Origin of the sequence: Bradyrhizobium sp. PSBB068 (genome assembly GCA_016839165.1) — a bacterium.
Classification (GTDB): Bacteria; Pseudomonadota; Alphaproteobacteria; order Rhizobiales; family Xanthobacteraceae; genus Bradyrhizobium.
In genome coordinates, this window is record CP069300.1 from 6382416 (window position 1) to 6497758 (window position 115343).

104 protein-coding genes, 2 tRNA genes and 3 pseudogenes (2 of these 109 cut by a window edge) are annotated in these 115343 nt (G+C 65.4%); 34 read left to right on the forward strand and 75 right to left on the reverse strand.

Annotated elements, in window-relative coordinates; all coding sequences use genetic code 11:
- The 16 genes and pseudogenes from JQ507_29625 to JQ507_29700 form a co-directional block, all read right to left on the reverse strand.
- A protein-coding gene (locus JQ507_29625; protein ID QRI69000.1) for a filamentous hemagglutinin family protein crosses the window boundary here: on the reverse strand, positions 1-941 show its beginning. The gene continues 11260 nt to the left of window position 1, outside the view; the window shows 941 of its 12201 coding nt (coding positions 1-941); the start codon lies at positions 939-941; its stop codon lies beyond the left edge, outside the window.
- A gap of 196 nt (positions 942-1137) precedes the next feature.
- Positions 1138-2124, reverse strand: coding sequence for a FecR domain-containing protein (locus tag JQ507_29630; GenBank protein QRI69001.1), 987 nt, complete (start codon positions 2122-2124; stop codon positions 1138-1140).
- A gap of 112 nt (positions 2125-2236) precedes the next feature.
- Positions 2237-2821 (reverse strand): RNA polymerase sigma factor, encoded by a 585-nt coding sequence (locus JQ507_29635; GenBank protein QRI69002.1) that lies wholly within the window; start codon positions 2819-2821, stop codon positions 2237-2239.
- On the reverse strand, positions 2796-3506 hold the full coding sequence (locus JQ507_29640) for a TonB C-terminal domain-containing protein (GenBank protein ID QRI69003.1): 711 nt from the start codon (positions 3504-3506) through the stop codon (positions 2796-2798). Before JQ507_29640 ends, JQ507_29635 begins: the two co-directional genes overlap by 26 nt.
- A gap of 504 nt (positions 3507-4010) precedes the next feature.
- Positions 4011-4086: transfer RNA gene (locus JQ507_29645), tRNA-Phe, on the reverse strand.
- A gap of 140 nt (positions 4087-4226) precedes the next feature.
- On the reverse strand, positions 4227-4406 hold the full coding sequence (yacG, locus tag JQ507_29650) for a DNA gyrase inhibitor YacG (GenBank protein QRI69004.1): 180 nt from the start codon (positions 4404-4406) through the stop codon (positions 4227-4229).
- Between the two features lie 63 nt (positions 4407-4469).
- Positions 4470-5099 (reverse strand): Maf-like protein, encoded by a 630-nt coding sequence (locus JQ507_29655; GenBank protein QRI69005.1) that lies wholly within the window; start codon positions 5097-5099, stop codon positions 4470-4472.
- 187 nt (positions 5100-5286) lie between these two features.
- The gene (locus tag JQ507_29660) at positions 5287-5748 is read right to left on the reverse strand and encodes a low molecular weight phosphatase family protein (GenBank protein QRI69006.1); all 462 of its coding nucleotides are present in this window, start codon (positions 5746-5748) and stop codon (positions 5287-5289) included.
- 63 nt (positions 5749-5811) lie between these two features.
- A complete protein-coding gene (locus JQ507_29665) occupies positions 5812-6318 on the reverse strand; it encodes a UPF0262 family protein (protein ID QRI69007.1) in 507 nt (168 codons plus the stop codon).
- Positions 6315-7610 carry a histidinol dehydrogenase gene (gene hisD, locus JQ507_29670; protein QRI69008.1) on the reverse strand — a complete coding sequence of 432 codons (1296 nt, stop codon included), beginning with the start codon at positions 7608-7610 and terminating at the stop codon, positions 6315-6317. The genes JQ507_29665 and hisD overlap by 4 nt, the downstream gene beginning before the upstream one ends.
- A gap of 109 nt (positions 7611-7719) precedes the next feature.
- The gene (locus JQ507_29675; GenBank protein ID QRI69009.1) at positions 7720-8148 is read right to left on the reverse strand and encodes a DUF2948 family protein; all 429 of its coding nucleotides are present in this window, start codon (positions 8146-8148) and stop codon (positions 7720-7722) included.
- 483 nt (positions 8149-8631) lie between these two features.
- Positions 8632-9457, reverse strand: a pseudogene (locus JQ507_29680) (alpha/beta hydrolase).
- Between the two features lie 141 nt (positions 9458-9598).
- Positions 9599-10099 (reverse strand): hypothetical protein, encoded by a 501-nt coding sequence (locus JQ507_29685; GenBank protein ID QRI69010.1) that lies wholly within the window; start codon positions 10097-10099, stop codon positions 9599-9601.
- A gap of 166 nt (positions 10100-10265) precedes the next feature.
- Positions 10266-10574, reverse strand: coding sequence for a UBP-type zinc finger domain-containing protein (locus tag JQ507_29690; GenBank protein QRI69011.1), 309 nt, complete (start codon positions 10572-10574; stop codon positions 10266-10268).
- Between the two features lie 114 nt (positions 10575-10688).
- Complete coding sequence (locus JQ507_29695) at positions 10689-12389, reverse strand: FAD-dependent oxidoreductase (GenBank protein ID QRI69012.1); 1701 nt, start codon at positions 12387-12389, stop codon at positions 10689-10691.
- A 41-nt stretch (positions 12390-12430) separates the two neighbouring features.
- Positions 12431-12640: a hypothetical protein gene (locus JQ507_29700; protein ID QRI73573.1), complete on the reverse strand. Its 210-nt coding sequence runs from the start codon at positions 12638-12640 to the stop codon at positions 12431-12433.
- Positions 12641-12958: 318 nt separating this feature from the next.
- Here JQ507_29700 and JQ507_29705 point away from each other — a divergent pair.
- The 7 genes from JQ507_29705 (at position 12959) to JQ507_29735 (ending at position 23504) form a co-directional block, all read left to right on the forward strand.
- Positions 12959-13033 (forward strand) — tRNA-Thr (locus JQ507_29705).
- A 281-nt stretch (positions 13034-13314) separates the two neighbouring features.
- Positions 13315-13635, forward strand: coding sequence for a hypothetical protein (locus tag JQ507_29710; GenBank protein QRI69013.1), 321 nt, complete (start codon positions 13315-13317; stop codon positions 13633-13635).
- 461 nt (positions 13636-14096) lie between these two features.
- A complete protein-coding gene (locus tag JQ507_29715; protein ID QRI69014.1) occupies positions 14097-14843 on the forward strand; it encodes a porin family protein in 747 nt (248 codons plus the stop codon).
- A gap of 232 nt (positions 14844-15075) precedes the next feature.
- Positions 15076-17220: a HAMP domain-containing protein gene (locus JQ507_29720; protein ID QRI69015.1), complete on the forward strand. Its 2145-nt coding sequence runs from the start codon at positions 15076-15078 to the stop codon at positions 17218-17220.
- 131 nt (positions 17221-17351) lie between these two features.
- The gene (locus JQ507_29725) at positions 17352-18416 is read left to right on the forward strand and encodes an MBL fold metallo-hydrolase (GenBank protein QRI69016.1); all 1065 of its coding nucleotides are present in this window, start codon (positions 17352-17354) and stop codon (positions 18414-18416) included.
- A gap of 180 nt (positions 18417-18596) precedes the next feature.
- Positions 18597-19826, forward strand: a complete 1230-nt coding sequence (gene hemA, locus JQ507_29730) for a 5-aminolevulinate synthase (GenBank protein QRI69017.1) — start codon at positions 18597-18599, stop codon at positions 19824-19826.
- A 168-nt stretch (positions 19827-19994) separates the two neighbouring features.
- Positions 19995-23504, forward strand: a complete 3510-nt coding sequence (locus tag JQ507_29735; protein QRI69018.1) for a hybrid sensor histidine kinase/response regulator — start codon at positions 19995-19997, stop codon at positions 23502-23504.
- Positions 23505-23577: 73 nt separating this feature from the next.
- Here the strand turns inward: JQ507_29735 and JQ507_29740 are convergent, their stop codons facing one another.
- The gene (locus tag JQ507_29740) at positions 23578-24249 is read right to left on the reverse strand and encodes a response regulator transcription factor (GenBank protein QRI73574.1); all 672 of its coding nucleotides are present in this window, start codon (positions 24247-24249) and stop codon (positions 23578-23580) included.
- A 355-nt stretch (positions 24250-24604) separates the two neighbouring features.
- On the opposite strand from JQ507_29740, the gene JQ507_29745 reads away from it, so the two are divergent.
- Positions 24605-26272 carry an MHS family MFS transporter gene (locus tag JQ507_29745; GenBank protein ID QRI73575.1) on the forward strand — a complete coding sequence of 556 codons (1668 nt, stop codon included), beginning with the start codon at positions 24605-24607 and terminating at the stop codon, positions 26270-26272.
- A gap of 80 nt (positions 26273-26352) precedes the next feature.
- Here the strand turns inward: JQ507_29745 and JQ507_29750 are convergent, their stop codons facing one another.
- From JQ507_29750 to JQ507_29760, 3 genes are all read right to left on the reverse strand, one after another.
- The gene (locus tag JQ507_29750; GenBank protein QRI69019.1) at positions 26353-26826 is read right to left on the reverse strand and encodes a YjbQ family protein; all 474 of its coding nucleotides are present in this window, start codon (positions 26824-26826) and stop codon (positions 26353-26355) included.
- Between the two features lie 156 nt (positions 26827-26982).
- Positions 26983-27492, reverse strand: a complete 510-nt coding sequence (locus tag JQ507_29755) for a hypothetical protein (GenBank protein ID QRI69020.1) — start codon at positions 27490-27492, stop codon at positions 26983-26985.
- A 13-nt stretch (positions 27493-27505) separates the two neighbouring features.
- Positions 27506-28147, reverse strand: coding sequence for a 2-hydroxychromene-2-carboxylate isomerase (locus tag JQ507_29760; GenBank protein QRI69021.1), 642 nt, complete (start codon positions 28145-28147; stop codon positions 27506-27508).
- Positions 28148-28423: 276 nt separating this feature from the next.
- Between JQ507_29760 and JQ507_29765 the strand changes: the two genes are divergently transcribed.
- The 5 genes from JQ507_29765 (at position 28424) to JQ507_29785 (ending at position 31039) form a co-directional block, all read left to right on the forward strand.
- Positions 28424-28795 carry an AtpZ/AtpI family protein gene (locus JQ507_29765; GenBank protein QRI69022.1) on the forward strand — a complete coding sequence of 124 codons (372 nt, stop codon included), beginning with the start codon at positions 28424-28426 and terminating at the stop codon, positions 28793-28795.
- A gap of 71 nt (positions 28796-28866) precedes the next feature.
- Positions 28867-29616 (forward strand): F0F1 ATP synthase subunit A, encoded by a 750-nt coding sequence (locus tag JQ507_29770; protein ID QRI69023.1) that lies wholly within the window; start codon positions 28867-28869, stop codon positions 29614-29616.
- Positions 29617-29671: 55 nt separating this feature from the next.
- Positions 29672-29902: a F0F1 ATP synthase subunit C gene (locus tag JQ507_29775; protein ID QRI69024.1), complete on the forward strand. Its 231-nt coding sequence runs from the start codon at positions 29672-29674 to the stop codon at positions 29900-29902.
- An 81-nt stretch (positions 29903-29983) separates the two neighbouring features.
- Positions 29984-30550: a F0F1 ATP synthase subunit B gene (locus JQ507_29780; GenBank protein QRI69025.1), complete on the forward strand. Its 567-nt coding sequence runs from the start codon at positions 29984-29986 to the stop codon at positions 30548-30550.
- 3 nt (positions 30551-30553) lie between these two features.
- On the forward strand, positions 30554-31039 hold the full coding sequence (locus JQ507_29785) for an ATP F0F1 synthase subunit B (protein QRI69026.1): 486 nt from the start codon (positions 30554-30556) through the stop codon (positions 31037-31039).
- Between the two features lie 72 nt (positions 31040-31111).
- Here JQ507_29785 and JQ507_29790 read toward each other — a convergent pair whose 3' ends face one another.
- The 11 genes from JQ507_29790 to JQ507_29840 all read right to left on the reverse strand — a co-directional run bounded on the left by JQ507_29790 (position 31112) and on the right by JQ507_29840 (position 45055).
- Entirely contained in the window at positions 31112-31759 is a 648-nt protein-coding gene (locus JQ507_29790; protein QRI69027.1) for a hypothetical protein, read from the reverse strand.
- Between the two features lie 158 nt (positions 31760-31917).
- Positions 31918-32505: a GNAT family N-acetyltransferase gene (locus JQ507_29795; GenBank protein QRI69028.1), complete on the reverse strand. Its 588-nt coding sequence runs from the start codon at positions 32503-32505 to the stop codon at positions 31918-31920.
- A 158-nt stretch (positions 32506-32663) separates the two neighbouring features.
- A complete protein-coding gene (locus JQ507_29800; protein ID QRI69029.1) occupies positions 32664-33953 on the reverse strand; it encodes an insulinase family protein in 1290 nt (429 codons plus the stop codon).
- On the reverse strand, positions 33953-35368 hold the full coding sequence (locus tag JQ507_29805) for a threonine synthase (GenBank protein QRI69030.1): 1416 nt from the start codon (positions 35366-35368) through the stop codon (positions 33953-33955). The genes JQ507_29800 and JQ507_29805 overlap by 1 nt, the downstream gene beginning before the upstream one ends.
- A gap of 473 nt (positions 35369-35841) precedes the next feature.
- A complete protein-coding gene (locus tag JQ507_29810; GenBank protein ID QRI69031.1) occupies positions 35842-36468 on the reverse strand; it encodes a glutathione S-transferase family protein in 627 nt (208 codons plus the stop codon).
- 156 nt (positions 36469-36624) lie between these two features.
- A complete protein-coding gene (locus JQ507_29815) occupies positions 36625-37218 on the reverse strand; it encodes a GNAT family N-acetyltransferase (GenBank protein QRI69032.1) in 594 nt (197 codons plus the stop codon).
- 287 nt (positions 37219-37505) lie between these two features.
- Positions 37506-39950 carry a penicillin acylase family protein gene (locus JQ507_29820; protein ID QRI69033.1) on the reverse strand — a complete coding sequence of 815 codons (2445 nt, stop codon included), beginning with the start codon at positions 39948-39950 and terminating at the stop codon, positions 37506-37508.
- 207 nt (positions 39951-40157) lie between these two features.
- Complete coding sequence (gene glpK / locus JQ507_29825; GenBank protein QRI69034.1) at positions 40158-41660, reverse strand: glycerol kinase GlpK; 1503 nt, start codon at positions 41658-41660, stop codon at positions 40158-40160.
- Between the two features lie 349 nt (positions 41661-42009).
- Entirely contained in the window at positions 42010-43026 is a 1017-nt protein-coding gene (locus JQ507_29830; protein QRI69035.1) for an SGNH/GDSL hydrolase family protein, read from the reverse strand.
- 20 nt (positions 43027-43046) lie between these two features.
- Positions 43047-43811, reverse strand: a complete 765-nt coding sequence (locus JQ507_29835; GenBank protein QRI69036.1) for an SGNH/GDSL hydrolase family protein — start codon at positions 43809-43811, stop codon at positions 43047-43049.
- The gene (locus JQ507_29840) at positions 43808-45055 is read right to left on the reverse strand and encodes an OpgC domain-containing protein (protein ID QRI69037.1); all 1248 of its coding nucleotides are present in this window, start codon (positions 45053-45055) and stop codon (positions 43808-43810) included. The genes JQ507_29835 and JQ507_29840 overlap by 4 nt, the downstream gene beginning before the upstream one ends.
- A 274-nt stretch (positions 45056-45329) precedes the next feature.
- On the opposite strand from JQ507_29840, the gene apaG reads away from it, so the two are divergent.
- A complete protein-coding gene (gene apaG, locus JQ507_29845) occupies positions 45330-45728 on the forward strand; it encodes a Co2+/Mg2+ efflux protein ApaG (protein QRI69038.1) in 399 nt (132 codons plus the stop codon).
- Positions 45729-45747: 19 nt separating this feature from the next.
- On the opposite strand, the gene JQ507_29850 is transcribed toward apaG, so the two are convergent.
- The 3 genes from JQ507_29850 to JQ507_29860 form a co-directional block, all read right to left on the reverse strand.
- Entirely contained in the window at positions 45748-46752 is a 1005-nt protein-coding gene (locus JQ507_29850) for an Hsp33 family molecular chaperone (protein QRI69039.1), read from the reverse strand.
- Between the two features lie 189 nt (positions 46753-46941).
- Positions 46942-47868: an ornithine carbamoyltransferase gene (gene argF, locus JQ507_29855; GenBank protein QRI69040.1), complete on the reverse strand. Its 927-nt coding sequence runs from the start codon at positions 47866-47868 to the stop codon at positions 46942-46944.
- Complete coding sequence (locus tag JQ507_29860) at positions 47868-49073, reverse strand: aspartate aminotransferase family protein (protein ID QRI69041.1); 1206 nt, start codon at positions 49071-49073, stop codon at positions 47868-47870. Before JQ507_29860 ends, argF begins: the two co-directional genes overlap by 1 nt.
- Before the next feature lie 496 nt (positions 49074-49569).
- Here JQ507_29860 and JQ507_29865 point away from each other — a divergent pair, with 496 nt between their 5' ends.
- The gene (locus JQ507_29865) at positions 49570-50082 is read left to right on the forward strand and encodes a GcrA family cell cycle regulator (protein QRI69042.1); all 513 of its coding nucleotides are present in this window, start codon (positions 49570-49572) and stop codon (positions 50080-50082) included.
- Between the two features lie 128 nt (positions 50083-50210).
- Here the strand turns inward: JQ507_29865 and phoB are convergent, their stop codons facing one another.
- The 13 genes from phoB to JQ507_29930 all read right to left on the reverse strand — a co-directional run bounded on the left by phoB (position 50211) and on the right by JQ507_29930 (position 62184).
- Positions 50211-50921, reverse strand: coding sequence for a phosphate regulon transcriptional regulator PhoB (phoB, locus tag JQ507_29870; GenBank protein ID QRI69043.1), 711 nt, complete (start codon positions 50919-50921; stop codon positions 50211-50213).
- A gap of 60 nt (positions 50922-50981) precedes the next feature.
- Positions 50982-51701: a phosphate signaling complex protein PhoU gene (phoU, locus tag JQ507_29875; protein QRI69044.1), complete on the reverse strand. Its 720-nt coding sequence runs from the start codon at positions 51699-51701 to the stop codon at positions 50982-50984.
- 103 nt (positions 51702-51804) lie between these two features.
- Positions 51805-52623: a phosphate ABC transporter ATP-binding protein PstB gene (pstB, locus tag JQ507_29880; GenBank protein QRI69045.1), complete on the reverse strand. Its 819-nt coding sequence runs from the start codon at positions 52621-52623 to the stop codon at positions 51805-51807.
- Positions 52620-53465: a phosphate ABC transporter permease PstA gene (pstA, locus tag JQ507_29885; GenBank protein ID QRI69046.1), complete on the reverse strand. Its 846-nt coding sequence runs from the start codon at positions 53463-53465 to the stop codon at positions 52620-52622. Before pstA ends, pstB begins: the two co-directional genes overlap by 4 nt.
- A gap of 4 nt (positions 53466-53469) precedes the next feature.
- Complete coding sequence (gene pstC, locus JQ507_29890; protein ID QRI69047.1) at positions 53470-54459, reverse strand: phosphate ABC transporter permease subunit PstC; 990 nt, start codon at positions 54457-54459, stop codon at positions 53470-53472.
- Between the two features lie 226 nt (positions 54460-54685).
- A complete protein-coding gene (gene pstS / locus JQ507_29895; GenBank protein QRI69048.1) occupies positions 54686-55696 on the reverse strand; it encodes a phosphate ABC transporter substrate-binding protein PstS in 1011 nt (336 codons plus the stop codon).
- Positions 55697-55832: 136 nt separating this feature from the next.
- A complete protein-coding gene (locus JQ507_29900; protein ID QRI69049.1) occupies positions 55833-57146 on the reverse strand; it encodes a two-component sensor histidine kinase in 1314 nt (437 codons plus the stop codon).
- An 84-nt stretch (positions 57147-57230) separates the two neighbouring features.
- Positions 57231-58262, reverse strand: a complete 1032-nt coding sequence (locus JQ507_29905; protein ID QRI73576.1) for a UPF0104 family protein — start codon at positions 58260-58262, stop codon at positions 57231-57233.
- Positions 58263-58636: 374 nt separating this feature from the next.
- A complete protein-coding gene (locus tag JQ507_29910) occupies positions 58637-58864 on the reverse strand; it encodes an Rdx family protein (protein ID QRI69050.1) in 228 nt (75 codons plus the stop codon).
- A 19-nt stretch (positions 58865-58883) separates the two neighbouring features.
- Positions 58884-59795, reverse strand: coding sequence for a haloalkane dehalogenase (locus tag JQ507_29915; protein QRI69051.1), 912 nt, complete (start codon positions 59793-59795; stop codon positions 58884-58886).
- Positions 59792-60382, reverse strand: coding sequence for a TetR family transcriptional regulator C-terminal domain-containing protein (locus JQ507_29920; protein ID QRI69052.1), 591 nt, complete (start codon positions 60380-60382; stop codon positions 59792-59794). The genes JQ507_29915 and JQ507_29920 overlap by 4 nt, the downstream gene beginning before the upstream one ends.
- Positions 60383-60490: 108 nt before the next feature.
- Complete coding sequence (locus JQ507_29925; GenBank protein QRI69053.1) at positions 60491-60787, reverse strand: hypothetical protein; 297 nt, start codon at positions 60785-60787, stop codon at positions 60491-60493.
- Positions 60788-60789: 2 nt separating this feature from the next.
- The gene (locus JQ507_29930) at positions 60790-62184 is read right to left on the reverse strand and encodes an OmpA family protein (protein ID QRI69054.1); all 1395 of its coding nucleotides are present in this window, start codon (positions 62182-62184) and stop codon (positions 60790-60792) included.
- A gap of 169 nt (positions 62185-62353) precedes the next feature.
- Between JQ507_29930 and JQ507_29935 the strand changes: the two genes are divergently transcribed.
- The 4 genes from JQ507_29935 (at position 62354) to JQ507_29950 (ending at position 65136) form a co-directional block, all read left to right on the forward strand.
- Positions 62354-63412 (forward strand): polysaccharide deacetylase family protein, encoded by a 1059-nt coding sequence (locus tag JQ507_29935; GenBank protein QRI69055.1) that lies wholly within the window; start codon positions 62354-62356, stop codon positions 63410-63412.
- Positions 63413-63505: 93 nt separating this feature from the next.
- The gene (locus JQ507_29940) at positions 63506-64306 is read left to right on the forward strand and encodes an SDR family oxidoreductase (protein ID QRI69056.1); all 801 of its coding nucleotides are present in this window, start codon (positions 63506-63508) and stop codon (positions 64304-64306) included.
- A 228-nt stretch (positions 64307-64534) separates the two neighbouring features.
- Positions 64535-64843 carry a type II toxin-antitoxin system RelB/DinJ family antitoxin gene (locus tag JQ507_29945; protein ID QRI69057.1) on the forward strand — a complete coding sequence of 103 codons (309 nt, stop codon included), beginning with the start codon at positions 64535-64537 and terminating at the stop codon, positions 64841-64843.
- Positions 64840-65136, forward strand: coding sequence for a type II toxin-antitoxin system mRNA interferase toxin, RelE/StbE family (locus JQ507_29950; GenBank protein QRI69058.1), 297 nt, complete (start codon positions 64840-64842; stop codon positions 65134-65136). Before JQ507_29945 ends, JQ507_29950 begins: the two co-directional genes overlap by 4 nt.
- A gap of 102 nt (positions 65137-65238) precedes the next feature.
- Here JQ507_29950 and boxB read toward each other — a convergent pair whose 3' ends face one another.
- The 4 genes and pseudogenes from boxB to JQ507_29970 form a co-directional block, all read right to left on the reverse strand.
- Complete coding sequence (boxB, locus tag JQ507_29955; GenBank protein ID QRI69059.1) at positions 65239-66690, reverse strand: benzoyl-CoA 2,3-epoxidase subunit BoxB; 1452 nt, start codon at positions 66688-66690, stop codon at positions 65239-65241.
- A gap of 12 nt (positions 66691-66702) precedes the next feature.
- Positions 66703-68368: pseudogene (locus JQ507_29960) on the reverse strand (benzoyl-CoA-dihydrodiol lyase).
- A gap of 162 nt (positions 68369-68530) precedes the next feature.
- Positions 68531-69340, reverse strand: a complete 810-nt coding sequence (locus tag JQ507_29965; protein ID QRI69060.1) for an alpha/beta hydrolase — start codon at positions 69338-69340, stop codon at positions 68531-68533.
- A 150-nt stretch (positions 69341-69490) separates the two neighbouring features.
- The gene (locus JQ507_29970; protein QRI69061.1) at positions 69491-71023 is read right to left on the reverse strand and encodes a benzoate-CoA ligase family protein; all 1533 of its coding nucleotides are present in this window, start codon (positions 71021-71023) and stop codon (positions 69491-69493) included.
- Between the two features lie 176 nt (positions 71024-71199).
- Between JQ507_29970 and JQ507_29975 the strand changes: the two genes are divergently transcribed.
- The gene (locus JQ507_29975) at positions 71200-72108 is read left to right on the forward strand and encodes a helix-turn-helix transcriptional regulator (GenBank protein ID QRI69062.1); all 909 of its coding nucleotides are present in this window, start codon (positions 71200-71202) and stop codon (positions 72106-72108) included.
- Positions 72109-72204: 96 nt separating this feature from the next.
- On the forward strand, positions 72205-72741 hold the full coding sequence (locus tag JQ507_29980) for a hypothetical protein (protein ID QRI69063.1): 537 nt from the start codon (positions 72205-72207) through the stop codon (positions 72739-72741).
- Here JQ507_29980 and JQ507_29985 read toward each other — a convergent pair.
- Positions 72722-73507, reverse strand: a complete 786-nt coding sequence (locus JQ507_29985; GenBank protein QRI69064.1) for a helix-turn-helix domain-containing protein — start codon at positions 73505-73507, stop codon at positions 72722-72724. The genes JQ507_29980 and JQ507_29985 overlap by 20 nt on opposite strands.
- Positions 73508-73610: 103 nt before the next feature.
- On the opposite strand from JQ507_29985, the gene JQ507_29990 reads away from it, so the two are divergent.
- Entirely contained in the window at positions 73611-74969 is a 1359-nt protein-coding gene (locus JQ507_29990; protein ID QRI69065.1) for an aromatic ring-hydroxylating dioxygenase subunit alpha, read from the forward strand.
- A gap of 79 nt (positions 74970-75048) precedes the next feature.
- Positions 75049-76497 (forward strand): glutamine synthetase, encoded by a 1449-nt coding sequence (locus JQ507_29995; GenBank protein QRI69066.1) that lies wholly within the window; start codon positions 75049-75051, stop codon positions 76495-76497.
- 15 nt (positions 76498-76512) lie between these two features.
- On the opposite strand, the gene JQ507_30000 is transcribed toward JQ507_29995, so the two are convergent.
- From JQ507_30000 to JQ507_30030, 7 genes are all read right to left on the reverse strand, one after another.
- The gene (locus JQ507_30000; GenBank protein ID QRI69067.1) at positions 76513-77814 is read right to left on the reverse strand and encodes a DUF2974 domain-containing protein; all 1302 of its coding nucleotides are present in this window, start codon (positions 77812-77814) and stop codon (positions 76513-76515) included.
- A 99-nt stretch (positions 77815-77913) separates the two neighbouring features.
- The gene (locus JQ507_30005) at positions 77914-78459 is read right to left on the reverse strand and encodes a hypothetical protein (protein ID QRI69068.1); all 546 of its coding nucleotides are present in this window, start codon (positions 78457-78459) and stop codon (positions 77914-77916) included.
- 200 nt (positions 78460-78659) lie between these two features.
- A complete protein-coding gene (locus tag JQ507_30010) occupies positions 78660-79373 on the reverse strand; it encodes an ABC transporter ATP-binding protein (GenBank protein QRI69069.1) in 714 nt (237 codons plus the stop codon).
- Complete coding sequence (locus JQ507_30015; GenBank protein QRI69070.1) at positions 79366-80133, reverse strand: ABC transporter ATP-binding protein; 768 nt, start codon at positions 80131-80133, stop codon at positions 79366-79368. The genes JQ507_30010 and JQ507_30015 overlap by 8 nt, the downstream gene beginning before the upstream one ends.
- Complete coding sequence (locus tag JQ507_30020; GenBank protein QRI69071.1) at positions 80126-81073, reverse strand: branched-chain amino acid ABC transporter permease; 948 nt, start codon at positions 81071-81073, stop codon at positions 80126-80128. Before JQ507_30020 ends, JQ507_30015 begins: the two co-directional genes overlap by 8 nt.
- Complete coding sequence (locus JQ507_30025) at positions 81070-81987, reverse strand: branched-chain amino acid ABC transporter permease (protein QRI69072.1); 918 nt, start codon at positions 81985-81987, stop codon at positions 81070-81072. Before JQ507_30025 ends, JQ507_30020 begins: the two co-directional genes overlap by 4 nt.
- Before the next feature lie 226 nt (positions 81988-82213).
- On the reverse strand, positions 82214-83386 hold the full coding sequence (locus JQ507_30030; GenBank protein QRI69073.1) for an ABC transporter substrate-binding protein: 1173 nt from the start codon (positions 83384-83386) through the stop codon (positions 82214-82216).
- Positions 83387-83776: 390 nt separating this feature from the next.
- On the opposite strand from JQ507_30030, the gene JQ507_30035 reads away from it, so the two are divergent.
- A complete protein-coding gene (locus JQ507_30035) occupies positions 83777-84325 on the forward strand; it encodes a hypothetical protein (protein QRI69074.1) in 549 nt (182 codons plus the stop codon).
- A gap of 201 nt (positions 84326-84526) precedes the next feature.
- Here JQ507_30035 and JQ507_30040 read toward each other — a convergent pair whose 3' ends face one another.
- Positions 84527-85423: a sigma-70 family RNA polymerase sigma factor gene (locus JQ507_30040; GenBank protein QRI69075.1), complete on the reverse strand. Its 897-nt coding sequence runs from the start codon at positions 85421-85423 to the stop codon at positions 84527-84529.
- 34 nt (positions 85424-85457) lie between these two features.
- Complete coding sequence (locus tag JQ507_30045) at positions 85458-85766, reverse strand: hypothetical protein (GenBank protein QRI69076.1); 309 nt, start codon at positions 85764-85766, stop codon at positions 85458-85460.
- 175 nt (positions 85767-85941) lie between these two features.
- Here JQ507_30045 and JQ507_30050 point away from each other — a divergent pair, with 175 nt between their 5' ends.
- From JQ507_30050 to JQ507_30060, 3 genes are all read left to right on the forward strand, one after another.
- Positions 85942-87336: a DHA2 family efflux MFS transporter permease subunit gene (locus JQ507_30050; protein QRI69077.1), complete on the forward strand. Its 1395-nt coding sequence runs from the start codon at positions 85942-85944 to the stop codon at positions 87334-87336.
- Positions 87337-87451: 115 nt separating this feature from the next.
- Complete coding sequence (locus tag JQ507_30055; protein QRI69078.1) at positions 87452-88726, forward strand: NAD(P)/FAD-dependent oxidoreductase; 1275 nt, start codon at positions 87452-87454, stop codon at positions 88724-88726.
- Between the two features lie 95 nt (positions 88727-88821).
- Positions 88822-90486, forward strand: a complete 1665-nt coding sequence (locus JQ507_30060; GenBank protein QRI69079.1) for a tannase/feruloyl esterase family alpha/beta hydrolase — start codon at positions 88822-88824, stop codon at positions 90484-90486.
- Positions 90487-90498: 12 nt separating this feature from the next.
- Here JQ507_30060 and JQ507_30065 read toward each other — a convergent pair.
- The 3 genes and pseudogenes from JQ507_30065 to JQ507_30075 all read right to left on the reverse strand — a co-directional run bounded on the left by JQ507_30065 (position 90499) and on the right by JQ507_30075 (position 93199).
- Positions 90499-90720, reverse strand: a pseudogene (locus JQ507_30065) (helix-turn-helix transcriptional regulator).
- A gap of 14 nt (positions 90721-90734) precedes the next feature.
- The gene (locus JQ507_30070) at positions 90735-91961 is read right to left on the reverse strand and encodes an ABC transporter substrate-binding protein (GenBank protein ID QRI69080.1); all 1227 of its coding nucleotides are present in this window, start codon (positions 91959-91961) and stop codon (positions 90735-90737) included.
- A gap of 35 nt (positions 91962-91996) precedes the next feature.
- A complete protein-coding gene (locus tag JQ507_30075; protein QRI69081.1) occupies positions 91997-93199 on the reverse strand; it encodes a cytochrome P450 in 1203 nt (400 codons plus the stop codon).
- Positions 93200-93344: 145 nt separating this feature from the next.
- On the opposite strand from JQ507_30075, the gene JQ507_30080 reads away from it, so the two are divergent.
- On the forward strand, positions 93345-93806 hold the full coding sequence (locus JQ507_30080; GenBank protein QRI73577.1) for a MarR family transcriptional regulator: 462 nt from the start codon (positions 93345-93347) through the stop codon (positions 93804-93806).
- Positions 93807-94132: 326 nt separating this feature from the next.
- Here the strand turns inward: JQ507_30080 and JQ507_30085 are convergent, their stop codons facing one another.
- A complete protein-coding gene (locus tag JQ507_30085; GenBank protein QRI69082.1) occupies positions 94133-95989 on the reverse strand; it encodes a feruloyl-CoA synthase in 1857 nt (618 codons plus the stop codon).
- Positions 95990-96144: 155 nt separating this feature from the next.
- On the opposite strand from JQ507_30085, the gene JQ507_30090 reads away from it, so the two are divergent.
- Both JQ507_30090 and atzF read left to right on the forward strand, forming a co-directional pair.
- Positions 96145-96669: a MarR family transcriptional regulator gene (locus tag JQ507_30090; protein ID QRI69083.1), complete on the forward strand. Its 525-nt coding sequence runs from the start codon at positions 96145-96147 to the stop codon at positions 96667-96669.
- Between the two features lie 237 nt (positions 96670-96906).
- Complete coding sequence (gene atzF / locus JQ507_30095) at positions 96907-98694, forward strand: allophanate hydrolase (protein QRI69084.1); 1788 nt, start codon at positions 96907-96909, stop codon at positions 98692-98694.
- A 163-nt stretch (positions 98695-98857) separates the two neighbouring features.
- On the opposite strand, the gene JQ507_30100 is transcribed toward atzF, so the two are convergent.
- The 10 genes from JQ507_30100 to ugpB all read right to left on the reverse strand — a co-directional run bounded on the left by JQ507_30100 (position 98858) and on the right by ugpB (position 110164).
- On the reverse strand, positions 98858-99589 hold the full coding sequence (locus JQ507_30100; GenBank protein ID QRI69085.1) for a GntR family transcriptional regulator: 732 nt from the start codon (positions 99587-99589) through the stop codon (positions 98858-98860).
- 17 nt (positions 99590-99606) lie between these two features.
- Positions 99607-99999: an oxalurate catabolism protein HpxZ gene (hpxZ, locus tag JQ507_30105; GenBank protein QRI69086.1), complete on the reverse strand. Its 393-nt coding sequence runs from the start codon at positions 99997-99999 to the stop codon at positions 99607-99609.
- Positions 100000-100001: 2 nt separating this feature from the next.
- Positions 100002-101399 carry an AtzE family amidohydrolase gene (locus tag JQ507_30110; protein ID QRI69087.1) on the reverse strand — a complete coding sequence of 466 codons (1398 nt, stop codon included), beginning with the start codon at positions 101397-101399 and terminating at the stop codon, positions 100002-100004.
- A 7-nt stretch (positions 101400-101406) separates the two neighbouring features.
- A complete protein-coding gene (locus tag JQ507_30115) occupies positions 101407-101586 on the reverse strand; it encodes a DUF4089 domain-containing protein (protein ID QRI69088.1) in 180 nt (59 codons plus the stop codon).
- An 18-nt stretch (positions 101587-101604) separates the two neighbouring features.
- Positions 101605-103413: an ABC transporter ATP-binding protein gene (locus JQ507_30120; GenBank protein QRI69089.1), complete on the reverse strand. Its 1809-nt coding sequence runs from the start codon at positions 103411-103413 to the stop codon at positions 101605-101607.
- Between the two features lie 79 nt (positions 103414-103492).
- On the reverse strand, positions 103493-104392 hold the full coding sequence (locus JQ507_30125) for an ABC transporter permease (protein ID QRI69090.1): 900 nt from the start codon (positions 104390-104392) through the stop codon (positions 103493-103495).
- Between the two features lie 9 nt (positions 104393-104401).
- Complete coding sequence (locus JQ507_30130) at positions 104402-105415, reverse strand: ABC transporter permease (GenBank protein QRI69091.1); 1014 nt, start codon at positions 105413-105415, stop codon at positions 104402-104404.
- A 354-nt stretch (positions 105416-105769) separates the two neighbouring features.
- Positions 105770-107392 carry an ABC transporter substrate-binding protein gene (locus tag JQ507_30135; GenBank protein QRI69092.1) on the reverse strand — a complete coding sequence of 541 codons (1623 nt, stop codon included), beginning with the start codon at positions 107390-107392 and terminating at the stop codon, positions 105770-105772.
- Positions 107393-107637: 245 nt separating this feature from the next.
- Entirely contained in the window at positions 107638-108585 is a 948-nt protein-coding gene (locus JQ507_30140; GenBank protein QRI69093.1) for an aminoglycoside 3'-phosphotransferase/choline kinase family protein, read from the reverse strand.
- 247 nt (positions 108586-108832) lie between these two features.
- The gene (gene ugpB / locus JQ507_30145) at positions 108833-110164 is read right to left on the reverse strand and encodes a sn-glycerol-3-phosphate ABC transporter substrate-binding protein UgpB (GenBank protein ID QRI69094.1); all 1332 of its coding nucleotides are present in this window, start codon (positions 110162-110164) and stop codon (positions 108833-108835) included.
- Positions 110165-110346: 182 nt separating this feature from the next.
- On the opposite strand from ugpB, the gene JQ507_30150 reads away from it, so the two are divergent.
- The 4 genes in view from JQ507_30150 to JQ507_30165 are tightly spaced (at most 34 nt apart) and all read left to right on the forward strand, a layout consistent with a single transcriptional unit that may run on beyond the window.
- Positions 110347-111336 carry a TRAP transporter substrate-binding protein gene (locus JQ507_30150; protein QRI69095.1) on the forward strand — a complete coding sequence of 330 codons (990 nt, stop codon included), beginning with the start codon at positions 110347-110349 and terminating at the stop codon, positions 111334-111336.
- 34 nt (positions 111337-111370) lie between these two features.
- A complete protein-coding gene (locus JQ507_30155) occupies positions 111371-113449 on the forward strand; it encodes a HAMP domain-containing histidine kinase (protein ID QRI69096.1) in 2079 nt (692 codons plus the stop codon).
- A complete protein-coding gene (locus JQ507_30160) occupies positions 113419-115164 on the forward strand; it encodes a DUF3369 domain-containing protein (GenBank protein QRI69097.1) in 1746 nt (581 codons plus the stop codon). The genes JQ507_30155 and JQ507_30160 overlap by 31 nt, the downstream gene beginning before the upstream one ends.
- Positions 115161-115343, forward strand: partial view of a response regulator gene (locus JQ507_30165; protein QRI69098.1) — the start only. The gene runs 555 nt beyond the window's last position; only the first 183 of its 738 coding nucleotides appear in the window; the start codon lies at positions 115161-115163; the stop codon falls past the right edge of the window. The genes JQ507_30160 and JQ507_30165 overlap by 4 nt, the downstream gene beginning before the upstream one ends.

The following is a 115343-nucleotide window of genomic DNA, read 5'->3' on the forward strand; positions in this document are numbered from 1 at the left end:
AGCACGAAGCCGCCGCCTGCCGTCACCGAGGACGGCGCATTGGTGGTGATCAGCGCACCGCTCTCGACCACGATCTTGCCGCCCGCGCCGGTGAAGTTCGGCACATAGACGTTGCCGCTCTGGCTCGCATAGATGCCATTACCGAACTGGCCGTCGGTGATGTTGGCGCTGGAGGCGATCAGCGAGCCGACATTGATCTGGCTCGCGCCGCCGAAGATGATGCCGTTCTGATTGATCACCAGCACCTGGCCGGGAGCGGTGATGCGGCCGAGGATCTGGCTCGGCCCGGTGTTGCCGACGACGCGGTTCAGCGCGGTCCAGTTGCCGGCCTGCTGGTTGAAGTTGAGCGTGGTCTGGCTGCCGACATTGAAGCTCTGCCAGTTGAGGATTGCCTGCGGCGCGGTCTGGTTGACGGTCACCGTGGTCTGGCCGCCGCTCGCGGCCTGGCTCGGCAGCGCGGCGCCTTGCCAGAGGGCCGAGCCGGGCACGGCGCCCGGCGCAACCTGAAGCCCGCCCACGGCAAGACCGTTCGGCACCGCCACCTGCGGCAGCGTGGTGGATCGCTGCGAGGCGGCAGCCGCGCCGCGGGCCGCCGCCTGCGCGGCCTGCAGCGCCTGGATGGCCTGGGTCGCCCGGGTCAGCGCGCCCTGGCTTTGCCTTGCGACTTCGGTTGCCTGCTGGGCCGCGGCGGTGGCGCCGTCGCTGGCGATCGTCGGCGCCGAATTGATCGCTCCGAAATTGCCGAACGGACGCGCGGACGCATCCTCGAGCCCGGTCAGCAGCAGCGCCAGCGTGCTGGTTCCGGCCAGCAGCATCGAGCGGGACACCAATCCGATCCGCTGCCGCGGCGGCAGCGGCGCAACCCGACGCTGAGCGAGGCGGGAACGGTCGGCGGCTTTCCGGGCGCGCGATGGGCGGGAGATCACACGGTCGACGAACATGAGGCATCCTGACTAGGCCAAATCGCGATCACTGTGATGACCGCGGGCTCACTGTCGTGACACCTCCGGACGTCGACGCCCTCAAAGGTTTTTTATGAATGTTTTGTGTCACACGCGCGAGCGTCAGAGCGCGTTCGAGCAAGGCCGCGCCCTGGAACTGAAACGCGTGGAACACGTGTTGCGCGCGACAAAAGCGCTAGGAAAGCAGGACAAGCCCGCCGGGCAAGCTGCGGGCGCGAATGCCGAACGCACGCTCAATCTGCAGCAAGGCCTCGTCCGGACGATCGATCCTGAAACGACCGTTGACGGGGCTGCGCCCGAACTCCGCATTCAGCAGCACGATGCGGCCGGAGCGGTATCTGTTCAATTCCCCGATCACCTCCGCCAACGGTGTCATGTTGCAGATGATCAGGCCCTGTTGCCAGGCGGCGGCAATCGACGGATCGATCGCGACGACATCGCCAAATCCGCCATCGCCATAGGTGACGCGCTGCCTGGACTTGAGAACGACTTGTTGCGCCAGATGCTCCACATGCGCTTCGTTCGCGAGGCACGTGACACAGACGCTCGCCCCGTCGACGCGCACGTCGAACTGCGCCCCCGTCGACGTGGTCCTTCCGCCCGCCGCGATCACGCTGAATGTCTCGGCTCGCCGATCCGCGACCTTGAAAGAGGCCTCGCCGGCGATCAGTTCGACCGTGCCGGACGCAGCTCCCGATCCGAGCGAGATGCTGGTGCGCGTGTTCATCTGGACCGCGACGCCGTCCACCACGGCCACCTCGCGCTGCTCGCCGACGCCGGTACGATAATCAGCGCGCAGTTCGAACAGCGACGGCCACAGATCGAGCGGAGGGTGCACCACCATGATCCCGGCTGCCGTGGCCGCCAGCGCACCTCCGATGATCGCACGGCGGCTGGTGATCGCCGTCCTGCCGCCGGCGGGCGCGCGGCGGCCCGTCGTCCTCGAATCCGCGAGCAGGCTCTGGCCCGCGGGGCCGAACGCCTTCCAGAACCGGCTGGCCTCCGAAAAAGCCGCCGCATGCGCCGGGCTCTGGCCGCACCAGCGCCGCAAGGCCGCCGCGTCGGACGCCCTCGCCTCTCCGGACGTCAGACGACGAATCCAGGCATGGGCTTCGCGCTCAAGCGCGGAAAGCTCGTCGTGATGTTGGTCGCTCTCAATCATCAACGTTGCATGTTGCCGGTCGTCTTGAAGCCCGTGGTCGCAATGCTCTGCGGGCGAGCCGGCGGCCCTCCCGTAACATAGACACTCCAGAGGACGCGAACCGCACAATTTTCTACTCCGGGCGCCGGATTTTCTTGAAACGGGCGACGCAATGCTCCTGCGCCCTCCGCAATTCCTTCTCCACCAGGCTCACGGAAATGCCGAAGCGCCGGGCAATCTGCTGCCGGGACAGCCCCTCCAGCCTGGCGGCCAGCAGGATGGCCCGCGGCCGCGGTGGCAATTCCGCCATCACCTGCTTGAGCCTTTCGAGATCGGAGCGGCCGGAGATCACGCGCACGGCGTCGGGTGCATCGTCCGCCAGATTGAGCAGCGCCTCGACCTCTTCCGCATTGAGGCGCCGGTTGTCGGCGCGCCGCTGATTGAGCGCGACGTGGAAGGCGGATCGAAGCAGGTAGGCGGCCGGATTGCGGACATCGCCGACGATCTCCCGGCCGTTCAGGCGCAGATAGGTATCCTGCAGCGCGTCTTCGGCCCATTCCAGCGAGCCCAGTCGACGCGCAAGGCGCGATTTCAAATCCTGATAGCGCTCGATCAACAGGGCCCGCAACGTGCGCGCGCTCTCATTGTCCGCGGCCTCGTCATGATCCGACGCCTTGGAGAGGCTCTCGCCCTCACTCATCTCGTCGGCCGCCTTCATCCGGCGGACAGTCGACGGTACCGCCGGACGCCCGGGGCAGGATCACCATGGTGAAGGGTTGCGTCATCTGCACAGGGGGAGCTTCGCCCGCGGATACGCGATTTGCCGCCTCCGCAATCGCTGCATCCCGTTGCGGATCGCCGGTCGTCCCCAAAAGCTTCACCCTCGTCACACTGCCGGACGGCCCGATCCAGAAGCTGATTGCGGCCCGGTACGCACCAGGCCTTGTCGCTCGCTGGGCGCACAGGGCATTGTTCAGCCGCTCCTGTAGCAGCGCCGAATATCGCCGTTCAATAGCGCTCTGTTGTGACAAGGCCGCTTGCGCGATCGCCGCCGGCGAACGCGTCACAAAAGTTTCATTCGGCGCGGGAACGACGACGATGGCATCGGGTGCCGTGTAGTCCGCGACCAGTCCGCTGCCCTGCAGAAGCAGCAGGATGGCCTGCTGCGGATTGAACTGCCCCTGCACCGGGTTCGAGACCCGGCCGACCGCCAGATTGCCGTTATAGGCGATGACGACGCCGGTCGTCTTGCTATAGGCGTCTAGTGCCGATGCGAGCGATTGCGCGGGAATGTCGAACCAAGCCTGGCTCGACGGTTGAGCGGTTTGCGCCGATACCGCACAAGCCCAGAACATGCCCAGGGAGAAAAGGCCGCAGAACCAGAAACGCCACCGAAACGGCATGAGATGCAGACATCATTATCCCGGGTGAACTCCGCCTATCCCATAGCGTCTGCAAAGGTCTTGAGCCACTCCCCTTCACGTAGGTCTCCCATCATTGTGGCGCACCGACGTCGCGGCGCGGAACCTGAAGCCGGTCTTTCCGGGATCGGCTGAGTATCGCGCCAGCACCTTCTGCACGACACCACGGCAACGACGAGCGCCGCGAGGCGATTGTCATTTCCTGCGAAACGAGACGAGCGAGCGCTTGCTGCTTCAGCATCGCAGCACCAAACCGCGACCGCGGCCACCGCATACAACCATGCGGCGATGAAGCGAAGCGGCCGCGCCAGTCGAGCGCCATCATCGCGAGCGCAGACCGTGATGGTGACAAGGGCTCGGTCAACAGCCGACAAACATGTCCGCCACCGGCCACACGCGGCGACCGACCTCCGCCTTCGCCCTCGGGCTACACCGGGACGACCGTTTGCGTGCCGTTCGTGCGGACTACGGTCAGAGAGAGGGGGATGGTGCCCAGGGGCGGGATCGAACCACCGACACTGCGATTTTCAGTCGCATGCTCTACCAACTGAGCTACCTGGGCATACAAGCTGGGCCGAAAAGGCCGGAGCGAGCGGGCGGTTTATAGAGAGGTCGGAGCGCTGTGTCCACCCGGCTTCGCGAAACGCTTCGCCGGGCGCGGCCCGCCCTGTGCAATTTCCCCAACTTATTGGGAAATCTTGGCTATTCCGGGTCCTCCGCGTCGTCCTCGCGGCCGGGAACGACATAGCGGCCGGTCAGCCAGCGGTTCAGGTCGACATCGCGGCAGCGCGGCGAACAGAACGGGCGGAAGGCCTGCGCGACCGGCTTGCCGCAGATCGGGCAGGCACGCGTGGTCGGGGGCGTTCGGGGCTGGTCGGTCATGGCTCGGAGGTAGCTTACATCAATCGAGATGCAAGGGCGCTGAGGGCACGAGGTTCCTCGGCCTCACACCGCGACGGCGTTGAGCCAGCCGTGGCGGATCGGAAAGCCTTCGCCGCCGAGCAGGGTCACGGTCTCGTAGAGCGGCAGGCCGACGACGTTGGTGTAGGAGCCGACCATCTTGACCACGAAGGATCCGGCGATGCCCTGCACGGCGTAGCCGCCGGCTTTGCCGCGCCATTCGCCGGAGCCGATATAGGCCTGGATGTCGTCCTCGCTGAGCCGCTTGAAGCGCACGCGCGTCTCGACCAGGCGCTGGCGGAACGCCTCGCGCGGCGTCACCACGCAGATCGCGGTGTAGACGCGGTGGTTGCGGCCCGACAGCAGCCGCAGGCACTGCGCGGCCTCGTCGACCAGATTGGCCTTGGGCAGGATGCGGCGGCCGACCGCGACCACGGTGTCGGCGGCGATGATGAAGGAGCCGCGCAGATCGTCGTCGAGCTGAACTGACTTCAGCGCCGCGTCCGCCTTCGCGCGCGCCAGGCGGTTGGCGCAGGCGCGCGGCAACTCGCCCCGCCGCGGGGTCTCGTCGACATCGGCCGGGCGCAGCGCGTCGGGCTCGATGCCGGCCTGGTTGAGCAGGGCCAGCCGCCGCGGCGAACCGGAAGCAAGAACGAATTTGGGACGGCCTAGCATGCGGGCTTTTGGGCTGAATCGGGGGGACGGACGCGGGCGGAACCTATCGGATGGGGCATGGATGCACAACCTTGGAACCGGTCGCGAATCGTACTCCCGCTTGGAGACAAGGCCCCATAAGCACAGCTGTTTGTCAGTCTGGCGACAAGGGGCGGTCCTGCGAATCGGAACACGCCGCGTGTTCGCATCACAAGTTCGCCGCAGCCTTGGCGAAGCGGCGGCGGATGCGCATCAAGAGGCCGTCGCAGACCTCGCGATAGGCGGCGAGCTTCTGCTCGCGATTGCCGCTGGTCCCGGTCGGGTCGTGCGTCGGCCAGTATTCGACATCGGCGGCGAGCGTGCGCGTCAGGTCCAGCGCCTTGTGGTGCGCCTCCGGCGAGAGCGTGATGATGAGATCGAAGTTCAACCCCTCCCAGTCCTCGAGCTCCTCGAAGGTCTGCGGCTTGTGGCCGGAAATGTCCTGGCCGAACTCGGCCATGACGGAGACCGCGAACGGATCGAGCTCGCCCTTCTTGACGCCGGCCGAACGCACATAGAGCCCTTGCGGAAACATCTGCTGCAGCAGGCTTTCGGCCATCGGCGAACGCACGGCATTGTGGCCGCATGCGAACAGCACGGCCTGCGGGGTGCGCGCGCTTGGCGCTGCCATGCGATCAGGCTTTTTTCGACCGGGGTACGCCCCCGTCGTCTGGCGAAGTGACGATAAGCGGGATCATGCGCCCTCACCCTTCCAGTGCAGCACAGTGATCAGCGTGAACAGCCGCCGGGCGGTCTCGAAATCGACGCGCACCTTGCCCTTGAGCCGCTCCTGCAGCGTGCGCGAGCCCTCGTCATGGATGCCGCGGCGGCCCATGTCGATCGCCTCGATCTTGTCCGGTGTCGCGGTCCGGATCGCCTGATAGTAGCTGTCGCAGATCATGAAGTAGTCCTTCACGACACGGCGGAACGGCGTCAGCGACAACAGATGCGCCACGACAGGCGAGCCGTCCTCCTTCCTGATATCGAACATCAGCCGGTTGCCGGTGATCGCGATATGCAGGGTATACGGACCCGGCCCGGCGACGCCCTCGGGCGCGAACAAATTCTGCTCGACCAGGTCGTAGATCGCGATCGCCCGCTCATGCTCGATATCGGGCCCGGAACGGCCGATCGATTCCTCGTCGAGCGTCACCGCGACGATGCGATTGTTGGAATCCTCGTCGTCTGGTGGCTTGGTCATGAGAGGTTGAGGCGCAATCCGACGGAACGTGAATGGGCATCGAGACCCTCGGCCTGGCCGAGCGTCATCGCGGCAGGCCCGAGCGCACGAAGCTGATCCGGCCCGCACCGCAGGATCGAGGTTCGCTTCATGAAGTCAAGCACCCCGAGGCCCGAGGAGAACCGCGCCGAGCGCGCCGTCGGCAGCACATGGTTGGAGCCGCCGACATAGTCGCCGATCGCCTCCGGGGTATGGGCCCCGAGGAAGATCGCGCCGGCATTGCGGACCTTTTTCGACAGGCCCTCGGCGTCCGCGGTCATGATCTCCAGATGCTCCGCCGCGATCGCGTTCGCAAGCTCGACCGCGTCGTCGAGCTTCGCCACCTTGATCACGGCGCCGAAATCCTCCCACGAGGCGCGCGCAATCGCCGCACGCGGCAGCGTCGCCAGCTGCGCCTCGACCGCGCGCTCGACATCGGCGGCGAGCCGCGCACTGTCGGTGACCAGGATCGACTGTGCGCTGACGTCGTGCTCGGCCTGCGCCAACAGATCGGCCGCGATCCAGTCGGCATTGCCGGTATCGTCGGCGATGACCAGCACCTCGGAAGGGCCGGCGATCATGTCGATGCCGACCTTGCCGAACACCAGCCGCTTGGCGGCGGCGACATAGGCGTTGCCGGGGCCGACGATCTTGGCCACCGGCGCGATCGACGCGGTGCCATAGGCCAGGGCGGCCACCGCCTGGGCGCCGCCGACGCGGTAAATCTCCGAAACGCCGCCGAGATGGGCGGCCGCCAGCACCAGCGGGTTGAGCTTGCCGTCCGGCGCCGGCACCACCATCACCACCCGCGGCACGCCGGCGACCCTGGCCGGCACCGCATTCATCAGCACCGAGGACGGATAGGCCGCGGTGCCGCCGGGCACATAGAGCCCGACCGCATCGACCGCGCTCCAGCGCCAGCCGAGCTCGACGCCGGCGGCATCGGTGAAGCGCTCGTCCTTCGGCAGCTGGCGGCGATGGAACGTCTCGATCCGGTCGCGCGCGAAGCTCAGCGCCTCGACGGTCTTGGGATCGCAGGCCGCGACTGCGGCATCGATCTCGGCCGGCGTGATGCGCAGACCGGCGGCGGTGATATCGAGCCGGTCGAACTTCCTGGTCGCCTCGAGCAGCGCGGCATCGCCGCGGGCGGCCACATCGTCGACGATGGCGCGGGTGGCGCGCTCGACGTCGGCCGATACCTCGCGCTTGGCCGCCAGGAAATCGCGGAAACGCTGCTCAAAATCGGCGCTCTGTCGGTCCAGGCGAACGGGCATGGCGGCTTTCTTAGGAGGAATTCGGGTCCCTGCTCAATGGCGCGACGGATAATGGCCGTCAACCCTTGGCTCCCGTCGTCCAGGCGAAAGCCGGGACGACGGCCGAGAGTTACCCAGGCCCCACCCCGAGGTCGTCTGGCCCCAGATCGGTCAATTCGCACTCCAGGCATTCGACATCGAGCCGCAGCGCCGCGCCCTGACCGAACATCAGCAGCGCGCTGCCGCCAGGCGGGTCGGAGGCATGGAATTCGATCCCGAGCAGTTCCAGGGTCGCCTCCGGGGTCTCCAGGTCGATGTTGCGCGACTTGCATGCCAGCACCCGGTCGAACCTGAGTGCGGCGATCAGCCGGCGCGAGCAGGTGCCGCCGGACAGGGTCTGCTCCCAATCGAGCCGGTTCAGGCCGACCACGAGGCGTTTCTCGTCCTGGCGCCAGACGATGTCGGCAGGCTGGACGCGGGCGTCCTGCAGATGGGCGGAGATCACCGCGAGGTCATCGGCGTCGAGGGCGATCAGTTTCAGCGGCGCGGGTGGGGACATGACGGTGACTATAACGCCTCGCGGCCTCGGAGGTACCAGTGGCCGCAAGGAAATCCCGCTCGAGGGAACCGGCAAGCGCACGAGCAAAATATCGAAAATAACCCCATGCAAAGGGGCTGGAAGCGGCGTGGCATGCCCCGACCGAACGTACGCGCATTGGCACTCTTCGTCAGGTGAGCACGCTCGTCAGGCTCCCTCCCCCACGCAACCGGGGTATACCGCGGTTGCGCATCGCAAGTTTGCGCAAGTCGGGCAGGCCCGACTTGCGTCGGGGGAGGGTTGGGGAGAGGGGTGGCCCCGGGCGAGATGAGCGACGGCGCAGTTGGTCCCGCAATCTCGGCTGCATGATCAGAGGCGCATTTCGAGAGAGCACCCGTGTGGCCACCCCTCTCCCTAACCCTCCCCCGCAAGGGGGGAGGGAACCCTACCGCTGGTGGCTCCCTCACCTAGTCGCACCGACCTGCGATGGTGTTTGCGCTGGCCTCACCCCGTGATGAACGCCAGCAGATCCGCGTTGATGGTCTCCGCTTCCGTCGTCGGCATGCCATGCGGAAAGCCCTTGTAGGTCTTCAAGCGTGCCGTTCTTCAAAAGCTTGGCCGAGAGCGGGCCGGAATCGGCGTAGGGCACGATCTGGTCGTCGTCGCCATGCATCACCAGCACCGGCACGTTGATCTTCTTCAGGTCCTCGGTGAAGTCGGTCTGCGAGAACGCGACGATGCCGTCGTAATGCGCCTTGGCGCCGCCCATCATGCCCTGCCGCCACCAGTTCTGGATCACGGCTTCGGACGGTTTTGCGCCGGGCCGGTTGTAGCCATAGAACGGGCCGGCCGGGAGATCGCGGTAGAATTGCGAACGGTTGGCCGCAAGCTGCGCCTGCAAGCCGTCGAACACCGATTTCGGCAGGCCGCCGGGATTGGCGGCCGTCTGCACCATCAGCGGCGGCACCGCGCTCAGGATCGCGGCCTTCGCGACCCGGCTCTCGCCGTGGCGCGCGATGTAGTGCACGACTTCGCCGCCGCCGGTGGAATGGCCGACATGGACGGCATTCCTGAGGTCGAGATGCGCGGTGACGGCCGCAAGGTCGTCGGCGTAATGGTCCATGTCGTGGCCGTCGGCGACCTGGGCGGAACGGCCGTGGCCGCGGCGGTCATGGGCGATGACGCGGAAGCCATGGTTGAGGAAGAACAGCATCTGCGCGTCCCAATCGTCCGAGGACAGCGGCCAGCCATGGCTGAACACGATCGGCTGACCCGAACCCCAATCCTTGTAGAAGATCTCGACGCCGTCTTTGGTGGTGATGGTGGGCATTGAACGCTCCTCCTGTTGCCGATGTGTTGGTCCGGCACGCCAAACATGAGCGGACCCCGAGCGACGGCGTGTCGCCGACATGCCACCGCCCTTCGCCTTCTACGCCGTGCGTCGCTCCGAATTGATGTCACCCGCCCCGGATCAGGCGAAATTGACCGGCCTGAAGCGGCGCCAGGCGCCGATGATCATCACGGCGAAGAACACCAGCACGATGCCCTGCACCGCCCCGAACACCGGCCCGGACGGCGGGTTCGGCGGCACCGCCGGCGCCAGCGCCTGCAACGCGGGGATCTTGAGGAAGCTCTGGATGACCAACACGAAGACGTTGAGATAAAGCGAGACCATCGCGGTCACGACATAGATCGGGCGCCATGCGCCCTTCAGCTGCATCGCATAGAGCGCGATGCAGGCGATCGCCAGCAGCACCAGCGAGAGGCCGCCGATGATCTGGGACGGCAGCACCTTTTCGGTAATCAGTGGCGGGATCACGAAGCCGGTGGCGCTGGTCAGGATCGTGAAGATGAGGAAGATCGCGGTCAGTCCGGGCATCGGGCGCGAGCCGAGCAGGCCGAACATCACGATCACACCGGCGACGATCGCGATCAGGCTGATAATGACGTGCACAAGCACCAACGTCGTCATGTAGCACACTCCCCCGTTGAGACCCGCACGACGTTACGATGCGTCTTTGAAAATTGCTACATCGTTCGATGGCAGGACGCCCGACACTCAAGAAAATCGCTGACGCCGACCGTTGCAAAACCTTGGTGTCGGCGTCGCGCGCCGCGGCATCCTGTGAGAACTTGAATCAATAGAAGCGCGGGATCGGCCCATCCTGCGGCGTCTTGCGCTTCGACAGGTCGAACAGCACCTCGTCGACATAGCACCAGCCCCAGCCTTCCGGCGGATCGTAGCCCTCGATCACCGGATGGCCGGTGGCGTGGAAATGCGCCGTTGCATGCCGGTTCGGCGAGTCGTCGCAGCAGCCGACATGGCCGCAGGTCCGGCAGATCCGCAGATGCAGCCAGCGGCTGCCGCTCTTCAGGCACTCCTCGCAGCCGCGCGCACTCGGCGTGACGTCCTGGATGCCGGCGATATGGGTGCAGCCTTTTGGCATTTGCGGGCCTCTCGTTCTGAACGGTCGCGGATCTATCTTTATCCGCACCTCTTTGAACCGTCATCCCCGCGCAAAGGCGCGGGGATGACGGGGATGGTGCAGCATGGCTTTCCACTACAACGTCGGACTGCCGGCATCGGCGAGATAGCCGTGCAGCGCGGCGACCACCTGTGCGCCCTCGCCGATCGCGCCGCCGACGCGCTTGACCGATCCGGAGCGGACGTCGCCGACCGCGAACACGCCGGGCACCGTGGTCTGGAGCAGCGGCACGGCGGGCGCGCCCTCGCCGTTCTGTACGCCGGTCTTGACGAAGCCGCCGCGGTCGACCTGCACGCCGCAGCCCTCGAGCCAGCCGGTGGCCGGATCGGCGCCGACGAACAAAAAGAGATTGCGGATATCCATCGTGAACTCGTCGGGTGCGAGCCGGCTGCGCCAGCGGACGCGCTCCAGCGTCTCCGCGCCGTCGAGGCCGATCACCTCGGTGTTGAACATCAGTTCGATGTTCGGCGTCGCCTCGATACGCTCGATCAGATAGCGCGACATGCTGGCGCCGAGCCCGCCGCCGCGGATCATCATGTTGACCCTGCGGGCATGCGCGGACAGATACACCGCCGCCTGGCCTGCGGAGTTGCCGCCGCCGACCAGCACGACGTCCTGGTTGGCGCACAGCCGCGCCTCGATCGGCGAGGCCCAGTACCAGACGCCGCGGCCTTCATAGTGCTCGAGATTGTCGATCGCCGGCCGCCGATAGCGCGCGCCGCTTGCGACCACCACCGATTTGGCGCGCAGCGTGTGCCCGCATCCGGTGGCGAGCGTGAACGCGCCCGACGCTTTCGAGCAGTCGAGCGATTTGATCGAGACCGGGATCAGCATCTCGGCGCCGAATTTCTGCGCCTGATTGAAGGCGCGTCCGGCCAGCGCCTGGCCGGTGATGCCGGTCGGGAATCCCAGATAGTTCTCGATCCGCATGCTGGCGCCGGCCTGGCCGCCGAAAGCGCGGGAATCGAACACCGCGACCGACAGGCCCTCGGAGGCGGCATAAACCGCGGTGGAGAGCCCGGCCGGGCCGCTGCCGACCACCGCGACATCGTAGAGCCTGTCTTGTGCACTGTTGCCGATCATGCCGAGCGCCATCGCCAGCGCGGTCTCTGATGGATTGCGCAGCACCGTGCCGTTGGGGCAGACCACCAGCGGCAACTCGGCACGCGTCGGCGAATAGCGCGCGACGAGGTCGGCGGCATCGGTGTCGGCCTCGGGATCGAGCACGTGATGCGGCTGGCCGTTGCGCGCCAGGAAATTCTGCAGCGGCGCCATGTTGCCGGCCGACGCCGAGCCGATCAGCACCGGCCCGCCGGCGCCGCCCTGGATCAGGCTGACGCGGCGCAGGATCAGCGCCCGCATGATGCGCTCGCCGAGGTCGGCTTCGGCGACCAGCAGCGCGCGCAGCCGGTCCGGCGGCAGCAGCAATGTCTCGACCGCACCGTCGGCATGGCCGTCGACCAGCGCCGCGCGGCCGGAGAGCTGGCCGATCTCGGCGAGGAACTGGCCCGGCCCCTGGTCGATGACCGGCGTGACACGGCCGAGGCCGTCGCGCTGGGTGATCGCGACGCTGCCCGACAGCACCACGAACATGCCGGGCCCCGGCGTGCCGGTCTCGAACAACGCCTCGCCGTCCTTGTATGACCGCGGCTCGCCGAAGCGGCGCATCCGCTCGATCTCATGCGCCGTCAAGGTCGGAAAGGTCTGTTCATGGCGCGGGAAGGCGGCGGCGGTTGCGCTCAGGCGATTGATCGTCGTCTCATCGATTGCAGTCATGTCGGCGCCCCGCTTCTCTTTGCACACACATCCGAGCCGGGTTAGCGGCCCGGCTCGTTTCCGCCGGCGTGATCCGGCGCGCCGTGATCTAGCGAGCCGTCAGCCGGTTCGGAAGCCACATCCTCGCGACCGCGCGCCTGGGATTTCCGCCGCTTCAGGTTCTCGCGCAGCGCCAGCTTGAGCCGATCCTGTCGTGAATCCTTCACGCGGGCACCAGCCTGCCCGCCGCCTCTGTCCTGATCGCCCGTCATCTGGAAAACTCTCGAACCGCCGACGCCTTGCGCCGCGCCGAGCATAGACAATGACCGCCGCCGGCGCACCCTGCCCGGTCGGCCAGTTGCGCGCGACGGCATGATTCGGTGGCCAGTGGATCGGACGCCTTCCGGCACGATCTGGAACCCAATCGAGCCAAATTCGGCCGGATTGGACGCAATCACCGCCGCGGAACGTCATTTCTGCCGATTTGCCCGGCAAGAGGAGCGCTGTTTCGCTTGCGCCAAGGGGATGCCTGTGGCAAGAACCGCCCGCTTGGACGGGCCCTTGGGGCCGATTCAATTTTTCCCGGGCATGCTGCCGTAGCTCAGTGGTAGAGCACTCCATTGGTAATGGAGAGGTCGACAGTTCAATCCTGTCTGGCAGCACCAGGATCTTCGCACAACGATCGCCGCGATGAGCACGCGCCCGGCCGCGTCAGCCGAATCAATGCGCGAGCAGCAGGCCCACCCCGCCGATCACCAGCACGACGTAGAACACGAACACACTGCCGACCCATTTCCAATCGATCTGTGCGTGTTCCGGGCTCAGGCTCTCGATGATGCCGTGCATGATGGTTTCCTTTGAAAGTCGCATATGCGGCGTATAGACCGCAGCTCGAGCACGTCATGTGACTCACTTCACACATCCAAGTCGCGGAGCGGACCCAAGAGTGACCGGCCCAGAACTCAGAAAATTGCGCGAACATCTCGGCGAGGCGCTCGGCCGCAAGCTGACGGCGGCGGATATGGCGAAGCTGTGCGGGTTGCCGACGGCCGACGGCGCCGAAAAGCTCCGCAAATGGGAAGTCACCGGCCCGACCCCGAAGGTCGCGGGCCTGCTGCGCGTGCTGGCGATGGCGAGCGAGCACTATCCGATCCTGGAGGAGTTCGACGTGTTCAATCGCCACGACGTACCGGTCAAGGAGCGCGCAGCGCGCCGCGAAGCGTTCCGCGAGCAGATGCGCGACGACGTGCGCAAGCGGCTCGACTAAAGCGGGATAAGTTTTGGTTGAATGAGCTTCGCACGGTCTTGCTTCACCTCTCCCCGGCGGTGAGAGGTCGGATTGCGCAGCAATCCGGGTGAGGGCTCTTGCTCTCTCGATAGACCGCAACCCCTCACCCGATTTGCTGCGCAAATCGACCTCTCCCAAGGGAGAGGTGAACTTTCGACGCCGTTCCAGCTCAACCCGATCTCATCAGGCCTTAGCCGGCGTCTCGATCGGCAGGCGGCGGCTTGGTTAACGGGAGAGCCAAGCCGCGCACGCCGCGTTAAGCCTTCGGTCATCCCGCTTTAAGCGTTCGTTAGGCACAACAAAACGTTTCATCGCATCAGGTGCGACTTAACGCTCCAAGTCGTCTTTCGGTGACAGCATTTTATTCAAATGCGGTCTAACCCCTCGCCGTGGATGGCGCCATTCACGCTGCGCCTCATGACTTGTCCGGAGACTGCCCCATGAAGACCTTCCTGCTCGCAACCGCAGCCACGGCTGCTGCCCTCGCTGCCTTTGGCGCGACCGCCCAGGCTGCCGACCTCGGCTCCCGCGGCTATTACCAGAAGGCGCCCGCGCCTGTTTACGCCGCTCCGCTCTACAACTGGACCGGCTTCTATCTCGGCGGCCATCTCGGCGGCGCGTTCTCGGGCAACAACTCGTTCAACGGCCTCGCGCTGTCCAATTCCGACGCCCGCTTCATGGGCGGCGTGCAGGCCGGCTACGACTGGCAGCTGTCGCCGATGTGGGTGATCGGTCTCGAAGGCCAGTATTCCTGGCTTGGCGGCCACCAGCTCAACGCGATCTTCCCGGGCGGCTACACCTACAACAACAACCAGCGCGGCATCGCCTCGATCACCGGCCGCGTCGGCTACACCTGGGGCCCGGGCCTGATCTATGTGAAGGGCGGCTACGCCTATTCCGACAACAACGAATCGGTGAGGCTCGGCGGCGCGCCGGTCGGCTTCGCGCTCACCGACAACCACAGCAACGGCTGGACCATCGGCGGCGGCGCCGAATACATGTTCGCGCCGAACTGGTCGGCCAAGGTCGAGTACCAGTACTACGATTTCGGCGACAGCCGCTTCACCGCGCCGGGCGCGCTGGCGCAGTACGGCAGCTTCCACAATGACGAGCACACCGTGAAGGCGGGCCTCAACTACCGCTTCAACCTCGGCAGCCTCGGCGGTCCGGCCTACGGCCGTTACTGAGAATTACGCGCCACAACCAACAGTAGAAAAGGCCGGCGCAAGCCGGCCTTTTTGCGTCCGATCGCGCGCATCGATTCCGCATGGCGAACCATGGCAGCGCGGCAAGCCCCGAAAAATCCTGCGGATTGCCGCGATTTTCCCGATTTTGTTAACCCACCGCACCGATACTCCCGCGCCGGGGAAACATCCAAGAGTAGTGGCCACTTGTAGTTGGCCAGGGGGACACGGGGCAATGGCGTTTCGGTTCAAGCTCGGCAAACCAAATCTCAAGCGCATCCGCCTGCCGCAGATGGGCGTCAGGGGCAGCCTGTTCGCGGCATTCGCCGTGATCGCAGGCATGGCGCTGGTGATCAGCGCAGGCGCCGGCATCGTGCTGCATCGGCTCGGCGGCACCATGAGCGATCTCTCAGGCCGCGACATTCCGCGGCTCGCCGCAAGCCTGCAGCTGTCCGCGCAGAGTGCCTCGCTCGCCGCCCAGGGGCCCGGCCTGCTCGCGGTGCAGAGCGACGATGCGCTCAACGAGCGCACCAGGAAGGTGCAGGAGGTCGCGCAGCAGACCAATGCCAAGCTCGGCGAGATCATCGAGCTCGGCGCCGACAAATCCGTCGTCAGCGCGCTGCAGGAGAACGTCAAGAACACCGACGAGGCGACCAAGAGCCTGATCTCTGCGGCGCGCGAGCGGCTCGAGGTCGGCGCGCTGCGCGACAAGCAGTACAACGCGCTGCGCAAGGCACAAGACGCCTTCGTCTCCGCCGCCGGTCCCGCGATGCTCGATGCGCAGACCCGGCTCAACGCCATCCTCGGCTCGGCCGAAGTGTCGGCGGATGACGCGACCGAAGCGGCCCGCACCGTCGGCCAGATCAGCAACGTGCTCGCGGCCGGCAATCTGATGGCCGCCGACATGACCGCAGCGCTGTCGGCCAATTCCAGCGAGACGCTCGATGCGATCGAGGCGGAGTTCAAGAAGGGCCGCGAACGCATCAAGTCCAACCTCGACGATCTGCCGAACAATCCGGCGATCGTCGCCGTGCGCGACACCGCCGCGAAGCTTCTCGTGCTCGGCGAAGGCAAGACCGGCGTGTTCAAGGTGCGCCAGAAGGAGCTCGACTCGATCGATTACGGTCAGACCATCCTGGAAGAGACCCGCAAGCTCAATGTCGGGCTCGGCATCAGCGTCCAGCAGCTGGTCGACGCCGTGCAGAAGGACACCGACGCCTCGACCTTCCAGGCGCGGCAGCAGATCTCGCTCGCGACCACGGTCATGATCGGCCTCGGCGCGCTGACCCTGGTCGGCTCGTTCCTGTTCGTCTGGCTCTATGTCGGGCGCAACATCCTGCGCCGCATCCGCGGCCTGCAGCGCTCGATGCAGCTGTTGTCCGACGGCGACCTCGATACCGAGATCCCGCAGAGTCGCCAGCGCGACGAGATCGCCGTGATGGCCGACGCGCTGCAGGTGTTCCGCGAGAGCATGATCGAGAGCCGCGAGCTCACCGAAAACCAGAACAAGGACCGCACCGCCAAGGCGGAGCGCGCCTCGCGCATGGAGACGCAGATCACGACGTTCGAATCGACGGTCCGCGACGCGCTCGAAAGCCTGCAGACCGCGGCGAACTCGATGCAGTCCACCGCGCAGAGCATGTCGGCGACCGCCGACCAGTCGAGCGCCCTGGTCAACGCGGTTGCCTCGGCCGCCGAGGAGACCTCGGTCAACGTGCAGACCGTGTCGGCCGGCACCGAGGAGCTGTCGTCCTCGATCCAGGAGATCGGCCGCCAGGTCGTCACCTCGGCGGAGATCGCCCGCAAGGCGGTGGAGGAAGCCAGCGCCACCGACGCCACCATGCAGGGCCTTGCCGACAACGCGGCGCGGATCAGCGTCGTGGTCGACCTGATCCAGACCATCGCCTCGCAGACCAATCTGCTGGCGCTCAACGCCACCATCGAGGCGGCGCGCGCCGGCGAAGCCGGCCGCGGCTTTGCCGTGGTCGCCTCCGAGGTGAAGAACCTCGCGAGCCAGACCGCGAAGGCGACCGAGGAGATCCGCCAGCAGATCGTCAGCATGCAGGAGGTCACCACCACGGCGGTCTCCGCGATCCGCAACATCTCGAGCACGATCGGCGAGATCAACGACGTCACCACCGCGATCGCCGCCGCCGTCGAGGAGCAGGGCGCGGCGACCCGCGAGATCGCCCGCAACATCCAGCACGCCGCCGGCGGCACCAGCGAGGTGTCGAGCAACATCGTCGGCGTCTCGACCGCCTCGGCCGAGGCCGGCGCCGCCGCCGGCGAGGTGCTGAACGCCTCCGACGCGCTGCGCCGCGAGGCCGACGTGCTGCGCTCGGAGATCGACGGTTTCCTGTCGAATATTCGCGCCGCCTAGCAGGGCTGCGTGCGATCCGCAGCCCGGCTTGATCCGGGCTGCGGAATTCCCGGGAATTGCGGACCCCATTCTCCGGACGGCCATCTGATTTTCGGCTGGCGCGGCGGCCCGGGTCCCGCTAAGCCGGTACCATGGACAAGAAGACCGACAGCCTGCCCTCCTCGGCGGAGGCATTGCGATACCCCTGGGAGAATCATCCCGGCCACGACCAGGTCGTGGAGGTGGCTCCAGGCGTATTGTGGGCGCGGCTGAAGCTGCCGTTCCGCCTTAACCATGTGAACATCTATCTGCTCGCCGACGGCGACGGCTGGACCATGGTGGATGCCGGCTTCGGCAACGAGGAATCGATCGCGGCGTGGACCACGCTGTTCGAGGGACCGCTGAAGCACGTCAAGGTCACAAGGTTGATCGTGACACATTCGCATCCCGATCATGTCGGTCTCGCCGGCTGGATCACCGAGCGCTTCGACTGCCCGCTGTTCATGTCGCAGGTGGAATATCTGCAATCGGTCTATCACCAGAACCGCGGCACCGAGGAACGGCGCAACGCGCAGCGGCTGTTCTTCCGCCGTCACGGCATGGACGAGGATCTGACCGAGAAGCTGCTCGGCCGCGGCCAGGATTACCTGAAGCGGGTGTCGGTGCTGCCGCCGTCCTATCACCGCCTCACCCATGGCGACGAGGTCGTGATCGGCACACGGCGCTTCAAGGTGATCACCGGCGGCGGCCACGCGCTCGACCAGGTGATGCTGTATTGCGCGGCCGACAAGCTGTTCCTCTCCGCCGACCAGGTGCTGAGCAAGATCTCGCCCAATGTCAGCGTCTGGGCGGTCGAACCCGAGCAGAACTCGCTCGGCGAATATCTGGCCTCGCTGGCGAGCCTGACCACCACTCTGCCCTACGACGTGCTGGTGCTGCCCGGCCATGGCGTGCCGTTCTACGGGCTGAAGACCCGGATCAAGCAGCTCGCCGATCACCATGAGGAGCGCTGCCGGCTGATCGCCGAGGCCTGCCGCGAGGTGCCCCAGACCTCCAAGCAGCTGGTGCCGGTGGTGTTCCACAAGCACGTGCTGGACGAGCACCAGATGGGATTTGCCGCCGGCGAACTGGTCGCCCATGTCAATTACATGCTGGTCGAGGGCCGCCTGACCGCCCAGATGCACGACGACGGCATGCTGCGCTTTAAGACGACCTGAATCGGCGGCAGGGGCGCCTGCCGTGCGATTTGAGCAAAATCAAACCAAATAGAGCCAGATAGGGCAATTTGCCCAACTGCGACGCATGCCCAGATGTGGGCCAATGCATGGACATTAGAGCTGGAAAAGCTCTAAGAAGAAGCAGTCATTCCGGTCAGGTTCCGCTTTCTGGGTTCGCCGATGGATTACAGCCAGTTCTTCAATTCCGCCCTCAACCGCCTGCATGACGAGCGGCGCTACCGGGTGTTCGCCGACCTCGAGCGGATCGCGGGACGCTTCCCGCACGCGACCTGGCATTCGCCGAAGGGCAGCCGCAACGTCGTGATCTGGTGCTCCAACGACTATCTCGGCATGGGCCAGCACCCCAAGGTGGTCGGCGCCATGGTCGAGACCGCGACCCGGGTCGGCACCGGCGCCGGCGGCACCCGCAACATCGCGGGCACCCACCATCCGCTGGTCGCGCTCGAGGCCGAGCTCGCCGACCTGCACGGCAAGCAAGCCTCGCTGCTGTTCACCTCGGGCTATGTCTCGAACCAGACCGGCATCTCGACGCTCGCCAAGCTGATCCCGAACTGCCTGATCCTGTCGGACGCGCTGAACCACAATTCGATGATCGAAGGCGTGCGCCAGGCCGGCTGCGAGCGCCAGATCTTCCGCCACAACGACACAGCCCATCTCGAAGAGCTGCTGATCGCCGCCGGTCCCGACCGGCCGAAGCTGATCGTCTGCGAGAGCCTGTATTCGATGGACGGCGACGTCGCGCCGCTCGGCAGGATCTGCGATCTCGCCGAGAGATACGGCGCCATGACCTATGTCGACGAGGTGCATGCGGTCGGCATGTACGGCCCGCGCGGCGGCGGCATTGCCGAGCGCGACGGCGTGATGCACCGGGTCGATATCGTCGAGGGCACGCTCGCCAAGGCGTTCGGCTGCCTCGGCGGCTACATCGCCGGCAAGGCCGAGGTCATCGATGCCGTGCGTTCCTACGCGCCGGGCTTCATCTTCACGACCGCGCTGCCGCCGGCGATCTGCTCGGCCGCGACGGCCGCGATCCGCCACCTCAAGACCTCGAACTGGGAGCGCGAGCGCCACCAGGACCGCGCCGCGCGCACCAAGGCGATCCTGACCGCCGCCGGCCTGCCTGTCATGTCGAGCGACACCCATATCGTGCCGCTGTTCGTCGGCGACCCCGAGAAATGCAAGCGGGCCTCGGACATGCTGCTCGAGGACCACGGCATCTACATCCAGCCGATCAACTATCCGACGGTCGCCAAGGGCACCGAGCGGCTGCGCATCACGCCCTCGCCCTACCATGACGACGGGCTGGTCGATGCGCTGGCCGAGGCCCTGCTCCAGGTCTGGGACCGGCTCGGCCTGCCGCTGCACCAGAAGTCGCTGGCCGCCGAGTAACCCTATCCGTTACGGGTCCCGAATTTGGGCCGGCCGTGCATCGCGCGGCCGGCCCAATGCGTTATAATCCTGACACCCGGCCGCTTTGTTTGAGCATGATCTTTTCGGAAAGCCGCTTCACACCTTTCCGGATCATGCCCTAGAGGCCGGGACAGGAGATAGGCAGCGATGCTGCACGACTGGGGCGTCATCGCCACGGCGTTCGCCTACATCGGATTGTTGTTCTTCATTGCCAGCCGCGGCGACCGGATGTCGGCGGGCGCGCGCGGCCGCGCCAGCCAGTGGATCTATCCGCTGTCGCTGGCGATCTACTGCACCTCCTGGACCTTCTTCGGCTCGGTCGGCTTCGCCACCCGCACCAGCATCGACTTCCTGGCGATCTATGTCGGCCCGATCGTGATGATCGGATTGTGCACGCCGCTGCTGCGCCGCGTCATCGCGCTCGCCAAGTCGCAGAACATCACCTCGATCGCCGATTTCATCGCCGCGCGCTACGGCAAGAGCCAGAAGGTCGCCGCCACCGTGGCGCTGATCGCGATCATCGGCTCGGTGCCCTATATCGCGCTGCAGCTCAAGGCGATGGCCTCGTCGCTGGAGACCATCCTGAGCGAGGACCAGGCATTTTCGAAGATCCCCGTGCTCGGCGACATCGCGCTGATGGTGACGCTGGCGATGGCGGTGTTCGCGGTGCTGTTCGGCACCCGCCACACCAACGCGACCGAGCACCAGCACGGGCTGATCCTGGCGATCGCCGCCGAATCCATCGTCAAGCTGGTCGCCTTCATCGCCGCCGGCGCCTTCGTCACCTTCTGGATGTTCTCCCCGGTCGAGCTCTACGAGCGCGCGCTGAAGACGCCGGAGGCGGTGCGCGCGATCGAATATGTACCGTCGATCGGCAACTTCCTGATCATGACGCTGCTGTCGTTCTGCGCGGTGATGCTGCTGCCGCGCCAGTTCCATGTCAGCGTGGTCGAGAATTCGACCGCCGCGGAAGTCACGAGGGCGCGCTGGCTGTTCCCGCTCTACCTCGTCGCCATCAACGTGTTCGTGATCCCGATCGCGATCGCCGGCCTCGTCATCTTCCCGTTCGGCGCCGTCGATGCCGACATGTTCGTGCTGGCGCTGCCGATCGAGGGCAATGCGCAATTGCTGAGCCTTGCGGTGTTCGTCGGCGGGCTGTCGGCGGCGACCGCGATGGTGATCGTCGAATGCGTCGCGCTGTCGATCATGGTCTCCAACGACATCGTGCTGCCGCTGGTGCTGCCGCGCAGCGACGACGCCCGCATCGGCCAGAAGGATTTCGGCGATTTCCTGCTGAAGGCGCGCCGCTTCTCGATCTTCGCCATCATGGTGATGGCGTATTTCTACTATCGCGCGCTCGGCAACACCCAGCTGGTCGCGATCGGCCTGTTGTCCTTTGCCGCGATCACCCAGCTCGCGCCGGCCTTCTTCGGCGGCCTGTTCTGGCGCAGGGCCACCGCGCGCGGCGCCATGGCGGGCATGCTGGTCGGCTTCGCGGTGTGGCTCTACACGCTGTTCATCCCGAGCTTCCTGGAGAACTCGACTGCCGGGTTGATGCTGCTGCAACACGGGCCGTTCGGGATCGAGGCGCTGCGGCCGCAGGCGCTGTTCAGCGCCGATCTGCCGCCACTGCTGCACGGCGTGCTGTGGAGCCTTGCCCTCAACATCCTGACCTACGTCGTGTTCTCGCTGGCGCGCGCGCCGTCCGCGATCGAGCTGTTGCAGGCCGACCTGTTCGTGCCCAACGCGCTGGCTCCGATCGCGCCGAGCTTCCGGCGCTGGCGCACCACGGTGACGGTGCAGGACATCCAGAGCACGGTGACGCAATATCTCGGCCCCGACCGCACCCGCGAGGCCTTCGCCGCATTCGCCGCCGACCGCAACATCGTGCTGCAAACCGCAGCGCCGGCCGATTTCGAGTTGCTGCAGCACGCCGAGCGGCTGATCGCCTCCTCGATCGGGGCGGCGTCCTCGCGCCTCGTGATGTCGCTGCTGCTGCAGCGGCGCACGGTGTCGGCCAAGGCCGCGCTGAAGCTGCTCGACGACTCCCACGCCGCGCTGCATTTCAACCGCGAGATCCTGCAGACCGCGCTCAATCACGTGCGCCAGGGCATCGCGGTGTTCGACGCCGATCTGCAGCTGATCTGCTCCAACCGCCAGTTCTCCGAACTGCTCGCTTTGCCGCCGCATCTGGTGCAGCTCGGCATTCCCTTGCGCGAGATCCTCGAATTCATGGGCGCGATCAATCCGCCGCCGGCCGGTGACGGCAACAACCTGCTGCAATTGCGGCTGCGTGCCTACACCACCGAGGGCGAGCCCTATCTGGAACGCTTCGCCGACCGCCACCTCGTGATCGAGGTCCGCGCCAACCGGATGCCGGGCGGCGGACTCGTCATCACCTTCTCCGACGTCACCCCGAGCTTCGAGGCCGCGGAGGCGCTGGAGCGCGCCAACGCGACGCTGGAAAAGCGGGTGCGCGACCGCACCGAGGAATTGACCCGGCTGAACTCGGAGCTCGCGCTCGCCAAGGGAATCGCGGAGGACGCCAACGCCTCCAAGACGCGCTTCCTGGCTGCCGCCAGCCACGACATCCTGCAGCCGCTCAACGCGGCGCGGCTCTATGTCACGAGCCTGGTCGAGCGCCAGAACGGCGGCGAGGATTCGCGGCTGGTCGAGAATATCGACGACTCGCTCGAAGCGATCGAGGACATCCTCGGCGCGCTGCTCGATATTTCGAGGCTCGATGCCGGCGCCATGACACCGGCGATCACCAGCTTCCGGATGGCCGACCTGATGCGCTCGCTGGAGATCGAGTTCATGCCGATCGCCCGCGACAAGGGCCTCGATCTGCGCTTCGTGGCCTGCTCGCTGCCGGTCGAATCCGACCGCTCGCTGCTGCGCCGGCTGCTGCAGAACTTCATCTCCAACGCCATCAAATACACCCCGCGCGGCCGCGTGCTGATCGGCTGCCGCCGCCGCGGCGACGCGCTCGAGATCAGCATCTTCGACACCGGCGTCGGCATCCCCGTGCAGAAGCGCGGCGAGATCTTCAAGGAATTCCACCGCCTCGAGCAGGGCGCCCGGATCGCCCGCGGCCTCGGCCTGGGACTATCGATCGTCGAGCGGCTGGCGCGGGTGCTCAACCACCGCATCGCGATCTCCGCCAATGTCAGCGGCGGCTCGGCGTTCTCGGTGACGGTCCCGGTCGCGACCGCCGTCAACCACACCGCGGCCGTCACCAGCGCCACGCCACTGTCGAAGACGCCGATGAGCGGCTCATTGATCGTCTGCATCGAGAACGATCCCGCCATTCTCGACGGCATGAAGACGCTGCTGACGGCGTGGGATGCCGAGGTGATCGCGGTGCTCGACGCCGACGGCGCGATCAGCGCGATCGAGGCCGCTGGCGGCCGCGTCACCGGCGTGCTGGTCGACTACCACCTCGACCGCGGCAACGGCGTCGCCGCGATCCGCGAGATCCGCCGCCGCTTCGGCGACAACATTCCGGCGATCCTGATCACCGCCGACCGCAGCCCCGCCGTGCGCGCCGCCGCGCGCGAGGAAAACATCGCGGTGCTGAACAAGCCGGTCAAACCGGCGTCGCTGCGCGCCTTGCTCGGGCAGTGGCGGACGCAGCAGATGGTGGCGGCGGAGTAGCTGCTCAACACATTCACCGTCATTCCGGGGCGCGCCAAAGGCGCGAGCCCGGAATGACGGCGGTGGTTGGATGCTACGTCGACGGCGTGCCCTGGCGCCACTGGCCACCGGCGATCTTGGCGGCGGCGATCACAGCCTGGGTCCGGCTTTCGACGCCGAGTTTCTGGAGGATGGCCGAGACATGGGCCTTGATGGTCGCTTCGGAGACGCCGAGCTCATAGGCGATCTGCTTGTTCAGCAGCCCCTCGGACAGCATCATCAGCACCCGCACCTGCTGCGGGGTGAGTGTCACCAGGCGGTCGCGCAGCCGGGTCATGTCGGGATCGCCGGCGGCCGACAGGTCGGTGTCCGGCGGAACCCAGACATCGCCTTCCATTACCTTCATGATGGCATCGCGCAGCGTCTCGACGCCGAACCGCTTGGGGATGAACCCCGAGGCGCCGAAGTCGAGCGAGCGGCGGATGGTTCCGGCATCGTCGCTGGCGGACACGATGACCACCGGGATCGCCGGATATTGCGCCCGCAGATAGATCAGCCCGGAAAAGCCGCTGATCCCCGGCATCGACAGGTCGAGCAGGATCAGGTCGACCTCGGAGTCCCGTTCCAGCAGTCCGGTCAGGTCCTCGAACGATCCGGCCTCGCTGATCGTGGCCGAACTCACGACGCTCGACACCGCCTGGCGCAACGCATCGCGGAACAGCGGATGGTCGTCGGCGATGACAAGGTGAGTATTGGCAGCAGCAATCATCTCAGTCCCACAAGCGGGCTTTGGCAGCCCCGCGCCGTTCGGTTGTCGCCCGCGCGGCAGTATCACGCAAGCGCTCGAAAATGCCAGATGCCAACGCAGTTAACCCGCCTAGCTTGTGCGCCGCAATAGACGCACGCGGGGACGTTCCATCCAGCACTCGCCCCCAAAGATAAGTTCAAGCGTGCAAAAGCCAAAAGTCTTATTGGGGCGGGTTTCACTGCGATGTTACCCTCAAATCAAGCCTTAGGCTCATTCGGGCCTAACCCGCCAGCCGGGGGCGAGCATCAGCAATAATTCGGGGGGAGCTATCCAGATGTCCACAATGACTGCAACCTCGGCGCGGCCCGCCGGCATGACCAAGGATGAGCGTTTCGTCATCCTCGCGTCGTCGCTCGGCACCGTGTTCGAGTGGTACGACTTCTATCTCTACGGCTCGCTGGCCGGCATCATCGGCACGCAGTTCTTCACGATCGCCGGCGCCGACGGCAAGCCGATGTTCGACCAGGCCACGCGTGACATCTTCGCGCTGCTGGCCTTTGCGGCAGGCTTCCTGGTGCGCCCGTTCGGCGCCATCGTGTTCGGCCGCATCGGCGACATCGTCGGCCGCAAATACACCTTCCTCGTCACCATCCTGATCATGGGCCTGTCGACCTTCATCGTCGGCTTGTTGCCCGGGGCGGCCCAGATCGGCATCGCAGCACCGATCATCCTGATTGCGTTGCGCCTGCTCCAGGGTCTCGCGCTCGGCGGCGAGTATGGTGGCGCGGCGACCTACGTTGCCGAGCATGCGCCTCCGGGCAAGCGCGGCTACTACACCTCCTTCATCCAGACCACGGCAACACTCGGCCTGTTCCTGTCGCTATTGGTGATCCTGTTCACCCGCACCGCGACCGGCGAGCCCGGCTTCGCCGGCGCACCGGGCGCCTATTGGGGCGGCTGGCGCGTTCCGTTCCTGGTGTCGGTGCTGCTGCTCGGCATCTCGGTCTGGATCCGGCTGCGGCTGAATGAATCGCCGGTGTTCCAGCGCATGAAGGAGGAAGGCAAGACCTCCAAGGCGCCGCTGACCGAAGCCTTCGGGACCTGGAGCAACGCCAAGATCGTGATCCTCGCCCTGCTCGGCCTGACCATGGGCCAGGCGGTGATCTGGTACACGGGGCAGTTCTACGCGCTGTTCTTCCTGCAATCGATCCTCAAGGTCGACGGCTACACCGCCAACCTCCTGATCGCCTGGGCGCTGCTGCTCGGCACCGGCTTCTTCCTGGTGTTCGGCGCGCTGTCGGACCGCATCGGCCGCAAGCCGATCATCCTGGCGGGCTGCCTGATCGGCGCACTCACTCTGTTCCCGATCTTCAAGATGATCACGACCAACGCCAACCCGGCGCTGGAGAAGGCCTACGAGACGGTCAAGGTGCAGGTGGTGGCGGATCCCGCCGGCTGCGGCGATCTGTTCAACCCGGTCGGTACCCGCGTCTTCACCGCGCCTTGCGACACCGCCCGCGCCTTCCTTGCCCAGTCGTCGGTGAAATACGCGACGGTACCGGGCCCGGCCGGCTCGCCGGTGAAGGTCACGGTCAACGACAAGGACGTGCCGTACACGGACGCCAAGACGTCGAACCCCGCGATCACGGCGGCGGTGCTGGCGGCGGGCTATCCGAAGCCGGGTGATGCCGGCATCGTCAAGATGTCGAACCCGTTCGACGTCTTCCGTCCGCAGGTGGCTGCGGTCATCGGACTGCTGTTCATCCTGGTGCTCTACGTCACCATGGTCTACGGCCCGATCGCCGCCATGCTGGTCGAACTGTTCCCGACCCGCATCCGCTACACCTCGATGTCGCTGCCCTATCATATCGGCAACGGCTGGTTCGGCGGCCTGCTCCCGGCGACCGCGTTCGCGATCACCGCCTCGACCGGCGATATCTACTCCGGTCTCTGGTATCCAGTCATCTTCGCGGCAATCACCGTCGTGGTCGGCGCGCTGTTCATTCCGGAAACCAAGGACGTCGACATCACCAAGACCTGACCGGTCGACGGCTCACTCAAAATGCATCGGCCGCGGAGCGATCCGCGGCCGATGTCGTTTTGTTTGGCCATTCGGGCGCTTCAGCGCACGGCGCCGATGAATTGCAGCACGACCTCGCGCCGATGCGCCTTAGCGCGATGCTCGATCAGATAGATGCCCTGCCAGGTGCCAAGCGCCATCTCGCCGTCGAGCACCGGGACCTGCAGCGAGGTCGCCGTCAGCATGGTCTTGATATGCGCCGGCATGTCATCGGAACCTTCGGTGTCGTGACGCCAGCCGCCGTGTTCCGGCGCTGCGCGGTCGAGCGCCGTCATCAGGTCGGCCAACACGGTCGGATCGGCATTCTCCTGGATCGTCAGCGAAGCCGAGGTGTGACGGATGAACAGCGTCACCGCGCCCTCGCCGGCGCGCACCTCACGCAGGAACTTTGCGACCTCGCGCGTGACGTCGGTGAAGCCGGCGCCCGGCGTTTCCACCGTCAAGCGCGAGGAGGCGATGCTGGTTGCCGCGACGGAGGATGGCGCTGAGCGGGACATTGTTCTTGGTGAGGTCATCAGTAACTTTCACTATGTCGTCCCGGCGAAGGCCGGGACCCATACTCCGCGGCCCCTCGGTCACGAAGATTTGGAGTTGCCAGCTTGTCCACCCAACTCCGAGCGGTGGTTATGGGTCCCGGCCTTCGCCGGGACGACGCAGCGGACAGAGCCGCCTCAAATCTTGCCGCCGTTGACGTCACGCTGGACGCGGTTCGCCATCTCGATCAGCCGCCGCCAGGCCCGCTCGACGAACGACATCATGCGATCCATGTCGCGGTCGCTCGGCAGCGGAATCTCGATCTTGCGCTCGCCCTCGGCGGTCTTCGCATCCGGCTTCTTCAACGAATCCGATTTCGGCAACGCCTCGTCAGTCTTCGCCGACGGTGCGCGCGCGGCGAGTTCGCCTTTCAGTTTGTCATTGTCGGCCTGCAGGCGCCCGATCTCGGCATCGAGCGCCGCGCGCTCGTCCGGCACTATGTAGCAGGCCCAGCCGGCGCTGGAGTTGGTGCAGGTCGACACCGCACCGCTGCGGGTGTCGAGCCGCAGGAAGCCGTCGCCGGCCGGCGACAATGCATAGCGACCATTCTCGGTGTCGGGCGCGGTTTCCGCGATCGCCGCGCCGCTCGAGATCAGAACGGCGACAATTGCAATCGACAATTTCGGGCACGACATCGCGATGGGCATGGCTTGCTCCGCCTCAGTCTGATTCCTGCCCCTCACCCACAGAGCTATAGGGCTTGCGGCCTGACTTCAACGCGTCGTCGAGCAATTCGATCCGGTCCTGCCCCCAGAAGACCTCGCCGTCGAGCACATATCCGGGCGAGCCGAACACGCCGGCATCCAACGCATTCTGGCGGTTCTGCTCGTAGGCCGCGCTGATCGCATCAGAACCCGAGCGCTCCACCAGTTGCCGGCCCGGCAAACCCGCATCGTCGGCGAGCTTCACCAGCGTCGCGGGATCGGCAAGGTTGAGCTCTAGCTCCCAGACCGCGGGGTAGGCGCGTTGCAGGAACGGCTCGGGATCGAGACCCGCCTCGAGCACTGCGATCACGACGCCATCGGCGAGGCGTGCGTTGAACGGCCAGTTGGCCGGCTGCAGGTGAAAATTCAGCCCGCGCTTGTCGCGCCAGCGCTGCAACTCGATCAACCGATAGCGCTGCCGCACCGGATGGCGCTTGGCGAGCGGCAGCCCGCCGGTCTCCGAGAACAGATCGACGAGCAGCACGGGCCGGTAATTTACCTTGAGATCGTAAGTGCTTACGAGCCGAACGAAGGGCGTGTGGCCGATATAGGCCCAGGGTGATTGCAGCGAGAAGTAGTAGTCGATCTGGCGCGGCATGCGGAACCTTGACTGCACGAGGGGATGAAGACTTTCGGCGATCCCAGCAGAGCGGGGAAAGCCGCGCAACATCGCTCAATGTCACGCAAGCTGTTGCACTGCGAACACTGCGTCACTCTGACCTTGAATATCTCAAAATAAATCGAGCAGAATCAAAGCAATAACCGGTTACGACGCAATCTTGACTTGATTAGACGCGGTAAGTATGGTCCGCGCGGCTTTTGACGGGGACGGGCGCAATTTCCATCATCCGCGGCATCGGTTAGTGTTTGCAGCATGGCTGAGAACACCAACGACGGCGCAAGTGGAAGTCGCGATCAATCGCCTCCTGACGAAGCTGCGCTTTCCGCAAGGCTCGGAAGTCTCGATCATCGGTTGTCAGAAATTCGCGACAGCCGCAGGAACAAGACTGATCAATCCGGTACTGAAAGCGGGGACAGTGCCGCCAGAGCTTCGGCGATGGCGCTCGGTTTTCGTCTTTCCTCGGAGCTGATCGCGGGCGTTGCCGTCGGAGCGGCGATTGGCTGGGGGGTCGACCATTGGCTGTCGACGTCGCCATTCGGCTTCATCGTGTTCATGCTGCTCGGCTTCGTCGCCGGCGTGTTCAACGTGGTGAGGTCCGCGGGCGTGGCTTCAGGCAAGCGTTGAGCGCCGGCGGAAGTCACGACATTTGAAATTCGATAACCGGCAGGATGGCCGGTGGACCAAGAGCCGCGCGGATGAAAATCGACCCGATCCATCAGTTCAATATCGAGCCCCTCTTCACGCTCGGCCACATCGGCAATCACACGATCGCCTTCACCAATTCGTCGCTCTACATGTTCATCGCGGTGCTGCTGATCGCACTGCTGATGCTGGCGAGCGGCCGGGAGCTGGTCCCGGGACGGCTGCAGTCGGTCGCCGAACTCTCCTACGAGTTCATCGCCTCGACGATCCGCGGCAACGCCGGCGCGGAAGGCATGAAGTTCTTCCCGCTGATCTTCTCGCTGTTCATGTTCATCTGCGTCTCGAACCTGGTGGGCGTCGTCCCCTACACGTTCACGATCGCGACCCACCTGATCGTGACCGCGGCGCTGGCGCTTTTGGTGTTCTTCACCGTCCTGATCTACGGCCTCTACAAGAACGGCCCGAAATTCTTCAAGATTTTCGTCCCCTCCGGCGTTCCGGTCTACATCCTGCCGCTGGTCATGTTCATCGAGGTCCTGTCGTTCTTCCTGCGGCCGGTCTCGCACAGCGTTCGTCTGTTCGCCAACATGCTGGCCGGCCACATCGCGCTGAAGGTGTTCGCGGGCTTTGTCGCGATGCTCGGCTTCTCGCTGGGCGCGCTCGGCTGGGTCGGCGGTGTGCTGCCGCTGGCGCTCACGGTCGCGCTGTACGCCCTCGAACTGCTGGTCGCGTTCCTGCAGGCCTACGTGTTCGCGATCCTGACCTGCATCTACCTCAACGACGCCATTCATCCGGGACACTAAGCGGTCCGGGGAATCTCCACCCACCAATCTGTCTATCTTTCTCAAGGAGCTACAAATGGAACCGGCAGCAGCAAAACTTATCGGCGCGGGCATCGCGTGCATCGGCATGGGCGGTGCGGGCGTCGGCGTGGGCATCATCTTCGGCAACTACCTCGCCGCTGCGGTGCGTAACCCCTCGGCCGCTCAGGGCCAGTTCGGCAACCTGATCTTCGGCTTCGCCGTGACCGAAGCGCTCGGCATCTTCTCGCTGCTGATCGCGCTGCTCCTGCTGTTCGTTCCGCTCTGAGCGGCACTTCCTTCGCGCCGCCCAGGATCATCCCGAGGATCGTTCCAGGGGCGGCGCGCATGACAGCAACAGGAGAACACCATGGCTGAGAGTCATGGCGAGGCAAAAGGCCAGAAAGCCGGCGCCCACACCGAGGCCGAAGGCGGACATCACGGCGGAGCCTTTCCGCCGTTCGATTCGTCCACCTACGCCTCGCAGCTGGTGTCGCTGGCGATTGCATTTGTCGCGCTCTACCTGATCGTGTCGCGTATCGCACTGCCGCGTGTCGGCGGGACGATCGATGCACGTCAGAACAAGATCGAGGGCGATCTGGCCGAGGCGCAGAAGCTGAAGGACGAGTCCGACGCGGCGCTGAAGGCCTATGAAACCGAGCTGGCGAATGCGCGCGCCAACGCGCAGGCGATCGGCAACGAGACCCGCGAGAAGCTGAACGCGGCCTCGGAAGCCGAGCGCAAGGCGCTGGAAGAGAAACTGACGGCCAAGCTCGCCGACGCCGAGAAGCAGATCGCAACGACCCGGACCAACGCCATGAGCAACGTCCGCGGCATCGCGGCGGATGCGGCCGGCGCCATCGTCCAGCAACTCGCCGGCGTCACGCCGGACGCCAATGCGGTCAACAGCGCCGTCGACGCGTCGCTGAAGGGATAGACGATGTTTTACGAACCGGAAACCTGGGTTGCGATCGCCTTCGTCATTCTGCTGGTCGTCTTCGGCTATCTCGGTGTCCATCGCACCCTGCTGACGGCGCTCGACCACCGTGCCGAGCGCATCAAGGCCGAGCTGGAGGACGCCCGCCGTCTGAAGGACGAGGCCAACAAGCTGCTCGGCGAGTACAAGGCGCGCCGCGCCAGCGCCGAGCGCGAGGCCCAGGACATCATCTCCAGCGCCAAGGCCGAAGCCGAGCGGATCGCGGCTGAAGCCAAGACCAAGATGGAAGATTTTGTCGCAAGGCGGACCAAGACCGCCGAGAGCAAGATCGCCCAGGCCGAGGCCCAGGCCGTGGCCGATGTCCGCGCCGCCGCGGCCAACGCCGCGGTGACCGCCGCCTCGACCATCCTGTCGCAGTCGGTCAAGGGCTCGGTTGCCGACGACCTCGTCGGCAAGGGCATCGCCGAAGTCCGTTCCAAGCTGAACTGACGCGATCCCAACTCGATCTAAAAGAGGCCGGTGCGAGCTGATCGCGCCGGCCTTTTTGTTTTACTTCTTGTTTTACTTCTTCTTGCGCGGAGCGCGCGGCTTCGGTTCCGGCTTCAGGGCCTGCGGGTCGAAGCCGATATAGAAGATGTAATTGTCGTTGTCGGCCGGCGACGGCGCCGGATAGACGACATCCTCGGCGACCAGGCTGAACGGCACGCTGCCGCTGTCGTCCATCTGCACCGTGGTCGTGTAGGCCTTGGTCGCGATGGTCTTCTCGCCGACGCCGCCCAGCACCACGGCGACGCGCAGCGGCACCTGGATGCTCGGCGGGGCGCCCTGCGGCCCGACGATGATCCGTCCCTGAATACCGATCTTGGCGGTGATCACGCCGCCATTGAGGCTGCATTGCCGTGCGGTGCGCGTGATCGAGGCCAGGAACTTGACGTCGTTGCCGACCGCCTCCTTGCCGTCCGCCGCCACCGAATAGGTCGAGGCCCCGGAGCGGATCTGCACCGGCGGGCAGGTCAGCTCGGCATCGGCGTCGTTCAGTTGCTGCGGCGCCGCCGGCGTCGCCGGCTTCGAATCCGACGACCCGCCGCCGAACAGGCTCTTGAAGCGGTCGCTCAACGACTGCGCCGAGCTGGCCTCCGGCAGCAGGGTGGCACCGAGACCGATCGATACCGCCGCCGCGAGCGCGAACCTGATCACCCTGTCACCCATCAATATCCTCAAATCTCCAAACCGGTTCCCCGTTCGCGGGGCGTTATAGCAAGCCAATGGCGGCGAACCCAAGGCCTGTGAAAGGCATGTGAAGGGCATGTAACACGGCATCCGGAACGCGCCGGGCGGCTGCGGCCATCCGCCGGCAGGCCCGCGGTTCAGCCGCGGAAATCCTCGTGCAGCAGGCCGAACAGCAGATGGTCCTGCCAGATCCCGTTGATGCAGAGATAGCGCCGCGCCAGGCCCTCGCGGGTGAAGCCGCACTTCTCCAGCACGCGGATCGACGACGCGTTGGAAGGAATGCAGGCCGCCTCGATGCGATGCAGGTTGAGCTCGCCGAACAGCGAAGGCAGCAGCACCCGCAACGCCGTCGTCATGTAGCCGCGATGGGCATGCGGCAGGCCGACCCAATAGCCGATCGTGCCGGCCTGCACGATGCCGCGGCGGACATTGGCGAGCGTGATCCCGCCGATCATCACCCCATCCGATTCGCGGAAGATGATGAACGGATAGGAGCGATCCGCGGCGATATCCTCGGAGTAGCGGCGCAGCCTGCGGCGGAAGCCGGCGCGGGTCAGGTCGTCGGAGGGCCAGATCGGCTCCCACGGCGTCAGGTAGGCGCGGCTGAACTCGCGCAACTGCGCCCATTGCGGGAAATCCGACATTTGCGGCGCACGCAGCAAAAGCCCGTGACCGCGCGGCATCAGTGCAGCGGGTCCACCGGACGGCAAACGAAACAGGGCCATGGCCCAACACTCCCCCGACTTCTCCCTCGCCCCGCGCTTGCGGGGAGAGGGTCGGGGTGAGGGGTCGTTCCGCAGACTCGATGTGCGGATGGACCCCTCACCCGAAGCCTTCGGCTTCGACCTCTCCCCGCAAGCGCGGGGCGAGGTGAAACCTCAAATCAATGCAGCAGCGTCTTTGCCTTCGACTTCGTCAATCCTTCCGCAAAAGACACCGCCGTGTCCAGACCCCTGCCGCTGCCGAGGGCGACAACGGCAGGCCGGCTGCGCGACAGCAGCGCGCGGGCGGCATTGCGGCTCGATTCGACGCTGACCGCATCGATCCGCGCCACCAGTTCTTCCACCGTCTGCGGCCGGCCATAGGCCAGCACATGGCGTGCCAGCTGTTCGGCCCGGGATGAACAGCTTTCCAGCGCCATCAGCAACCCGGCCTTCATCTGCGCCTTGGCGCGGGCGACCTCGGCCTCCGTCAGGGTCTCGACGGCGTCATTGATGACGTCGACGATGACCTCCATCATTTCCGGCGCGTCGGCGGGGTCGGTCCCGGTGTAGAGGCCGAAGAAGCCGGTGTCGGTGTAGGGGGCGTGGAAAGTGTAGATCGAATAGCACAGCCCGCGCTTCTCGCGCACCTCCTGGAACAGCCGCGACGACATCCCGCCGCCGAGCGTGTTGGTGAAGACCTGCAGCGAGAACAGCGACAGGTCGGTCTGCGGCACGCCTTCGAGCGCCAGCGTCAGATGCGCCTGCTCGAGATCGCGATGCACCACCTTCGAGCCGCCCTTGCCGAACATCGCCGGCTGCGGCTTCGGCGCCGGCGTGGCGTCGAAGCTGGAAAATTTCTGCGCGACGTCCTCGACGACGCGCTTGTGATCGACCGCGCCGGCGGCGGCGACCACCATGTCGGGGGCGCGGTAATGGGTCGACAGATAGCCGCGCAGCGTGTCGCGGTTGAAGGCCTTCAGCGTCTTGGCGGTGCCGAGCAGCGATCGCCCCATCGGCTGGTCCGGGTAGCAGAGCTCGTTGAGATGCTCGAACACGACGTCGTCGGGCGTATCCTGCGCCGCGCCGATCTCCTGCACGATGACGCTCTTCTCGCGCTCCAGCTCATCCGGCACGAAGGACGGATTGGCGAGGATATCGGAGAGCACGTCGAGCGCCAGCGGCACGTCGGCCTTCATCACCCGCGCATAATAGGCCGTGGTCTCGGTCGAGGTGCCGGCATTGAGGTCGCCGCCGACCGCCTCGATCTCCTCGACGATCTCGCGCGAGGAGCGCCGCGCGGTGCCCTTGAACGCCATGTGCTCCAGGAGATGCGAGATGCCGTGCTCGTTCGGTTTCTCGTCGCGCCCGCCGACGCCGGCCCAGACCCCAAGCGCCGCGGTCTCCAGATGCGGCATGGTGTCGGTGACGACGGTCAGGCCGCTCGGCAGCTTGGTGATTTCAACGCTCATCAGGCAACTCCCTGCTTGGCGGCACGGCTGACCGACAGCACGAAGCGCTCGACCTCGGCGGAATCATTCTTCATGACCGTCATCTGTTCTGATTTCGTCATCAACCCTCCGAGCCAGGCCGGCAGTTGCGGACGCACCCCGCAGGCGGCCTCGACCGCATCGGGGAACTTGGCCGCATGCGCGGTCGACAGCACGATGTTCGGAACCCTCGAGTCGGAGGTGTCGCGATCGGCCACCGCGAGCGCCACTGCGGTGTGCGGATCGACCAGGTCGCCCGCCTCGCGCCAGGCGGCACGGATCGCCGCCGCCGTCTCGGTCTCGTCGGCGCGGCCGGCGTCGAAATCGCGGCGCACCGCGGCCAGCGTCGCATCAGGGAGCACGAAGCGGCCGGACTGCTTCAGCGAAGCCATCAGGCGGCGGACCTGGTCGGCGTCGCGGCCAGACGCCTCGAACAAGAGCCGCTCGAAATTCGACGACACCTGGATGTCCATCGACGGCGATGCCGTGGCGTGAACCTCGCGCACCTCGTAATTGCCGGTCTTCAGCGTGCGCGGCAGGATGTCGTTGACGTTGGCCGCGATGCGCAGCCAGCGGATCGGCAGCCCCATGCGCTTCGCCACATAGCCGGCGAAGATGTCGCCGAAATTGCCGGTCGGCACCGTGAAGTCGACGGTGCGCGCGGGCGAACCGAGCGCCACCGCCGAGGTGAAATAATACACCACCTGCGCCACGATGCGCGCCCAGTTGATCGAGTTGACGCCGGACAGCGCCACCGCGTCGCGGAAGCGATGGTTGTTGAACATCTCCTTCACCAGCGCCTGGCAATCGTCGAATGTGCCTTCGATCGCCAGCGCATGGACGTTGGCAGCGCCGGTCGTCGTCATCATGCGGCGCTGCACCTCGGAGATGCGCCCGTTCGGGAACAGCACCACGAGGTCGACATTGTCGAGATTGGCAAAAGCTTCGACCGCGGCGCCGCCGGTATCGCCCGAGGTTGCGACCACGATGGTGGTGCGCTGCGCCCGCTTGGCCAGCACATGATCCATCAGCCGCGAGATCAGCTGCATCGCGACGTCCTTGAACGCTAGGGTCGGCCCGTGGAACAGCTCGAGCAGGAACTGGTTCGGCCCGACCTGGTCGAGCGGCACCACCGCAGGATGCCGGAACGTGGCATAGGCTTCGTTGGCCATACGGCCGAGCTCGGCATCGGAAATCTCGCCGGCGGCAAACGGCCTGATGATCTCGACCGCGACCTCCCAATAGGGACGGCCGAACAAGCCGGCGATGGTCTCATGCGACAGCTGCGGCCAGGTCTCGGGCACGTAGAGCCCGCCGTCGCGGGCGAGCCCGGTCAGCATCACATCGCAGAAGCCAAGCACCGGGGCCTCACCCCTGGTCGAAATATATCGCGTCAAACCGCCCTCCAAAGGCTTCGCTCCGAGCCTTAAGCCTTTGATATCATGGATTTATCGAGTTCGCCGCATGCGACCCGAACGGCTCACCATAGAAGATCGGACTGGCAATGGGTAGCCCGAAGCGCGCGCATTGGGGGCGGCGCGGAGTCGTGCGGCGCGTTGCCTTCGCCTGATCATCAATAGCGCCGCATTCACCGATGTCGTCCTGGCGAAAGCCAGGACCCCATAACCACCGCAGTTGGTGATGAACGGGATGGCGGCCCCAGCGCCGCGCAACAATTGAGATTCGGGGTAATGGGTCCTGGCTTTCGCCAGGACGACACTGAGTTTGCAGCATTTCTTCGTCATTCCGAGGTGGCGCGAAGCGCCGAGCCCGGAATCCATTGGACCGCAGAACAAGCAGTGGAATGGATTCCGGGCTCTCGCTTCGCGAGCCCCGGAATGACGGCGGAGAGAGGTCGGCGATATGCTCCCTACCCCTTCGGCGGCGCCAGCGGCTGCACGATCTCCTGGAACGGCGGCAGCGCCTCGCAGCGCGCGGCGTGCGCCTGCAGCGCCGGATAGCGCGCGTCGAACAGATGCGGATGCGCCTCGCGGGTGAAGCGCAGCGCGCAGGCCACGGCGATGTCGGCGTGACCGATACGATCGCCGAGCCAATATGGCGTCGGCACCGCCGCGCGCTCCTGATCCAGCACCGCGAGCACGCGGGAGATCTGTCCCTCGCAGCGCTCGACCCAGAGCTTGAGCTGCTCCTTGCGCAGCACGCGCTCGTAGACCAGGCTCACCGCCTTGTCGGCGAGCCCGGTCGCCAGCGCCATGATGCGCAGATGCCGGCGCCGCTCGATGCCTGAGCGTGCAATCATCGCCTTGTCCGGCCCGACCAACTCGTCGAGATAATCCAGGATCGCGCTGCTCTCGATCAGCGCCTCGCCGTCGTCCAGCACCAGCGTCGGCACCCGCTGCACCGGATTATAGGCCGCAACCTGCTCCGCATCGCCGAAGGTCGACCACGGCTTGTGCTCGAACGGCAATCCATAAAGCCGCAGCGCGATCGCGGTGCGGCGGACGAAGGGCGAGTCGTACTGGCCGATCAGGAACATCTGTCATCTCGAAGGTCATGCCGCAGCGGACCGCGGCCGCGAAAGCAGGGCTTTCGAGGTGTGGCGGTCGAGCCGAGGTCAGAGGTTGCGCTTTGCACCATCCTAGATGGACCGCGCTGCATTGCAACCGGATCATGATCCGATCTGTGTGACGAGCTATGCAATCACCGGCACATGCCTCGCCGCATCGCGCGGCAGTTTGCCATTGAGCCTCGGATCATCCGCCACCTCGATCTGCCGCTTGAACGCGCGGAAGCCGGAGCGCTGGTAGAACGCGACCGCTGAGGGATGATCGAAGGTGCAGGTGTGCACCCAGACGCGGCCGACATCGCGCGACCAGGCGATCTCCAGCGCGCGGTTCATCAGGAAGCGCGCGGCGCCGGTGCCGATGAATTTTGCGGTGACGCCGAAATAGAGCAGCTGGCATTCGCCGTCCACGCTGAAGTCGAGCTCAAGCAGGCCTTCATCCTGGCTATCGACGACCAGCCCGTAGAGCTCGACCCCGGGCGCGTGAATGCGCCCGGCGAGATCGGCGTCATCGAGCCCGCTGCGGGTAAACCACAGCCATTCCTCGCCGACGCGGCGGTAGAGATCGCGATACCAGTCGAGCGCGGGCGGCTCGACCTTGCGTAGGCGCCACGCGCCGGGCGGATCATCGCGCATCGGCGGGCGCGCAGTCATTTCCAGATGCGTGACGACGGCGGCGACCTTGCCGTGGGGAATGTCGGAGTAACCGTCGGGCAGCAGCATTAGGCGACCTTATTTCTGCGTATCGGCCGGAGATATTCGCATGTCGCGGCACATGCAATGCGACGTGCGATGCAGGAGCTGCAGGAAGAACTGGCGAAATAGAGCGCGCGATACGAGCCACATATGTCGTCCCGGCGAAGGCCGGGACCCATTGCCACAAAGTGGAGTTGTTAAGGCACGCTGTGGCCCCAGCGCGCGAAACAATTTGGCATTCGTGGTTATGGGTCCCGGCCTTCGCCGGGACGACTGCGGAGTTTGTGGCGCGGTCAGTGAGAGTACGCTCCCCCTCACCTCGGCGTCAGCGAGATCGCCTCGGCGGCTGCGGCTTCCACCGCGCCGCGGCTGTAGAGCAGCGGGACATACTGCCCCGTCGCCCAGAGCGGGGCGAGGTCGCGGTAGTGGCCGCTGAAGGGATCGCCGGATTGGCCTGGCGTGTTGATGGTGCGGCTCGCATCCCAATTGCCGACATCGAGCACCATGCGGAACGAGGCGCCCGCGGTGAGATGATAGTCGGTGCGGCGATAAGTGGCGGCGCGCGGCACATTGGCGGCGCCGCCGAAGGCGAGCGGGCCGACCTGCATCTGCGCCGCGGTTGCCTTGTCGGCGAGCGGCATCAGCGCGTGGTCGAACTTGGCGACGTGCAACCGGCCCCAGCGCCACATGGACGCATCGCTCCCGAGCTTGTCGGTGACATCGGCGACGGCCGCGCCGAGGCTGTCGCGCAGCACGCGGTCGCGCTCCGCTGCCGGATCGTTGCCGAGCGCAGCGTCGGGCTTTTCGAGATAGCCGATGATGGCGGAAATGCTGGAAGCCTCCGGCGCGATCAGCTCGGCCGCTTTCGGCGCCGTGGTCTTAAGCAGCACCGGGCCGAGGTGGTTTGCGATCCACACTTCATAGACAGCAGCCGCGGCGCTGTCCTCGGCGTCGCGCGCATCCCAGGCCTTGAGCAGGTCGAGACCCTTCTTGACGTTGGCATCGTCCGACGTGAGCGGCCTCAAAAGCGCGACGAGGCGCCGCGCGAGCATACCGGTGTCGTCGTTCTGCAACGCCATCGCATCTGCCAGCGTCACCTTGCTGTTGGCCTGCAGCACCTCGGTGATGCGCTGCCAGCGCGCGCTGTCGGACCACTCGAAGCCGACCCGGCGCTCGTTCACCGGATAATCCGCCGGCAGGTTCATCTGGTTGGCGGTGGCAATAAAGCCCTGCTTCGGCTGGTACAGCTTCGGCAATTCATCGAGCGACAGGAAACCCTGCCACTCGTAACGACCGTCGCCCGGCACCGGCATCAGGCCGTCGAAGCTGGTGCGGCGCGGCGTCTTGCCGGCCGCGACCCAGCCGATATTGCCTGACGTGTCGGCGTAGACCTGGTTCTCCGACGGCGCGCCCCAGCGCCGCATCGCGCCGAGGAAGCTGGTCCACGACTTCGCGGTCATGTAGTCGGACGAGCCGAAATAGGCCGAGGTGCCTGGCTCGAACCAGATCGAGCGCACCGCGAACGCGTGCTTGTTGTCGGCGTCGACGAAGATCACCGGGCCGTGGCGGGTGAACTTCAGCTCGAGGTCGCGGTCGGCCTCGCCCTTCACCGCTTCCTTCTCATGCACGACCTTCATGTCCTCCCAGCCCGTGCCGTAGCGGTACTGGTTCGGATTGTCAGGGTTGAGCTCGTAGACGTAGAGGTCTTCCTGGTCGACGTTGAAGATGGTGAGACCGAACGCGATGGTATCGTTGTGGCCGATCGAGATGCCCGGCAAAGCCGGCTCGCCGGCGCCGATCACCGAGATGCCGGGCGCGTTGAGGCCGACGATGTAGCGCAGCGACGGCACCGAATGCTCGCGATGCGGATCGTTGGCGAGGATCGGACGTCCGGTCGCGGTGCGCGACGCCGCGATCACCCAGTTGTTGGAGCCGATGGTGTCGCGCTGCTGGTCGGCCTCGGCCAAAAACCGGTCGGGATCATGCGCCAGCGCCGCCTTCTGGTCCTTCGGCGCGGCGAACTTCACCGGGCGCGTGGCGAGGTCGTAGGCCTCGAGCACGCCTTTCGGCACGCTGCAGGGATCGAGCCCCTCGGGAATCTTCGTGGTCCAGTCCGGCTCCAGCTTGACGCGGAAGCGATCGGCATCGAGTCCTGCGGCGCAGGCGACCAGTGCGCGCTTCACCTCGGAGGCGACGTTGCGCGTTAGTCCGTGGCTACGCACGCGCACGACATCCTCCGCTGACCACAGGTCCGGCTTCGTCCCGGCGATCCGAAACTCGATCGGCAGCGGACGCTTGCCCGCGTTGACGTCGGCAACATAGGCGTTGACGCCGGCGACGAACGCCTCGGCATAGGTTTTCGCCTTCGGGCCATAGGCGGCCCATTCCGCATTCATGTCGCCGCGATAGAGGAACAGGCGCAGCGCCTTGTCCTGCTCGGCATAAGCGGGGCCGAAGTCTTTCGCCAGCAGGCCGAGCCCGCGCTTGCGCCAGAGATCGATCTGCCAGAGCCGGTCGCGCGCGGCGTTGAAGCCCTGCAGGAAGAACAGGTCGTGCTCGTTGCCGGCATAGATGTGCGGGATACCCCAGACGTCGACCAGGATCTGGCCCGGCGCCTTCAACCCGGCGACGTCGGTTTTCACCTCGCGCGCCGACACAAGCGCGCTCGGCTTCTCGCGCGCGGTGGCGGGAGCTGCGAGCATCGCGGTGCAGAGCGCGGCAGCGAGCAGTCTGGTGACGCGGTTGAGATCCGTGTTCATGTTGTTCTCCAATGGTTGTTATTGGTTGGAAGTCTGCATCCGCGGTGATGGCGTGCCCCCTCTCCCGCTTGCGGGGGAGGGCTGGGGTGGGGGTTTCGCCGCGATGGGACTAGTCGCTATGCGGAGAGAGCCCCCACCCGCCGCGCTACGCGCGTCGACCTCCCCCGCAAGCGGGAGAGGTGAAGAAACTCTGCCGCACGAGTTCAACTACTCCCCCTCGTCGCTCGCCAGCACGCCCTTCACGGCGCGCGCCCAGCCGGCGAGCTTGCGCTCGCGGGTCGCCTCGCTCATCGCCGGCCTGAAGCGGTGCTCGAGCCGCCAATTGTCGGCGAACTTCGCCGGCTCCGGGTAGACGCCGGCCTCGAGGCCGGCGAGATAGGCCGCGCCCAGCGCCGTGGTCTCCTGGATCATCGGGCGGTCGACCGGCGCGTTGAGCAGGTCGGCGAGCCGTTGCATGGTCCAATCGGATGCGGTCATGCCGCCGTCGACGCGCAGCACGGTGTTGGCGGCGTTGGCCTCGGGCCAGTCGGTGCGCATCGCAGCCCACAGATCGAAGGTCTGGTAGCAGACGCTCTCAAGGGTCGCATGCGCGAGCTCGGCCGGGCCGGTGTTGCGGGTCAGCCCGAACAGCGCGCCGCGTACGCGCGGATTCCAGTATGGCGCGCCCATGCCGACGAAGGCCGGCACCAGATAGACGCTCTGCATCGAGTCGGATTTGTCGGCAAGCGGGCCGGTCTCGGCGGCGTGCTTGATGATGCCGAGCCCGTCGCGCAGCCACTGCACCGCGGAGCCGGCGACGAAGATCGAGCCTTCGAGCGCGTAGGTGCGCTGGCCGCCGAGCTGATAGGCAATCGTCGTCAGCAGCTTGTTCTTCGAGGCCACCGGCGTGGTGCCGGTGTTGAGCAAGGCAAAACAGCCGGTGCCGTAGGTCGACTTCATCATGCCGGGCTCGAAGCAGGCCTGGCCGATGGTCGCGGCCTGCTGGTCGCCGGCAATCCCGGAGATCGCGATCGGGCCGCCGAACAGATCCGCCGTGCTCTCGCCGAACCGGGCGGAGGAATCCTTCACCTCCGGGAGCATCGAGCGCGGCACGCGCAGGAGGTTGATGAGGTCGTCATCCCACACGCCGGTGTGGATGTTGAACAGCAGCGTGCGCGAGGCGTTGGTGGCGTCTGTCGCGTGCACCCGGCCGCCGGTGAGCCGCCATAGCAGGTAACAATCGATGGTGCCGAACAACAGCTCGCCGCGTTCGGCGCGCTCGCGCGCACCCGGCACGTGATCGAGAATCCAGGCGACTTTCGTCCCCGAGAAATAGGGATCGATAATGAGACCGGTCTTGGCCGAGATCACAGGCTCATGGCCCTCGGCCTTGAGTCTTGCGCAGATGTCGGCGGTGCGGCGGTCCTGCCAGACGATGGCGCGGTGCACGGCCTGCCCCGTGGCGCGGTCCCACACCACGGTGGTCTCGCGCTGGTTGGTGATGCCGATCGCGGCGATGTCCTTGGCCTTCAGGCCGGCCTTTTCCAGCGCCTCGCGGCACACCATCACGGTCGAGGTCCAGATGTCGTCCGGCTCGTGCTCGACCCAGCCGGAAGCCGGGAAATGCTGCGGAAACTCCTGCTGCGCGACCGCGGCAATGGAGATGTCGCCGCGAAACACCATGGCGCGCGACGATGTGGTGCCCTGATCGATGGCCAGCACGAAAGACATGAGCGTTTCCCTTGAGGCTTGGTAGCAGGCGCCAAGGGAGCGGATTACCGCGGCGAGGTCAAGCTTTGGGAAGGTGGTGGTGAGAGACCCACGGTCCTAAGGCGCGAGTGGCGCCACACGCTCCGCTGTCGTCCCGGCCTAGTGCGCAATTGCGCACGGGGGCCGGGACCCATACTCCGCGGCGGTTGTTGTAGGCGGGACTCGTCATCCCATGAGCGTGCGACAATGACCCTCGGTGGTTATGGGTCCCGGCCTTCGCCGGGACGACACTGAACGCTTGGTACCGCCGGTGATTCATGCACCTACATTCTGTGATCCGCGCCAGCGGGTCCGCGCGAAGCGCGGCCGATCACATCGGCCGGTACGTCCGCACGTCGGCCGGCACGTTGACGCCGATCTTGATCGCGCCGACCGAGCGGATGATGTCGTCGCCGAGCAGTTGGGCGAAGCAGGCATAGCCCCAATCGTTCATGTGCAGGCCGTCGTCGATGACGAAATCGTTGATCGGGATCGCCTGCCGCTCGTGCCAGTCGCGCATCACCTCGAAGCGCGGGAAGATGCCGACATGGCGCAGCGCGGCGATGCGGCCGAGCAGCTTCACCATGCCGCGGGCGCTTTCCGGACGCTCGGTGACGCGCGGCGAATATTGCGGATCGACCAGCACGAGATCGGCGCCGTCGGCCTGGATGCGCGCCACGCCGTCCTCGACCTGCTTGGCGGTCTCGCTCGGATCGAGGTTGCGCAGCACCGCATTGGTACCGACCTGCCAGATCACCATGTCGGGATGCATGTCGATCACTTCGGTCTGCAGCCGCTTCATCATCTCCGGCGCGTCCTCGCCGCCCTTGCCGCGGTTGAGCACGGTGATGTCGGCCGAGGGATATTGCCGGCGCAGTTGCGCAGCGAGCCGGCTCGGATAGGTGAATTCCGGCGCCGACGATCCGTAGCCCTGGGTCGAGGACGAGCCGAACGCGATGATGACGACCGGCTTGCCGGCGGCAAGCTTGGCCGCGACATGCGGTAGCGAGCCGGTGGTGTTGGGCACGCCGGTCGGCTGATGGCAGGGCACGCGGTGGAAGATGTCGCCGGCGGATCTGGCGACCTGCTTGACCTTGTCGAGCGCCTGGGAGGCGATGCCGGGCTGCTGCGGGCTGGCGGCGTCGACCGCCATCGCGGCGGGCTTGCCGACATCAGGCCGTGCGGCGTCGGATCTTGTCGCGGCACCCGATGACAATGCCGCATGCTGGTCGGCCTGGCCGGTCTGGGCGCGCGACGGCGCGACCGACAACGGCGCGAGCAGCAAGAGCGCCGCTACGGCGCGCAGGCTCCGCCCTGCATGAGAGCGAAAAGGGAACGCAAAACGCATCAACTCTGCTTCCTCTAATTCTACTGCACCGGGCCCAGATGGGCCGCATCGATCACGAATTTCGCCAGTGCGCGGCCGAGACAGGCGTGAACCTTCTTGGCCAGGTCGACACCATGCGAGGTGCTGAACAGGTCAAAATATCCGGCGTCGCTCCACTGCTTCATAATCGAGAACCGGTCGAACAGCGGAACGTCGTGCTGCTGCGCCACCACCTTGATATTGTCGAGATATGGCGGCGCAGAGATCATCGTCTCCGTGCGCGGGCTGTATTGCAGATTGACCAGCACCACGTCTGTCCCAGCGCCCCGTAACGCAACAACGCCGTCGTTGATGGCGGTCCGGAAATCGTCGGGATCGACCGCTCGCATAGCATCGACCGTGCCGGTCTGCCAGATAACCAAAGTAGGCTTTTTTGCTTCGACAAGCTTAACAAGGGTTCCCGCGGTCTCTTCCGCGGTGCTTTTTCCCTGTAATTCTACGGATAGATCGATATTTGCCTGCGGAAATGCCTCCTTCAGCGCCGCCTGCAGCTTGGCCGGATAGGCACTCGCCTCGTTGCCCTGGATGGTCGAGGAGCGGCTGCCCACCACCAGCACGTTGAGCGGCTGGTTGGCCTTCACCGCATCGGTGACCTTCGGCAGCGAGCTCTCGCTCGACAGCAGATAGGCGGGCACGTCGCAGGGCGGCGGCGGCGCAGGCTCGGGATTGTCGCCGGCGCGCGCGGGCGCTGCCGCCAAACTGGCGGCCAGCAGCAGCAGGCCCAGCATCGTCCGTGCGGACTTCATGCTCCCCCTCCCGCCAGATCGGCGTTGCCGACCGCACCTTTTTTCGAGGCGCCTTTGTCGGCGGAGTGCTTGTACCACGAAATAATCCACGCCATGCCGCACATGATGAGGATGCCGCACACGCTGATCAGGGCGTGCAGTGCGGCACCGCCAGAGACCTCGGCAAGCACGAAATGACCGGCAAAGGCGAGGAAGACCCCGAGACAGAATATCTCAAGCGAATGCTGGCCACACAGGATCAATGGTCGCAGCCACCGCGATTTCAAGCCCGGCCAATCCCGGGGCAGGAAGCGCACGGTGAGGGCGGCGAGCGCCAGGAAATGCGCAAACCGCAACACGTCCAGGTCGGTCTTGTTGATCGGATACATCCATTGCTCGATGACCTTCGGCATGATGTGGCCGAGCTGCGGCACGTACCAGGTCAGGGTCACGAAGAACGCGGCGACCAGATAGACGATGCAGATCCACATCGTGATGTTCGACGACAGGATGCGCGACATCCGCCGCGCGCCGCCGAGTGCGCACCAGGCGCCGAACACGAACAACAATTGCCAGGCGAACGGATTGAACGCCCAGAAGCCGTTCGGATAGGCCGACAGATACAGATCGAACTGCCAGGTCAGCGCGTAGAGCAGGACCGACAGGCCGAGCGTGACGTCGGGCTTCCACTTCATCAGCCACAGGATCAGCGGCAGGAACAGCATCAGCACGATATAGAGCGGCAGCACGTCCATGTTGACGGGACGGAAGCGCAGCAGCAGCGCCTGCACGATGGTGACGTCGGGCTGCTTGAGGAAGTCCATGATCCCCATTTCCTCGCTGTACAGCGGGTTCTCGAACGAGGTCGCGACATAGGAGATCTCGGCGAGGAAGATCGTGAACAGGAAGACGTGCGCGACATAGATCTGCCAGACCCGGCGCAGGATGCGCGCGGTCGCGATCACGAAGCCGCCCTCCAGCATCGCGCGGCCGTAGACGAAGGCTGCGGTGTAGCCGGAGATGAAGATGAAGATCTCGGTGGCGTCGGAGAAGCCGTAATTGCGGAGCGTCAGCCAGGTCAAAAGATTGGTCGGCAGGTGATCGATGAAGATCAGCCACAGCGCGAGCCCCCGGAACAGATCGAGCCTGAGCTCGCGCTCGCCGGTCGCCGGCAGTGTGATCGCGGGCGCGGCCGCCGCCACCTTCGCCTCGGCTTTGGCCTCAGCCACCGGCGAGCCGGCTATGGGATCGGCAATCGAGCTCATCAAACACCGTGTCGGCTGCGGACGCTCCGCATGCCCAGCTGAAAACATAATATCGGTCCGCGACTTGCGGACAAAGCGCAGAGTGCGGCGACATGCGGCCGCGCTTTAGAGCGGAACTATGTTGAAAGCGCGATGAACAGACTGTCCCCGGGGGCCGGGTTTTCACAGCCCGGCAGGCGATTGGTTCCGGCTGACCAATTGGCTATGATGGCGTCCTGATTGAGTGTGATCCGGCCGAAAGTGGATCACGGCCAAGACCATCGGATTGAGCCGCATGTACCGCGCCGTTACCCGCCAGATCGAAGTCACCGTCGAGCCGAACTTCATGCCGGAGCGCTCGTCGGTCGACCGGCGCGAATATTTCTGGTCCTACAAGATCGTGATCGTCAATTCGGGTCCGGAAACGGTGCAGCTGCGGACGCGGCACTGGATCATCACCGATGCCACCGGCCGCCGCCAGGAGGTGCGTGGCGAGGGCGTGGTCGGCGAACAGCCGGTGCTCGCGCCCGGCGAACGCTTCGAATACACCTCCGGCGTGCCGCTGCCGACCGCCTCCGGCTTCATGGCCGGCAGCTATCAGATGGTCACCGAAGCCGGCGAGCGTTTTGAGATCGACGTGCCGACCTTCTCGCTGGACAGCCCGAGCCCGGACGGGAAGCGGGTGTTGAATTGATGCGCTTCCGCGCACGCCGCTATTGCTCCACGCCGGCTTCCTGCGGCGTGAACTCGTAGACCGACGAGCAGAACTCGCAGGTCACGACGACCTTACCGTCCTTGACCATCTCGGCGCGATCGTTCGGCGCAAAACTCTTCAACATCGACGACACCGCATCGCGCGAGCACGAGCACTGTGCGCGCAGCGGTTGCGGGTTGAAGACGCGGACGCCGCGTTCGTGGAACAGGCGGTACAACAGCCGCTCGCCGGACAGATCGGGATCGATCAGCTCGACATCCTCGACGGTCGAGATCAGCGACTGTCCCTCGACCCAGGCATCGTCGTCCGGCACGCTGTGCGTGACCGTACCATCGGGCGCATCGCCGGGGTGCAGATCGGCCTGCTTGGCGCGCTCCGGCGCCTTGGGCAGGAACTGCAGCAGGATGCCGCCGGCGCGCCAGTGCAGCTTGCCGCCCTCGCCGCCGCGCATCTCCTCGCCGACCGCCAGCCGGACCCGTGTCGGAATCTGCTCCGAGCGCAGGAAATATTCGTGCGCCGCCTCTTCGAGGCCGCCGCCATCGAGCGCGACCAGGCCCTGGTAGCGGCTGGTGTTGGAGCCCTGGTCGATCGTCATCGCAAGGTGACCCTTGCCGAGCAGTTCGCCCGAGGTCTGCCCCGGCTTGAGCTGCGCCGCGTCGTAACGGGCATAGGCACGCAGCCGGTCGGGCGCCTGGAAATCGACGATCAGCAGCGACACCGGGCCTTCGGTCCGGGTCTGCAGGATGAAGCGCCCCTCGAACTTGACCGACGAGCCGAGCAGCGTGGTCAGCACGATGGCCTCGCCGAGCAGCTTGCCGACTGCCGGCGGATAATCGTGCTTGTGCAGGATCTCGTCGAGCGCGGGGCCGAGCCGGGTCAACCGGCCGCGCAAATCCAGCGCGCCGACCTCGAAGGCCAGCACGGCATCGTCGACAGGAACCGAAGACGGCGCGCGAACCGGCGCCTCGGTCGTGATTTTGATGTCGGGGGATTGTGAAACCATGGCGCTCTATCTGGGGTCTCGGACCGTGAAATAAAGGGGTTCACTCAACGAGGGAACGTCGTCCCGGCGAAGGCCGGGACCCAACCACAGAGTTCTGTTACGACACAAGGCGTCTCCCCTTGTGCCCTTTCCACGGGCCGCGGCTTATGGGTCCCGGCTTTCGCCGGGACGACAGCGTTGAAGCGGCGCTTACGCGACTTCGTTAAAGCACCAGGCCAGAATGCCCTTCTGCGCATGCAGGCGGTTTTCCGCCTCGTCGAACACCACGGATTGCGGCCCGTCGATCACCTCGTCGGTGACCTCCTCGCCGCGATGCGCGGGCAGGCAGTGCATGAACAGCGCGTCCGGCTTGGCGAGCGACATCAGCTTGGCATTGACCTGATAGGGCTGCAGCACGTTGTGGCGGCGCTCGCCCTCCTTGTCGCCCATCGACACCCAGGTGTCGGTGACGACGCAATCGGCGCCACGCACGGCGGCTTCCGGGTCGGTGCCGAGCACGATAGGCGCGCCGGTCGCCTTGATCCAGTCGCGCATCGGCTTCTTCGGCGACAGCTCCGGAGGCGTCGCGATATTGAGCTGGAACTTGAACCGCTCGGCGGCGTGCGCCCAGGACGCCAGCACGTTGTTGTCGTCGCCGGTCCACGCCACGGTCTTGCCCGCGATCGAGCCGCGATTTTCCTCATAGGTCATGAGGTCGGCCATCACCTGGCAGGGATGCGAGCGCCGGGTCAGGCCGTTGATGACGGGGACGGTGGCATGCGCGGCGAGTTCGAGCAGCGCGTCGTGGTTGAGGATGCGGATCATGATCGCATCGACATAGCGCGACAGCACGCGCGCGGTGTCGGCGATGGTCTCGCCGCGGCCGAGCTGCATCTCGGCGCCGGTCAGCATGATGGATTCACCGCCGAGCTGGCGCATGCCGACGTCGAACGACACCCTGGTGCGGGTCGACGGGCGCTCGAAGATCATCGCCAGCGTCTTGCCTTCGAGCGGCTTCCTGCCCTTCTCATGCGCCTTCAGCTTCGCCTTCATGGCGGCGCCGGCCGACAGCATGTTGCGCAGCTCGCCGAGCGGCAGCTCGTTGATGTCGAGGAAATGACGGACCGGCTTGCTCATTATCCGGCCTTCCTCGGCTGCGCCGGCGACAATGTCGCGCAGGCGCGCTCGAGCGAGGCGATCGACTGGTCGATCTCGGCTTCGGTCACGATCAAGGGCGCGAGGAACCGCACCACATTGTCGCCGGCGCCGACGGTGAGCAGCTTCTCGTTGCGCAGCGCGGTGATCAGATCGCCGGACGGCACCACGGCCTTGACGCCTATCAGCAAGCCCTCGCCGCGCACCTCCGACAGCACGCCGGGATAGCGGTCCACCACGGAGGCGAGCTTCTGCTTGAGCAACAGCGACATCTTCTGCACGTGCTCGAAGAAGCCGGGCTTGAGCACGACGTCGAGCACGGCATTGGCGGCGGCAACCGCGAGCGGATTGCCGCCGAAGGTCGAGCCATGCGAGCCCGGCGCCATGCCGGCCGCGGCCTGCGCGGTCGCCAGCACCGCGCCGATCGGGAATCCACCGCCGAGCGCCTTGGCCAGCGACATCACATCGGGCGTCACGCCGGTGCGCTTGTAAGCGAACAGCTCGCCGGTGCGGCCCATGCCGGTCTGCACCTCGTCGAAGGCGAGCAACAGGCCGTGCTCGTCGCACAGCGCGCGCAATGCCTTGAAGAACGCCTGCGGCGCGCCGCGCACGCCGCCCTCGCCCTGCACCGGTTCGATCAGGATGCCGGCGGTGTGCGGACCGATCGCCTTCTTCACCGCCTCGATGTCGCCATGCGGCACCTGGTCGAAGCCGTCCATCGGCGGACCGAAGCCCTCGAGATATTTCGCCGAGCCGGTCGCGGCCAGCGTGCCCAGCGTGCGGCCATGGAACGCGCCCTCGAAGGTGATGATGCGGTAGCGCTCGCCATGGCCCTTGGAGAAGTGATGATGGCGGACCAGCTTGATCACGCCCTCCATCGCCTCAGCGCCGGAATTGCAGAAGAATACGAAGTCGGCAAAGCTCTGCTCGCACAGCCGCGCGGCGAGCACCTCGCCGTCGGGGCTCTTGAACAGGTTCGACATGTGCCACAGCTTGGTCGCCTGTTCCTGCAGCGCCTTGACCAGATGCGGATGCGCGTGCCCGAGCGCGTTCACCGCGACGCCCGAGGTGAAATCGAGATAGCGGTCGCCGTTGGTTGCGATCAGCCAGGCGCCCTCACCGCGCTCGAAGCCGAGATCGACCCTGGCGAAGACGGGGAGCAGATGCGACGGGGCGCTGTTGGTCATGGCGTTCACTGCCGGTTTGGGGCCGACAATTGCCGCGCGCATTGACGCCAGCGCAGCAACGGCCAGCTTCGGAAAACAAAACGGCCGCCTTTGCGGGCGGCACGTGGGGTCATTCTATGCTGCGGCCGGTCGGTGTCAATCGCCAGGAGCCGCCCTTTGCCGGCCGTCCTGCAATGCCAAACCAGCGCAATCCGGAGCATTCCGGTGCAGTGGAAAAGCCTCATAGCAATGCTTAACTTTGTGGGAACATGTGGACGCACGACCGCGGACTCTTGCGCCAGAGTCACGCCATATTGTAGCGTTTGGCCTGTCGGGTACGACATCTCGTGCGGCAGTACTGGACCCTCTAAGTAGCCTTCGTGTCTCACGTAAACGTTCGGGCGCAACATCGTGTCCGGCGAGGGCTAAGGGATTCTGGCCGCAGGGATATTTGTCCAGATTTGGCTCGCAGCGCCGCTCCAATGACTGGCCGGCGCCATGCGAAAGGAAGAATGCGATGACGGTATTGACCTGGTCCGACGATCGCGTCGAGCAGCTGAAGAAGCTCTGGGAGTCTGGCCTTTCGGCCAGCCAGATCGCAGCGGAACTTGGCAATGTGACGCGAAACGCCGTGATCGGCAAAGTGCATCGGCTCGGCCTCTCCGGCCGCGCCAAGGCCCCCTCGACCGCCGCGCCGCGGCAGCGCAAGGCCCGTCCCGCCCAGCACATGATGCGGGTGGCGCGCCCGGTTTCGCGCGGCAACACCGCGCTCGCACACGCCTTCGAGGTCGAGATGGAGCCCGATCCGATCTCCTTCGACAACGTGGTGCCGATGAGCCAGCGGCTGTCGCTGCTCGAGCTCAACGAGGCGACCTGCCATTGGCCGGTCGGCGATCCCTCGAGCCCGGAATTCTTCTTCTGCGGCGGCAAGGCGCTCGCCGGCCTGCCCTATTGCGCACATCACTCGCGCGTCGCCTACCAGCCCGCCGCCGATCGCCGCCGGCCATCGGCGAAGCCACAGATCAAGTAAGCACTCGGGAAACGACGGAAGACTTCAAAACAAATCCCCGCGAAAGCGGGGATTTTTTTGTGGTGCGCAGCTCGTCATGGAGCCAACAGGACGACGCCGTGTTGTGGCCTGTGATCGCGACCAAGCCGTTACGGCTGCGGCTCGGCTTTCGCGAAGCGGTCGTCGAGCGCATAGCCGGCGCCGCGCACGGTGCGGATCGGATCCTGCTCGCGGCCCGGATTGAGCAGCTTGCGCAGGCGGCCGATATGCACGTCGACGGTGCGCTCATCGATGTAGATGTCGCGGCCCCAGACGCTGTCGAGCAGCTGCTCGCGGCTGAATACGCGGCCGGGATGCTCGAGGAAGAATTCAAGCAGGCGATATTCGGTCGGCCCGAGATCGATCGGGCGCCCCGAACGCGCCACGCGGCGCTTCTCGCGGTCGAGCTCGATGTCACCATAGGTCAGCACGGTCGCAAGCCGCTCCGGGCTCGCGCGGCGCAACAGGCCCTTCACCCGTGCCAGCAATTCCGGCACCGAGAACGGCTTGACGATGTAATCGTCGGCGCCGGTGGCCAGCCCGCGCACCCGCTCGCTCTCCTCGCCGCGCGCGGTCAGCATGATGATCGGAAGCTGCTTGGTCTCGGGCCGCGCCCGCAACCGTCGGCACAGCTCGATGCCGGACAGGCCCGGCAGCATCCAGTCCAGCACCACGAGGTCGGGAACGCGCTCCTTCAGCCGGGTGTCGGCATCGTCGCCGCGCCCCACCGTTTCGACATCGTAGCCTTCGGCATCGAGGTTGTAGCGCAACAGTGTCGTCAGCGCTTCCTCGTCTTCGACTACCAGAATGCGTGCGCTCATCGGTCTAAGTTCTTTCTCTGTGGTGATCCGTTGCCCTGACGCAAACCGAAACGCCGTCGACTACGTGTTACCCGGCACCGTGGTGGCAAAGTTGGTCATGTCGCCCTTCGGGCGCTTGTCGGTGATCTGCTGGCCTTCGATCATGTAGAACACCGTCTCGGCGATATTGGTGGCGTGATCGCCGATCCGCTCGATGTTCTTGGCGCAGAACATCAGATGGATACAGAATGAGATGTTGCGCGGATCCTCCATCATGTAGGTGAGCAGCTCGCGGAACAGCGAGGTGCAGATCGCGTCGACCTCCTCGTCGCCCTTCCAGACGTTCATCGCCGCCGGCAGGTCGTGCGCGGCATAGGCGTCGAGCACAGACTTGACCTGCGACAGCACGAGGTCGGTCATGTGCTCGAGGCCGCGGATCAGCTTCAGCGGCTGGAAGTCGCTTTCCAGCGCCGCGACACGCTTGCCCATGTTCTTGGCAAGGTCGCCGATCCGCTCGAGATCGGTGGCCACGCGCATCGCGCTGACGATCTCGCGCAGGTCGATCGCCATCGGCTGGCGGCGCGCGATCGTCAGCACCGCGCGCTCTTCGATGACGCGCTGCAGATTGTCGATCTCGATGTCGGCGGCGACCACGCGCTTGCCGAGCGCGACGTCGCGGCGGATCAGCGCGTCGACCGACTCGGTGATCATCCGCTCGACGAGGCCGCCCATCTCGGCGACCAGGCGGGTCAACTCCTGCAGGTCGCTGTCGAATGCCTTGGCGGTATGTTCAGAAGCCATCGCTTGTCTCCCTCGATCATGATCCCTTGGGGACCATGATCTCGTGTCCATATTTCAGCATGATCCGATCGGAAAACCGGTTGCCACTTTTCCGGATCATGCTCTAACCGAACCGGCCGGTGATGTAGTCCTGGGTGCGTCGATCACTCGGTGAGGTGAAGATCTTGTTGGTGTCGTCAAACTCGATCAGTTCGCCGAGATACATGAAGGCGGTCTTGTCGGAGACGCGCGCCGCCTGCTGCATGTTGTGGGTCACGATCGCGATCGTGTAGTCCTCGGAGAGCTCCTGGATCAGCTCCTCGACCTTGGCGGTCGAGATCGGATCGAGCGCCGAGCAGGGCTCGTCGAACAGGATCACTTCGGGGCGCACCGCGACGGTGCGCGCGATGCACAACCGCTGCTGCTGGCCGCCGGAGAGCGACAGGCCGGAGGCGTTCAGCTTGTCCTTGACCTCGTTCCACAGCGCACCGCCGCGCAGCGCCTTCTCGACCCGATCGTCCATCTCGGACTTCGAGATCTTCTCATAGAGGCGAATGCCGAAGGCGATGTTCTCGTAGATCGTCATCGGGAACGGCGTCGGCTTCTGGAACACCATGCCGACCCGCGCACGCAGCAGATTGAGGTCGAGCTTGGGATCGAGAATGTTGGTCTGGTCCAGCATCAACTGGCCGACCGCGCGCTGGCCCGGATACAGGTCATACATCCGGTTGAAGATGCGCAGCAGGGTCGACTTGCCGCAGCCCGACGGGCCGATGAACGCCGTGACGCGGTTGGTGCCGAGCGTCAGGTTGATGTTCTTCAGCGCGTGGTGCTCGCCGTAATAGAAGTTGAGGTTGCGCACCGTGACTTTCGGCGGCGCTTCCGGAAGCGGAACCTGGGGAACGTGGCCCGCGGCGGTCGTGGAGACGGAAAGCTCGGTCATTTTGCGGCCCTTTCGGCACCAAGGATACGCGCGCCGATATTCAGCGCGAGCACGGTGAATGTGATCAGCAGTGCACCGCTCCACGCCAGCTCTTTCCAGTAGGCGTAGGGGCTCTGCACGAAGTTGTTGATGGTCACCGGCAGGTTGGCCATCGTCTTGGTCAGATCCAGACTGAAGAACTGGTTCGACAGCGCGGTGAACAGCAGCGGCGCGGTTTCGCCGGCGACGCGTGCGGTCGCCAGCAGCACGCCGGTGATCAGACCCGACCGGGCCGCACGGTAAGCGATCCGCTTGATCACCAGCGAACGCGGCAGGCCGAGCGCGGAGGCCGCCTCGCGCAGCGGATTGGGCACCAGCAGCAGCATGTCCTCGGTGGTGCGCAGCACGACCGGGATCACGATCACGGCGAGCGCCAGCGCGCCTGCGATCGCCGAGAAGCCGCGCATCGGCACCACGACCGCGCCATAGATGAACAGGCCGATGATGATCGAGGGCGCACTGAGCAGGATGTCGTTGATGAAGCGGATCACCGAGGTCAGCTTGTCGTGCTTGCCGTACTCGGCGAGGTAGGTGCCGGCGAACAGGCCGAGCGGCGCGCCGATCCCGACGCCGATCACGGTCATGATCACCGAACCGACGATGGCGTTGAGCAGACCGCCATCGGTCGAGCCCGGCGGCGGCGTGTTCTGGGTGAATAGCTGCACGCTGAGGCCAGCAAGGCCGTTGTAGACCAGCGTGATCAGGATCAGCGCCAGCCAGGTGACGCCGAACAGCGCCGCGCCGACGCAAAGTGCACGGATGACGATGTCGCTGCGGCGGCGGGATTTGTAGATCGGGTTCATGGCGCTACTTCCCCGCTTTCGTTTCAAGCCGCATCAGCATCAGCCGCGCACCGGCGAGCACGAAGAAGGTCAGCACGAACAGCAAGAGGCCGAGCAGGATCAGGCCGGACTGGTGCAGGCCGTCGCTCTCGGCGAATTCGCTAGCGATCGCCGCCGAGATCGTGGTGCCCGGCGCGAAGATCGACGACGAGATGCGGAACGAGTTGCCGATGATGAAGGTCACCGCCATGGTCTCGCCGAGGGCGCGGCCGAGCGCCAGCATGATGCCGCCGATCACGCCGACGCGGGTGTAGGGGATCACTACGCTGCGGACGACTTCCCAGGTGGTGCAGCCCATGCCGTAGGCGGCTTCCTTCAGCACCGGCGGCACGGTCTTGAACACGTCAACCGAGATCGCGGTGATGAAGGGCAGCACCATGATGGCGAGGATCAGCGCCGCATTGAACAGGCTGAGATAGGACGGCGGGCCGGCGAACACCGCGCCGAGCACCGGGACGCCCTCGAACAGCCTGATCATGAACGGCTGGAACGTGTTGGCCAGGAACGGGCCCAGCACGAAGAAGCCCCACATGCCGTAGATGATCGAGGGGATGCCGGCGAGCAGCTCGATCGCGATGCCGATCGGGCGGCGCAGCATCTGCGGGCACAGTTCGGTGAGGAACACGGCGATGCCGATGCCGACGGGGATCGCGATCAGCATCGCAATCACCGAGGTGATCAGCGTGCCGTAGATCGGGCCGAGCGCGCCGAGCACCGGCGGATCAGCCGAGGGCGCCCAGCGCTGGGTCCAGAGGAAGGCAAAGCCGTATTCCTTCATCGCCGGCCAGGCGCCGACGATCAGCGACAGGATAATGCCGCCGAGGATCAACAGGACCGAGATCGCCGAGATGCGGGTGATCCAATAAAAGGTGAGATCACCGAGCTTGAAGGCACTGAGGGCCTTGGCGCGATCGTAAGGTCCCGCGGCTTCCATCACATCGCTCTGAACAGCCATGTCTGCCACGCCAATCCCCTCGTTTTTATTTGAAACTTGCACAAACCGCCACGCCCCCGAAGCGATCTTCACTGACGCATAAGGCCGGGCGTCGTTCCGGCTGCGCCAGGGGCGCGAACCCCGGGACCCGCCCGCGCTTGTTGCCGCGATGATGGAGCCCGGGTCTTAATCGCTTGGCCTGCGCCGCCCTCGAGGGACGGCACAGGCCCTGTTCGAAACGTCGGACTTAGCTCTTGATCTCCGAGGACCAGGTCTTCTCGATCAGCTTGACGACCGAGTCCGGCATCGGGATGTAGTCGAGCTCTTCGGCCGCCTTGCCGCCCTTCTCGAAGGCGTACTTGAAGAACTTGAGCGCTTCCTGCGAGGCCGCCTTGTCGGTCGATTCCTTGTGCATCAGGATGAAGGTCGCCGCGGTGATCGGCCAGGAGGCGTCGCCCGGCTGGTCGGTCAGGATCACGTAGTAGCCGGGGGCCTTCGACCAGTCGGCATTCGACGCAGCAGCCTGGAAGGCGGCGACGGTCGGCTGCACGGTCTTGCCGGCCTTGTTGACCAGCGCCGTGTAGGTCAGCTTGTTCTGCTTGGCATAGGCGTATTCGACATAGCCGATCGCGTTCTTGGTCTGGCTGATGTTGCCGGCAACGCCTTCGTTGCCCTTGGCGCCGACGCCGACCGGCCACTCGACCGCGGTGCCGGAGCCGACCTTGGACTTCCAGTCGGCGTTCGACTTGGAGAGGTAGTCGGTGAAGTTGAAGGTGGTGCCCGAACCGTCCGAACGGCGCACGACGGTGATCGCGTCACCCGGCAGGGTCAGCTTCGGATTGAGCTTGGCGATCGCCGCGTCATTCCACTTGGTGATCTTGCCGAGATAGATGTCGCCGAGCACTTCGCCGGACAGCACGAGATCGCCCGGCTTGATGCCCTCGACGTTCACGACCGGAACGATCGCACCCATCACCATCGGCCACTGGACGAGGCCGTCCTTCTCGAGCTGCTCGGCCTTGAGCGGCGCGTCGGTGGCGCCGAAGGTCACGGTCTTGGCCTGGATCTGCTTGATGCCGGCGCCGGAACCGATCGACTGATAGTTCAGGCCATTGCCGGTGTCCTTCTTGTAGGCATCAGCCCACTTCGAATAGATCGGGAACGGAAACGTCGCGCCCGCGCCGGTAATATCGGCAGCGAAGGCCGACGTCGAAGCGGCCACCATGCCGGCAGCGACGATTGCTTTGATGAAATTCATGGGGTGGTCTCCATCTTGTGAGCGAAGCGCCGAATGCGCCCGATCGCGCTCACGCCGGTCCATCTAGGAGCGGTCGGTGCCGCTTTTACGAAGGTTGGATGACACTTGGATGACAGAGCTAAGCAACTGAAAATGCTTAGCTTTGAGTCGGTAGCGGGGTCTTCGGCCGGGGAAAACAGGCAGTAAAAGTCGCGCCATTGTTCGGCACGCTCTCGATCAGAAGACGCCCGCGATGACGGTTAAGAATATGTTTCACCAGCGATAATCCGAGGCCCGTTCCGCCCTGGTTGCGGCTGTCGCCGACGTCCACCCGGTAGAAGCGCTCGGTCAGCCGCGGCAGGTGCTCGGGCGCGATGCCGGGGCCGAAATCCCGTACCATGACACGGATTTCGGGGCTTCCCTCGCCCGATCCGCCCGGAACGGTCTGATTGAGCGACACTATGACGCGGCCGCCCGAGGCGCCGTATTTGAGGGCATTCTCGATCAGGTTCTCGAACAGGCGGAGCAGTTCCTCGCGGTCGCCGGCGATTCTGACCGGGGCTTGCGGCAGGTCGACCTCGATCTCGACCTGGCGCTCGCTGGCCAGCATCTCGAGCCCGTCAGCCACCTCGCGGATGATAGGCACGATGTCGATCGAGGCCTCGGGCCGCACATGGGCCGACAGTTCGACCCGCGACAGCGACAGGAGGTCGTCGATCAGCCGCGCCATGCGGGTGGCCTGGGTGTGCATGATGCCGAGGAAGCGTTCGCGGGCCCGCGCGTCCTCGCGCGCCGGCCCCTGCAGCGTGTCGATGAAGCCGGACAGGGCGGCGAGCGGGGTGCGCAGCTCGTGGCTGGCATTGGCGACGAAGTCGGCGCGCATCTCCTCGACCCGGCGCAGCGGCGTCAGGTCGTGGAATGTCATCAGCATGCATTTCTCGGTGCCGCCGAACTGGGTCGGCACCGGCACCGGCGTGATCACCAATTCCATCCAGCGATCGACCGGAACGTGGTCCGAGTAAGTGGCGCGGCGCGGCTCGGTGGTCGCGATCGCCTCGCGCAGCGCGGTGATGATTTCCGGCGAACGCAGGGCAAATTGCGCCAATTCGTTCCTGCGCAGCGCCGGCGCGAGCTGGGCCGCGGCGGCATTGAGATGGATGACGCGCCCGGCGCGATCGAGCAGCACGGCCGGATCGGGCATGCCGGCGACGACGGCGCTGACCGCGGCAGCCTCGACCGGATTGACGCCGCGGACGTCCTCGCGCGAAGTCCCGGCATCATGCAGCCGCCAAGGCACCAGCGCTGCGGCGGCGATGCAGACGAACACCGCGCAGGCGCGCACCAGCGACAATTCGCCGAGCGCGACCACCACGCTGAGCGCCAGCGCCGCAGCAAGCAGGATCAGCGCGGAATGGCGCAGGCGGTCGGGCCAGGGTGCGAAGATGGATTGCGGCGTATCGTCAATTGCCATCGCGGCGGCTTTCTTCCCGTCGGTTCGTGTCTCGCCCAGGCGCGGTCACATTGACCGTCCCTCGGGAGGCATCGGGCCGCGTCATCAGACCCCGGAATCGCCCCGCTTGCGGACCAGAACCGCCTCGTGGTGCGGCTCGGCGCGGGGACCCGAATCAGTCTGCGGCAGCCGTTTGAGTCGGGCGCCGACGATAACCTCCCGAAACGTCAGCAAGATTACAGATATGACGAACGGCGCAATATAGTAGAGCAGCCGGAACAGCAGCATACCGCCGAGCAGGTCCTCGCGGTCCATCTGCCAGAGGCCGACCAGCATGGCGGCGTCGAACACCCCGAGCCCGCCGGGGGAGTGGCTGGCGAAGCCGAGCAGGGTCGCCGACACGAAGATGACCGCGACCACGACGAAGCCGAGATTGGGCTCGTCCGGCACCAGCACGTACATCGCGAGCGCGCAGAAGCCGAGGTCGACGATGCCGATCGCGATCTGCAGCAGCGTCAGCGGGCCGCCCGGCAGGGTCACCGTCCAGGGGCCGCGACCGACCACCCGCGGCTGGGTCCAGACCCAGACCACATAGGCGACCAGCGCGATAATGATGCCGAACGCCAGCGTGCGGTTGAGCCAGGGCGGCAGCTGGTCGATGTTGGCCGCGGCCTCCGGGTGATAGGCGATGCCGAGCCCGAGCACCGCGGCATTGCCGAGCCAGAAGGTGAGGCCGGCGAGAAAGCAGATCTTGGCGACGTCGATCGCGTTTAGTCCCCAGGCCGAATAGATCCGGTAGCGCACCGCGCCGCCGGTGAAGACGCTGGCGCCGACATTGTGGCCGATCGAATAGGAGGTGAATGCCGCGAGCGCATTGATGCGATAGGGCACATGGGCGTGGCCGATCGCGCGCACCGCGAACAAGTCGTAGAAGGTCAGCGTGAAATAGCCGGCTGCGACGAATAGTCCCGCCAGCATGATCTGCCGCGGCTCGGTGCTCTTGATGGCCTCGAGCACCTCGTTGGTGTCGATGCCGCGCAGCATGTGGTAGAGGACGTAGCAGGCGATGCCGATGACGGCGATGCTGATGACAACACCCAGCCGATGCAGGAGTTGCTTCTGGCGTAGAAACGCCATCGCCCTGCCTATTGCTTCCAGCATCTAGACCTCGAATTGCGATCCCGCGACGACGGCCCCCGGCGATCTCCGCCGGCGCTTCGCTGTGCCCTGCCCCGTGTAGCGCGTTTTAAGCCGGAGTGGAATTCGTCAAACGACAATAAAACGCGCATCTTCAAGATATTAGGGATGATTCATGACAGCGGGTGCACAAATATGCGCGTTTCTCGCCACCTTCGACAAGGCTTGATGTCGATGTGCGGCAGTTAGCCCGGCGAAAGGTACACAAGACCATCCGGGAAACTACGGAGAGTGACGCGCCGCGCGGCAGCCGATCAACGAAAATCGCCGCCGCAATGATCATTACGACGGCGAGGCGGCAAGTCCGTGCTTCGTTATGCCCGCGCGGTAGTCACTGCGGCGACGATTTCTTCGGCATCGGGGAAATGTCCCTTCACGCGCCTGGCGATCACTTTGCCGTCAAGCTTGACCTCGAAGACGCCGCCCTTGCCGGGCACCAGCTCCGCATCGAGGCCAAGGCGTTCGCGCAGCAGCGTGGCCGCCTCCCTGGCGCGCATCTCGTAGCCGCAGGGACGGCAATAGGTGATCGAGAGATCGGTCATGGCATATCCTCCCGGTCGCTCATGCTGCGGCAAGATGTTGCGCGCTCGCGGCCTCGATGCCGGCGATCCAACCGGCAACCGAGCGACCGATCGCTTCCGGATGATCCTCCTGTAGATAATGCGCGCCGGCGCCGAGCTGGATGACCGCGCAATGCTTCAGCCGCGCCGCGAAATCCGCTGCAAAGGCCGGCGACACCAACGCGCCGGGCGAGCCGGTGAACAACAGCTTCGGATAGGTCGATGCCGCAAGCGCCACGTGCGCCGTGGTCAGCGCCTGATAGACATCATCAGGCTCGCCTGCGATCGGCAGCTCGCGCGGCAGCATCAACGTCGGCCTGCGGCTCTCGCGCGTCGCGAACGGCGCGCGGTAGGCTTCCATCTCCTCGTCGCTGAGCGTGCGCAGGATCGAGCCGGGCAGCACGCGCTCGACGAATGCGTTGTTGTCGAGGACCATCGCCTCGCCGACGCCCGGCGTGCGGAATTTGCGGAACGTCTCCCTGGCGGCCTCGTGCTGGTGGAAGTCGGACCAGTCCCGCATCGGACGGATGAACTCCATGAAAGCGAGGCCGCGCACCAATTGCGGACGGCGCGCCGCAAGGTGGAAGGCGAGCGCGGTGCCCCAATCCTGGGCGACGAGATAGGCCGAGGTGATGCCGAGTTCGTCGATCAGCGCGTCGAGATAGTCAGTCTGGTCGAAGAAGCGGTAGGCGATATCGGGCTTGCCGGACTGGCCGTAGCCGATCAGATCGGGCGCGATGCAGTGCCCGACCGGCGCCACCAGCGGCATGATGTTGCGCCAGATGTAGGACGATGTCGGATTGCCGTGCAGGAACAGCACGTGCGGCGCGTCGCCGCGCCCGGTTTCGCGATAGGCCATCGTGGAGGCGAGCACGGGCCGGTGATGCAGGCTGATCTCGTCGGATAGCGTCATGGCAACTCCTTGAACACGGTTTGGAATGCGATCGTCTTGAAACGTTCGAGCGCGGCCGCGCTGCGTTCGACCTTCATGCGCAGCATGGCGCCCTGCCAGGATGCGAGCAGGAAATCGGCCAGTTCATCGGCATCGAAGTCGGACGCGATCTCGCGCGCGGCCTGGGCTTCCGCGATGCAGGCAGCAAACGGCGCGCGCCATTCCCGAAAGATCTCGTCGAGTTGCTCGCGCAGCATCTCGCTCGAGCCCGACGCCTCGAGGCTGAAATCGCCGATCAGGCAGCCGCGGGTGAAGCCGTCATGGGCAAGCTTGCCGGTGATGAGATCAAGATAGCGCCGCAGCCTGTCGCGCGGCGGCAGCGAGGTGTCGCTGAGGGCTTCCGCGACGAGGCCGCGCACATAGAGGAAGTAGCGGTCGAGCACTTCGGATGCGAACAGCTCCTTGGAGCGGAAATGGTTGGTGAACGAGCCCTGCGGCGCGCCGGCGGCCGCGGTGACGTCGCGCACGCTGGTGCCGTGATAGCCGGTCCGGAACATTTCCTTCAGGCCGGCGTCAAGGATGGCATCGCGGAGAGAGGGCTTTGGCATGGACGCCATTTAATACGTACGTACGTATTGTTGTCAAGCACAAAGATGGATGCGGCGTGCGCCCCGCTTGGCGACACCGCTCAGGCGCGATGGATCAAGGGTTTGGGGTCAGCTCGCGGGCTTGCTGCGCGAGACCACCCAGTCGCGCAACCAGGAGCCGATCGCGCAGCCGACGAGGTAGAGCGCGAACATCATCAGGAAGAGATCGAGCCAATAGCCGAAGCGGCCGGGCACGACCCGCGCGAACGATGCCGCCACCAGCGCGGCGGCGAGCAGCGCGAGCCAGCGCATCCAGAGCTTCGAGACGCCCTGCGCCCGATGCACTACCGCGATCCAGCCCATGCAGAAGCCGAGCAGCGCAGCGCCGAGCAGCCAACCCCAGACGAATGTCGCGAGCACGGTCATCGCTACTTCACCACGAATTCGATGCGGCGGTTCTGCGCCTTGCCATCTTCACTCTCGTTGCCGGCGAGCGGTTGCGTGCTGCCATAGCCGATCGGCGTGAAGCGGTTGGCCGGCAGTCCGGCGCGCACCAGGTAATCCACCACGGCCTGTGCACGGCGTTCCGACAGCGCCTGGTTGGCCGCCTCCTCGCCGTCGCTGTCGGTGTGGCCGGCAACCTCTATCGTCGCGTTGGGGCAGCGCATCGCGGTCTCGATCAGGCGGTCGAGCAGGCCGGCCGAGTCAGGAACGATGTCGGCCTTGCCCGACTCGAAGCGGATCTTTCCCTTCGACAGGGTCTCGGAAAACAGCTGCTGGCACACGGTGGGATCGACCGGCGCCGCCGCCGGCTTGACCGTGACCTCGGCCTTGTACTGCCAGCCCTGCGGAAAATCCTTGCCGAGCCCTTCGCGGATCTGGCCCGCTGCGGCGTCGTAGAGCGCATCGCCCGACAGCTTCACCTCGCGATCCGACACCACGAGCGTTCCGGTCGACAGCCGCGACAGCGCACCGAGTGCGGGCACCACCGCAGCCGCAAACCCTGACGGCGCGCCAATGCTGGCCTTGAGATTGTCGACCACCTTCTCGCTGAAGAACTTGCGGCCGGCGGCGGCGACCAGCGCGGCATGCACGTTGTTGTCGGGCACGTAGCCGGTCAGCGTCAGCGTCACCGCGACCGGATCCTTGTAGGCCTGGAACACATAGGGCGGCGCCTTGATGTCATTGGCCGCGATCGAATAGCCGTCCGGCAGGTTCCTCAGCGCCGCCGCGATCGCTTCGCGTCCGCCGAGCTCGCGCGCCATGCCGGCAAGCGCGACCTTGTTGTCGGTCAGCGTGATCTTGCCTTCCTTCAGCTTGCCGATCTGGTCGAGCAGCAACAGCGCCGCCGGATCGAATCGCTGTGGCGCGCCGCGGGCGAGCGCCATCTGATCGACCACCTCGACACCGCCGAGACCGGCCTTCGCGGCCTCCGTCAGCTTGCTCTTGCTCGACGGCAGCGGCGCATTGCCGCCAAGCGTGACGCGCACCACGTCGCGTTCCGCCGACCACACATAGGGCTTGGCCTCGGGAACAAGGCGGGTCTCGTCGTTGACCAGCCGCACGCCCGGCACGGCTTCGACCGATGCCACCGCGCTGAGGCGGCCGTCTTCGGAGAAGGCATTGGCCGCAAACGTGACGTCGCGGCCATCGACGCTGATGCGGCGCTTGTCGAGGACGGTGTCCTTCAACGCGGCATTCGAGCGCGCGGCAAGATCGGCTTCAACTGTCGCCGTTGAGGTCCAGGCAGCGATACCCCACAGGACGACCAGCGGAATCACCCCCGGCCACCACTTGCTACTCCACTTGAAAAGTCCGTGCATTCAGCGTCCTGCGGGTCGGGAACCAGAGAGAAAACAAACCCTTGGCTGACTGTCAAACCCCAAATCCGGAACCAAGGCGGGGCACCATGTCGGATATCGGGATAACAGTTTCTTCAGTGGTCTTTCGCTAAGTTTGCGGCGGAATGCAAATCGGCCGGCCCGTGCCCTCATGAAACAACTCCGCAACACCGTGATCCGAGCCGGGATGGAGGCGTTGTATTTTTCGGGTGCGCATATCCTGCTGCGGCCGATTTTCGCGGGCGTCGGCGCCATCTTCATGCTGCATCATGTCCGCCCGCGGCGTGCCGACGCGTTCCAGCCCAACCATCATCTCGAGGTCACGCCGGACTTCCTGCGCGCGATGCTGACGCATCTGCGCGCGCTCGACGTCGACGTCGTCAGCATGGATGAGGCGCATCGCCGCCTCACCGAACGGAATTTCGCGCGGCGCTTCGCCTGCTTCACCTGCGACGACGGCTATCGCGACAACCGCGATTTCGCGCTGCCTGTCATGCGCCAGTTCGGCGCGCCGTTCACGGTGTTTGTCGCGAGCGATTTCGCCGAGGGCTGCGGCAAATTGTGGTGGATCGCACTGGAGCGGGTGATCGCGGCGGCATCGGCGATCGAGGTGCCGATCGACGGCGCGATGACCCGGCTCGACACCGCGACGCCGCAGGCCAAGCGGGCCGCGTTCGGCCGCATGCATGACTGGCTGCGCTCGCTGCCGGGCGAGACGGAGATGCAGGACGCGATCTCGGCGCTGTGCGCCCGCCACGGCGTCGACGAGGCGGGCATCGCGCGCGAGCTCTGCATGTCCTGGGACGAGCTGCGCGGCTTTGCCGCCGATCCGCTGGTCACGATCGGCGCCCACACCATCAGCCATTGCAACCTCGCCAAGCAGAGCGAGACCATCGCATCGTTCGAGCTTGCGACCAGCCGGGCGCGGATCGAGGAAGCATTGCAGCGGCAAGTCGCACATCTCGCCTATCCCTATGGCGACCGGATCGCCGCCGGGCCGCGCGAATTCGCGCTCGCCAAATCGATCGGCTTCCGGACCGCGGTGACGACCCGGCCGGGCATGCTGTTTCCCGAAAGCGCCGACCATCTGACCGCCTTGCAGCGGGTCTCGCTGAACGGCAATTACCAGGACGCGCGGCTGTTGCCGGTGCTCACCTCGGGCGCTGCCACCGCGGTATGGAATGGTTTTCGCCGGATCGATGCGGCGTAGAGCCTGCACATGTAGCCCGGCTACAGACGCTCTCCTTCCTTGACTCGATCCCCGGCCGCGCCCAGAACCACTGGCAACGCAATGGAGGAACGCATGTTCAAGGATCTGTTTTCACTGAAGGGCCGCGTCGCGCTGGTGACCGGAGGATCGCGCGGCATCGGCAAGATGATAGCGGCCGGCTTCCTGGCGCAGGGCGCCGCCAGGGTCTACATCACCGCGCGCAAGGCAGGTCCCTGCGAGGCCACCGCCCAGGAGCTCACAGCCGCCTATGACGGCGAATGCATCGCGCTGCCGATCGATATCTCGACGGTCGAAGGCTGCGACAAGCTCGCCGGCGAGATCATCAAGCGCGAGCCGAAGCTCGACATCCTGGTCAACAATGCCGGCGCGGCCTGGGGCGCGGACTTCGACGAATTCCCGGAGAGCGGCTGGGACAAGGTGATGAACCTCAACGTCAAGTCGATCTTCTTCCTGACCAAGGCGCTGGCCAAGCCGCTGCGCGCGGCAGCGACGCACGACAAGCCCGGCAAGGTGATCAACATCGCCTCGATCGACGGCATCTTCGTCAACCCGATGGAGACCTACTCGTATGCCGCGAGCAAAGCCGCGGTGATCCACCTGACGCGCCGGATGGCAACGCGGCTGATCAAGGACAACATCAACGTCACCGCGATCGCGCCGGGCGCCTTCAAGTCGGACATGAACCGCGCCGCGCGCGACCATGCCGACGAGGTCGCGCAGCGCGTCCCGTCGCGGCGGGTCGGCAGCGACGAGGATATGGCGGGCACCGCGATCTATCTCGCCTCCCGCGCCGGCGACTATGTGGTCGGCAACACCATCGCGGTCGATGGCGGCGTGGTCTACGCGACCGCCGGACTGGAGATCGCGGGGTAGCAGCCGCGGCTCTCACAAGCATCAGGCATTCCCGCGCCGGTCAGCGGGACGGTGATAAGGGGCGCCTCGCTGGTAGCGTGGCGCCCTTCTTTGATCATGCGGGGCAATGGACCCGCCGAGAGGCGGGGCCGAATTAGCCGCCGTGCTCAGCTCTGGCCACAGGTTGTGACACCTCTGGCATTTGTCATTCAAATGCATTACATTGACTGCAAACAAGGAGGGGGCGCTATGGCGTCGAATGCCCTGATCCAAACCCGCATTGATGCGGGCGTAAAGGAAAAGGCCACTGCGGTTCTAGAGAACATGGGCCTCACGGTGTCCGACGCCGTGCGGATCCTGCTGACGCGGACGGCCAATGAAGGCATGCTTCCACTGGAACTCGTAAGCAGCAGCCACGCTTACGACGGCTGGTTTCGCGAGAAGGTGCGCCAGGCCCTGGCGGATACCCGGCCCAGCCTCGATGATTCCGAAGTTGAAACGCATTTCGCGCAACGTCGTGCCGCCGCGCTTCGAAAAGCGGCGGAGCGCAAGCGGTGAAACTCGTCTGGTCGCGCTTCGCATTGTCCGATCGCGACGATATTTTCAGTTACATCGAAGCCGAGAACCCACTTGCCGCGGTTCATGTTGACGAGCGGATTGCCGATGCCGCGCGGCGCCTGCTCGACTTTCCTGACAGTGGTCGGTCCGGGCGCGTCGCAGGCACGCGCGAGCTGGTCATCCCGCGCACACCTTATGTCGCGGCGTACCTTGTCGACAGTGAGACTGTTCGCATCTTGCGCGTGCTCCACGGCGCGCAGATGTGGCCCGACGAACTTGCAAATGACGATTGAGGCCGGCTTCATACCGGCATCTGGCCGAAAAAGAAAAGGGGCGAGCCAGGACCTTGTTCGGCTCACCCCTTTCCGCCCCTCCGGGAGGAGAGGAGCTGAAGATCAGCTCTCGATCCTCACATACTCGAAATCGCCCGGCTTGTTGTCGATGCCGACCTTGGGCGCCGAGATCCAGGAGGCGAACTCGCCGGGTTCGGTGACCGGCTTCATCAGCGAGGCGATGAAGTCGCCGTCCGCGGCCGACGGCAGCCAGTCGTTCTTGCGGCTCGCCCAGGTCGCGTCGTCGATCAGGAGGCCATCGGGCGTCGCATGGACGTCCTTGAACTCGCCGATCTGGCGGTGGAAGGCGGTGTTCGGCACCTGGAGCTTGTAGTCGATGCCCGCGGTCGAGATCACCTTGTTCCAGCGCAGCATGCCCTTGACGCAATCCTGCGTGTAATCGTCGCGCAGCCGCATGTTGAGCGCGGTCAGCGCCGGCTCGTCGACCATCTTGATCTGGCCGTCCACCATCTTCATGACCGGATAGGTCGAGTTCTTGAGCTGGTGGTCGTCCTCGATCGTGGTTTCCTTGTAGCGCCCCTTGATGCCGGCATTGAAGGCGTTGGCCGCGTTGGTCGACACTTCGGAGCCGAACAGATCGAGCGACAGCGAATAGTGCAGGTTCAGCTTCTTCTGGATGGTCGGCAGGTCGATGACGCCGAGCGCGCGGATCCTGGCGATGTCGTTCGGATCGGTGATGCCGGCTTCGTTCATCGCATCGCAGGTGCGCTGCACGACCCGGGTGATGCCGGTCTCTCCGACGAACATGTGGTGAGCTTCCTCGGTCAGCATGAAGCGGCAGGTGCGCGACAGCGGATCGAAGCCCGACTGTGCCAGCGAATGCAGCTGCATCTTGCCGTCGCGGTCGGTGAAGTAGGTGAACATAAAGAACGACAGCCAGTCCGGTGTCGCCTCGTTGAAGGCGCCGAGCATGCGCGGTGAATCCGCATCGCCCGAGCGGCGGCGGAGCAAATCATCCGCTTCCTCACGGCCGTCGCGACCGAAATACTTCTGCAGCAGGTAGACCATCGCCCAGAGATGGCGGCCTTCCTCGACATTGACCTGGAACAGATTGCGCATATCGTAGAGCGAGGGCGCGGTCTTGCCGAGATGGCGCTGCTGCTCGACCGAGGCCGGCTCGGTGTCGCCCTGGATCACGATCAGGCGGCGCAGCATCGCGCGATGCTCACCGGGGACTTCCTGCCAGGCCGGCTTGCCGTAATCTTCGCCGAACGGAATGACGCGGTTTTCCTCCTGGGGAGCAAGCAGAATGCCCCAGCGATATTCGGGCATCCGCACGTAGTCGAACTTGGCCCAGCCGCGCGGATCGACCGAATAGGCGGTACGCAGATAGACCAGCGACTCCTGGAAGCCGTCCGGGCCCATGTCCTTCCACCAGTCCATGTAGCCGGGATGCCAGCCTTCCAGCGCCTTCAGCACCTGGCGGTCTTCGGCGAGATTCACATTGTTCGGAATCTTGGTCGAGTAATCGACGTTCATGATGTTCATGTTCATGGCCGTGCTCCCTTAAACTCGCGTCATGTCGAATTGCGCCTTCTGGCCGGTGCCGTAGCGGCGCAGCGCGCCGTCTTCGCCGACTGCGTTGGGCCGCGGTGAGGCGCGAGAAGATCTTCGATTCCATGGTCTCGGGACCGACGAAGCGCAGATTGGCTTCCATGCCGGTGAGGCCGTCGGGCGAGAACGAGGTGCGTTCCTCGAAGAACACGCGGACCTCGTCATCCCAATCGATATCGTCGAGCGCGAAGGTGACGAGGCCGAGCTCCTCGGCCTCCTCGGCGTCGAGCGCCTTGCCGATCGCGGCCTGCGCGCGCTCCAGGTCCATTGGGTCGGCCTGGAAGCGCGATTGCAAGCGCGTCAGGCCGTGGCTCATCGGATAGGGCCCGAAATTCATCGCGGTCAGCTCGATCGCCGGCGGCGGACGGTTGTCGCCCTGCTTCTGGCCGATCAGCATGTAGGAGCGGTCGGCGGCGAACACGAGCTCGGCGAGCGTACCGACGAAGCAGGAGCCGGGCTCTACCAGCGTCACCAGCGTGCGCGAGGTGACGTCGATGCGCTTGAGCACGCGCTTCCAGTAATGCCTGATCTCGTTGACCAGCCAATGCGCCTTGTTGGCCTCCAGGAACGCGTCATGGGACACGACGTTGGCGCGGTCGCCATGGCTCTTGAACACCAGCATCGCGATACCGAGCTCATTGATGCGCAGATGCAGGATCGCGTCGTCGAGCTCGCGGGCGACCTGCAGCGGCCAGAACGCAGCGCCCTGCCCGACCATGCCGTCGATGTCGGCGGGAGCCGCAGCCTCCGGCGCCTTGATCGAGATGGTGGCGATGCGCGCGGCGCGATCGATGTCGACGCTGACGAAGCCGTAGAGGATCGCGCTGTCGTCGATGGTGCGCTCCAACGGCGTCAGCGCTAGGCCCTTGCCCGCTCCGTTGCGCTTCGACTTCGCGGCGAATTCCTTGACGCGCTCGGCGAGCTTGCCCTCGAGCTTGGAGTTCGGCGCGATCTCGTCGACCAGCCGCCATTGCACCGCGCGCTTGCCCTTGATGCCTTCCTCGATGGTGCAGAAGAAATCGGCGTGGTCGCGGCGCACCTTGCGCTTGTCGACGACGCGGGTGAGGCCGCCGGTGCCCGGCAGCACCGCGAGCAGCGGCACTTCCGGCAGCGCGACCGCGGCGGCGCCGTCGTCGGCCATCATGATGTGATCGGTCGCGAGCGCCAGCTCATAGCCGCCGCCGGCTGCGGTGCCGTTGACGACGGTGATGAAGCTCTGGCCGGAATTCTCGCTGGAATCTTCCAGGCCGTTGCGGGTCTCGTTGGTGAACTTGCAGAAGTTGACCTTGTGGGCGTGGGTCGAGCCCGCCAGCATGCGGATGTTGGCACCGGCGCAGAACACGCGGTTCTTGCCCGAGCGCATCACCACGACCTTGACCTCGGGATGCTCGAAGCGCAGTCGCTGCACGGCATCCGCCAGCTCGATGTCGACACCGAGATCGTAGGAATTGAGCTTGAGCTGATAGCCCTCGAACAGGCCGGCGTTCTCGTCGACGTCCATGGTCAGCGTCGCGACGTCGCCCGCGACGTCGAGCTTCCAGTGCCGGTAGCGCGACGGCTCGGTCTGGAAGTCGATGTACTTCGCCCCGCCTGCAAGGACGCGATCGTCACCAGCCATGGGCCACCCTTACCTGTTGTTCGTTGCGATGGTTCGTCTTGCCTTCATGCACAATAATGCATGTTTTTGACCTAGTCCAGTTCAAACCGCAAAAACATGCATTTTGTTTCATGTTTGGGAAAATCACTTGCTGGGCCAATGGCCTAACACCGGCAGGAAATGTCAGGCCGCCAGCGCCGGGTCGTCGCGCAGCGCCGCCTTGGCGAATTCGGTGACCGCGTCCAGCGTCACCGCCGGCGCCTCGCGATGCGGCGAGTGACCGGCACCTGCGATCGCTGTGACATCGACCGGGCAGTAGCACTCGGCCTCGGCGATCTCGACCTGGCGCATCGTGCCGTATTGATCGTCCGCACCCTGCACGATCAGCACGGGCACGCGGATATAGGCGAGATAGTCGGAGATATCCCAATCGCGGAATGCCGGATCGAGCCAGGCGCCGTTCCAGCCGTAGAAGGCGTTGTCGACATCCTTGTGCCAGCGCGCCAGCTTCTCCTTCAGATTGGTGGTCTCGTATGCGGTCTTGATCTCGGCGATCGACTTGACCGAGATGTCCTCGACGATGAAGTGCGGCGCGAGCAGCGCGAGGCCTTGCAGGCGATGATCCTGGTGCGCGCCGGCATAGATCGCCGCGATCGACGCACCGTCGGAATGTCCGAGCAGCAGGCCACGTTGGAAGCCGATCCGATTCAGCAGCTGCGGCAGCACGTCGAGCGCCTCGCGATGCATGTAGTCGACCGGGCGCGGCAGCTTCGCCGGCGACGACGCGCCATAACCCGCGCGCGAATAGGCGAACACGCCGGCGCCGGTCGCAGCTCGCAGCTTCTCGGGGAAGTCGCCCCACAGGCCGACGCAGCCGAGGCCTTCATGCAGCATCACGATGGTCGGCGCTGACTCGGGTGACGGACCGATCATGCGGTATTCGAGATCGGCGCCGTCGATGGTGAGGAAGCCTGATGGATTCAAGTTTGTCATGATGGGGCCTTCCTCAATCGTCGTCCCGGCGAAGGCCGGGACCCATAACCACAGGCTTCAGTTGTTGCGCAAAAGCCGTCGAACTGCATCTCTCAAAACAATCGCCGCGGCGTATGGGTCCCGGCCGTCGCCGGGATGACATGTGGAGAGTTATTGCGCACCGTCGCGCAACTTGAACCGCTGGATCTTCCCCGTCGCGGTCTTCGGCAGGTTGTCGACCACGTCGATCCAGCGCGGATATTTCCACGGGCCGATCTTCTGCTTGACGTGCTCCTTCAGCGCCTCGTGCAAGCCTTCGGCCGAGCTCTCGGGCCGCAGCACCACATAGGCCTTCGGCTTGAGCAGACCTTCCGGATCGGCTTCCGGCACGACGGCGGCTTCCAGCACCGCGGGATGGGTGATCAGCGCGCTCTCGACCTCGAACGGCGAGACCCAGATGCCTGACACCTTGAACATGTCGTCGGCGCGGCCGCAGAAAGTGTAACGGCCATCGGCATCACGCGTGTATTTGTCGCCGGTGCGGGTCCACGCGCCCTCGAAAGTGGCGCGGCTCTTGGCGCGTTGGTTCCAGTAGCTCTCGCCGGCCGAGGGCGCATCGACCAGCAATTCGCCGACCTCGCCATCGGCGACGTCGGCGCCGGCCTCGTTGACCAGCCGCACCTTGTAGCCGGGCACCGGACGGCCGGACGAGCCGTATTTGATGTCGCCGGGCGCGTTCGACAGGAAGATGTGCAGCAGCTCGGTCGAGCCGACGCCGTCGAGGATGTCGACGCCGAACCGCGCGCGCCAGGCATTGCCGACCGATTCCGGCAGCGCCTCGCCGGCCGAGGTGCAGACGCGCAGGCGATCGCCGCCGCTTTGCGTCTTGGTCGCCTCGTCGTTCAGCATCGCCGCGAACAAGGTCGGCACGCCGAAGAAGATGCTGGGGTGATATTTGTTCATCAGCGCGAACATCACAGCCGGTGTCGGCCGCTCCGAATTCAACACGGTGGTGGCGCCGACCGACATCGGGAAGGTCAGCGCATTGCCGAGCCCATAGGCGAAGAACAGCTTTGCCGCCGACAGGCCGACATCGTCCTCGCGGATGCCGAGCACCTGCTTTGCGTAGGTTTCCGCGGTCGCGGCGAGATTGGAATGCAGATGGCGCACGCCCTTCGGCATGCCGGTCGAGCCCGACGAATAGAGCCAGAACGCCGGCTCGTCGGCGTGGGTCGGTGCGGTCGCGAACACGTCGCTCTCGCGCGCGATCTCGTCGGAGAGCTTGGCGTGGCCGTGCGCGTCCTTGCCGGAGACCACGACATGCGCGAGGTCGGGCATGCGCGCGACGATGTCCTTCACGACCGGTAGCAGCGCCTCCGACACGAACAGCACGCGCGCGCGGCAGTCGCCGAGGATGTAGGCGTATTGCTCCGCGGTCAGCAGCGTGTTGAGCGGCACCGGCACCACGCCGGCGCGGATCGCGCCCAGGAACACGATCGGGAAATCGACCGTGTCCAGCATGATCATGGCGACCCGCTCTTCGCGGCGGACGCCGAGCCGGCGCAGCATGTTGCCGACCCGCCGGGTCTGCTGCTGCAACTGGCCGTAGGTGATTTGCGAGGCCGTGTCGTCGAACACGACCTTGTCGCCGCGACCCTCATCGACGTTGCGGTCGAGCAGCCAGGAGACTGCGTTATAAGTCATGCCCCGCTCCCCGGACCTTGCTTGGGACCCAGACGCGCCACGCTTCCCTCTCCTGTGAATTTAAGAATTATAATTCATACAAGGCCACCAGCTCGGCTTGCTGTCAATCTTTATCGGCATTATGTTTCCTAGACTAACGGCCTGATTCAGCCAGGACCGCGCGTCGCACAGGGATCATGACCGCAGCCAACGATCCGGAAACCGACTTCCTCGAACAGCTCGGCCAGCGGGTGCGCACCACGCGCGGCCTGGCCGGCATGTCGCGCAAGGTGCTCGCAAAAGTCTCCGGCATTTCCGAACGCTACATCGCCCAGCTGGAGAGCGGCAAAGGCAATGTCTCGATCGTGCTGCTGCGCCGTGTCGCAGGCGCGATGGGCGCGCATCTCGAGGACCTGATCCCCTCGAGCGAGCCGGTGCCCGATTGGGCGGTGATCCGAGATCTCCTGCGCAAGGCGTCGCCGAGCCAGATCGCGCAGGCCAAGGACATGCTCGCCGGCAGCAGCCCGCTGGCGCCACGCCGCGCCTCTTTCTCCGGCATCGCGCTGATCGGCCTGCGCGGCGCCGGCAAGACCACGCTCGGGCGGATGCTGGCGAAGAAGATCGGCTGGAGCTTTGTCGAGCTCAACAAGGAGATCGAGGCGCAGAACGGGCTCTCGGTCGCCGAGATCATCGCGCTGTACGGCCAGGAAGGCTTTCGCCGCATGGAGCAGGCCGCGCTGACGCAGCTGCTCGCGCGCAAGGAGTTGATGGTGCTGGCGACCGGCGGCGGCATCGTCTCGGAGGCGCTGACCTTCGATTTGATCCTGTCGTCGTTCTACACGATCTGGCTGAAGGCCGAGCCGGAAGAGCACATGGCCCGCGTCCGCCGCCAGGGCGATCTGCGCCCGATGGCCGACGACCGCTCGGCGATGGCCGAGCTGCGCAATATTTTGGTCAGCCGCGAGCCGCTCTATGCCCGCGCGTCGGCAGTGGTGGACACCGCCGGGCTATCGGTCGATGCAGCCGCGGCGCGGCTGATCGATTCCGTTCGGCCGGTGCTGCAGAACGAGGCGCGCTCGTTCGGGCTGCGCAGCGTGGCGCTGTAGCTCGGATGAGCTGATAAACCGGCGTCAAACGCCGGATGCGCAGCAGCAAGTACAGCCTTAGTTGCTCCGCGAGCGCCTTTCAGCCAATAATTGCACATGAAGTTGCTGTTCTTCCACGGCTCACCCGGCAAGCTCACCGTCGCCAAGGCGCTGCTCCGGATGATGCCGGGACGGCTGATGGACAACCACGCGGCGATTGATTTCGCGCGTACAATCTTCGACTTTGGCGCCCCGGGATTTTGGGAGCTGGTCCATCAGATCAGGTATTCGGCGCTCGACGCCGCGGCCGAACACAGCATCCCCCTGCTGGTCACGACGTTCTGCTACGCCGAGCCTGAGGATCGCGAGCAGTTCGGCAAGTTTGAGGAGATCGTACACCGGCACGGCGGTGAACTGCTCCCGGTGTTCCTTCATTGCTCAAGGCAAGAGGCGCTGCGCAGGGTCGACAATCCCGATCGGATTGAAAGGCGCAAGATCACGTCAGGCGAGAACCTGATCAGATTTCTCGACAGTTACGACTTCACGGCCGTGCCGCGTGCCGATTGCCTCACGCTCGACACAGGGACGGCTTCTGCGGAAGTGACCGCCCGGAACATCATCCGCCATTTCTCGCTCACAGCAGCATCGGCTTGACGGAAGTTGCCGCCTCGCGCAACTGCGGCAGAAAACTTCCGATCATCTGAGCCGCCGGCACGCGATCGACATGCGCGCCCATGTTGATGGCGGCGACGATGGTGCCGTCGTAGCGGCGCACCGGCACCGAGATCGAGCGGAAATGCGGCTCGGCCTCGCGGTCGACCAGCGAGTAGCCCTGCGCGCGGTCGGCGATGATCGTCGCGAGCAGTTTTTTCGGATCGGTGACGGTCTGCGGCGTCACGGCATCGCGGCGCATCGCCTTCAGCCGCGCCGCAAGCTCGGCATCATCGAGCCGGCCGAGCATGGCGCGGCCGACCGAGGTGCAGAACGCCGGCAGCCGGTAGCCGATGTCGAGACCGGCGGAGAACACCCGCGTCGGGCTGGAGCGCGCCACGAACACGACGTCGTCGCCGTCGAGCAGCGCGAGCGAAGCAATCTCCTGCGCTGCGGAGGCGATTCGGTCGAGCACCGGCTGCAGCACCGTCACCACCTGGTTGGATTGCAGGAACGAGCCCGCCAAGGTCAGCACATGCGGGGTCAGCGTGAACAGCTTGCCGTCGGTGGTGACAAAACCGCCATGCGCCAAGGTGAACAGGATGCGGCGCGCGGTGGCGCGCGGCAGATCGGCGGCACGCGCGAGGTCGCTCAGCGTCGCCGGACCGGTGACGGTGCCGAACACCTGCAGCAGGCGAAGCCCGCGATCCAGCGCCTCGACGAAGTCGGTGGCGCGCTCGTCCTGGTCGGTCCGCTTCAGCTTGGGCATGATTTGAATGGTTCAAAAATTGGGCTTGCTGTCGGAACCAGACATGGCATAATTCGCACATTCGTTCAATAGGCGAACAAATCCAAATCCGGGAGACGCCGCCATGATGAGCCAGGAAGCGAACGATCTGATCACCCGCACCGGGGCTAAGGAGCCCTGCGGAAAGCTGATGCGGATGTACTGGCAGCCGGCGGCGCTGGTCGACGAACTGGACGGCCCGCGCCCGGTACGGCCGGTGCGCCTGCTCGGCGAAAACCTGGTGCTGTTTCGCGGCGAGGACGGCAGCTACGGGCTGATCGATCGCCACTGCGCGCATCGCGGCGCCGACCTCGCCTTCGGCCGGCTCGAGAATGGCGGGCTGCGCTGCGCCTTCCACGGCTGGCTGTTCGACACGTCGGGCCAGTGCATCGAGACGCCGGCCGAGCCCGCCGGTTCGAAGCTCTGCAAGGGCATCAAGCAGCGCTCCTATCCCGTGGTCGAGAAGAGCGGCATCCTGTGGGCGTATCTCGGCGAAGGCGAACCGCCGGCCTTCCCCGAGCTCGACTGCTTCGTTGCCCCCGGCACGCATACGTTTGCGTTCAAGGGCCACATGAACTGCAACTGGCTGCAGGCGCTCGAGGTCGGCATCGATCCGGCGCACGCCTCCTTCCTGCATCGCTTCTTCGAGGACGAGGACACTTCGGCGGCCTATGGCAAGCAATTCCGCGGCGCGTCCGCCGGCTCCGACATGCCGATGACCAAAATCCTGCGCGAATATGACCGCCCGATCATCAATGTCGAGCACACCGAATACGGCCTGCGCCTGATCGCGCTGCGCGAGCTCGACAACGAGCGCACCCATGTACGGGTGACAAATCAGCTATTCCCGCACGGCTTCGTGATTCCGATGTCGACCGAGATGACCATCACGCAATGGCACGTGCCGGTCGACGACGAGAACTGCTACTGGTATGCGATCTTCACCAGCTACGCCGCGCCGGTCGACAAGCAGAAGATGCGCGACCAGCGGCTCGAGCTCTATACGCTGCCCGACTACAAGTCGCGCAAGAACCGCAGCAACGACTACGGGTTCGATCCGCACGAGCAGGCGAGCGCGACCTATACCGGCATGGGCAGCGACATCAACGTCCACGACCAGTGGGCCGTGGAATCGATGGGCGCGATCCAGGACCGCACCAACGAGCATCTCGGCCAGAGCGACAAGGCGATCGTGCAGTATCGCCGCCTGCTGCGGCAAGAGATCGAGAAGGTCGGCGGCGGCGAGAAACCGATGCTGTTCCTCGACGAGGCCTCCGCGCGCAGCATCCAGGGCCCGGCGACGATGGACGGCATCGGGCCGACGCTGGGCTGGGAGCTCTACTGGATGGAGGTCGACGTCAAGCGCCGCCGCGGCGCGCCGTGGGCCGCCCCCGTGCCGCGCGAGATCGCCGGCAAGGTGCAGCATCTGACGGCGGCGGAGTGATGATGGCTCCGGTGACGCCGCACTGTATCCTTCACCTCACCCCGCCTGCGGGGAGAGGAAGAAGCAAAGGAGTGACACCTTGAGCTTCGTCGAGCGTCACGGCCTGTGGTCGGACGAGCAGAAGGAGGCCGCGCACCGCCTCCGCCGCATCGTCGAGGAGAGGAACCTCGAGGTCATCAGGCTGTCGTTCCCCGACCAGCACGGCATCCTGCGCGGCAAGACGCTGATCGCCAGCGAAGCCGTGCGCTCGCTCGAGGGCGGCTGCTCGATCACCACGACGATGCTCGCCAAAGACACCTCGCACAAGACGGTGTTTCCCGTCTTCACCGCCGGCGGCGGCTTCGGCATGAAGGAAATGGAAGGCGCAGCCGACGTGCTGATGGTCGCCGACCCCACCACGTTCCGCGTGCTGCCCTGGGCCGAGAATACCGGCTGGGTGCTGTGCGATCTCTATTTCAGCGACGGCCGCCCGGTGCCGTTCGCGACCCGCAACCTCTATCGCAAGGTGCTCGATCAGCTCGGACACCGCGGCTACGATTTCGTCGCCGGCCTCGAGGTCGAGTTTCATCTGTTCAAGCTCGACGACACGCACATGGCGCCGGAGGATGCCGGCCAGCCCGGACGGCCGCCGTCGGTCAGCCTGCTATCGCACGGCTATCAGTATCTCACCGAGCAGCGCTACGATCAGATGGAGCCGGCGCTCGAGATCATCCGCCGCGACATCCTCGCGCTCGGGCTGCCGCTGCGCACGGTCGAGGTCGAGTTCGGCCCGAGCCAGTGCGAATTCACCTTCGCGCCCACTGTGGGCCTTGCCCCTGCCGACACCATGGTGCTGTTCCGTTCGGCGGTGAAGCAGATCGCGCGCCGCCACGGCTATCACGCGACCTTCATGTGCCGGCCGAAGCTGCCGAACATTTTTGCCAGCGGCTGGCATCTGCACCAGTCGCTGGTGTCGCGCACCGGTGGCGAGAACGCCTTCATGGCCAAGGAAACTGGAAAGGAGACCGGCGAGCCCTTGAGCCCGCTCGGCCGCGCCTGGCTCGCTGGCCTGCTCGAGCACGCGCGGGCCTCGACCGTGTTCACGACGCCGACCATCAACGGCTACAAGCGCTACCGCTCCTACTCGCTGGCACCGGACCGCGCGATCTGGGGCCGCGACAACCGCGGCGTCATGATCCGCGTGCTCGGCGGAGCGAATGATCCGGCGACACGGCTGGAGAACCGGATCGGCGAGCCCGCCGCCAACCCCTATCTCTACATGGCCTCGCAAATTCTCTCCGGCCTCGACGGCGTCGACCGCAAGCTCGATCCCGGTCCATCCGCCGACACGCCCTACGAGACCAAGGCCGCGCTGCTGCCGAAGTCGCTGCGCGAAGCGGTGTTCGCGCTCAACGACGATCCGTTCTTCCGCGGCGCGTTGGGGCCGGAGTTCGTGGACTATTACGTCTTCATCAAGAACGCCGAGATCGAGCGCTTCCAGGCCGAGGTATCGGACTGGGAGCACCGCGAATATTTCGAGATGTTTTGAGGTTAAGCTATCCGCTTACTCCGCTCTTTGTAGAGGTTCGAAGGCAACAGCGCCTCCAACCTGGGCGAAGACTTCACGAGAATTCGCGCGCTGAAGGGCTTGTGTCCACTGCCTTCCGAGCGAGCTCGATCCGGCAAGCTGGCTTCCGCCGCGCAGCTTCTTGCGCACTGCCGCCAGCAGCGTCTGGCGCTGCGAAACGCTGGAAACCAGCACTTCGTCCTGGTCAGTGGCCGGAGCACGATATCTGATGTCCCTGCAGCCCCCTGGCGGTGCTTCATAGGCAAGCTGCGTTTCGCCATTGTAGGACAGCTGCACCAGCTGGGTGGACATGCCAGTCATGCCATGAAGCTGAATCGGGCTACCGGGTGGCAGTGCGTCGACCTTGACGGTTCGGACATACGGATTGCACTTCGACTTTGCGGACGGATATTGCTGGGCCGCACTGCGTACATAGGACAGGACTTCGCCTTCCTGGTAGATCCTGTCGATTGTCAGGCCGTCAGCATTCGATTCCCGCAGTGACTGGTCGACCAGATGCGCTCCGGTGACCGGGGAAGGATCGAACGCGAAGACCTTCGATATTCGCGGCCCCTTCAACTTGGTGGCCAGAGCGGCGAGCTGCGCGAGGCCGCCGCCAAGAGAGTGCCCAGTCGAAACGATCTGCGGCTTGACGGCGGCTCGCTTGTAGCAATCGAGATTCTGGACCGACTTGATGATGGCGTCCACATTGCGGCGCAGCTGATGATAGTAGTCATCATAGGGAGAACCGAACCGGTCCGCGTTGGAGAGCCAATCGCCAAGCGACGTTCCAACCGTTCCGCGAAATGCAATGCTGACTTCGCTGCAGGCCCCGCTGGCGACCTTTGCCGAGCGCGCGCGAGCCCAGACCTGGAAAGCCGGGCCGCCACTGAAACTCCAGCCTCGGTTGTTGTAAGCGGCGAGGCAGTCAGCGTCAGTCGGATCGATGCAGGTGAGATAGCTGTCACTTCCGAACTGATATCGCCACCGCTTGAAGGCTTCCCGCGCCCGCGGCTTCACTTTTTCATCCGGGAATATCGTCTGAACGGCGTAGTTCACATCCGCGCCGTAGCCATCGGCATCCTGCGTTGCGCGCCGGGCATTGAACTCGTCGAGAGGCAGGTAGGCCGCAGACGCTTGGATCGCATAGGGAGCGTAGTATCTTGCGTAGTTATAGACGAATGAAGCTTGAATATAGCGTCCGTCGGACTGGGCCGTCGCAGGACCAACATTCGCCGCTACCAGGGGTATCGCGATTGCGACGAGCTTCAATATCGACCAAACCGGGTTGGATCGCATGGCGGCTTCCTCCGGAAAATAAATTGGCAATCTATGCGTGTATCAAAGCACAGCAACCAGCGGCTGACAATATGCCCCGTGAATCAAGCAGGAGCGACGCTACCCGCGCGGCGGGGGTGCAACTCGCCTCGAGATCAGTTGAACGCCAATGACAGCGATCGCATAGATGCCGAAAATGCCCAGAGCTATCGGTGCGCCGTCGGCGATCCGCCACGCCAGTCGTACGGTATCGTGGGCGACGACGCCGATATTTCCGCCATAGATCATGCAGGGACCGACACCGCCCTCATTGGGATTGCAGTTCGGATTGACCAGGGATCCGATCGATAGCATCGGCCCGAAATAGGGTACGAAGGCGCAGACCAGGCTGATGGCAAGCCCCAGCAACAATCGGCTCGAGAGACGCATCCAGCCTTTCCAGATCAGGAAAAACCCCAACGTCAGCCAAATCGCCGCCAAGCCATCGCTGAACCGGAGGCCTACAAAGGACCCGGCCTCCAGTGCGCTGCGGATAATCTCGCCGGCCGAACTCGGCCCGATCTCGCACGTCACGTTGCTGCCCGCCTGACAGCCCTTCAGCTTTGCGACAGCCGAGGTTGCGAGGACGACGATTTCTGGAAGGAACGTGAGAGCAATGAGCAGCAACAGCGCCCATCTCCAGAATGATACATGCGAGTATGATCTTGATTCAGAATTCATGGCACGGCTGCGCTGGATCGAACGGCGCGAGCGCACAATCGCTCACTACCCGTGATTTAGTCACTGTACAGTCAATATGAGTGGTCCGCTACCGGAAGTGGCAGTCAACCGCCGTTTGACAACCAAGACGTGGAGGAGGCTCTGCTTCAAATCCCGAGATACTTGTGCTGCAGGTCCGGCTCGGCGAGCAGCTGCTCGCTGGTGCCGCTCCACACCGTCTTGCCGCGCTCGATGATGTAGTGGCGGTCGGCGATGCGGGCGAGGTTGCCGACGTTCTTGTCGATCACCAGCACCGATTGGCCGCGCCCCTTCAGCATCGACAGGCAGCTCCAGATCTCGTCGCGGATCAGGGGTGCTAGGCCCTCGGTCGCTTCGTCGAGGATCAGCAGCCGCGGATTGGTCATCAGTGCGCGGCCGATCGCGAGCATCTGCTGCTCGCCGCCGGACAGCGTGACGCCCATATTGCTGGTGCGCTCGGCGAGCCGCGGAAACAGCGCATGGATCTTGTCGATGGTCCAGGGATCGGAGGCACCGAGGCGATTGCCTGAGGCGGCGACGAGATTCTCGCGCACCGTCAGGTTCGGGAAGATCTGACGGCCTTCCGGCACCAGGCCGATGCCAAGTTTTGCAATTTTGTAGGACGGCAGGCCGCGCACCGCCTCGCCGGCGAAGCGGATGGCGCCTGATCGCGCTGGCGTCAGGCCCATGATCGAGCGGATGGTCGTGGTCTTGCCCATGCCGTTGCGTCCCATCAGGGCAACCATCTCGCCGACCTTGATCTGCAACGACATGCCGAACAGCACCTGGCTCAGCCCGTAGCAGGTCTCGATCCCATCGACGTCGAGCAAAGTGTCAGACATGGCGCGTCACCGCATGCTGCTCGCCGAGATAGGCGCGCTTGACCTCTTCGTGCTTGCGGATCGCGTCCGGCACGTCGCAGGCGATGACGCGGCCATAGACCAGCACCGTGATGCGGTCGGCCAGCGCGAACACCGCCTCCATGTCGTGCTCGACCAGCACGATGGTGACTTCCTTGCGCAGCTCCTTGAGCAGCGCGACCATCCGCGCCGACTCGGTGACGCCGAGCCCGGCCATCGGCTCGTCCAGCAGCAGAAGCTGCGGCTTGGTGGCAAGCGCAACCGCAAGCTCCAGCTCGCGCTGCTCGCCATGGCTCAATTGCGAGACCACGATATCGGCGCGCTTGCCGAGGCCGACCCGCTCCAGCGCGGCGCGCGCGGCCTCGCGCAGACGCGTCTCCTTGCGCGCATTGCCCCAGAAGCGGAACGAGTGGCCGTCATGCGCCTGCGCCGCCAGCGCGACATTGTCGATCGCCGAGAAGTCCTTGAGCAGCGAGGTGATCTGGAACGAGCGCGCCAGCCCGAGCCTCGAGCGCTTGTAGGACGGCAAGCCCGTGACGTCGCGGCCGGCGAAGCGGATGGTGCCGGAATTCGGCATCACCTGGCCTGTCAACTGGCTGATCAGCGTGGTCTTGCCGGCGCCGTTGGGGCCGATGATGGCGTGCAGCTCGCCCGGCACCACCTCCATCGAAAGGTTGTCGGTCGCGGTGATGCCGCCATAGCGGCGCACCAGATTGTCGACACGCAACAAGGGTTCAGCCACGGCGCATCCTCCCGAGCAGCCCCATGATGCCGCCGCGCGCGAACAGCACGATCAACAGCAGCACCGGGCCGAGGATCAGGCCCGAGAATTCGGTAAACTGCGACAGCAGTTCCTCCAGCAGCAGATAGACGATCGCGCCGACCACGGGGCCGAACAGCGTGCCCATGCCGCCCAGGATCACCATCACCATCAGGTCGCCGGAACGCGTCCAGTACATCACGGCCGGGCTGACGAAATCGGTATTGTTGGCGAGCAGTGCGCCGGCAAGCCCGCAGATCGTACCTGATATCACGAAGCAGACCAGCCGATAGCGGTTGGCATGGAAGCCGATCGCCTGCATGCGCTGCTCGTTGGAGCGGACGCCCTGCACCACGAGCCCGAAGCGCGAATTGACGATGCGCCAGATCAGATAGAGGCCGCCGAACAGGCAGGCCAGGCACAGATAATAGAACTGGTTGCGATCCGACAGGTTGATCAGGCCGGCGAAGTCGCTGCGCTTGTAGACGGTGAGCCCGTCGTCGCCGCCGTAACGCGACAGGCCGGAGGCGATGTAATAGGCCATCTGCGCGAAGGCCAGCGTGATCATGATGAAATAGACGCCGCGGGTGCGCAGGCTGAGCGCGCCGATCACCAGCGCGAACAGCGCCGAGACGACGAGCGCCACCGGCCACTGGATGAAACCGGAGCCGATGCCCTCGGCGGCGAGGATGCCGACGGCATAGCCACCGATGCCGAGATAGGCGGCGTGGCCGAAGCTCATCATGCCGCCATAGCCCATGATCAGATTGAGGCTCGCCGCGGCCAGCGCGAAGATCACGATGCGGGTGAACAGCGTGAGGATGAAGATGTTGCCGGTGACGGCCGAATAGGCCGGCAGCAGGAGCAGGGCGGCGCACAGCAGCGCCGCGACCGCATTGGAGGCGTTGAGCTTGGGCATCATCGTTTGGCCGCCGGGAACAGCCCCTCGGGCCGCAATACGAGGATGATGGCCATCAGGAGGTAGATCAGCATCGAGGACAGCGCCGGCGCCGCGGTCGAAGCGGCCGCCCCGCTCAGGACCTTGCGCAGCAGGTCGGGCAGGAAGGCGCGTCCCATCGTGTCGATGATGCCGACGAAGAGCGCGGCCATGAACGCACCGCGGATCGAGCCGATGCCGCCGATCACGATGATGACGAAGGCGAGGATCAGGATGTTCTCGCCCATGCCGATCTGCACGGTGAGGATCGGCGCCTGCATCAGCCCGGCGAGGCCGGCGAGCGCGGCCCCCAGGCCGAACACCAGCGTGAACAGCAGCTTGATGTTGATGCCGAGCGCCCCGATCATCTCGCGATTGGAAGCACCGGCGCGGATCAGCATGCCAACGCGGGTGCGCATCACGACGAGATAGAGCAAGGCCGCAACCGCCAGCGCGACCACGATGATCATCAGCCGGTAGGCCGGGTAATACACCCCGGGAACGATCTGCACCGGCACGGTGAGCCAGGCCGGCAGTGGCAGCGCGAGGCCGGCCGGGCCCCAGATCAGCCGCACGGCATCGTTGAAGAACAGGATCAGGCCGAACGTCGCCAGCACCTGGTCGAGATGGTCGCGGCCATAGAGATGCCTGAGCGCGACGTATTCCAGCGCGACGCCGAGCAGCAGCGTGGCGCCGAGCGCCAGCAGCGCACCGAGCACGAAGCTGCCGGTCCAGGCCACGAAGGTCGCCGCGAAATAGGCGCCCATCATGTAGAGCGAGCCATGCGCCAGGTTGACGAAGTCCATGATGCCGAACACCAGCGTGAGGCCGGCCGCCAGCAGGAAGAGCAGCAGGCCGAATTGCAGGCCATTCAGCAGTTGTTCGACGACGAGATACATCGTGAGGCTACGTCACCTTGAGCGAAGCGGGTTGGGGTGTCCGCGCATTGCACGCTGCGCGTTCTCCCTCGCCCCGCTCTTGCGGGGAGAGGGTTGGGGTGAGGGGCTGTCTCCAGGATCGAGCTCTTGGAAACGGCCCCTCACCCAATCGCTTCGCGATTGACCTCTCCCCGCAAGAGCGGGGCGAGGTGAAGAAGCAAGCCGCGCGCCAAAAGGCGCCCGACAATCACTTCATCGAGCACTTGTCGTGGAATTTGTCCTGGTCGTCCTTGACGATGGTCGCGACCGTCTTCAACGAAAGCTGGCCGTCGGCATCCTTGACCACGTCCTGCAGATAGAAATTCTGGATCGGGATGTGGTTGTTGCCGTATTTGAACGGGCCGCGCAGCGACTTGAAGTTGGCCTTCTCCATCTCGGCCTTCATCGCGTCCTTCTTGGTGAGATCACCCTTCACCGCGACGACGGCGCTGTTGATCAGCTGGGCGGCGTCATAGGCCTGGGCGCCGTAATAGGTCGGGCGCAGGCCGGGATACTTCTTGCGATAGTCCTCGACGAACTTCTTGTTCTCGGCGTTCGGCAGGTCGTTGACCCATTCCTGCGCGCCGGGGATGCCGATCGCATTGTCCTTCTGCAGCGGCAGCGACAATTCGTCGATGGTGAAGGCGGTGTAGAGCGGGATCTGCGCCTTGATGCCGGCCTGTGCATACTGGTTCAGGAACTGGACGCCGGCCGCGCCCGGATAGAACACGAAGATCGACTCGGCCTTGGAGTTGCGCGCCTTGGTCAGCTCGGCGGAGAAGTCGAGCTGGCTCGGCCACACCGTGTATTCCTCGCCGACCACCTCGCCCTTGAAGGTGCTCTTCACGCCCGCGAGCATGTCCTTGCCGGCAGCGTAGTTCGGGCCGATCAGGAACACCGACTTGACGCCCTTCTGGTTCATGTAGAGGCCCATCGCGGCGGGCGTCTGGTCGTTCTGCCAGGAGGTCGAGAACACGTAAGGCGAGCACAGCTCACCGGCGAGCTGCGACGGGCCGGCATTGGCGGAGATCAGGAAGGTTTTCGAATCGACTGCGGTCTTCAGCGAGGCCAGCAGCACGTTCGACCAGATGTAGCCGACGATGAAGTCGACCTTGTCGGACTGCACCAGCTTCTCGGTCTTCTGCTTGCCCACATCAGGCTTCTGCTGGTCGTCCTCGTAGATCACCTCGACCGGCTTGCCGTCGATCTTGCGGCCGAGATGGTCGAGCGCGAGCTCGAACGAATTGCGCATGTCGTTGCCGATCACGGCGGTCGGACCGCTGAAGGTCGAGACGAAGCCGATCTTGACGCTGTCAGCCGCCGTCGCCGGCTGCGCCAGCGCCAGAGCCATGGCGCCTGCCAGCCAAAATGCCTTTTTCATATTCACTCCCCTCCTCAACCAAAGATTCCGCCGGGCCCGATCGAGGCCGGCGGTCACGCGTTGCGCGCGTCGTTCTGTGACGTGTTTTGTGCGCGATATCGCAAGTGTGCAGCAAGCATGAACCGACGGCCCTCGATTAGAACCTTCGGCGCATACCCCAGCACCTTGCATCATAATTCGTCCAAATCGACCGTGGCAAGAAATATAATGCCGGTTGCGTAGGCAACGATTGTCGCAGGCCCGCGCTTCCTCCCGACGGCCCCGGCGCACAGTGCAGCAGGCTTTAGTGATCCGGTAAAGGACGCGGAAACCACAGGCCGGCAAGCATTCGCAGGCTTCATGGTCCGGAAAGCATCGCCGGGCGACGCTGCCGCCAAAGGGGTGCGTCACATGCTGAATTACATCTTCGGCTTCAATGCCCGAATGGGCCGGCTGGCTTTCTTCTTCTGCAGCTTCGTGACCGGCTTCGGCTTCTTGATGCTGGTCTACGGCATCACCGGCAATGCACCGGCGAGCGGCAGGACGGACGTGCTGCTGGCGCAGGCCGCGAACAGCCCCGCCTTGATCTTTTCCTTCTATGGCATGCTCCTGATCTGCTTCATGCTGCAATCGATGCGCGTGCGTGACATCGGATGGGATCCGGTCTGCGTGATGGCGGCATGGATCGCTCTCATGGTGCTCGACCGGGCCATTGCCGGACGATTTCCCGAATATGCGCTGACCTATCATCACACCGCAACGGTGGTCGGCACGATCGCCAACGGCGTGATGAATCTGGTGCTGACGTTCTGGCCGGGCAGCGGCCGTTTCGATGAAGCCTCGCCATCGCCGCGCGAGAGCGGCGGCGACGGCATGTTTGAACGAAACAGCGCACCGGCCGTCGGCGGCAGCCGCGTGGCGCGGATTGCCAGCGGCGAATTCGGCGGCAAGACGCGGTAGCGGCGCTCTCTTCTCACCGTCGTCCCGGCGAAGGCCGGGACCCATAACCACTGCCTTGCGTTGTCGCAGCAAGCTGGGGCCCCAGCATCGCAAACCAATTGCCATTCGTGGTTATGTGTCCCGGATCGCGCTTCGCTTGTCCGGGACGACACTGAGTTTGTGGCGCGGTCACTGCCTTGCGGCGGCTGAGCCGCGGCGCGCTCACCCCTCGTCCACCGCCCATTCGGCGCCGTCGATCGCATAGGATGCGTGGCGGAAATCCCTGATGATCGCAACCTTGTCGGCGGACCAGTCGAGCAGCATGAACGATCGCGGCGGCGCATCCAGCGCGTCCGGCTCGAACACCAGGATCGCGGGACGGCCCTCGACCTGTCCGGTCTTGAGGTGCCAGTCATCGATCTTGGCATAGTTGCCGAAATAGCGTGATACCTCGGCCTTGCCGTTCAGCCGCGTCCGGTTGACTAGCTCGAGCCTGATGTCATCGGCGATCATGGCGCGGATGGCGTCGAAGTCGCGGGCGTTGAAGCGGCTGACATAGGCGTTCAGCCTGGTGCGTTCGCCAGGCGACAGGCCCGGCCGCGGCGCATCGTCGGGCTCGCGGGCGAACGCGCGCAGTTGCGTGCGTCCACGGTGCAGCGCCGCCTTCACCGCCGGCAGGCTGAAATCCATGATGCCGCAGACCTCCTGCAAGGAACAGCCGAGCACATCCATCAGGATCACGCTGGAGCGCTGCGCCACCGGCAGCCGCATGAAGGTGCGCAGGCTGGCCGCCGCGATCTCGCGGCGGCCGACATCGTCGAGCTCTCCGGCCATCATGTCCACCTCCTCCGAAGAGTGGAGCGCGTCCTGGCGGTTGCGCCGCCTGAGGAAATCCAGCGCCGTGTTGTGCGCGATCCGGAACAGCCAGGCTTGAGGGTTCTGGATCGGCGCTGCGGACGCGAAGCCCTCCATCGCCTTGATCAGCGCATCCTGCAGCACATCCTCGCCGTCGATGACGGATCCGACCATGCGGGCACAGTAGCGATGCAGCCTCGGCCGCATCGCTGCCAGCAGCGCGTCGACCTCGGTCGGGGCCGGCGCCTGGGGTGGTGACGTCATGACGGCTCCGCGGATCTGTTCATGGCCCATCGGTTCACGGCTCGTCCAGCATACGATAATTGCCGACAATCACGGCACTGCGAACCAGCGGCGGCTCGGCGCAACGGTCGCGGATGCCGTCCTGGAAGGCCTGGAACGCAGCCAGCTTCGGGATCGGGCTCGAGCCGTCGTCGGCCGCAGTCTCGACCATATGGATGAAGGTGTCGTCCTCCAGCCGCAGCGTCATGTAGCGCACGTCGTCCGGGCCGGCCGCCTTCAGCTCGGCGAACACAGCCGCAACCAGCGCGGCATTCTTCTCCGCCAGCTCCGGCTTGGTCTTGTACCTGATCAGGGTCCGTCGCATCGCAGCCTCCTTGGTTTGCGGCCCGAACCGGCCGCGTCAGACCCAAGGACGTTTGCGGACCGCCAAAGGATGCGGCCCGGCAAAAATAATTGTTGGCCGCATCCTTTGCCCATCCCGGTTCGTCCTTGCCGGCGAAGCGCGCCGCGGCCCTGCGGTACGCCAACGGAGAACCACCATGCAGACCCCTGAACAGCGCTGGGCGCTCGGCCTCACCGCGCTGGCATCCTTCATGATGGCGCTGGACGCCATGATCATGACCACCGCCTTCGCCACCATCCGTGCGGATTTCGGCAGCGCCGTGGAGACGCTGCAATGGACCGTCAATGCCTTCAACCTGACCTTCGCGGTGCTGCTGCTGACCGGTGCCGCGCTCGGCGACCGTTTCGGGCGGCGCCGGATGTTCGCCGCCGGAATTGGCCTGTTCGTCGCGGCCTCAGTTGCGTGTGCACTGGCCGGCAACGCCGCCTCGCTGGTTGCCGCTCGCGCCCTGCAGGGCGCCGGTGCGGCGCTGGTGATGCCGCTGGCGATGGCGATCCTGAGCGGCGCGTTCGGCCGCGAGGAGCGCGCCCGCGCGCTCGGCATCTTCAGCGGCATCACCGGATGCGCGCTGATCATCGGTCCTGCGATCGGCGGCTTCATCACCGAGCATCTCGGCTGGCGCTGGATCTTCTGGATCAATTTGCCGATCGGCCTTGCCGCTATTGCACTCGTGATCGCGCGGCTGCGTGAGAGCTTCGGACCGTCAGCGCCGCTCGACATCCCCGGACTGACGCTGGTCGCACTCGCGGCGCTGGCTTTGGTCTGGGGCCTGCTGCGTGGCAACAGCGTCGGATGGGCCAGCGCGGAAGTGGCGGGCGCCCTGATCGCCGGCGTCGCGTTGGCCGTGATGTTCGTGCTGTGGGAGCTGCGCGCGACGAGCCCGATGGTGCCGATGCGGCTGTTCGCGGCAAGGCCATTCGCGTCCGGCATGGCGGCGAGCGTGCTGTTCTATGCCGCGATGTACGGCGTGCTGTTCCTGCTGCCGCAGTTCCTGCAGGTCGTGCTCGGCTTCGATGCCTTCGGCGCCGGGCTGCGTCTGTTGCCGTGGACGACTACGCTGTTCGTCACGGCGCCGATCGCCGGCGCCGTGGTCAACCGGTTCGGCGAGCGCACGCTCGTGGTCACCGGCCTCTTGATGCAGGCGATCGGGCTCGGCTGGATCAGCGAGATCGTGAGCCCCTCTGTGCCCTACTCCGCGCTGATCGCGCCGCTGGTGCTCGCCGGCGTCGGTGTGTCGATGGCGATGCCGGCCGCGCAGAACGCGGTGCTGGGCGCCGTTGCGGTCAGCGAGATGGGCAAGGCATCGGGCATCTTCAACATGGGCCGCTTCCTTGGCGGCATGTTCGGCATCGCGGCGATGGTGGCGAGCTTCGTCGCGAACGGCGCGGGAGATTCATCCGGACATTTCAGCAATGGATTCGCTGCGGCGATGAGCCTTGCGGCAATGCTGTCATTCGCCGGCGCGATCGCGGGAATGTTCCTGCCGATGCGACGTCAGGTCATCGCCGCGGCCGCGCCGCAGGATGCGTGAGACCTGCCGCGATTGGGTTTCGCTATCGGGCGATCAAGCAATTCGTATTGGAATGGAGCTGCGAATGATTACATAATCAAGCGACGAAGCCGTTCGAAACCGAGGGCGACATCAGATGACGCAAGCACCGGCCAAACCTCATCGCGTGGTGATCGTCGGCGCCGGCTTCGGCGGACTGGAAGCCGCCTTCGGTCTTGCGGGCGCGCCGGTCGAAATCACGCTGATCGACCGCCGCAACCACCATCTGTTCCAGCCGCTGCTCTACCAGGTCGCGACCGCTTCGCTCGCGACCAGCGAGATCGCCTGGCCGATCCGCTATCTGCTGCGCGATCGCCCCGAAGTGAGGACGCTGTTCGCCAATGTCTGCGGCGTCGACGCGGCCGCGAAACAAGTGCAGCTCGACGACGGCGGCAGCATTCCCTATGACACGCTGATCCTCGCTACAGGCGCGCGGCATGCCTATTTCGGCCATGACGAATGGGAGCCATTCGCGCCCGGCCTGAAGACGCTGGAGGACGCCACCACGCTCAGGCGGCGCATCCTGGTCGCGTTCGAGCGCGCCGAGCGCGAGACCGATCCGGACGCGCGCGCCGCGCTGCTGACCTTTGTCGTGGTCGGCGCCGGCCCGACCGGTGTCGAGATGGCCGGCACCATCGCCGACCTCGCCAAGGACACGCTGCCGCGCGACTTCCGCCACATCGACACCCGCATGGCGCGCGTGGTGCTGATCGAGGCCGGACCGCGTGTGCTGGCCGGCTTCCCCGACGATCTCTCCGCCTATGCTCAGCGCGCGCTGGAGAGCCTCGGCGTCGAGGTGGTGCTCGGCGAAGCGGTCACCGAATGCGCGGCCGACGGCGTGATCTATGGCGGCAACAAGCTCGCGGCACGCACCATCGTGTGGGCCGCCGGCGTCCGCGCCTCGCGCGCCGCCGAATGGCTGAACGCGCCCGCGGACCGCGCGCACCGGCTCCAGGTCGAGCCTGATCTCACCGTGCCGGGTCATCCCGACATCTTCGCCGTCGGCGACACCGTCACCATCAAGGGACCGGACGGCAATCCGGTGCCCGGCATCGCGCCGGCCGCCAAGCAGGAAGGACGCTACGCCGCCGCCCTGATCAAGGCGCGGCTCAAGGGCGAGACCTTGCCGCCGTTCCAGTACAAGCACGCCGGCAGCCTCGCGCAGATCGGCAAGCGGCTGGCGGTGATCGATTTCGGCAAGTTCAAGCTGCGCGGCGCGCTCGCGTGGTGGATCTGGGGCATCGCCCACATCTACTTCCTGATCGGCCTGCGCAACCGCCTCAGCGTCGCGCTGAGCTGGCTCTGGGTCCACGCCCGCAACCAGCGCGCCGCACGACTGATCACGCAGGGCAGCAGCAAGGTCGCGCAGTAGACGTGCTCCGCTCGCGCAATGCTCGGCGCGGCTTGTGCGCCAGGGCCGCGCATGAAATACTTGCCGCAGCAACAATAATGCCCTGGGAGGAAACGATGCGGATCGATGCGCGCGTATGGGCGCTTGCGGCTTCGCTGGTCACGCTGACGTCATGCGGCTCAGTCGCGTCCGCGGCGCAGATGACCGGCGATCCCGCGGCGACCTGCAGCAGCCTTGCCGGTCCAGCCGACGGTGCCGTCAGGATCGACACCGCCACGCTGCAGGCGCCGACACAGCTCTCGGTCTCCGACAAGGCGCCGACACCGGCCGGCCGCATCGTCCCGGCCAATCCCGCCTTCTGCAAGCTGCTCGGGCATATTGATTCTGTCGATCCCAAGGCCCCGCCGATCAAATTCGAGGTGAATCTGCCCGTCGAGTGGAACGGCCGCGCGCTGCAATATGGCGGCGGCGGCTTCAACGGCGTGCTGATATCGGGCCTCGGCCTGCCGCCAGCCTATCCGTTCGACAAGGCATCGCCGCTGGCGCTCGGCTTCGTCACGGCCGGCACCGACTCCGGCCACGAGCAGAAGCCCGGCGAGCCGCCGCAGCTGTTCGCGCTCAACGACGAGGCGTTCGAGAATTTCTCGCACAAGGCCTACAAGAAGGTGCGCGACGCCGCGCGGGCGCTGACGGTGCGCGCCTACGGCAAGCCGCCGGCGAAGACGTATTTCATGGGATCGTCCGAGGGCGGGCGCGAGGCGCTGACCATGGCGCAGCGTTACCCGGACGATTTCGACGGCATCTTCGCGCGCGTGCCCGTGATCAACTGGGTCGGACTGCAACATGCCGGCACCCGCTCCGGCCTCGTGACGATGGGCGACGGCTGGATCCGGCCGGCGCAGGTCAAGCTCGTGGCCGAGGCGGTGCTCAAGGCCTGCGACAAACAGGACGGCTCGGACGACGCCTTGGTGCAGGATCCCGTCGGCTGCAAGGCCGCGTTCAAGCCGGCCACGCTGGCCTGCACTGCGGGCCAGAGCGGCGACGACTGCCTGACCGAGAAGCAAATCGCCGCGATCGAGACGCTGCATTCGCCGTACAAATTCCCGTTTCCGCTCGCCAACGGCCTCGACGACTATCCGGGCTGGGGCGTGTCGGGCGAGGACACGCCGGCGTTCGGCCCGACCGGCGGCTGGAAGGCCTGGTGGCTCGGCACCACTGCGCCGGCGCAGCCGCCCGCTCCGACCAACGGCATCGCCTGGATCTACGGTGCCGGCGGCATTCAATATGTCTTCGCACGCGATCCGAAACTCGACGTCACGACCTATCGCCCCGAAGATCACAAGGCACGCGTGCTTGAAGTGTCCGCGCTGATGGATTCCACCGATCCGGATCTCAGCCGCTTCCATGCGCGTGGCGGCAAGCTCGTGATTCTCGAACACATGGCCGACTACGCGCAAAGCCCCTATGCCGGCATCCGCTACTTCGAGACTATCGAGAAGACGCTCGGCAAGGACAAGGTCGCGGAATTCGCCAGGCTCTACACTGCCCCCGGCGTCGACCATGTCGGCTCCGGCGCGCCCGCCAATATCGACATGCTGGCCGTGCTGGTCGACTGGGTCGAGAACGGCAAAGCGCCCGGCGATCTCGAGGTGCGCGAGCAGACAACGGAAGCGCCCGCCTTCGACACCCTCCGCTCGCTGCCCTTGTGCCGCTGGCCGGCATGGCCGCATTACAAGACGGGACCGGTTACTGAAGCGGCGAGTTTCGTCTGCGCGCCATGACGGGAGGCCGCGTCACCCCATCACCTGATGCGGTGAGCGGCCGAACGCGGCCTTCAAGGCGCGGCTGAAATGCGAGACATCGCTGAAGCCGAAGCTCGGCGCGACATCGGTGACGCCGCCGAACCGCCGTTCGGCCAGCGCCTGATAGGCGCCGGCGAGGCGCTGCTGCCACAGCCAGCGGATCGGCGTCGAGCCTTCGCGCGCGAACAGGCGGTTCAGCATGCGCGGCGAGACTCGCGGCGAACGTCTCACTTCACCAGCGGGCAGCCGCCATCGGCCAGCGGCCGGAACGCCTGCTCGGCCGGGATGGTCGCGATCAGTCTGTAATAGTCGTAGGGGTATTTCGACTCCTCCGGTTTCTTCACCTCGAACAGATACATCGGGTGGATGACGCGACCGTCCTGGCGGATCGTGGTGTCGCCGAACAATTTGTCCTTGCCCTTGAAGGTCTTCATCTGCGGCACCACGACCTTGGCATCGTCGCTGCCGGTGGCGGCGACCGCATTGAGATACGCTAGCGTCGAAGCATAGACGCCGGCCTGGTTGCCGCTCGGCATCTTGCCGTTCATGCCGGGACGCGCGGCGAAGCGTTTGGCGAATGCGCGGGTGTCGTCGTTCATGTCCCAGTAAAACGCCTCCAGTAGCTGCAGGCCCTGCGCGACCTTCAGACCCATGCCGTGGACGTCGTTCACGAACAGCAGGAACGCCACCATGGTCTGGCCGCCCTGCTGGATGCCGAACTCGGCCGCCTGCTTCACCGCATTGATGGTGTCGCCGCCGGCATTGGCGAGGCCGATTACCTTTGCTTTCGAACCCTGCGCCTGCAACAGGAAGGATGCGAAGTCCGAGGTTCCGAGCGGATGCTTGCTCGATCCCAGCACCTTGCCGCCGTGCTTCTCGATGTAATTCGTCGCCTCGGCCTCAATGCCCTTGCCCAGCGCATAGTCGACCGTGACAAAATACCAGTCCTTGCCGCCACGCTGCATCATCGCGGCCGCCGTGGTGTTGCCGGTTGCCCAGGCGTCGTTGACCCATTGGATGGTGTTGGGTGAGCAGGCCTTGCCGGTGAGATCGGAACTCGCGGTCGACGACGCCAGGAACGTCATCCTGCTGTCGCGCAGGATGGTGTTGATGGCGAGCCCGACGGCCGAGTTCGGCACGTCGACGATGGCATCGACGCCCTCGACATCGAGCCATTTGCGCGCGATCGCGGATCCGACGTCGGCCTTGTTCTGGTGATCGGCATAGACGATCTCGACCTTGATGCCCTTGCCGCCGCCGTTGAAATCCTCCGCCGCCATCCGCGCGGCTTCCACCGAGCCCATGCCGTTGGTGTCCTGGAAGATGCCGGAAATATCGTTCAGCACGCCGACCCGCACGACATTGTCTGATATTTCCGCGCGTGCGCTGCCCGCGGCGCAGGCCAATGCCAGCGTAAATCCAATCCCAAATCGCCCAATCCTAAAGCCCCTCATCCTGTCCCCTCCCTGGCGTTGTTCCGCAGCCGGCATCAGGCCGGCGTGATCTCGACCGGCAGCGTCTCGAGCCCGCGTAGCGTGTTGTTGAACAGGCGCTTCGGCTCGCCCGTGATTTCGATCCTGGCAACACGGCGCGCCAATGCCGCCATCATCACCTCGCCTTCGAGACGGGCGACGAGTTGGCCGACGCACATGTGGATGCCTGAGCCGTAACCGACATGGCCCGAGGTGCGGCGCGTGATGTTGTAACTGTCGGGTTCGTCCCAACGGCGCGGATCACGGTTGGCCGCGGCGAGGAACATCAGCACCTTCTCGCCCTCGGGGATATTGACGCCGCTGAGCTCGATATCCCGGGTGGTGGTGCGGAAGAAGGTCTGGACCGGACTTTCGAACCGCACGGCTTCCTCGAACGCATTGCGCGCCAGCGTTGGATCACCGCGCAGCTTCTCGAACTGGTCGGGAAAGCGCGCCAGACAATAGACGGCGGCGCCGATGCCGTTGACGGTGGTGTCGAGGCCGGCCGACAGCAGCGAGCGCACCAGCAGGGGCGCCTCGGTCGCGGTAATGGCGCCACTATCGACGTGGGCATGGATGCAGGCGCCGATGCCGCCCGGGGTCAGATTGTCGCGCTGGCACTGCTCGGCGACATAGGCCTGATGCGGCGCCGAGCGCTGGATCGCCTCCTCGCGGAGCTGGTTCGGCGGACCGAAGGCGTTGAACACCAGGCTGGCATAAGGCAGCAGATGCTCGCGGCCCTCCGGCTTAAGACCGAGCGCATCCGGGAAGATCGACAACGGATAGGCTTCCGCAAGGTCCGCGATCGCGTCGAACCGGCGCTTCTCCAGCAGCGCATCGACGCGAGCCTCCGCGGCCTCGGCAAATCGCCCACGAAGCTGCTTCATCACGGTCGCAGACAGCACCGAGCTCAGCACATTGCGGGTTCGGGTGTGGGCTGGCGGATCGGCCTCCAGGATCAGGCTCGGCGGCCGCCACGGCTTTTCCTTGGAAAAGTCACTGAGACCGACGCCGCGGCTGGAGCAGAACGTGGCGGGATCGTTCAGGACGGCGTACACCTCCGCGTAGCGCGCCACGCCATAGACATTCCACTTGTCCAGATAAACCACCGGTCCGGCCTCGCGCAGCCGCTGATGGGTCGGGAACGGATCGGCGAAGAAATCGAGCGCGAACGGATCGACGTCCAGATGCGGGACGGACGCATCGTCTGTTGCAGTCATCGGGACCTCCCGAGGTTTGATCTTGTCAACACGGGCCGCATGTCACTTGCTCCCGAGCGGTTTCGCAGCGATGATTTGAGAAATGAGCAGCCAGCCCCTCCCCCGAAAGCCCCGCCGGCCAAGACCGGCCGATCCCGCAGACGCCATCGATGGCCCGCTGCTGGACCTCAATCGCTATGTGCCGGCGTTCATCACTTTCATCGGCAACAAGCTGTCGAACAGCGCCACCGCATTTTACCAGAAGAATTTCGGGGTCAACGTCACCGAGTGGCGGATCATCTCGCAGTTGGCGATCGAGCCGGGGATTCCGGCCTCGCGGATCTGCCAGGTGATCGGCTTCGACAAGGGCCCGGTCAGCCGCAACCTCGCAGCGCTGCAGAAGCGCGGGCTGTTGACCATCCGCACCGCGCCGGACGACGGCCGCACCCATTCGATCACGCTGACCGCGCGCGGCCGCGCCATCCACGACAAGGTGATCGTCGCGGCGCTGGAGCGCGAGCGGCGGCTGCTGTCGTGCCTGAGAAAGGATGAGCGCGAGGTGCTGATCGACCTGCTGCGCCGGCTGCACGAGAATCTCGGCGCCGTGACCGGGCAAAGCACGAGCTGATGGCGCAGCCGGACCACGGCCGGCGCCCTGCGCCACCGCGGTATTCGTCAGCCCTTTCAAACGTGGTGCTCGCGCGCTGCTGCGCAACATGATCCTCCCAAATGCGAGGCCGTTAACCGGCCCTGTCTCTCTGGGTGCGGAAACTCGCACAGCTTAGTTGCTATGGCAACTAAAAACGCGAGCGCATGCGACGTCAGGTCTCATGCCGAGACTTGTAACGTCGCCTTTGGGTCAGGTGAGCACACTGCCCAGGCTCCCTCCCTCCTTGCGGGGGAGGGAACCCTTCCGCTGGTGCCTTCCTTACATCCGCCTTTTCTACCGCAATCTCACCCCGCGCAGCCCACCGGCTCGGACGACCCGTCGTCCTCCAGCACCGCGACCGCCGCAGCGCGGCGCGTCAGCACGGCGCGCTGGTTGATGTAGCCCTTGTCGGTGATCTCGCCGCCGTCGACCGAGGCTGGCTCGGCCAGCAGAAGCGCGCGGGTGGCGTGGCCGGAGGAATGGCCGCCTTGCGCCTTCAGCCGCGCCAGTCCCTGCCCGATCGCGGCGCGAACCGACGGATGGCCGATCGCCTCCCGCGTGTCGGCGCTCTCGGGCAGTCCGGCCAGCGAGCGGCAGGCGGCAAGATTCGGAAACACCAGGAAGCGAACGTGGTCGCGGCCATGGCCGGTGACGACAATGTCCTGCGCGAGCGGCGCCAGCGCCGCGATGCCGGCGACGCGCAGAGTGCCGACGCTGACCCAGGTACCGGAATTGAGCTTGAAATCCTCCGCCACGCGGCCGTCGAAGAACAGGCCGAGATCGGGCCACTCGGGATCGGCGAAGGTGACGGCGTCGCCGATCTTGTAGAATCCCTCATCATCAAAGGCCGCTGCGGTCAGATCGGGCGCCTTCCAATAGCCCGGCGTGACATTGGGGCCGCGCACGCGAACCTCGAGCTTGTCACCCGAGGGCACAAGCTTCAGCTCGGTACCGGGAATCGGCACGCCGATATTGCCGGAGCGCTTGGCGAGGAAGTGGCAGTCGGTCGCCAGTGGCGAGGTCTCGGTCGAACCCCAGGCCGACACCATCGGCAGCCTATGGCCGACCGCCTGCAACGACAGTTCCTCCAGCGCGTCCCACAGATTCTGCGGCAGTGCCGCACCGGCATAGAAGGCGAATTTCGCACCCTCGAAGAACTTGCGGCGCAATTCGTCGTCGGTACGCAGCGCCGCGATCAGCATGTCGAAGCCGCGCGGCACGTTGAAATAGACCGTCGGCACCACGCTGCGCAGGTTGGCGAGCGACGTCGCAAACAGGCCGGGCGCCGGCTTGCCGCCGTCGATATAAAGCGTGCCGCCGTTGCGCAGCACCAGGTTGAAATTGTGGTTGGCGCCGAAGGTGTGGCTCCAGGGCAGCCAATCCAGGATGACGAGTTCGGCGCCCGGCTGCTCCAGGAACGTCCAGGTCTGCGCCTTGGCTTGCTGGCTCGAGGTCAGCATGCGCTGGGTGTTGATCACGGCCTTCGGCGTGCCGGTCGAGCCTGAAGTGAACAGGAACTTTGCGATCGTGTCCGGCGTCACTGCGGCAAAGGCTTTAGCCACATCCGGCGACTCCGGCGTCGCCGCGATGGCTGGGAATGCCAGCGCGTCGGCGTCCTCGGGATTGCCGCTGACGATGACGGCGCGATGCAGCGGCTTGATCGCGGCAAGCGCCGCGGCGAACGGCTTTGTGCTCGCGACATAGATCGCACCGGGATCGAGCAGCTCGATCGTGCTCTTCAGCTTGTCGAAATCCCGGGACATCAATGAATAGGCCGGCGAGATCGCCGCCGATGGCACGCCGACATGCTGGGCGGAGAGCGCAAACAATGCGTGATCGATGCCGTTGTCGGAGAGGATGACCAGCGGCCGTTCCGCGCTCAGCCCCTGTGACAGGACCCATGATGCGGCCTGACGCACGATGCCGAGCGCATCGCGATAGCTGACGGTGCTCCAGGGCGTTTCGACGCTGGCGCGTTCGCCGAGGAAGATGCGATCCGGCGCCTGCCGTGCCCAGTGCTCCAGCCAGTCGCCGATGCAGCGGGCGCTTTCCTGCAAGGGCGTCGTAGATCGAACCAGGATGCTGCCGTCGCCACGTCGATCCGCCACGATGGCAGGCGTCGCGAACAGGCTGTTCGGATTGTCTCCGCTGACGGCCGTCATGGTTTCCTCCTCGCCCGTGTCTTGTCGGGATCGCGCCGCAACAACGTGCTGCGCCGCGCCCCCGCCGGGCTCTTTGGCGATAATGTTGCGGACATCAATTGTTGTCGTCAACAACAATCTTTCCCTCTCGCCTCAAGCACGCTAGCCTTGCGGCCATGGCAAGCCCGCAAAAGACATCGCGCAAGGCCGCAGGAACGAGAGCGGCAATCCGTCGCGCGCGCCCGGCGAGTGGCCGGGCGCACAGTGGCGACGCCGGCGATGATATCGGCCTCGACGCGCTGGTCGGCCACGCCGGCTATGCGGTGCGTCGCTTCCAGCTCTGGATCTTCCAGGACTTCATCAAGACACTGGCAACGGTCGATATCCGTCCGACCCAATACTCGGTCATGACCGTGATCGGGGCCAATCCAGGCCTGAGCCAGATGGCGGTCGCCAAGCGGCTCGGGATCGAGCGCGCGCGGCTGGTGCATCTGCTCGACAGCCTGGAAGAGCGCGACTTCGTCAGCCGCATCCCTTCCACCATCGACCGCCGTTCCCATGCGCTGCATTTGACCACGCGCGGCAAGGCGGCGCTGGCGCAGTTCAAGCGGCTCGCCGCCGAACACGAGCGGCATGTCGCCGAGAAGATCGGCAAGGCAAACCGCGAGCAATTGCTACGGATCCTTGCTTGCTTCACCTGATCCATCGATCGGATTTCTGCTCAGCCACGCCTGCCTGAAAAATAGGCGAATGCGCTTTCAAGCAAGCTCGCCTCAGCGCGCGGTGGCCATTCCAAGCAGCTGATATTGTGTAATAATCTGTCGCGCATCTGGCGCAGGTTAATTGTACACAATGGCACATTGCTTGCTTCGATCAGGCGGCAATTCCTTCGCGGCGACCTTCCGAAGGCCACCGCTCCCAAAGACGAGGCCAACCACGTGACTGAAACTGTCGCCGCGATCGTTGCCGCACACCGCACCAGGACCATGACGCCGGCGCAAACCGTGGCGCGCAGCTACCAGCGCATCCGCGAACACAACGATCCCGCCATCTTCATCAGCCTGCGCGACGAGCAGGAGGCACTCGCCGAGGCCGCGCAGCTCGCCGATCCGACGCTGCCGCTCTATGGCGTGCCGGTCGCCGTGAAGGACAATATCGACGTCGCGGGCTTGCCGACCACCGCCGCCTGCCCGGCCTTCGCGTACACGCCAGCGCACGACGCGACCGCAGTCGCAAGACTGCGCGCGGCAGGCGCCATCATCATCGGCAAGACCAACCTCGACCAGTTCGCCACCGGCCTGGTCGGCGTGCGCTCGCCCTACGGCATTCCCAAAAATCCAGTTCGCGACGATCTCGTGCCGGGTGGATCGAGCTCGGGCTCCGCGGTCGCGGTATCCGCGGGCCTGGTGCCGCTGTCGCTCGGCACCGACACCGCGGGCAGCGGCCGGGTGCCGGCCATGCTCAACAACGTCGTCGGGCTCAAGCCGAGCCTCGGGCTGATCCCGAATACCGGGCTGGTGCCGGCCTGCCGCACGCTCGACTGCATCTCGGTGTTCTCGCTCACCGTCGACGACGCGCTGGCCGCGCTTGCCGTGATGGCAGGTCCCGACGACGCTGATCCGTTCTCGCGCGACCGGCCGCTGGCCGCCCTCGCAGCGTTTCCCTCCAGGCTGAAGCTCGGCATTCCCAAGTCGGGTCAGTTGATCTTCTTCGGTGATCGCGAGGCCGAGACGGCCTATGGCAAGGCATTGCAGCGCTGGCAGGTGCTTGGCGCCGATCTCGTCGAATTCGACCTCGAGCCGTTCTACGAGACCGCGCGGCTGCTCTACGAGGGCCCGTGGGTCGCCGAGCGCTATCTCGTGATCCGCGACCTCCTGGCATCGTCACCCGACGCGATCCATCCCGTGACGCGCGAGATCACCATCGGCGGCGCGCGGCCGACCGCGGCCGATACTTTCTCCGCGCTCTATCGCCTGCAAGCGCTGCGCCGCGTTGCCGAGCGCAGCTTCGCGCAACTCGACGCGATCGTGCTGCCGACGGCGCCGACGGTCTATTCCACCGCCGACGTGCTGGCCAAGCCGATCGAGCTCAACTCGCGGCTCGGCACCTACACCAATTTCGTCAACCTGCTAGATCTCTGCGGCCTGGCGCTGCCGGCGGCGATACGGCCCGACGGTGCGCCATTCGGCATCACGCTGCTGGCACCTGCCGGCCGCGACGCCGAGCTTGCCGGCATCGGCCGGGTATTCCATGCCGACACCGGACTTGGCCTTGGCGCAAAATCGCTGCCGCAGCCCGCGCTCGCTCAAGTGCCGGCGCAAGCGACATCCAACGAGATCACCATCGCGGTGGTCGGCGCGCATCTCTCCGGCATGGCGCTGAACCACGAATTGACCGCGCTCGATGCGCGCCTGCTGGAGGAGACCGCCACCGCAACGGACTACAAGCTCTATGCGCTCGACACCACGCCGCCGAAGCCCGGCATGCTGCGCATCGAGACGGGTGCGGGTCATGCGATCAAGCTCGAGCTCTGGGCGATGTCACCTGCCGCGTTCGGAAGATTCGTTGCCGCGATCCCGCCGCCGCTGTCGATCGGCACGATCCGGCTTGCCGACGGGCGGCAGGCCAAAGGCTTCATCGTCGAGCCGGCCGCGATTCATGGCGCGAAAGATATTTCGGCCTTTGGCGGCTGGCGGGCGTTCATGGCGGAGAAGGCGAAAGGTTAGCCGCCCCTTCCGCCATTCCGGGGCGCGCCTCTTGGCGCGAGCCCGGAATCCATTTCGCCTCAGCGACCGTTGCCGGAAGCGGCCCGCAACCAATCATCTACGTCAGATGCCGATGAATGGATTCCGGGCTCGCGCTTCGCGCGCCCCGGAATGACGGTGAGAGCTACACCGACACCGCGTAGGTCTCATATTCCCCGCGCACCTGCTCGATATGGGCGCGCATCGCAGCCGCAGCGCCCGGCTTGTCGCCGCGCATGATGGCGACCACGACGCGATCATGTTCGGCGTGGGATTTTGCAAGGCGCCCGAGGTTACGGAACTGGGCGCGGCGGAACGGCTGCACCCGCACCCGCGTCGCCAAGGTGATCTCGGCGATATAGGCGTTCTGCGAGCCGGTATAGATCGCATTGTGAAAGCGCTCATTGACCTCGTGGAAGCGCTCGGGATTGCCGGTGTAGCTCAGCACCCGCAGCTCCTCGTGGATCGCCTCCAGCGCGTGACGCTCCGCCGGCGTCATGCGTTCCGCGGCAAGGCCGGCGCACATCGCCTCCAGCTCGGCCATCGCCTCGAACATGCCGGTGAGCCGCTCCAGCGAGGGCCGCGCCACCACCGCGCCGCGATGCGCACGGGCGTCGATCAGGCCGCTGGCGGCCAGCTGCCGCAGCGCCTCGCGCACCGGCGTCCGCGAGACGTTGAAGCGGCGCGCAAGGTCGGTCTCGTCGAGTCCGGCCCCCGGCGGCAGCGTGCCGCGCACGATCTCGTCGGCGAGTTGCAGGCGCAGCTCTTCGGCGCGCGTGACCTTGTCGACCAGCGACGACGGGCGATCGACGCGCGGCACGACCGGCTCGGATTCAGTCGGCTGCGGCGCGCGGGTCGGAAGATCGTCCAGGCTCATGGTTCAAGCGCTCTTGTTCAAACGCCTTTGGGCTCGTCGATGACGCTGACATGGGCCGCGACGATTCTCCAGCCCTCGGGGAAGCGAATCCACGTCTGCATCTGCCGTCCCACCCTGCCCGGAGCGCTGTCCCGATAGAACAGCGTCGAGGCGATCGCGGTGTCGCGGCCATAGGTCGTGATCACGGTGCGGTCGATCCTGCGCATCAGCCCGGCCGCCGGCCGCCCGGCGCGGAACGCCGCGATCTCGCCGTAGCCGTAAAGGTTCTCGCCGATGCCATAGCGCAGCGTGCGGCTGTCGTTGCGGAACAGTTCGCCGAGCACCGCGACATCGTTCGACACCAGCGCCGTTTCGTAGCGCTGGAACTGCGCGGTGACCTCGGCGACCACGTCGGGAAGATCGATGTCCATAGTCAAAGTCCTCTCGGCGCAGGCGCGTTCGCAACGCCCATCTGTTCCAGCGCGTAGGCGACCCGCAGCGCGATGTCCTCGCGCCAGGGCGCGGCAATAATCTGAACGCCGATCGGCATCGGTTCAAGCGGCACCGGCACGGCGACCACCGGCAGGCCGATGAAGGAGATCGGCTGGGTATGGATTCCGATATTGGGACGCACCGGAAGCTCGACCCCATCGAGCGTGAAGTTGGCCTGACCGATCTTCGGCGCGATGCACGGCGTTGCCGGCGCCAGGATCACGTCGACCGACTGGAACAGCTCCAGCACCCTGGCGCGATACCAGCGGCGGAATTTCTGCGCCTTGTCGACATGGACGGCCGGGATCATCGCGCCCGAGAACAGGCGATCGCGCACTGCCGGATCGAAATCGTTCGGACGGGTGCGCAGCCTGTCGAGATGCAGCGCGGCGCCCTCGGTCGTGGTGATGATGAAGGCCGCGGCACGGGCACGCGCCGCTTCCGGCACCTCCACGACCTGCGTCGCGCCGAGTGCCTTTGCGATGCGCGCGACCGCCTCGACCGCCTCCGGCAACAGATTCTGCTGGAAATAGCCGCCGGCGATCGCGACCCGCAGCCCGCCGATTCCTTCGGCCAGCAGCGGCATCGTGGGCTCGAGCGGTCGCGCGACGCAGGCGGGATCATCAGTTTCGGGCCCCTGCATGACGTCGTAGGCGAGGGCGAGATCCGTCACACTGCGCGCAAACGGGCCGAGATGATCGAGGCTTGCGACGAACGGAAACGATCGCGCGCGCGACAGCCGGCCGTAGGTCGGCTTCAGGCCGAAGATGCCGCAGAACGATGACGGCACCCGGATCGAGCCGTTGGTATCGGAGCCGAGCGCGATCGGCACCAGCGCACCGCCGACGGAACTGCCGGAGCCGCCCGAGGAGCCGCCGGCCATCCGCGCCGGATCGTGCGGATTGCGCGACGGACCGTCATGCGCATTCTCGCCGGTGAAGTCGTAGGCGTACTCGCCCATGTTGAGCGCGCCGACCAGCACGGCGCCGGCGGCTTCCATCCGCTCGATCAGCGTGGCATCGCGCGGCGAGGCCGGCAGGTCGCGATTGATCTTCGAGCCGGCGCGGGTCGAGAGGCCCTGCACGTCAAACAAATTCTTCACCGCGAACGGTACGCCGGCGAGCGGGCCGGCCGGCTGACCCGCCGCGATCGCGGCGTCGATGGCCCTGGCTTTGGCGCGCGCGCGATCGGCGGTGACGTCGGTGAAGGCGTTGAGGACCTTGTCGTGCTGCGCAATGCGCGCGAGCGCCGCCTCGGTCGCGGCGAAGGCCGTCATCTTGCGGTGTGAGACGGCCTGCGCGATTTCGGCGGCCGACAGGAGAGCAGGAATGTCGGACATCGCGATCTCAGACCGAATAGATCGCAGCCGATGCGGCGTCATCGGGCAGCGGGAAGTCATCGACCAGTTTCGCCAGCCGCAGCGCGACCTCAAGATTGGCGCGCACCGCGGGACGCCAGGCATCTTCCAGCGGCAGCTCCAGCGCGCGGGCGGCAGCATTCACGTAGTCGTCGAGGTGATCGGCCATTTCGCTCCCAGTGAGTCTTCAAGCAACCGGCAACGGCGGATGCGGGATCGCCGTCAGCAGTTCCCTTGTATAGGCATCCTGCGGATTGCCCAAGACGGCTTCTGACGTGCCCTGCTCGACGATGCGGCCGGCCCGCATCACGATGACGCGATCGCACAGCAGGCGCACCACGTTGAGATCGTGCGACACGAACAGATAGCTCATGCCCATCGACTGCTTGAGGTCCTGCAGCAGATTGAGCACGACGGCCTGCACGGACACATCGAGCGCCGCGGTCGGCTCGTCGAGGATCACGAGCTTCGGGTGCAGCGCGATGGCGCGTGCGATGCCGACGCGGGCCTTCTGGCCGCCGGACAGCTGATGCGGAAAGCGATCCAGCAGATTGACCGGCAGGCCGACCAGCCGTGCCAGTTCCTCGCAGCGGTCGCGCAGCGCGGCGCGCCCCCTGACGTCGCCGAGCTGCATGATCGGGTCCGCGATCGCGCGCGCCGCGGTGAAGCGCGGATTGAGGCTGTCGGTCGGATCCTGGAACACCATCTGGATCTGGCTGCGCCGCGGCAGCCGCGCGAAGGATTGCGGCACGATGCCGCCGATGTCCTCGCCGTCGAACATGATGCGGCCGGAGGTCTGGTCCAATAGCCGCATCACCATCATCGAGGTCGTCGACTTGCCGCAGCCGGACTCGCCGACCAGCCCGACGCTCTCGCCATGGCCGACCTCGAAACTGATGCCGTCGACGGCGCGGAATACGTCTTCCTCGACCGGCGGCTTGCGGCCGAACAGTTTTGTCAGCACCGAGCCCGCGCCCTGGCGAGGGTATTCCTTGACGAGCTTTTCGACGGACAGGAGGGGCTGCACCTGCTCCCTCTCCCCGCGTGCGGGGAAAGGGTTGGGGTGAGGGGGGCTCTCCGCGAGCACAGCTTGTGGAGAGTCCCCCTCACCCGCCGCGCTGCGCGCGTCGGCCTCTCCCCGCACGCGGGGAGAGGCGAAAGCAGTCGCTTCCTCTTCAGGCAACAAATCCCTCAGCGACACGCCGAGCCGCGGCGTCGCGCGCATCAGCTTCTTCGTATAATCGTGCTGGGGCGCGGCGAAGATGTCGGCCGACTTTGCGGTCTCGACCACACGGCCCTTCTCCATCACCACGACGCGGTCGCAATAGGCGGCGGCGAGGCCAAGATCGTGGGTGATCAGGATCGTCGACATCGACCGGCGCCTCGTCAGCTCGACGATCAGATCCATCACCGCCTTCTGGGTGGTGACGTCGAGGCCGGTGGTCGGCTCGTCGGCGATCAGAAGCTGCGGGTTACAGGCCAGCGCCAGCGCGATGACGACGCGCTGGCACATGCCGCCTGACAGTTCGAACGGATAGGCGTGATAACGCTCGCGCGGCCGCGCGATCTTGACTTGCTCCAGCGCCTCGATCGCGGTCTCGCCGCGGTCGGTGACCTGGGCCTGCTGCACATGCTGGCGCAGCACATCCTCGATCTGGTGCCCGACCTTGCGGATCGGATTGAGCGCGGCGCGCGGGTTCTGGAAGATCATCGAGACTTCGCGGCCGCGCAGATCGCGCATCTGGCTCTCGGTCGCCGCCTTGACGTCGATGCCGGAGAACATCACCGAGCCCTCGGCGATCCGGCCCGCACGATCGAGGATGCGCATCACGGCGTAAGATGTCACCGACTTGCCGGAGCCGGACTCGCCGACGATGCCGACGGTCTCGCCCTTGCCGACCGAGATGTTGACGTGCTGCACGGCTTTCACGATGCCGCGACGCGTGGTGAACTCGACGGTCAGGTCGCTGACGTCGAGCAGTGGCTGCGCAGTCATGCGCGCCTCCCACAAAATATCGAAAACAACCCCATGCAAAGCAGTGTTACGGTAGCATGACACCGCGGCGACACAGTCATCACGTCCTCCGCTGCGGGTCGACGATGTCGCGCAGGCCGTCGCCGAGCAGGTTGAAGCAGAACACCGCGATCATCAGCGCCAGGCCCGGGAATAGCGCGATCCACCATTCGCCGGACACCATGAAGCCCGCGCCCTCGGCGACCATGATGCCCCACTCCGCGGTCGGCGGGCGGACACCGAGACCGATGAAAGAGAGCCCCGCGGCGTTGAGGATCGCATAGCCCATGGTCAGCGACATCTGCACGATCATGATCGGCATGATGTTGGGCAGGATGTGCCCGAGCAGGATGCGGTATTCGCCATTGCCGGACAGCCGCGCCGCCTGCACGAAGCCGGCGTTGCGGCGGACATTGGCTTCCGCGCGTGCGACGCGGGCATAGAGCGGGAAGTTCACGATCGCGGTCGCGATGATGATGTTCTGCACGGTGTTGCCGAGCGCCGCGACGATGCCCATCGCCAGCACGAACAGCGGAAACGCCATGATGGTGTCGGCGATGCGGCCGACGATGCGGTCGGTCCAGCCGCCGAAATAGCCGGCGGCGATGCCGGCGAGCCCGCCCATCAGGAACACCAGCACGACGGAAGCGACCGCGATGAAGGTGTCGAGCCTCGTTGCGACGATGACGCGGCTGAAGATGTCGCGGCCGAGCTGGTCGGTGCCGAACCAGTGCGCCGCGGACGGCGGCTTCAATGCCGCCGCAGTGTTCGAGGCGAGCGGATCATACGGCACCACATAGGGCCCGAACAACGCAGCGAACAGGATCAGGATCAGCAGCGCGAAGGCGAAGCCGGTGACCTTGTTCTCGCTCAGCACATAGCGGGTCTGCTCGAACACTGCGGCAAGCCCGGAGGTTCGGGCGGGACCCGCGGGTTCGACGGTCGGCGCAACGGTGCTCATGTGCCCCTCCTACCCTTCCAGCCTGACGCGCGGATCGATCACGCCGTAGAGGATGTCGATCAGCAGATTGAGAGCGACGTACATCACCGCCATGGTCAGCACGAAGCCCTGGACGGGCGCGAAGTCGGATGCGATCAGCGCCTCCACCGCATAGGAGCCGATGCCGGGCCAGGCGAACACTTTCTCGACCAGCACGTTGGCCCCGAGCAGGAAAGAGAACACCATGCTGAGCGTGGTGATGACCGGCAGCATCGCGTTGCGGAACGCGTAGGTCACGATCACCTTGCCGGGCGACAGGCCGCTGGCGCGCGCGGTGCGGACGAAATCCGACGCCAGCACCGCCAGCATCGAGGCGCGCGTCATGCGCGCGATCGGCGCCAGCGAGAAGATCGCGAGCGTCACCGCCGGCAGGATCAATTGGCTGAACGCCGAACGAAACGCCTCGAAGTCGCGCGCGATCAGCGTATCGATCAGATAGAAGCCGGTGACGGTCGGCGGCGCGCTGTAGAACACGTCGAGCCGGCCGAGCGGCGCCGGTGCCCAGCCGAGCCGGAAATAGAACACATAGACCAGCACGAGCCCGGTGAAGAACACCGGCAGCGACACGCCGGCCGTCGTCGTGACGCGGCAGAGATGGTCGATCCACGAGCCCGGCCGCGTCGCCGCCAGCACGCCGAGCGGGATCGCGATCACGATCGAGACGACGAGGCCGAGCAGTGTGAGTTCGGCCGATGCCGGCAGGCGGCTGCGCAGCTCGGCGGCGACCGGCTGGCCCGTGGTCAGCGAGGTGCCGAGATCGCCATGGGCGAGATCATTGGTGTAGCGCACGAACTGCTCGATCAGCGGCTTGTCGAAACCGAGCTTCTTCCTGATCTGGTCGACCGCTTCCTTCGTTGCGGCAGGCCCCGCGAAATACGCCGCGGGATCGCCGGGCAGCGCGCGCGTCAGCAGGAACGTCACGATCACGACCCCGATCAGCGACGGGATCGCGAACAGCAGCCGCTTGCCGATCAGGGTCAGCATGAGGCGCTCCCAACGGCATCATGCAAAGCCACAACGGGACTGGCAGGGCTCCCTCCCCCCTTGCGGGCAGGGCAATCGTCTATGAAGCGTTCGGTGTCGTCCCGGCGTAGGCCGGGACCCATAACCCAAGGGAGCGGTTGCGGCGCGGGCGAGTGACCACGAGTCTTCGTCAAACTAAATCCTGTGGTTATGGGTCCCGGATCTGCGCTCCGCTTCGCTGCGCTTGTCCGGGACGACGAAGTTCTTTTGCCATATGCGAATGCCCTCCCCCGCAAGGGGGGAGGGAGCCTGAGAGGTGTGCTCACCTCACATCCATACGCGAGCGTATTGCGGAGGGAGCGCAGCATCACCGCCTCACCCCTTCGCCATCGCGCGATAATCCAGCCGGCGGTGGAACCAGTATTGGTAGCCCGAGATGTTCTTCTGCATCGCGACGTTGACGAACGGCTGGTAGAGCGGGATGCGCGGGATGTCGGTAAACGCGAGATCGACGAAGCCCTTGACGTCGGCATCGTAGGCCGCGGTGTCGCCATTGGCGGCCGCGATGCGCGCGCCGTCGATGAGCTTGTCCATCTCGCCCGACTTGTAGCTCATCGTGTTGAAGATCGAATTGTTGCCGTGATAGCACCAGTAGAAGAAGTACTCGGGGTAATCGAGCCAGCCCGAGAACACGTTGGTGAACAGCGGCATCTCCTTCTTGGTGAGCTCAGTGCGCCAGTTGGCGCCGGGCACCTTGTTGATCGTGGTCTTGATGCCGAGCTGCGCGAGGCTCTCCTGCACCAGCACGCAGAGCGGCTCGTTGACCCCGGCAAAATTCAGGTCGAACGAGATCGTGGTCTCGAAACCGTTGGCGTAGCCGGCTTCCGCGAGCAGCGCCTTGGCCTTCTCCATGTCGGTGACATACTTGGTCGGCTGCGGCCAGGCGACCTCGGTCGGCTTGTCCTTCGGTGCGCCGAACATCGGGTTGGCGAGGCCGAACAGCACCGCGTCCATGATTTTTTGGTACGGCATCGCATAGGCCATCGCCTGCCGCACCTTGGGATTGTCGAACGGCGGCTTGGTGACATTCATGCCGATGTACTGGATGCCGTTGGAGAACGGCAGCGAGACCACGTTGAGCTTGCCGTTCGCCTTCATCTCCTGGAAATCCTTGAACGGCAGTTCGTAGGAGATATCGGCATCGCCGCGCTCGAGCAGCGCACGGCGGTTGCCGGCCTGCGGCACCATGCGCCAGATCACGCGCCTGATCTTCGGCAGGGGACCCGAGACCCAGTCGTCATTGCGCTCCATGACGACTTCGGTGCCGGCGGTCCATTTGGTCACCTTGTAGGCGCCGGAGCCCGCGGTCTGCTGCTTGGTGAATTCGAGACCCCAGGGGTCCTTCTCGCTGGCGTTCTTCTTGACGAGCTCCGAGTTGACGACGCAGGGCACGATCACGGCGAGGTCGGGGATCGTCAGTCGGTCCTTTTTCAGGAAGTCGACGCGCACCGTGTGGTCGTCGACGACGACGAACTGCTCGGGCTTGGTCAGCGAGCCCGCGCTCATCTGGAAGGTCGGGAAGCCGCCGACGCTGACGGCACGGTCGAGCGACCATTTGACGTCCTTCGCCGTGACCGGCGTACCGTCATGGAATTTGGCGTTCTTGCGCAGCTTGAAGGTCGCCGACATGTCGCCGATGTTGAAATCCTCGGCGAGCTCGGGCTTGAACTTGTCGCGGTCGTAATAGGGCACGTCGCCAGGACCGCTCTTCATCTCGTGGCTGATCAGCCGGTCGTAGCAATTCCACGACACCTCATAGCCGGGCACGTTGGTGCCGATGCCGTGGATATCGAGATTGTTGGGGCCGCCTTCGGAAACGATCAGCAGCGTCTCGGAGCGCGCGTCGGCCTTGGCCGGCGACCAGATCGCGGGCGCGGTCGGCGCCAGCGCCCCCGCTGCCAATCCAGAGACCGATTTAAGGAAATCGCGACGCTTCATGGGATGCTCCAACGCCCGGAACCGGGCCCTGGAACTCAGTTCGCAAGGATTGTGCCAACCCTTAACGAAAGCTTATGAACGGCTAATGCGCTGGAAAGACGAAGAGAAGCGCTAAAGGTACCTTGGTCAGGCGCCTAATTGCACGCGCCTCGTTGCATACAAAGGAAGGCCATTTGCTCAATAAATGAGCATCGACCGAGCGATGCTCGATTTATCGCCGGCGATCGATATCACCACGACAAGAGCTAGCCCGGCCAGATCAGTTCCTGCAACTGCACGAAATCATCCACCTGGTCCGGCCAGCCCGCGATGCAGATGTGGCGGAGCGGATCGCTGGCCGAGTGCAGCATCATCAGCGCCATCAGCCGGCGCTTCAGCGTGAAATTCACCTCGCTCTGCGGGATGCCGAAGCCGTCGAACAGGCTGCGCACAAGGCGCGGATGCCCGGCGGCCATGAAGGCGCTCGGACCGAGCAGATCGTACTCGCCCCACCCGGTGCGGACGTCGCCGAAGTCGAACAGGCCCGCGACATGCCAGCCGTCGGCCCGGCGCCCGAGCAGGAAATTCTCCGGAATGTACTCGCCGGTCAGGATCACCGGCGGCGCGTGCATCGGGATCAACTCGGTGGCGTCGCGGAGGAGATCATCGAGTGAGCGGAGGAATTTCGCCGGCAGGCCGAGCCGTTCGTGCCGTGCCCGGCACTGCGCGACCTGGCCGCGCATGAAGGCGTCCCAGGGTTGGCCGATCGCCGGCAGGCCGCCGGGCGGCACCCGCTGCACTTCGGCAATCACGGCGCCGATCTCGCCGAGCACCCGCTCCCGCTCGGCTTCCGACAGCGACGGCCACACCTCCGAACCGACCGTGCCGGCAAGGCGCGTGATGACGAGATAGGGCCAGCCGTCGCGCTCGCCCTCCGCGATCAGATCGGGGATCGGAATGCCGAGCCGTCCGCGCAATTCCGCCAGCGCGCCGCGTTCGGAGACGAATTGCGGGCGCAGGAACGGCGGGAACAGTTTCAGGATCAGGTCATCGCCGAGCCCGACAACGAGGTTGGTGCCGGTCGAGAACACATGCGGCGTGCCCCATGATAGCCCGTGGCCATCGGCAATATCGCGCGCAACCGGCAGCCAGCGCGACGCGTCGCCGCGCCAAGCGCGGTAGCTGTCGTAGGTGGTGAGGGGTGGGAGATGCATTTTCAGCCGGCATTCTGAGACGATGCAATCACGGCACAATCTCTCCTCTCGTCGTCCCGGCGAAAGCCGGGATCCATAACCACAGGGTTGAGTTGTTGAAAAAGTTGTGGCCGCAGCGCCGCGCAACAATGGCCTTCGGTGGTTATGGGTCCCGGCCTTCGCCGGGACGACATCGAGTATGTTGCGCCATCGCGAGTCACATATTCGCAGTCTCTCGGAGAAGCGGCTGAGCGCCTCGAGGCGCCCATCACCGGTCCGGATTGGCGCGTTCGAACTGGCGCAGCAGGCGGTTGCCGCGTTCGACGGCGTTGTCCATCGCGGCCTGTGCCGAGCGCTTGCCGGCGAACACCTGTTCGAGCTCCTCCTCGATCACGTCGCGGACCAGCACGAACGAGCCGAGACGGACCCCCCTGGACTTGTCGGTCGGCGGCTTCAGCGTGACCTCCTCGATCGAGATCGAGGCGCCGGGATTGCGATCGTAGAAGCCCTGCGTGCGGGTGAGATCGAACGCGGCACGGGTGATCGGCAAATAGCCCGTGTTCTGGTGCCAGGCGGCCTGCACCTCCGGCCGCGACAAATAGGCGAAGAACTTCGCAACGCCGGCATATTCGGCGCGCGGCCGGTCGCGCAGCACCCACAAGGTCGCGCCACCGATGATCGAGTTCTGCGGCGCGCCCTGCACGTCGGCCTCGTACGGCATCATGCCGTAGCCGACCTCGAATTTCGAATTGGCCTTGATATCGGCGCGGGTACCCGACGAGCCGATGAAGATGCCGCACTCGCCCTTTTGGAAGCGCGGCTCGGCCGCCTGCCCGCGGCCGCTATAGTCGAACGACTTGTCGGTCTGCCACTGCGCGAGCTGCGCGATATGACGCACCACGATCGGGTTGTTGAAGACCAGCTGCGCGTCGAGCCCGGCAAAGCCGTTGGACCTGGTCGCGATCGGCAAATTGTGGAAGGCGGAGAAATTCTCGACATTGATCCAGGACGGCCAAGACGTGGTGACGCCGCACATCGCGCCGGCCGCCCGCAGCCGTTTCGCCATCGTACCGAGCTCGGCCCAGGTCTTCGGCGGCTGGCTCGGATCGAGCCCGGCGGAGCGGAACATATCCTTGTTGTAGTAGAGGATCGGCGTCGAGGCGTTGAACGGGAACGACAGCATGTTGCCGTCGACGTCGGCATAATAGCCGGCCACCGCGGGCAAATAGGCCTGTGGTGCGAACACCTCCGACTGATCGCGCATCAGCTCGAACACCGGATAGATCGCGCCGCGCGCCGCCATCATGGTTGCGGTGGCGATCTCGTTGACCTGAACGATCGCCGGCTGGCTGCGCGAGCGGAAGGCGAAGATGGCCGCAGTGACGGTCTCGGTGTAGTTGCCCTTGTAAGCCGGCACGATCCGGTAGTCGGATTGCGAGGCGTTGAAGTCGGCAGCGAGCTTCTCGAGCTGCTTGCCGAGTTCGCCCGACATCGCGTGCCACCACATGATCTCGGTCGCCGCTTGCGCCGGTACCACAAGCAGCAGGGTCGCGACAGCGAGATGCAAGAGCTTCAAGGCGCGCTTCAAGGCGAGCTTCACGACGAGTCGTTCCCCGATGCCAACACGCCGTCATACGGCGCTACAACCGCAGATTCAATCGACACCGCAGGTTGTAGCGCGATTTAACGTTTAGCCGATGGGCGAACCATCGCCATTCTGCTAAAAACCGTTGAACCTTTTGCTCCCGCCCTGGACACAAATCACAAGGGGAATTGTCGCCAGTGTACCGCCGCGCCGGCCTTTCGCGGACAATAACGCTTGCCGTCGCGCTGTTGTGCACAGCGGTCTCGGTGAGTGCTTTTGCACGCGAATTCCGCACCGCCGATACCCAGAATGAGGACTATCCGACCGTCCAGGCGCTGAACTACATGGACCGCCTGATCGCGGAACGCACCGGCGGCCGGCACCGCATCGTGGTCTTTCATTCCCGCCAGCTCGGCGAGGAAAAGGAGACGCTGGAACAGACTCGGGTCGGCGCCATCGATCTGAACCGGACCAATGTGGCGCTGATCGGGACCATGGTGCCTTCCGTGAACGTACTGGCGATGCCGTTCCTGTTTCGATCGCTTGAGCACCTGCAACATGTGCTGGACGGGCCGATCGGCAACGAGATCCTCGGCAGTCTGGAGGCCCACGGCTTCGTCGGCCTGACCTTCTACGATTCCGGCGCCCGCTCGATCTATAACAGCGTCCGCCCGGTGCGTTCGCTGGACGACCTCAAGGGCCTGCGGCTGCGCGTCCAGCAATCCGAACAGATGTCGGACATGATCCGCGCGCTCGGCGCCCAGCCGGTCGAGATGCCCTACGGCCAGGTGCTGACCGGGCTTGCCAACCGGCTGATCGACGGCGCCGAGAACAACTGGCCGTCCTTCGTCACCACCGGCCACTACAAATACGCCGGCTACTACATCTTGACCCAGCACACCGTGAGCCCCGAAGTGCTGATCATGTCGCGCAAGGCCTGGGCCAGCCTCTCGCCGGATGAGCAGGTCATCTTCCGTGACGCGGCGCAACGCTCCAGCATCTATATGCGCGAGAAGTGGCGGGAGCTCGAGGAGCGCTCGCGCAAGCAGGCGGAGCTCGCGGGCGTCAAGGTCGTGACCGACTTCGACCGCAAGCCGTTCGAGGCGGCGATGGCCGGCATCTATGCCAAGGCCGAACGCGATCCGGCGATCGCAGCGCTGATCGAACGCATCCGCAACGTGGAGTGACCGGATCTTGGACGCACCCCAACAGGACGGGACGATGCGACGGCGGGCGGCCTTCGGGCCACAGGGCCGCTTCCGCATCGTCCAGTTGCTGCGTGCGGTGCCGATCCGCTGGCGCATCCTTTCGATCGCGCTGCTCAATTCGGCGGTCGTGATCGTGCTCGCGGTGCTGATCTGGAACGGCTCGAAGGTGCTCGGCTCGGCCTGGGAGGATGTCCGCCAGGTGCGGGAATCCGACAAGATCCTGGCCAAGCTCGAAAGCGAGACCAGCCGGCTGCAGAACCTGATCCATCGCTACATCAACCAGCCGAGCCCGGACCTGTTCGCGGAAATCCTGCTGCTCCGCGAGGCCGTGCTCGGCACCTTGACCAACCGGGCCTCGACCGACCCGATGCTGTCGGGCTCGGTCGAGCAGCTCGAACGCGCCACCAGCCGCTTCCTCGACGGCTTCGGCGAATTGCGCACCTTGCAGACCAAGATCTCCAAGACCTATGACGAGCAGGTGCTGACGCCGACCAAGGACATGGCCGGGCTGTATTCGATCATCGAGGGCGCCACCGGCCATCGCGACGCGCTGATCTGGCCGGCGCTCGGCAAGTCGCGCGAGGCCTTCACCTCGCTGCTGGTCGCCGCCAACGCCTACTACCTCTCGCTGGCCTCCTCGTCGGCCGAGGAAGCCCGCCGCAACATCGATACGATCGAGAAGACGATCCCGGTCATGACCGATCTGGCCGAGAACGATCTGCAGCGCATGGCGCTGGGCCGGCTCAAGGTCAAGACCGCCGAGCTGCGCGACGGCCTCGGCCAGCTCAGCGAGCAGCTCACCAACCGCACCGACCTGCTGCGCAACTCGATCGACGCCAGCCAGGCCGACGCGATCGGCGCGATCGACGATCTCTCGGTGAAGATGCGCCAGCGCGAGCAGAAGGCGCAGGGGACCTTCGACAAGACGCTGACGTCGATCTCGCGCCGGGTGCTGTCGATCGCGGTGATCTTCCTCGGCATCATCATGTCCGCCGGCGTGATGATCGCATTGTCGATCCGGCTGCCGCTGGCGCAGATCATGGCCGCGATGCGCAACATCACCTCTGGCGATCTCGACCGGCCGGTACAGGGCACGACGGCCAAGGACGAGGTCGGCGCCATGGCGCGTGCCGTCGAGGTGTTCCGCGAAAATGCGATCGCCAAGCGCAAGACCGAGGACGAGCTGCGCGCCGCCAAGGAGAAGGCCGAGAGCGCGCTGCTCGAGCTCAACGCCGCGCAGCAGAACCTGATCGATGCCGAACGTCTCGCCGCGCTCGGCGGCCTGGTCGCCGGCGTCGCCCACGAGGTCAACAACCCGATCGGCATCAGCCTGACGGTGGCCTCGAGCTTTGCCCGCCGCAGCGAGATCTTCGAGAGCGACCTTCGGACCGAGCCGCTGCGCCGCTCTAAGCTCGACGAATTCGTGCGCGCCTCACGTGACGCATCGCAGCAGCTGGTCGCGAACCTGCAACGCGCCGGCGAGCTGATCCAGTCGTTCAAGCAGGTCGCGGTCGACCGCTCGCATGCCGAGCGCCGCCAGTTTGCCTTGAGTGAAGCGACCGACCAGATCGTGGCGAGCCTGCGGCCGGTGCTGAAGAAGGCGGCGATCGCACTGTCGGTCGACGTGCCCGAGGGATTGCTGATCGACGGCTATCCCGGCGCCTATGGGCAGATCTTAACCAATCTTTTCCTCAACGCCGTCAATCATGCCTTCGCCGACGGCCGCTCCGGCAACATCACGATCTCGGCGCGCGGGCGCGGCGCCGACGATGTCGAGATCATCTTCGCTGACGACGGGGCCGGCATGACGCCGGACGTGCAGCGGCAGGCGTTCGACCCGTTCTTTACGACCCGCCGCAACGAAGGTGGTACGGGCCTCGGCCTCCACATCGTCTATAACCTCGTCACCCAGCAGCTCGGTGGACGCATGATGCTGGAGTCAAGGGTAGGACAAGGCACCACTTTTCGCATTATCATGCCCAGGATCGCCAAGGGGGCTGCCATGGGGGCTGCCGAGGGCGAGCCCACGATCACTGACGCAGCAGCCGACGGAACCAGTCAATGGCCGAACAGGACGATGTCCTCCAACTGATCGACGACACCGAGAGCCCCCCGGAGGACTCGCCGGTACGGAAATGGAAGATCGCCGTGATCGACGACGATCACGCCGTTCATGAGGGCACCCGTTTCGCGCTGAGCGACTACAATCTGAACGGCGCAACGCTGGAGATCCTGTCGGCCTACTCTGCGGCCGAAGGCCGCACGCTGATGCGGGACAATCCCGACATCGCGGCCGTGCTGCTCGACGTCATCATGGAGACCGACGTCGCCGGCCTCGAGCTCGTCGAATACATCCGCAACGAGATCAAGAACGAGACCGTCCGCATCATCCTGCGCACCGGCCAGCCCGGCCAGGCGCCGGAACGGCGCGTCATCGTGCAGTACGACATCAACGACTACAAAGCGAAGACCGAGCTCACCGCCGACAAGCTGTTCACCTCGCTGACCGCGGCGCTGCGCAGCTATCAGCAGCTCGAGCGCATGGTGCAGACCAGGCGCGGGCTCGAGATCATCATCGACGCCGCCTCGACGCTGTACGATTTCAAGTCGATGCAGCGGCTGGCCGAGGGCGTGCTGACCCAGCTCGCCTCGCTGCTCAATGTCGATTGCGCCGGCATTCTGGTGCTGCGCGACGACGGCAACGCCGCCGCATGCGATTTCTCGGTGCTGGCCTGCTCGGGCTGCTACAGCCGCTTCATCGGCACCACGTCATCGAGAGCGCTCGACGCCGACCTCAGGCACATGGTGGAAGAGGCCTTCCAGCGCCGAAAGAACGAGTTCGCCGACCATCGCAGCGTGCTCTATTCGCGCACCGGCTCTGGCCGCGAGGTCGTGGTGTTGCTGCAGGCCGAGCGCCAGCTCTCCGACACCGACCGCGCGCTGGTCGAAATCTTCTCGAGCCGGCTCTCGATCGCGTTCGACAACGTGATCCTCTACCAGCAGCTGCACGAGGCCAACACCCAGCTCGAGGACCGCGTCGCGCAGCGCACCCGCGCGCTGATGCAGGCCAACCGGCGGCTGTCGGCGCAATGGCTGCGGCTGCAGCGCGCCAACGGCTTCAAGAACGAGATCCTCGGCACCGTCGCCCACGATTTGAAGAATCCGCTCGGCGTGATCCTCGGCCGAACCGAGATGCTGACCGAATTGATCGGCGCCGGCTCGCCGAAGGAAAACGTCACCGCGCAGGTCGAGCACATCCGCGATGCGACCAAGCGGCTGACCTCGATGGTCGACCACCTGATCTCGGATGCGATGGCCGACGCGTTCGACATCACGATCCGCCGCGAGCCGGTCGATGTCGCAGCCCTGGTCAACGAGGTTACCGAGGCCAATCTGCCCTCGGCCGTCAACAAGCAGCAGAGCATTTCGGTCTCGGGGCCGCAGCACTTCGTCACGATGTGCGACGCCGACCGGATCCGCGAGGCGATCGACAACCTGGTCAGCAACGCCATCAAATATTCGCCGATAGGCGGCAAGATCACGGTCGCGGTCAGCCACGAGGGCGAAGACACCGTGATCCGGATCTCCGACCAGGGGCCCGGCCTCAGCCCGGAGGATCTCGGCCGGCTGTTCGGCCGGTTCCAGCGGCTGTCGGCCAAGCCGACCGCGGGCGAGAGTTCGACCGGCCTCGGCCTTTCCATCGTCAAGCGCATCATCGACATGCATGGCGGCCATGTGACCGCCCAGAGCCCGGGCCCCGGACAGGGGTCGACCTTTACGGTTACACTCCCGGCGACAGAGACATGAACCAGAACCCGCATATCTTCATCGTCGACGACGAGGCGCCGGCCCGCGAGATGGTCGGCGATTACCTCAAGATGCACGGCTTCGGCGTGACGCTGTGCGATGGCGGCAAGAGCCTGCGCAAGGAGATCGAGAGCAGCACGCCCGATCTCGTGGTGCTGGACCTCAACATGCCCGAGGAA

What these genes read in the sequence shown, in the direction of transcription:
- JQ507_29635 (QRI69002.1), bottom strand. Translation starts at nt 2,821, where the DNA reads ATGAAGGCGGCCGACGAGATGAGTGAGGGCGAGAGCCTCTCCAAGGCG.
- JQ507_29980 (QRI69063.1), top strand. Translation starts at nt 72,205, where the DNA reads ATGAAGTTGCTGTTCTTCCACGGCTCACCCGGCAAGCTCACCGTCGCC.
- JQ507_29785 (QRI69026.1), top strand. Translation starts at nt 30,554, where the DNA reads ATGTTTTACGAACCGGAAACCTGGGTTGCGATCGCCTTCGTCATTCTG.
- JQ507_29830 (QRI69035.1), bottom strand. Translation starts at nt 43,026, where the DNA reads ATGCGTTTTGCGTTCCCTTTTCGCTCTCATGCAGGGCGGAGCCTGCGC.
- apaG (QRI69038.1), top strand. Translation starts at nt 45,330, where the DNA reads ATGTACCGCGCCGTTACCCGCCAGATCGAAGTCACCGTCGAGCCGAAC.
- hemA (QRI69017.1), top strand. Translation starts at nt 18,597, where the DNA reads ATGGATTACAGCCAGTTCTTCAATTCCGCCCTCAACCGCCTGCATGAC.
- phoB (QRI69043.1), bottom strand. Translation starts at nt 50,921, where the DNA reads ATGAGCGCACGCATTCTGGTAGTCGAAGACGAGGAAGCGCTGACGACA.
- JQ507_29780 (QRI69025.1), top strand. Translation starts at nt 29,984, where the DNA reads ATGGCTGAGAGTCATGGCGAGGCAAAAGGCCAGAAAGCCGGCGCCCAC.
- JQ507_29760 (QRI69021.1), bottom strand. Translation starts at nt 28,147, where the DNA reads ATGCCGCGCCAGATCGACTACTACTTCTCGCTGCAATCACCCTGGGCC.
- JQ507_29640 (QRI69003.1), bottom strand. Translation starts at nt 3,506, where the DNA reads ATGCCGTTTCGGTGGCGTTTCTGGTTCTGCGGCCTTTTCTCCCTGGGC.
- JQ507_29965 (QRI69060.1), bottom strand. Translation starts at nt 69,340, where the DNA reads ATGACAAACTTGAATCCATCAGGCTTCCTCACCATCGACGGCGCCGAT.
- JQ507_29925 (QRI69053.1), bottom strand. Translation starts at nt 60,787, where the DNA reads ATGACCGTGCTCGCGACATTCGTCTGGGGTTGGCTGCTCGGCGCTGCG.
- JQ507_29660 (QRI69006.1), bottom strand. Translation starts at nt 5,748, where the DNA reads ATGGCAGCGCCAAGCGCGCGCACCCCGCAGGCCGTGCTGTTCGCATGC.
- pstS (QRI69048.1), bottom strand. Translation starts at nt 55,696, where the DNA reads ATGAATTTCATCAAAGCAATCGTCGCTGCCGGCATGGTGGCCGCTTCG.
- phoU (QRI69044.1), bottom strand. Translation starts at nt 51,701, where the DNA reads ATGGCTTCTGAACATACCGCCAAGGCATTCGACAGCGACCTGCAGGAG.
- JQ507_30155 (QRI69096.1), top strand. Translation starts at nt 111,371, where the DNA reads ATGCGACGGCGGGCGGCCTTCGGGCCACAGGGCCGCTTCCGCATCGTC.
- JQ507_29720 (QRI69015.1), top strand. Translation starts at nt 15,076, where the DNA reads ATGGCGTTTCGGTTCAAGCTCGGCAAACCAAATCTCAAGCGCATCCGC.
- JQ507_29795 (QRI69028.1), bottom strand. Translation starts at nt 32,505, where the DNA reads ATGGCCCTGTTTCGTTTGCCGTCCGGTGGACCCGCTGCACTGATGCCG.
- JQ507_29990 (QRI69065.1), top strand. Translation starts at nt 73,611, where the DNA reads ATGATGAGCCAGGAAGCGAACGATCTGATCACCCGCACCGGGGCTAAG.
- JQ507_29630 (QRI69001.1), bottom strand. Translation starts at nt 2,124, where the DNA reads ATGATTGAGAGCGACCAACATCACGACGAGCTTTCCGCGCTTGAGCGC.
- glpK (QRI69034.1), bottom strand. Translation starts at nt 41,660, where the DNA reads ATGTCTTTCGTGCTGGCCATCGATCAGGGCACCACATCGTCGCGCGCC.
- JQ507_29800 (QRI69029.1), bottom strand. Translation starts at nt 33,953, where the DNA reads ATGAGCGTTGAAATCACCAAGCTGCCGAGCGGCCTGACCGTCGTCACC.
- JQ507_29940 (QRI69056.1), top strand. Translation starts at nt 63,506, where the DNA reads ATGTTCAAGGATCTGTTTTCACTGAAGGGCCGCGTCGCGCTGGTGACC.
- JQ507_30140 (QRI69093.1), bottom strand. Translation starts at nt 108,585, where the DNA reads ATGCATCTCCCACCCCTCACCACCTACGACAGCTACCGCGCTTGGCGC.
- JQ507_29655 (QRI69005.1), bottom strand. Translation starts at nt 5,099, where the DNA reads ATGCTAGGCCGTCCCAAATTCGTTCTTGCTTCCGGTTCGCCGCGGCGG.
- yacG (QRI69004.1), bottom strand. Translation starts at nt 4,406, where the DNA reads ATGACCGACCAGCCCCGAACGCCCCCGACCACGCGTGCCTGCCCGATC.
- JQ507_29860 (QRI69041.1), bottom strand. Translation starts at nt 49,073, where the DNA reads ATGACCAACAGCGCCCCGTCGCATCTGCTCCCCGTCTTCGCCAGGGTC.
- JQ507_29840 (QRI69037.1), bottom strand. Translation starts at nt 45,055, where the DNA reads ATGAGCTCGATTGCCGATCCCATAGCCGGCTCGCCGGTGGCTGAGGCC.
- JQ507_29975 (QRI69062.1), top strand. Translation starts at nt 71,200, where the DNA reads ATGACCGCAGCCAACGATCCGGAAACCGACTTCCTCGAACAGCTCGGC.
- JQ507_29835 (QRI69036.1), bottom strand. Translation starts at nt 43,811, where the DNA reads ATGAAGTCCGCACGGACGATGCTGGGCCTGCTGCTGCTGGCCGCCAGT.
- JQ507_30090 (QRI69083.1), top strand. Translation starts at nt 96,145, where the DNA reads ATGGCAAGCCCGCAAAAGACATCGCGCAAGGCCGCAGGAACGAGAGCG.
- JQ507_29820 (QRI69033.1), bottom strand. Translation starts at nt 39,950, where the DNA reads ATGAACACGGATCTCAACCGCGTCACCAGACTGCTCGCTGCCGCGCTC.
- JQ507_29900 (QRI69049.1), bottom strand. Translation starts at nt 57,146, where the DNA reads ATGGCAATTGACGATACGCCGCAATCCATCTTCGCACCCTGGCCCGAC.
- hpxZ (QRI69086.1), bottom strand. Translation starts at nt 99,999, where the DNA reads ATGGACATCGATCTTCCCGACGTGGTCGCCGAGGTCACCGCGCAGTTC.
- JQ507_30115 (QRI69088.1), bottom strand. Translation starts at nt 101,586, where the DNA reads ATGGCCGATCACCTCGACGACTACGTGAATGCTGCCGCCCGCGCGCTG.
- JQ507_29905 (QRI73576.1), bottom strand. Translation starts at nt 58,262, where the DNA reads ATGGCGTTTCTACGCCAGAAGCAACTCCTGCATCGGCTGGGTGTTGTC.
- JQ507_29850 (QRI69039.1), bottom strand. Translation starts at nt 46,752, where the DNA reads ATGGTTTCACAATCCCCCGACATCAAAATCACGACCGAGGCGCCGGTT.
- JQ507_30055 (QRI69078.1), top strand. Translation starts at nt 87,452, where the DNA reads ATGACGCAAGCACCGGCCAAACCTCATCGCGTGGTGATCGTCGGCGCC.
- JQ507_29945 (QRI69057.1), top strand. Translation starts at nt 64,535, where the DNA reads ATGGCGTCGAATGCCCTGATCCAAACCCGCATTGATGCGGGCGTAAAG.
- JQ507_29695 (QRI69012.1), bottom strand. Translation starts at nt 12,389, where the DNA reads ATGACTGCAATCGATGAGACGACGATCAATCGCCTGAGCGCAACCGCC.
- JQ507_29755 (QRI69020.1), bottom strand. Translation starts at nt 27,492, where the DNA reads ATGCCCATCGCGATGTCGTGCCCGAAATTGTCGATTGCAATTGTCGCC.
- JQ507_30000 (QRI69067.1), bottom strand. Translation starts at nt 77,814, where the DNA reads ATGCGATCCAACCCGGTTTGGTCGATATTGAAGCTCGTCGCAATCGCG.
- JQ507_30160 (QRI69097.1), top strand. Translation starts at nt 113,419, where the DNA reads ATGGCCGAACAGGACGATGTCCTCCAACTGATCGACGACACCGAGAGC.
- JQ507_29930 (QRI69054.1), bottom strand. Translation starts at nt 62,184, where the DNA reads ATGCACGGACTTTTCAAGTGGAGTAGCAAGTGGTGGCCGGGGGTGATT.
- argF (QRI69040.1), bottom strand. Translation starts at nt 47,868, where the DNA reads ATGAGCAAGCCGGTCCGTCATTTCCTCGACATCAACGAGCTGCCGCTC.
- JQ507_29790 (QRI69027.1), bottom strand. Translation starts at nt 31,759, where the DNA reads ATGGGTGACAGGGTGATCAGGTTCGCGCTCGCGGCGGCGGTATCGATC.
- JQ507_30075 (QRI69081.1), bottom strand. Translation starts at nt 93,199, where the DNA reads ATGACTGCAACAGACGATGCGTCCGTCCCGCATCTGGACGTCGATCCG.
- JQ507_29715 (QRI69014.1), top strand. Translation starts at nt 14,097, where the DNA reads ATGAAGACCTTCCTGCTCGCAACCGCAGCCACGGCTGCTGCCCTCGCT.
- JQ507_29920 (QRI69052.1), bottom strand. Translation starts at nt 60,382, where the DNA reads ATGCCAAAGCCCTCTCTCCGCGATGCCATCCTTGACGCCGGCCTGAAG.
- hisD (QRI69008.1), bottom strand. Translation starts at nt 7,610, where the DNA reads ATGCCCGTTCGCCTGGACCGACAGAGCGCCGATTTTGAGCAGCGTTTC.
- JQ507_29910 (QRI69050.1), bottom strand. Translation starts at nt 58,864, where the DNA reads ATGACCGATCTCTCGATCACCTATTGCCGTCCCTGCGGCTACGAGATG.
- JQ507_30060 (QRI69079.1), top strand. Translation starts at nt 88,822, where the DNA reads ATGCGGATCGATGCGCGCGTATGGGCGCTTGCGGCTTCGCTGGTCACG.
- pstC (QRI69047.1), bottom strand. Translation starts at nt 54,459, where the DNA reads ATGGCTGTTCAGAGCGATGTGATGGAAGCCGCGGGACCTTACGATCGC.
- JQ507_29725 (QRI69016.1), top strand. Translation starts at nt 17,352, where the DNA reads ATGGACAAGAAGACCGACAGCCTGCCCTCCTCGGCGGAGGCATTGCGA.
- JQ507_30100 (QRI69085.1), bottom strand. Translation starts at nt 99,589, where the DNA reads ATGAGCCTGGACGATCTTCCGACCCGCGCGCCGCAGCCGACTGAATCC.
- JQ507_30130 (QRI69091.1), bottom strand. Translation starts at nt 105,415, where the DNA reads ATGCTGACCCTGATCGGCAAGCGGCTGCTGTTCGCGATCCCGTCGCTG.
- JQ507_30085 (QRI69082.1), bottom strand. Translation starts at nt 95,989, where the DNA reads ATGACGGCCGTCAGCGGAGACAATCCGAACAGCCTGTTCGCGACGCCT.
- JQ507_30125 (QRI69090.1), bottom strand. Translation starts at nt 104,392, where the DNA reads ATGAGCACCGTTGCGCCGACCGTCGAACCCGCGGGTCCCGCCCGAACC.
- JQ507_29745 (QRI73575.1), top strand. Translation starts at nt 24,605, where the DNA reads ATGACCAAGGATGAGCGTTTCGTCATCCTCGCGTCGTCGCTCGGCACC.
- JQ507_29700 (QRI73573.1), bottom strand. Translation starts at nt 12,640, where the DNA reads ATGACGGGCGATCAGGACAGAGGCGGCGGGCAGGCTGGTGCCCGCGTG.
- JQ507_30135 (QRI69092.1), bottom strand. Translation starts at nt 107,392, where the DNA reads ATGAAGCGTCGCGATTTCCTTAAATCGGTCTCTGGATTGGCAGCGGGG.
- pstB (QRI69045.1), bottom strand. Translation starts at nt 52,623, where the DNA reads ATGACCGAGCTTTCCGTCTCCACGACCGCCGCGGGCCACGTTCCCCAG.
- JQ507_29690 (QRI69011.1), bottom strand. Translation starts at nt 10,574, where the DNA reads ATGCCAAAAGGCTGCACCCATATCGCCGGCATCCAGGACGTCACGCCG.
- JQ507_29815 (QRI69032.1), bottom strand. Translation starts at nt 37,218, where the DNA reads ATGCTGCTGCCCGACGGTTACTCCGACATTCCCCACGGCAAGGTCGCC.
- JQ507_30110 (QRI69087.1), bottom strand. Translation starts at nt 101,399, where the DNA reads ATGTCCGACATTCCTGCTCTCCTGTCGGCCGCCGAAATCGCGCAGGCC.
- JQ507_29810 (QRI69031.1), bottom strand. Translation starts at nt 36,468, where the DNA reads ATGTTCCTGATCGGCCAGTACGACTCGCCCTTCGTCCGCCGCACCGCG.
- JQ507_30050 (QRI69077.1), top strand. Translation starts at nt 85,942, where the DNA reads ATGCAGACCCCTGAACAGCGCTGGGCGCTCGGCCTCACCGCGCTGGCA.
- JQ507_30120 (QRI69089.1), bottom strand. Translation starts at nt 103,413, where the DNA reads ATGACTGCGCAGCCACTGCTCGACGTCAGCGACCTGACCGTCGAGTTC.
- JQ507_30045 (QRI69076.1), bottom strand. Translation starts at nt 85,766, where the DNA reads ATGCGACGGACCCTGATCAGGTACAAGACCAAGCCGGAGCTGGCGGAG.
- JQ507_29775 (QRI69024.1), top strand. Translation starts at nt 29,672, where the DNA reads ATGGAACCGGCAGCAGCAAAACTTATCGGCGCGGGCATCGCGTGCATC.
- JQ507_30010 (QRI69069.1), bottom strand. Translation starts at nt 79,373, where the DNA reads ATGTCTGACACTTTGCTCGACGTCGATGGGATCGAGACCTGCTACGGG.
- JQ507_29915 (QRI69051.1), bottom strand. Translation starts at nt 59,795, where the DNA reads ATGACGCTATCCGACGAGATCAGCCTGCATCACCGGCCCGTGCTCGCC.
- pstA (QRI69046.1), bottom strand. Translation starts at nt 53,465, where the DNA reads ATGAACCCGATCTACAAATCCCGCCGCCGCAGCGACATCGTCATCCGT.
- JQ507_30035 (QRI69074.1), top strand. Translation starts at nt 83,777, where the DNA reads ATGCTGAATTACATCTTCGGCTTCAATGCCCGAATGGGCCGGCTGGCT.
- JQ507_30020 (QRI69071.1), bottom strand. Translation starts at nt 81,073, where the DNA reads ATGATGCCCAAGCTCAACGCCTCCAATGCGGTCGCGGCGCTGCTGTGC.
- JQ507_29865 (QRI69042.1), top strand. Translation starts at nt 49,570, where the DNA reads ATGACGGTATTGACCTGGTCCGACGATCGCGTCGAGCAGCTGAAGAAG.
- boxB (QRI69059.1), bottom strand. Translation starts at nt 66,690, where the DNA reads ATGAACATGAACATCATGAACGTCGATTACTCGACCAAGATTCCGAAC.
- JQ507_30070 (QRI69080.1), bottom strand. Translation starts at nt 91,961, where the DNA reads ATGAGGGGCTTTAGGATTGGGCGATTTGGGATTGGATTTACGCTGGCA.
- JQ507_29935 (QRI69055.1), top strand. Translation starts at nt 62,354, where the DNA reads ATGAAACAACTCCGCAACACCGTGATCCGAGCCGGGATGGAGGCGTTG.
- JQ507_29750 (QRI69019.1), bottom strand. Translation starts at nt 26,826, where the DNA reads ATGACCTCACCAAGAACAATGTCCCGCTCAGCGCCATCCTCCGTCGCG.
- JQ507_30030 (QRI69073.1), bottom strand. Translation starts at nt 83,386, where the DNA reads ATGAAAAAGGCATTTTGGCTGGCAGGCGCCATGGCTCTGGCGCTGGCG.
- JQ507_29765 (QRI69022.1), top strand. Translation starts at nt 28,424, where the DNA reads ATGGCTGAGAACACCAACGACGGCGCAAGTGGAAGTCGCGATCAATCG.
- JQ507_29665 (QRI69007.1), bottom strand. Translation starts at nt 6,318, where the DNA reads ATGACCAAGCCACCAGACGACGAGGATTCCAACAATCGCATCGTCGCG.
- JQ507_30040 (QRI69075.1), bottom strand. Translation starts at nt 85,423, where the DNA reads ATGACGTCACCACCCCAGGCGCCGGCCCCGACCGAGGTCGACGCGCTG.
- JQ507_29985 (QRI69064.1), bottom strand. Translation starts at nt 73,507, where the DNA reads ATGCCCAAGCTGAAGCGGACCGACCAGGACGAGCGCGCCACCGACTTC.
- JQ507_29675 (QRI69009.1), bottom strand. Translation starts at nt 8,148, where the DNA reads ATGTCCCCACCCGCGCCGCTGAAACTGATCGCCCTCGACGCCGATGAC.
- JQ507_29735 (QRI69018.1), top strand. Translation starts at nt 19,995, where the DNA reads ATGCTGCACGACTGGGGCGTCATCGCCACGGCGTTCGCCTACATCGGA.
- JQ507_29685 (QRI69010.1), bottom strand. Translation starts at nt 10,099, where the DNA reads ATGACGACGTTGGTGCTTGTGCACGTCATTATCAGCCTGATCGCGATC.
- JQ507_29970 (QRI69061.1), bottom strand. Translation starts at nt 71,023, where the DNA reads ATGACTTATAACGCAGTCTCCTGGCTGCTCGACCGCAACGTCGATGAG.
- JQ507_29770 (QRI69023.1), top strand. Translation starts at nt 28,867, where the DNA reads ATGAAAATCGACCCGATCCATCAGTTCAATATCGAGCCCCTCTTCACG.
- JQ507_30025 (QRI69072.1), bottom strand. Translation starts at nt 81,987, where the DNA reads ATGTATCTCGTCGTCGAACAACTGCTGAATGGCCTGCAATTCGGCCTG.